Origin of the sequence: Paenirhizobium naphthalenivorans, from assembly GCF_007992095.1 — a bacterium.
Taxonomy (GTDB): Bacteria; Pseudomonadota; Alphaproteobacteria; order Rhizobiales; family Rhizobiaceae; genus Allorhizobium; species Allorhizobium naphthalenivorans.
Genome location: NZ_BJZP01000006.1, coordinates 1 through 115,343 on the forward strand (window position 1 = coordinate 1; position 115,343 = coordinate 115,343).

A 115,343-nucleotide genomic window follows, 5' to 3' on the forward strand; every position below is an offset into this window, starting at 1 on the left:
ATATATGAGCGGCGGGCCTGATCATGTCGTTTACACGGCCCACTCGGTGGTGCGTGGTCCCGACGGTGAACTCTTCGACATTACCCCGCTTTATCACAACGACGATCCGCGTGGACGATTTATAGTCCATGTGGGCGACGATGCGACCTTCCTGACGATGAGGACGCTTAACCTCAATATTAGCTGTCAGGGAAATTGTCCCGCTCCGCCACTCGACCCTATCTGGGCGCTGCAGCAACACGCACACGTGCTGGAGGAAGAGCCGTGAACCAGATTAAATACTGAACAGCGGCGGCTTAAATCGCGCCTTCTTCAGTAACGAGTTCCTGATGTTTTTCGTCGCTTGACCAAAGTTCTTCCGATCTCTCAGCGATCTTGTCCCAACGAAGTGATCTCCCGACCCTTTCCACTCCAAGAGTGTCGACAAGCGCAAAGCCAACGGGTGTGGCTACCGAAGGTGAAAATGCGACGCGAACAAGCACCAGCGAACCCATTCCGGGAATGTGAAGGACTTCGAGACTTGGGCTGATGTGTCCTGCTGGAGCAACAAATCCTTCGTCAAAAATTCGATCGAATCTCCTTGGATGCTCCCTTTTTGCGACCTGTGGCACTATCAGTTTGGTCCGGAAGCGAATCTTTCCATGCTTGCGTGCAATGGTACTTTTAATAGCCGAGAGAGCCTGCTGGACGTCAGGCGTGACCCCCCAGTTCGAGCCACCTGGTCGGAACCAGAGGATATCGAGGCCATTACCGTTTGCACCGATCCCAGACGGAAGCTGACATCCCTCAAGCAGCTTGATGAAAAAATCAATATTTCGGCCGAGATACGAGGCACCGATTAAGTTCTGGCGATTGGCAACTCGATTGGCGGTATTAAGAGATAGCCATTTTGAGAAATCAAACACCCCTTCTGCAGTGTGAGCATCAGACACTGTTGTTTCAGACAACATCCGGCGGAACTCAGCGAGACCTGACGAGGAAGGTTCAGAGCCCGCCAACGCGCGGTAGGCATCGTTCATCGCGTTAGCAAGCGGCCGGTACCGCATAAGGTTCTCAGTCTCGACATCTAATAAATTAGGCCTGAGCCGCGGATGCGGATCGAACACGAGGTCCTCGGAACCACGAAGCACGACTGCGCCGAACCTTTCCGGCTCGACATCGGATACCGAGTATAATCCGAAACGATCGGGATTGGCGATTTTCCGGACTTTTCGAAGATACTCCGCGAAGTTTTCCTCAAACGCTTTTCGAGCGAAAGTTACCGGCAATTCGCGTGCAAGACCCTCAGCTTTGATATCAATCAAATTTCGATTTGGACGAAGTTTCTCGGGTGCCATCATATTCCGGCTGACGAGGTCAAACCAAAGTCTGTCTATCCATGGATCAACATCGACAATGCGAGGCACTCCGTCTTCCGCTCCGCGAAAATGCGCATGGGCTGATGGATGCAGTTCAACAGCATGTTCTCGGATGACTATCAACCCAGCCGAAACAAGGTCTCCCAGAACGGCTTCGGCCTCCGCTTCTGTAAGTCCTAGATATGTTGCAATGCGCCGAACCGATAGCTGCTCGGTGATTTTTAACAGACGAAGCACAAACTCATCGACCACCGGGAGACGCCGATCTTTCGTTACGTTTGCTCGTATTAAAAATCGGCGGCAAGGAACATTAAAGCCGTATGTCCCGACAGTAATCGGATCCTTAGCGTCAGACTGCATTTTGCAGCTCCCCCGCCGAAACTGTCACGGCATCAAAACTACCGGTACCGATATGATCTAAAACCTGACGCATGGGAGACTTTTTCGGCGTATGAACCCACATCCTTCTCGCGCCTACAATGATGAGTCTTTCTTTCGCTCGCGACAACGACACGTTGCACCGGTTCGGTATTCGGACGTGCCCTTGATCAAAGGCATCATTGGACCGAACGAGGGAAAGGATCACAATCGAGTTCTCCTTTCCTTGATAGGAATCGACTGTCTCGATGCGCACAAGTTTGCGAAACTGCGAGTCCCAAGCTCGTCGTGAAAAAGCCTCCTCAATTTTCACCTTTTGCGCGCTGTACATGCAAATGACGCCGATGGGGGCCTCGTGACTGCCCTTCACCAAACCAGCGACAAGGGTCGGCTGTTTGGCGATGCACTCCAGCACATCCATCACGGCCTCGACTTCGGCCGGATTCCAGTACGTGTTTTTGTCCCACTTTGCAGCCCGTTCACTGCTGTCGGGACTTGATGACGTGTCCACCCAGGTGATTGGTTTCGATAGAGGAGTGGCAAGGTCAACCTCGAAGAGAGGGTCGGGTTTTCGTCTAGTGGAAGTCTCGAGGAGTACGCCGTGCGGCTCGTAAAAAACTGCGGACACCAGGCGACATATCTCAGGCGTCATTCTGTATTGCTCGGTGAGAGTTCTCCCGTAGTCTCTGCCGTACTTCGAGGAGAATACGCGCTCAAAGTCACTGCGTAAGAATTCCTCGGGGGACGCGTCCGACATCTCCAAACGAAGCCGCTTCAAAACCGCTCGGTCAATCATTGGAAGCAGTTGTCTGTGGTCGCCAACCAAGAGAACCCTCCGACCAACTTGGATTGGAACTGCCAGCTCGCCCGGAGTGCACCGGGCGGCCTCGTCGACAATAACCCAATCGTAGGTCTTCGTGTCCACTCTGATCTTGGTTTGCCCAACGCCGACACAGGTGGCCGTGATCACAGCTCTCGTCTTGACAAGAAACTCTTCGAAATTTCGGTGCGGGGACGCTAGCGCGGCAGTCCATTCCCGGGAAAGCTCGATAATCTGCCTTGCTTTTCGGAGATCTGATGGTGAGACGTCAGGATATCTTACGAGAAGGATTTCAAATGCATGATCCAGCTCTTCATCCAGCCTTGAGGGATCTACCTCTCGATCAAGAATTTGCCGACCCGCTGAAAGGAATGCTTCCGTGGCGATCCGTATCGCCGTATCTCGCTGACGTCTCTCAGCGGCAGGTGCCCTTGCGCTTCCGGACTCCCCTGCGTGCAGGATACTCAGTCGACGGACGCGCTCACCAAATTTGCGATCGATCTCAACGGCATCAACGACCAGTTCCCTTCTCAGGCCAAGCGCCGATCCGATCCCTGAAATGCGGTGCTTAAACGCAGCTTCGAAACGCGCTTGAAAACGCTCGCGAATAGAAGTCGTGTGATATGGCCTGATTTTTTCGGTGATGCCTTTCGACCCGATTCTCAAAAGGCTGGGTCGAGCGCCACCAATCTTTTTATAGAGATCGAGTAACGCTTCGATGACGTTATTGACTGCTTCATGAGACTGGCTTGCTACAAGTATCTTTCGAGCGCCCTTTTCGGTAACAAGCCAATGCACCAAGGCGGCGATGAAATGAGTTTTTCCTGTTCCTGGGGGGCCCTGCAAAAGCCCGACTGGCCCATAACGAGCCACATGACGGAAGGCCCCGCGCTGGCCTTCATTGAGACCATACCGATCAAGGACCTCATCAGATATGTCCTCTTGGAAGTCCGTGGCTTCAACCTGGCCACCGGGTACAAAATACTCAAGCAGGTCAGGCACTGCTGCGCCGTCATCCAATAGGCGCTCAACTGCCTTCATCCGCCTGTCAAACGATGTGCGCGCCCGTCGATCAACGAGATTAACTCGGTCGCCGGCAACTAGACGTCTGTCTGAGTTCTCAACGACCAGAGTTCTCGCGTCGGTTTGGTCAAGATTAACTTCGCCAACTTTGCGACCAGTGGGGAGACGTACCTCCACGGTACTCCCGATGTCGAAATCGAAATCCAGACCAAGCCTTTGATACTCGTAGATGGCTATAGGGCCTTTTGCTGGCCCTACATCCTGGAGTATTTCAACTTCAGGCTGGAGGGCCCCTTCAAGCTCCAGGAGTTTGCGCCAATAGCGTCGAACATCGAAGCTCGTAGGCAAATCATCATGAGGCAGGTCGTCGGCGTCGGCCGTCGACGGAGGCGCAACCAACGGCTCGATGAGTGCAAAGAGTTCCTCGAACCCCCCATCGGGACCGTCTTCAAATGTAATGTCAAGTTTAACGGGCACGCCGTGCTGTGAGGCATGAGCCAGACTGGTGAAACTCTCATCCGCCCAGGTCAATCGCTCGAGCTCTCCCCGAACCAACTCGAACATAAGTTTCTTATCGATACCCGTGATGCTGTATTCGATAATATCGGCGTTTATTCTAGCGGCTCGCACGTAGTATTGCCCCCCATCGGATTTGAAAAAATCGGCCGATGTGTTGGGGGATGACACCGTCAGCTTTGGCGGCTTTGAACCCAAAAGCTTTTCCGCAGCGGTCTTCAAAGACGCGATTATCGGTTCCAGTGTGTCTAATGCAGGGCGCGCCAATTCACGTTCTGTGGTCGCGGATACGTCGGCAATACATTCACCTTCGACTTCCTTGAATAATTCGGAAATGATTTTGGCGACGGCATAGTTATCGATCTGTTTCTCGGTGAGGTTTTCCGAATTCGGTGGGCAATAAGACGGTGTCCTAATGATTCCATCACCCACCTCACTTAGGTCGAAAAGGTCGAGCAGCTGGACCTCGGACTTGCCTTCGCATAGCAGGATGTTCTTTTTGGAAATATCTCCGTGGAAAATTCCAGCGGCGTGGATCGCTTGCACACACGTCGTAATCGATGTTGCAATGTGAAGGACATCCTCGTCGCTCAAGGGGCCATCAGTCACATCAAGGGTGGTCCCCTCCTCATGCCGATAAACGACGAACGGGCCGGCGGCCGATAGCCCAGTTCGCACGAATTGTGGGACGCCTGGCATGGGACTCGCTATTAATCGGCTGACACCGTCGAAAAGGCGAGAAATAGCTGCGTCAGTTGCGTTTGTTACTCCGCGCCTAGTGCCAAGCCAGATTTTTACTACAACATCGTTTTGCTCGGGATCCTTGCTCCGGTAGATGTGGCAACGTCCCTCCTGCTTGATATTTGAGGCAATTTGCCAGAGCAAATAAGGAAGATCCGTCGTCTCATGGCGATCAATAAGCGTCTGGTCGATGGTTACTGCGTGTGATTGCTCGACAATTCTAGCAAATTCGTCCGCCATCTCCCGACCATCATTGTAACGACCGTTGGGCTGGACGGATGTCGAGCGTTCAAACCACTTTGCGAGGTCAGGAAACTCAGCTGATAGCTGCGGCGCATCTGACAATGCCAAAGTTGGATCGATTGCCTCGCCGCTCAGTATCCGATATGCCAGCCTTCCGAGCGCATATACGTCGCGCTGCCGTCCGCCACTGGCCGTAGCTGCTTTACCCTCGGGTATTTCCTCAGAGTATCCCCTTAGCGTCGTCGCCCAGTCGCCAATTGAATCTTCATCTGGAAGTTGGCACCCCATTAGACCGCTCAAGGCAATTTTTGTAGGCGAGCCTGCCCAAATTGATCTGACGCCTAAATCTCGATGTGCGATGTCGTGAGAATGAAGATCTGCGACAGCTCCGAGAAGGGTTCCCACCGCGGTTATTCGTTCATCTGGTCCGAGGATTTGTCGACCTTTTTCAAGATAGCGGTCGAGTGTGGTAAATGCCCCGTTGAGTGAACGAAGCTCATGGTGTTGCGTAAGGATTTCATCCTTGTCGTCCGCGAGCGGCATTAAGATGCCACCGTTCTGGACCAAACTACTTCCAAGCGCGTGCAAACGACCGATAGCTCGCTGTTCGCGTTCGGCGACGAAGCGGCGTTTCTCTGGACTGTTCAAGCCCGCCGGTAATTGATCAAACGCCCAAATTCGAAGAAGCGCTTTGTATCGGCTATCGCGAATTTTCTCGGCGCGATGCTCGCGCCAGATATTTTTAGGATGAACAAAGAAATCCTCCTCTATGACACGATAGCCGTCCCATTCCGCTTCAAGGGGACCAAACATTCGAGCATTCCTGGTTACGCGCTCGAAGTCAGCCTCAAATTGGTTGGGGCGCTTTAATTGGAGTTTGGTCGTCTGAAGAAGGGCGTTTCGGGCGGGCCGTTGTGCTATCGAGATCGCTTCCTGCAACGACCAGACTTGTGACTGATCCTGAGTTGGAAGATTTTGTTTGGTGGCTGTCCCGGTGAGAATGACACGCGAGTCCACATAGGTTTGACCAAAGCCAGGGATGGCCTGAGAAAGGAAGCTTTTGACCTTCCGAGCTTTCATGCTCAGCAAATCAACAGGTGAGCGAAAGCGCCGCTTGTTATTGTGTACCCATTGATCGCCATTAGCGCCAAGTGTGCCCTGATAATCCTTGATCTCAAGAAGTAGCACCCGATCGTCCATCACGACCATGGCATCCAGCTCGATCGGTGGTTCGTTGGGGGGGTAGCATTGAAGTGACGTGTAGAGGAGCCAATCGGCAGGATACGCCTTAGCCAGCTCAGTTATTCCTGGGATCTCACGGCGATGGATGCCCGCACTACTTAGATAGCGAATTCGACAAACCATGAGATCCCCAATTTGCTTAGCACCACAACTTTGAGGAGCTACGTAAATTTTGACCATGCCGGCGTCGGCGTCAATGAATCACGCGAGCAAACAGACGAGAAATCCAGTTATACACCGCATTCCATGCTGGGTGCCGCGTTGTGGTAGACCGTCCTTACGATTGGCGTTCCGCGCGGGGTGGCTCGCTACGGAATATTCCGTTTCGGAGCTTACGAGGTGGTGAGAGCGCATCGCTCGCGTGAGGGTGTTTTCCGGAAGGATATTCGAAGCAAACAGCATCGATCGGGGTTGTTCAGTCTTCAGTTTGGATGCGTGTCAGCAGGAGGAATAGAGAAAATGGAGTTCGAGCCGGGAAAGATCGACGCATTGTGGCGGGCATTGCAATGCCCTGCGCCTAAGCCGCGCTCAATCCCTAAGGGCGCCGAGGACCGTTTGGTCGCAACCGGATGGGTGTCGGACACGGAGCTTGAAGACATCTTTCTTGCCTTGGATCTCAGACTGGATCCTCCCGTGATTGTTGATCTGGCGGACTTTGCTTCGAAATTCGATATTCCGCACCGGATCGTCTATCCTCGTCCACGACGCCGCAATGACGATGTGATGGGATTTCGCCAACTGGCGGCGGCTGATGCCGCGGCACTTTGCATCTGGCTCGAACGGCTAGGTTTTAGCCTCGATGTATCGTCCTTATGCAGCCGCCTGCGGCTTCAAATACAGGGGCGGTCACATCTTACCAACGAGGAAATCTCCGTCCTGTTTTATGAGGGCAACCGCCACCGCATGTCGCCGGTGACCCTGTCCGCGCCGCACCGGCCCTGGCGTGGTATGAACATCTCGAAATTCAAGACCGACGGCAACTACCGGGTCGAGTATAGGGCAGACGACGATGGGGTCGCGATGTCACTTACCGTCCATGCGCCCAAGTATCGAAAGCCGCCGGCGACCCAATCCATCGAATGCCCCGGCTGCCGTTTGACCTACGTCAAGGGTTCGCCCACAGACGAGCGAGAACATCGCAAGGTGCACCGACGCTGGTCCTCGGTGATCGATCCAAAACCACATCGTAAGTTTGCAGACTTGCTTGAGCGCGACATCGACGCGGCCTGGGTTGGTGCCGACGCTCCTACATGGAAGCGCAAGGAAGTCTACGAGCGCGCGCGAATGTTTCGACGCGAGTTCGGATATGACTTTGTGCAGTGGTCGGTCGAAGATGATACCGATGCTGTCGGGTTCCTGTTTTCGGACGAGGAGGGACGGATCGTGGGCGCATGCGCGTTCCGGCCGCAGCAGGAAGGCATGGGTCGCGCGTGGCGGCTCGACTGGATCTGGCTCCGGCCGGGCTCACGCAGGTCAGGACGGTTAGGCAGGCAATGGGAACGGTTCCGCCAGCGCTTTGGAGTTTTCGATATAGAACCACCCGTATCAGAAGCGATGAAGGCATTTCTGTTGCAGCGAGGCTGTGGCGATCTGATAAGGTAATCGTTGTTTGATAAAGCCGTCGGGAGGACACGCTAGTGAAAATCGAAAGGGCCGAGATCGAGAATTATGGCGTTTATCTCAAAGACAAGTCGAGGCCGCCGAGCCGCGGTGGAAACAAGAAAGCCTGGCACCAGCATGTGATGACGATTGGCGGGGAGAACTATTCATTTCTTGCTGCTTGGTCCGGCAAATTCGTCTTCAAGGGAGAGACCGTCACTTTCGACTGGGATTGGGACAGTACCCAGAAATATCGCAACGTCGATATCGCCACGGTCGTAAGCTTCGACAAGCAGGGGAACGAGAAGCGACGTGGCCAGCGGGGGCCTAAGCCTTGGCGCACGGCGGATACACGGCCGCCGGGCCGCCGAAGCGAGTGGGACGATTGAACACGTGTCCGACCGACCCCGCTTTTTTTCGCATCTCATTGCTCAACAAGGGCCTCGCCTACGCCCCTTAATAATCCCAGGAGTAGCGGGAGGACGGGAACACGGCAGTACGGGAATACGGGGAGCACCACGGAACAACGATAATTCATTGATTTAAAATATTTTTTCAATCTTTCTCGCGTCATTTGGCGCAATTGAGCCTTCTCAGATCCGACATACTCGACTATCTCAGATGACCTAGACTGCTACCGAGACGCCCGAAAGGTGCGTATTGAGGAGCGTAATCCCTCATTGCTGATCGGGAGCCGTTCGGACATTGTGGGCTCAAGAATGAACGACAGGAATTGTAGCAATGGCAAACGGGCGGCAGTCATCGGTCAAAAGACTGAAAATGGCGGAACGGGCGCAGCAGCAGTTGGAGCTGCATTTTCCAGGAACGCCAGCAACATTTTTGTGGCATCGCAAGACCAATGATGGTTTCACCACCGTTGCGAGGACATTGCCGATCGCGATGCAGGTAATCGACGCACAGACGAAAGGTAGCCCAGCGGGTCACACGTTATTCGGCCTCTGGGCCCGTGCCCCCGATTTTCCGTTCGTGACGATTGAAAATCCTGCCACGTTCGCAGCCGAAGCGGGCTTCACCGGTGAGAGAGCCGTCGATACCTGGCGCAAGCGGATGAAGGCGCTTCGGGATCTTTGGTTCATCGCCTGCAAAGGCGGACCATCGGGTGATTTTCACTATGTGATGTTGATCAATCCGAACGTCGCGGTCGAGTACCTAAACGGGCAGGGAAAAGTCCAGGCTGGGCTGTATGCCCGCTTCATTGACCGTGTGATGGAGATCGGCGCTTACGGCGAGATTGAAGGTTTCCGCGAATACATGGTCGCTTTGGATACCTATAATAAGGCGCAAGCCGAGGCCGCGCAGACTTCAGCCGCAAGCGGTTCTGTTCAGCCAGAGAACCGCAGTTCCGTGGAAGAAGACGCCGGGGCGCCGGTATGATGGAGACCAGAAACGAGAAAAGCCCGCCAATGGCGGGCCTTTCCCTTATATCGTATGACGATGAGGGTGGTGTTACCCCGCGACCTCACGCGCCTTTCAACAATGACTCTAGGCCAGACCAACCGTCGCTGTCAATGAACGTGTCGGCAATTCTATAAGGAATCACAGGATGCCGTTCACACCAGACGAAATTCACAGGCTCCCGACAGTCCTCTCAGCGCCGCGCTTTGCAACCTATCTGGCGGAAAAGGCGAGCGACAAAGAGGCCGCGCTGGAACTCTACCAGTGGAACATGGAATTGTCGGCGGCCTTTTTCGTTCCGCTACAGATATGCGAAGTGAGCGTCCGCAATTCAATAGTTACGGGCATCGAGAACACTTACGGTCCGAACTGGCCTTGGGAGAAAGGTTTCCACATCAGCCTTCGTAATCCTCAGTTTGGCTACAGCCCCCGCCGCGACCTGACTGGGTTGAGCAAGCTGCCGACTTCCGGAAAGATCGTCGCCGAGTTGAAGTTCGTTTTCTGGGAGCGGATGTTCACCAAGAGCCACGACGCCGCTATCTGGAATCATCAGTTCATGACGGTATTCCCCAACGCGGACCCCGCGAGATCGATCCAGCAGCTTAGAGCCGAGGGGTTTGACCGGCTTGGAAAGATCCGCGACTTGCGTAACCGCATCGCCCATCACGAGCCGATTTTTAGGCGCAACATCCAAGACGAGTACGATAGGATCAGGTCTATAGTAGCCTGGACGGATGAAACAGCGGCGGACTGGCTCGACAAGGTCGAAAGAGTCACTGCGATGATCACGTCAAAGCCTTAGGTGTTTTTCGACACCCGTTCACGGCGCCGCCGACAACTTTATAGGTAGCAGGCGCGAGAGCCGCATCGAGACGCCTTCGGTCTTCGAGTGCTTGGGATCGATGTTTCCCTGTGTTTCGCCAAGACCCAGAGGGCAGCGGGGCTTGCCCTTGCGAACTGGTAGAGGCATTTTGCCAGTTCTCGGTGGTCGCCTTATGATTGGGGTCAGGCGTGAAGCATAAATCAATCGATCTCGCGGCTGAGGTGAAGCGGGCAACATTGCCCGATGGCCTCCACGGGTTTCTATTCCCCTTGTATGAGGCCGTTTCCAACTCGCTCCATTCCATAGAGGAAAGGTGGGGAGATGATCTGGAGGAAAAGGGCAGGATCGAAATTGATATCGATGCTGATCAAAAGCGGATCGTTGTTGCCGACAACGGTGTTGGCTTCGATAGGAAGAACCTAGACGCCTTCCTTACTCCATTGACCGGCAACAAGTTCGAGCGCGGCGGCAAGGGCTTCGGACGTTTCATCGCGTTCAAGATTTTCGGGGAAGTTTTCTATTCATCGAAGCAGATCAGTGCCGATGGCTGGAGCGGCGGTGGATCTTATCGCTACGAGCCTTTTGCCGTCGACGATAATCTAGTTGATATCACACCAGAGGCGGGAGCCGGGACACATCGTTTCGAGACAGGCCTGACCGCGTTGATGCGAAAACCTGTGCCAGCCTCAGAGAGTTTCTTCGACTTTGAGGGTGAGCACTACTCCGGAGGTGACGCAAGTGATGCGATCGTGACTGCGCTTCTGGACCATTTCCTCATCGAATTCATTCAGCGGAAGGTCCCGGAAGCATTTGTCCTGACCATCCAGGGCCTACGCTTCAATCTCCACGACTATTTCCATAAATCGCTATCGACCGGCGGTTCGAAGACGGAATACCTCGAAATCGGAAATGAACAGCGCAAATTCGAGTTCAATTATTTCAAGGTGGGCGAGGCACAAGCCAAGAAGCACCGCCTCTATTTCTACTCGAACAACCGGGCTTCTAGCGATCTCGAAAGCATTTCGTCTGGCTTGAACGATAAGCCGTTTTCGGAGATGACGGACGACGGGCCGCGCAAATATTTCTACCTCGTCGCGGTATCGAGTGATTTCTTTGTCTCCTCGCAATCACGAGATCGCATTACGAACCTGCATGGCAAGGTGGAATACGACGGTAAGAGGAAGAGCATTAAAGACCACTTGGTCGCTATGGCAAAGCTGCATATCCTCGATCTGGAGAAATCCTATACTACCGAGCGCCGCAAGAAGATGGAGGAGGAAGTCGAACATTTGATCGCTGTCGACCCTCTCCTTCGGCGGGGCCTTGGTGAGAAGTCGGCAGCTGAGTTCGTGCAAAAGCGCTCGATTACGGAGACCCGCGAACAGCTCGCACAGGATCTGTTCGTTGAACGTTTCCGCAAAAAATTCGATTTCACAAAGCTGGATCAGAACACGAGCGTCGAGGACCTTGTTCACATTGTCAGGACCAAGATTCCTGAAGACGCCAAGGAAGCGTTGGCCGTCTACGTGGCCTACAGGAACCATGTCATCAAGATTTTCCGAGAACTACTAAAGAAGCAGGCTGACGGCTTGGCAACGGAGGACAAGGTCCATGAACTGATCTATCCGCGCTATAAAGACAGCGATGAGGTGGATTACAGCTCGCACAATCTTTGGCTGCTCGACGATGATCTCGCCTATGCCCAATATATATCAAGCGACCGTACGCCTGACGGAAGCCATCGCGCGAAGGGCCAATACGCACACGATATCCTGATCAACAATGAAAACGAGCTGATGGTCGTAGAGATGAAGCGACCGCAGAAAACCGGATATGCGGCAGACAGTGACAGTACGACGAATGATCCTGTCGATCAGCTTAAAAAGCAGATTTCTGACATCCGCAAAAAAGGTAAGATCAAGACGTCGATGGGACGAGAGATCGTAATATCGCCAGACACCATGGTCCGTGGCTACGTTTTGGCCGACTGGAACGACAACCTTCAGGTCTACCTCGAGATGGAAGACTTCATGATCACAAATTATGGTGGTCAGATGGCCTATCGCTACTACAAGGCCCTGAACCTTATGCTTGAAGTGGTGGCGTTCGACAGACTGATTGACCGCGCAAGCAATCGTAACGAAGCATTCGTACAGATGCTCGAAGGTCGTTCGACATACGATCGGAAGCCGAAAGGCACCCTCCTCAGTTTTTCCGGACAGGTTATATCTCCCCCCAAAGCCGTGACAGCGGCGGGAGATTGATTTCCGTACCAGACCGTGGTCGCTCTCATGCGGCGGCGCCACGCGCCTTTTGATGTTTTCTGCCTCGGCAGGGAGTCGGATTGCTGCTATCGCAGAAACTGGGAAGAACCTGAAATTAGGTCCTAAACGGCACCGCTGACTCGACAACCGGAACCTCTTGGTACCGTTCAAAGCTTTTAAGAAAGAGCTCAACGCTCTGCAACGTTATCTTCATGTCCTTGCCGGGTCCAATGCGTACCTTACTGATCGGCAAGCCCGATGCCATGTTCAATTTAATATACGGCGCCTCAATCCAAATGCAATGATTGTGTCTGTTGGCAAATAGCCCATTTCGCAATTCTCTGCATCATTAGTCTGGCCATACCGCGATTCAAGGCTGACCAGTAACGGTGGGGACCTAGTCTCCTACGTTGATCCATTCGAGCCCGACGCTGCGGGGATTGGAGTGGAGCTCCTCTCTGTTTTGAGTGTCGCGCTGGCGATCTCATTTCGTTAAGCTTTAGACAAGGTTTTGATGAGACGATGAACGCAGATGAGGTCGCTCGCCATGGAGGATCACTTGCGTCAGGAGATATTGAAATTTACCATCGCATTGGTCGCGCTTCTTTTTGCGATGGCGGCGTGGTGGTTTATCGGCGGTCAAGCAATACCGCTGGCGGCTTTGACGATGGTGGGAGCGCTCTATAACCAGACCCCGTGGGGAAAATATGAAAAAGATCCTAGTGGCAAGTGACGGAGATCTTCTGATCGACGATTTGGCTGAGCTATATGCAGCCTCCAAAGGCGTTGCTATTCATCGGACGAAGGATGCTACAGACGTAAGCGCAGCGATAATTGATGACGACGTGCTATGCTTGGTAGCTGATCGTAACTTCCATGCCTTTAAAACCCTCCAGAATGCCGTCGGCAACAAAAAGATTTTCCTAGTTTTTGACAAGGATCCTGGTGTGCAGAGACTTGAAGAAGCGGTCCGAGTCTTTAATGACCTCTTCGTGGGAGCGATTTCCCAGAGTGACATGGTCAAGATCCTTCACAAGCATTGTTCAACTTCCTTCAAGCCAGCGCCGTCCGAAAAAGTATTGGAACTCGACGGATTTACGCTGAGAGTGGCGGACAAATATTTAATCGAGCCTTCGGGAAAACGTGTAAGTCTCTCTGAAAGAGAGTTCGATTTCGTGAGATTTCATTTCGAAAAGACACTAGGCAATGAGGTATTGGAGGAGACTGAAAAGAGCATTATTGAAATGGATCGGAAAGACGCACTGGTATATAAGTTAAAAAAGAAAATTTCGGGCGTCCGCTTTATTCCGACACCAGACAAAAATTACAGAATGCAACTCGACTAATAGGCGGAAAGGTTAAAGCCAGTAAGCGTTCTAATAAACCCTCGCTGAAGAGACAAGAAAACGTTGAGTTTACCTCTCAGTCTCACATCTCTTCTACCGATGAGAATCACGCCTCGCCAAAACATACATTAGACAGCCCTGTTCTCAATCACCCGCCATAAGTGTAATTTCTAATCCAGCTGCTGGAAGAAATAAGCACGCCCCATACCCGTGTTTGACCATGGGTTGGCCGCAGAAGCTTATCGCGGGGATCTAGCTCTGCGGAAGGCAAGCAAGGAGGCAACGCACTTTTTGAGGGGGCGGCATGACTGTAGTTCGGCTACTAGAAATTGTGAACTTTCGCACGATTAAAAAGCTTCGATGGCTGCCAGGCCCCGGTGTAAACTGTCTGGTCGGCCCAGGTGACAGCGGGAAGTCGACCATTCTCGACGCAATTGATTTATGCCTCGGCGCGCGACGATCGTTGTCCTTCACGGATGCGGACTTCCACGGGATCGACTTCGATCAGCCTATCCGCATTTCCGTAACCCTTGGCGCCCTCGATGATCCGCTCAAGAACATCGACGCGTATGGCGACTTCCTGGTGGGCTTCAACGCGGTGACAGGAACCGTGGAGGCGGAGCCAGGTGCCGGGTTGGAAACGGCGCTAACCCTGCAACTCACCGTGCAGAGCGACCTCGAGCCGGAATGGACGCTCGTGTCGCCGCGCGCGCAGGCAGCGGGGCGAACGCGCAACCTCAGTTGGGCCGATCGCACCCGGATTGCGCCGGCGCGGCTTGGTGCGGCGGGGGACACACACCTGACGTGGCGCCGTGGCTCGGTGCTGAGCAAAATCACGGAAGGAAAGGCGGATACATCGAGTGAACTGACCCGGCTGGCGCGAGAGATACGTGACGCTTTCGACCAAAAGGAACTCAAGGAACTGGAAGGTTCGTTGAAGCTCGTTACCGCGGCTGCAGGTGAGATGGGCGTTCCCGTCGGCGCGGCGGTGCAGGCCCTGATCGACGCCGGTTCGATCAGCTTTACGGGCGGGTCGATCTCGCTGCACGACGAGAGCGGTATTCCACTGAGGTCGCTCGGTTTGGGATCGTCGCGTCTTTTGATCGCCGCTCTACAGAGGAAAGCTGCAGACAAGGCGACGACCTTCCTGATCGATGAACTGGAATACGGTCTTGAGCCGCACCGCATCATCCGCTTGCTCGGGGCGCTCGGTGCGAAGGAAGAAGTTCCTCCGATGCAGGTGTTCGCGACCAGCCATTCACCAACGACCGTCACCGAACTAAGCGCTCACCAGCTGCACATTGTCCGACACAAGGATCACGAACACACCGTGACCCGTGCCAGTGACGCAGGCGACGTCCAGGGGACCATCCGGGCTCACGCCCACGCCCTCCTCGCCACCTCCATCGTTGTGTGTGAAGGCGGAAGCGAGATCGGCCTTATGCGCGGGCTGGATCAACATTTTACCGGAACAGGTGAATTATCTCTCGCCGCCTTCGGCGCCACGCTCGTCAACGGCAATGGCGATGAGACGTTCAGCCGCGCCAACGCGTTGCAGTCCCTTGGGTACCGCGTCGCCATCCTGCGCGATAGTGACAAACCCGCGCCTGTAGCCGCGGAGGCGGCTTTCCTCGCCGGCGGAGGGCAGGTTTTCGCCTGGGGCGGCGGGCGGGCGCTGGAGCAGGAGCTGTTTTCTGCCTTGTCAGACGCGTCCGTCGCGCAACTTCTTGAACTTGCGGTCGAAGCAAAAGATCGTGCACTCATCGACGCGCATATCAAGACGATTTCGAACAGCTCGACGTCTCTGATTGTTCTTGAAACCGACGCTTTGATTAATGGCTTCGATGCCGCCAGCCGAACGCTCCTGGGGAACGCTGCGGCGCGGTTCGGCTGGCTTAAGACCATTACAACTATGGAGACCGCTGGACGGACCATCGTCGGACCTTCTTATGCCGCCGCCAATGCCAGTCTGACGAGCGTGATGGATGGCGTGTTGGATTGGGTTGAAGATGGCAGCCGGTGAAATCGACCTGAATGCAATCGGGCGGGGACTTGTCGTAGCGCCTGCTGGCTGTGGGAAGACGCAACTCATTACGGACGCGCTTGCGCGGCATAGCGGCGCGAAACCGGTTTTGGTGTTGACGCACACGAATGCCGGTGTTGCAGCCCTGCGTGGGCGGCTCGAAAAGGTCGGAGTGAAACCCAGCTCTTATCGAGCAGCCACGTTGGATGGTTTTGCCATCCGACTGATTTCAACATTTCCGCAGCGCGCGGGGCACGATCCGCGGATCATAACCGGTGCCCGGCCGAATTATGAGGCCATCCGAGATGCAGCGGCACGGCTCGTCGCAGCCGGGCACGTGCACGACATCCTGGCCGCCAGCTACGAAAGGCTGTTCGTCGACGAGTACCAGGACTGCTCGATCCGGCAGCACGTGCTCGCGACCTGGCTCGCCCAGAGCCTGCCAACGGCGATCGTCGGAGACCCTTTCCAATCCATCTTCGGCTTTGGGGCCGACCGTCTAGCGGACTGGAATTCAGAGGTTCTGGCGTTTTTTCCGGCGGTAGGGGAACTAACTACTCCATGGCGGTGGAACAATGCCGGAGCCGCCGAATTGGGGAGTTGGTTGCTCTCTCTCCGACCCCAGCTCGCTAGCGGCACGCCGATCGATCTGCGAATGGCACCCGCTGCCGTTCAGTGGATTGAGCTCGATGGTCGGCGCGATGATGCGCTTCGTCTCGCGGCCGCCGGCGTACAAGTCCCGAGCGACGCAAAGGTGCTGATTATCGGCGACAGCACCGACCCGACCGGGCAGCGCCGGTTCGCACGTCAGGTCGACGGTGCCGTCACTGTAGAAGCCGTAGACTTGCGCGACCTCACGGAGTTTGGAGCTACGCTTGATCTCAGCCGCCCGGAAGCGCTGGCCGTGGCTGCTGGATTTGCTGAAAACCTCATGAGCAATTTTTCAGCCGATGACCTTGTGCGGTCGATCGCTGCCGCCCGGGCGGGCAGCCTTGGCCGTGCCTTGTCCGACATGGAACAGGCGGCCGTTGTGTTCGAGCAGGAGCGAACGCTAAGCGCGGTTGCAGACCTTTTGGTGTCTATCAACAGGGCGGGCGGGGTGCGGTGTTATCGTCCGGCGGTGCTTGCCGCAGTACAGCGCGCCCTGCAGCTCGCCGCCTCCCCAGGGGGACCATCCTTCCGGGAGGCGACCGTTGCGATCCGCGAGCAGTCGCGGTTGGTTGGGCGGCCGCTTGCCCGACGCTCGGTCGGCAGCACCTTGCTACTCAAGGGCCTTGAAGCCGATGTCTCCGTTGTTCTTAACGCTGGTGCCCTCAACGCTCGAAACCTCTATGTCGCGATGACGCGTGGATCTAGCCGGGTGATCGTTTGCTCCTCTTCCCCGATACTCAATCCTGTCTGGTGATCAGGGGACTCATGGTTCGACCCAGGAGACATGGCCAGCCGACATGTAAACGACGGCCCCGCGTTCAGCGCCGGTCACGCTCAGATAGTCACGGAGCTGTGCCGCGTGTGCACCCTGCGCAGTCGCATCCGGATTCACATCCGATTTCCAGTCTATGACCAGGGCGATGCGATCACCGTCGATCCAGGCGGCATCCGCGCGGCCGGCCAGATAGCGTGGCGGGGCTGCTGCCCATAGCGGAATTTCGGGCACGAGCCGCGCGATGAACGGCTCAAGGTCGGGCATGCGCAATGTCCGCAGTGCCGTTCTCCCCATCTCCAAGGGATCCGGCCTGCGTTCGTTGGGATCGTCATCCACAACTGCTTGCAGCTGGTCAAGCAGTTGGGCCGCGCGCCGAATGACCTCGTCCTCGCCATCAAACAGTTCGCCGTTGAGAAACTCCTCCATAAGCTTGTGAAGAACGTTGCCGCGGAGGGCGCCTGCGCCGACGATCCGCTGGCCGTCGGTCGTAATATCGACGACAAAGCTGTCGGTTGTGTCTGCGCTGCGGTCTGGATCGCGCTCGCTTGGGCGATCCCAGAGGATGGGCTCCGAGGCCGCATCGATGCGCTCGCGCTCGGCGAGAAAAATCGCGTCGGTCTGCTCGTTGACGAGGACATCAGTATTGGTCACTTCGGACGCAGGCAGCATGTCCGTTCGAAGCTCACTCAGGCGCTTCTGTCCCAAATCCATGACCCTGGACCACGAGCGCGACGAGGCTCCTGGCAGATCGGGGATGACGAGCAGATCGCGGGCACGCGTCGTCGCGACATACCACAGCCGTTCACGCTGCCTCGCTTCACGAAACTCTTCCTCGCTGCGGGCGGCTGCCAAGTCCGGCGGCTCAATGCCGCCGACGATCCAGTGAAGGGTATCGTCTGATTGGCGATAGACGAACTGGTCCTGAGGCTTGAAACGAGTTGACGAATTCACCGTGATGACGACAGGCCATTCAAGCCCCTTGGCGCTGTGCATCGTGACAATTTCCACCGCGTCTCCAGAGACATCCACCCGTCCCTCAGGGTGGCGGCGTTTTCGCTCCCACCCCCGCTGGAGGTCGAGCGCAAACGCTCGCAAGCCAGCGACTCCGTAAGGCCAGGCGAGCTCGACAATTGCATCGAGGTTCGCCAGTGCTCGGGCGTTGCGTTGGCCATGACGCGCTGCCATCACCACCCGGAGGTTCAAGCGTTCGATAGCGTACGCCAGCAATTGCATGGGCGTGAGTTCCGCCGCGAGACGGTGCAGACCCTGGAGTTTGACGAGAACCTCACGAGCGAGGGAGTGTACAACATCGTCAGCCACCGTCCGCAACTGAAATCGGCGGCGCCCGTCCGCGTCAGGCTTGAGCGCCGCGGTAATGTCGAGCAACTCTTCATCGCTCAGTCCAACAACAGGGCCGCGCATGAGGGCGCCAAACGCGAGTGTGTCCAGGGGATCGGCCAAGGTTCGGACCAGAGCCAGAAGATCTTGCAATTCCTGCCGCCGGAAAAGTGCGTTACCAGCCTGAGATGCAACGGAGATCCGGTGTCCTTCAAGGGCGCGCTCGTAACGCCATAAATCGGTATGGGTGGGCGCGAGCAAGGCAATGTCGCCTGCGCGAAGGCGCCGCTCCGTGCCGTCTGCCCTGGTGATCGTAAGTGCCCCTATCAGGCGTGCGCAAAGCTGGGCCACTGCCTCCGCCTCCGCCTCGCGCTGCTCCTCTGCGCGGACATCGCGCGGTACGTCGATCGTGAGCTTCGCCGCGGCCGGAAATGGCAGCGGCGGCGGGCTCATCGTGGCCGTCAAGGCTACGAAGCCGGGCTGTCCCGGCTGAGCAAGCACCTCCTGAAAAACCTCGTTGACATGTTCGAGCACTTCCGCCCGGGACCGAAAATTGGCTGTAACGGCAAGCAGGCAGCCATTCGTTGATTTTGCGATCACCGACTTTGCCACCGCATAAGCTTCGATGTCGGCCCCGCGAAACCGATAGATGGCCTGTTTAGGATCGCCGACCAGAAACAGCGCGCCGGGCCGAAGCTGAGCCTGTTCCCAGCGGGTGGGAGGCGCGGTTGCCGCGATGAAAAACAGGATCTCGGCCTGCAGCGGGTCAGTGTCCTGGAATTCATCGACGAGGAGATGCGAGTAGCGCCACGCGAGCCATTCGCGGATTTCCGTATGCTCGCAGACAAGAAGGCGCGCCTGAAGCAGAAGGTCATCGAAATCCAGCACCGCAGCATCACGCTTGCGGAGGTCATACGCGTCGATCACTTCGCTCAAGGCTGCAGCAAGTTCGTGCACAAGCCTCTGGGCAATCGACCCAATCATGGTTCGATATGCCGCGGTTACCTGCTCGTAGCGGGCGGACGCTTCGTCACCGCGACGCTGGCCCTCGGCGGCTCCGAGGACACTCTTCCAGGCGGCCATTCTGCGATAGGGCTGTAGATCGATGGACCGCGGCAACATTGCTTCGATGCGTGGAGGCTGCGTCAAGCGCCAAAGCTCTGGGAAAGCGGTATTCGCCAGGGTCTCGTCATAGAATGCGGCGAGATGCTCCAGGTCATTGATCAAATCCGCTGTGCCAGCCTCGGCTGGACCGGCGGCGTGCCAGCGGGAAAACGCCACGACGGCTTCGTTGAATGTCCGGTCCGGCCGGGATGAAAAATCAGGTGCAGGAGCGCTCGCGGTACGATGGTCGCGGCGCAATATGGCAAGCTTGCGAACGCGCTCGACAACGCCAAGCGGGTCGTCCTTGGCCAGAGTAGCGATCGCTCCATCTTCGTCGGCGCTGTCCGCCAGTTTGTCCTTCAGCCACTCGGCGAGCACTTCGTCGAAGAGGGCCTCGGCGACCGTCGCATCAACCACTCTGGATCCGGGATCCAGACCCGCGGCGAGCCCGTGCGAGCGGATAATGCCTTGGCAGAAGCCGTGGATCGTCGTCGCCGTGATCTCATCGAGTCGCGGAGCCGCGGCCTCGAGACGAGCAAACGCATCCGCGTCTAGCGGCTGAGTAAGTATTTTCGCAAGCGCCGGCGGGATCTTTCCGGCCCGGAGCTCCGCAATCGTCCAACGAATTCGCGCTTCAAGGTCGCTTGCCGCTGGTTCGGTGAAGGTGATCGCGGCAATCTTGGAGGGTTCAATCCCGCTCGCTATCATCATCGCAACACGGGCAGCCATCAAGGACGTCTTGCCGGTGCCAGCGGCTGCCTCGACCAGGATGTTGGATTTGAAGTCTGTCAACGCGCGTCTACGAGCATCTACGTCAGCGGTCACGGGCTGCTCCAAAGCTTGGATAGCGGGCTATTCACCTGCGCGAAGGGACGTTGCTTGGTACGACGATAGACTTCTAGGTCGGATGGAAGCGCGATCGAAATCGGGTCGAAAAACTCTGGCTGGGGACCCGGCGCAATCTGCCCGGTCTTCTGAAGTTCGACACCAGCGGCTGTGAAGGTGATCGCTTCCTCAATTGCAGCTGCGAGTTCGTCGTGGACCAAGCTCAATGTGCGGGCGGGCTCATGTCTGAGATAGGTCAGCCGAGACTCGACGTTCCGAACCTCCGGCAGCAACGATCTGGCGGCCAGGGCATAGAAAACGCGTTGGAGCTCTGTTCCTCGATTGAAAACGATAGTCTTCTTCCGCTCGGGCGCTGCACCTGCCTTGTAGTCGGTTATGATAGCCGTACCTCGAGACCCGTCCTCGTCGAGCCGATCGATTCTGCCGCGAAATGCAACACCGGTCGCTCCCACAGAGACGGGCGAAAGCGTCGTCCAAGGATGAGGCTCGGCGATGGGCTCGCCGAATGTAAGTTCGGTCCAACTCGTGCCACGAGGTTCTCCTAGAGCATCCCTCAACCCGCGGGATGCGCGTTCGCGGGCCACTGTCATGGTATGGCGCCATAGCAGACCCGGTGGGACAGCACGTGCGATTGGCCACGCATCGCCCAATCGCCTGGCTTCATCCGCTAGACCGATCTCGATCTCATCGGTATTCCTCGGCGCACCGTTGCGGAGAACGCCTCCAATGAGGGCGTGGACGAGTTCTCCAAACGCGCGATGGTCAAGCGCCAGCGGCTGGGGGTCCAGATTGGGCTCACGCCAGTGAAGCGCGTACTCCCAGACAAACCCGAGCGGATTGCAAAGGAGGCGATCTATGGACGTCGTGGATTGCACCTCCGCGAGTGCATCCAGGATCAAAGGATGGTCGGCCCGAACCAGCCCGTCGTGCATGGTATGCCGCTCGCTGTCCTGCCAAGCCCGCCAACAGGCGCGGCTGGACCGAACCTGCAGTTGCTTGCCTGCATCGGGAGGTCTTGCATACAGGCGATCGCTTTCGCTGAAGGCATGCCTAGGGATGCCGCTCCGGCTCACGATCCGCTCCTGATCGCGGCGCCATAGCGTGCTCGCGGCTTGCAGCGCACCCGTCGCACTTCTGTGTCCGCGTGAGAGCGCATAACCGTCAGACTGACATACGATGAGGTTGTGCATCCTTCGGTCCTCGTCGGCTATATCAGCTGATGGAAGCCTAATCTTCCCGAGTAGATGCTGCGGCAGCAACGGATCTTCGATCGCCTGGCGCGGCCAGGCGTTTGCCTCGAGGCCAAGAAGCCGGACATGCTTGCGAGAGGCGCCGGCTAGATGACGAGCCGGTCCCCACACGACGCTGCTGCCGGGCTCTTTCCCGTCATCGACTCGGAGTGCCTGGAGCGAGAGCTCCACTGCTTGGGGAGGCGCCATGCGTAGGGCATCCTGCCACAAGGTGAGCGCCGGCCCATGCAACAGAAGTCGTCCCGCTCGATCCGCCTCAAGGAGCCCGCGAGCGAGAAGCTCGATAACCGGTAACAACGCATTTTCGGCAGCATCTCCATCGGCCCGCTCGGCCCGTGCTTGCCTGAGGGCGTGCCGCCAGTGCTGCGCGGTCGAGAGAGCAGCGCTTCGCCTTAAACCCTTGGCCCAGTCGAGAGGGATATTCTGACGAGCTGGAGAAACCCGGGCGAACAAGAGGCGCACGCGTTCTTGCGAGAGGCCCCTCAGTAGAACATCAGCCAACGCGGCACAGCTCTGTCCCTCGCGTGTCGCCAAGGCGGGGATGCCATGGCTAAAATGCAGTGGAAGCGCAGCCTCGCGCGCAAGCACCAAAAATGTATCGTCCCACGTATTCGGCGAAGTGGCCGTGATCGCGATTTCACTCGGAGATATGCCGTCTTCCGCAATGAGCGCCCGCGCCCAGCGCAGCGCCTCTCGCACCTCGCTTCGCGGATCGGCGCAGAGATCGGCGGCGGTGATCTGGCTGCGGCCGGCCGGCAAAGCTTCCACCGTTCCCGCGAACCAGTTCCGCTGGCAATGAGCCGGAGCGACCCATCGCACTGGAACAACATCGCAGAGCTGTACAATGAGCTGGCGCCAGATGGGCTTGATGTCGGGGATCTCTTGAAGCGTGACGGAACCCAAGAGTCTTGGAGCGTGGTGCAGGCGCTTCAGTGCCGCTTCAACGAGGTCTGGCGGGGCAAGTGTACCCGCAGGCAATGCCTCTCTCACACGCCGTTCCAGCATAGTGAAGTCACGAAGGCGGGGGTTGTCCGCAATTTCAGTTAGGATGCCGGCGTCCCACCAGCTTCGGAGTGAGGTGAGTACAGCAGATGGCATTCCGGGCAGGTCGGAGACCTGTCCGATGTCTTCGTACATCCCAGCGGCAAGAGCCGCTCGTATCGCGGGATACAAGTTTTCTTGTGAAGCTGGAGCTATGAAGCCGCCCGCGAGCCGAGCAGCTAGAAGGGGAAGCGTTAGTATCTGGCGCCCGATCGCGCCTTCGCGCGCAGCAGTGAGCCGTTGCATCCGCAATGCAAGGGGGCCATCGACGATCACGGTATGAATGGACATTTCTCCGCCCCCACATCTTGGCCTCGCGCAGTCACCTATCCCGGAGTTTGCCATGCAGGCACCCAACAATGCCTCACCCGTTTGTGCGCCGCCGGACAAACAATCCCTCAAGGTGGGCGACCATGTTTTCAAGGGCGCTACCCAGCTTATCAAGATCTACTTTACTTATTGTACGCTCTCGACCGTCGTGATCGCGACCGTAACGGTGGACGCAATCATGCCGTACAGGAACGAACTCCATAAGTACTTTTTTCGTCGCTTCATCGGGAAATATCGTAGAGCCGAGCGCACTTCGATAGTATTGATCGATCTTCACGAAGTTGTGGTACATCAGCTCGCGCAAGCGCGTGTGCACCCAGTCGCGAAAAGCATGTGCATTTGATGCAAGCTCAACGACACTAATCTTTTCGCCGGCCCATTCCTTGTTGCCGATAACGAGTGCTGCCAAGGATTTGGGATTGTCGAGCACCAGGCGGATCAGGCGGTCGCTAAGATACGCCTCGATCGCGGAAAAGTATTGGACCAGCAACATGCGGTTCAGCGCAGCAACCGATCCATGGCCTCCGCTCTCCACCTCGCCGGCAATAAAGTCGATGTCGTAGGTCGCAAACTTAAAGATCTGCCCAGGGTCATTTGGCAGGTTTTCGCGCTGATAGGCTTCAGTATCCCATTCGTCATCTGGACGCTGAGTGGGATCATCGATCACTTCAACCGGTGTGTTTTCATCCTGGAGTGCGTCTACCAAACCTGCGCCCGTATTTCTGATCCCAACGGAAAGCTGTCGATCACACTCGGAGCACTCAACGGCTTGTTCAACAAAACCCTGCGCGTCTGATTCGCGATCCGCCATGAGGTCGTAGGCCGGCACCTCCTCAAGGACTGTGTGAATAGTAGCCCCACATCCGGAGCACACGAATTTTACCGCTGGTAAAGTAGACGCCATGCCTCCCCTTTCGTTTTACTCAAGTGTCACCTATCGCGTCCGAAAGCTATTTGCGCCAGCTCGTTTTGGAAAGAACATACGGCTTCGAGACTCTCTGGCAGGTTAGAGTATCCCCCACGCCCGAAACCTCCCCCTCCCCGTCATCTCGCGAAGGCCCAGTTCCAAAACAATCCGCCGCGCCGCCTGCGGCGTGACGTCGAGCGTCTTCGCCACCATCCCGGCCGACACGAGCGGTTTCGCCATCACCAGCTCGACCAGCTCCGGCAGTTTTGAAGATGTCCGGCGTCCGTACAGTTTTCGGTCCATCATTGTCTTCGCCAGCGCCAGCCGGTCATGTTCCTTCATGCCGATCTCGGCGGCAGCCAGCAAACCGTGGGCGATGGCCAGCAATCGGGTTTCCCGATCACGATGCCGGCGCCGATCGACGGGAATGGTTTTGAGGCCGAGATTGACGGCGGCGAGATGGGCGCCTGATGTAATGCCGGCCTCTCGTAGGATCGATGCGGCAAACAGCCGGCCGAGCCATGGCGCATGCTGAAGGACGGCAAGCTCGTTCCAGGCGTCGAGGGCGATGATGGCTTGTAACGCCGCCGGCAGATGTTCGACCTGGCACAGCACGCCGCGCCATTCGTCGAGCCGCGAATCCTCGTCCCAGTCGAGATCATAGACGAGAGGGTCTCGTTCGCGAGTATCGGCCGAAGCCCGACCGGGCTTTCTTGCTTGTTCAATCGCCGCCTCCGACCGGGCCAGCACCGCGTCGATCGCGGCGTAATCGACACCCGGAAGGTTCTCGACGACCTCGACATCGTCCCCCTCCCCTTCCGGATTTTTTGCAGCGGCCGCGGTCCGCTTGACGCCGGCCGGCTCCATCGCCCCGGCGCCGATCGGATTAATGTCCCACGTCTGTCGCAAAATTCGGATACCCTCTGCGGACAAGGCCCAATCCGGCGACTGCGCAGCGATGCGCCGGCGGGTGCGTAATACGTCGCGGGCGATGGTGAGTTCGTGGGTCGGGGTGCGGATATCGCGGGTGGCGTCGTGGAGGACCAGGTCCTCGAGGTGGACGAGTTCACCGTCGATCCACAGCGAGGCACAGGCGTCTGTGAATTGGGATCGTTCGATCCAGCCCGGACCGACCGGCGAGCGGCCGACGCGCTCGTCGAGACGCGTGAGCGCGATGCCGGCGTCGAAAGCCGGCCGCATCAAGGCTGTCATGCTGATTTTCGAAACATCGTAAGCCATTGAAATTATGGTAAACGAAATCCTAAACGAACTCTATATGAATACTTGAGTTCGCCACATGGTATGATTACTAGTTGGCGCTCTAACCATCGATAAGTATCCCTTATCGGTGGTTAGAGTAATTTGTTTGATTTCAGTAACAAATTTACAAACTCTATAATATGATAGCAACTTTTGTATTTACCGATTTCAACTTTAGAACATTGTCGAGACAACAAAACTCAAACATTTCTTAACGTAGGCACGTGGGCCCCTGCGGATATCGGTGGCATGTCACCATTGTCGACATTCGCTTTGTCGAGTGCATCATTTGTTAAACAGCAATTTCTATCTCCGCTTCCCTTCGGCAGTGGTGCCGATTGCAACGGAATAAGAGCATGCCAAAACAAGATTTTTCATCACGTCATTTTCAAGAAAAAATCTCAAAATTCTGCGATATGCGCATAGCGCCGGTCGCGTCGAAACGGGCACTGGAAAACATCAAGCCCTATCTCACCAGCCTCATCATCTACCGCAAATCACCGCCCTTGCTAAACGGGCGTATCGACTGGACCGCGATCGTGGATGCCTGTGGGATTGGTGACGAATTGACCGCCGATTTGAAGAAGCAGTTCCGCATTGCGTTGGATGCGATCATCCGGTGGCTCGGAGCACCACCCGTGGCCGAAGACACGATCCTCTCAGGTCGGAGCACGCGATCGAACGTTCCTCACCAGCGCGGATCGATGATCAACTCGCCCTCCACCAGAAAGCCGCAGCGAAGAGGCAATGACGCTCTCAATGCCCAACCCAGATCAGCGCCGAGAGGGCCGAAGCCAAGACACATCCAGCCGTTACCGGACCCGTTGTTCGAAGCCAGCGAAGATCCCGCGGGATTTCAGGATGCGCTCGTGTATCACATGCGCCGGTTCGGCGAGAGCTACTGGCCCCTTTATCGCGCCGTCGTTCGGCTAGATGAGACGTTCGACCACAAGACGCTGCTCTCCTGGATCCAGGGCGATCGCGTGCCGCGATCGGTCGCAAGCTTCAAAATCCTCGCCCGCATCGAACAGCGATATCGATTGCCAGAGGGATATTTCAAGTCGAAGCTGCCACACCAGACCCGCTCTCTCCATGGTCACGATCTTGGTGATATTAGCCCAGCCGAGCGGCGCCGGATTTCACTGCACCTTCCCGACGATTTCAACAAGCTGCCATTTAGCAAACGAGAAGAAATCGTCGACTGGGTGCGCCGGGTCATTGTGTCGGGTTCGACCGACTATCGGCGCTACCAGGCGGCAGCCAGCAAACAGCGTTACGCCATTCGCTTTCCAGGCGTCACCTATGGCGGTGGGTCGCTATCGCCTCGATCGACCTCGCTATCAGCCAGCGCCAATCCAGATGCTACGGAGGCCGCCGAAGATCCCGACCTCCTGTCAGGAGTCGTTGACGCGCCGCCTCGGCTGTCAATGGAAATGGCTGATCTGATCCGGTTCAAAACCTCGACACTGACGGCGATCGGCTTCCAACGGAACGGGGTATGGGGCGAGGAGACCGCGTCGCAGAAAATCGAGCACCTCGGCCTGATGTTCGGGGCATTGGCAGCCTCCCCCGCCGGTCCTGTTAAAGGACGCGGTGTCCCGCTCAGCCAGTTGACCTTTGGTTTGCTTATCTTCCCCGGCGTCTGGGACTGGTACCTGCAATGGCGGGAGCAACGCCGTGGCTTCTATACCAGGTGGGAAGAGGACATGTTGATGATCGCTCAGGCAATGTCGCGCTCCGAGGTCGGCTGGATCCGTCAGCATCCCGAACTCTTGAAGAATGTCAGGCCGATCGAAGGATTGATCGCGCCGGAGGAAATAGAGTTCGCCTCCCAGGACTGGGATGGCGCCTGTGATGCGTTTCATCGGCACGCCGCCAACCGTTCCAAGGAGATCCAGCGGGTGATGCGCGTGCATCGCGATCCCTTCGAACCGATCATGGTGGTTCTGGAAGCGGACAGCCCACTGGCGGAGTATCGCAAGATCACTGACGAGATTTTGAAACGCATCCCGGACGAAGACCTCTATCCCCGAGCGGCCGCGGAAGCAGTACGCTCCTTCCTGTTACTTCGAATCGGCCTGCATCTGGGGCTTCGGCAGAAGAATCTGCGCCAGCTTCGCGTCTGCCCGCGCGGCCATTTCCCGACGTCCGAGCGCCGCCTTGAAGACATGAAATGCGGTGAGTTGCGATGGAGCGACCGCGAGAGCGGATGGGAAGTGCTCATCCCGTCGGTTGCATTCAAGAATTCCAGCTCGTCGTTTTTCGGACAAAAGCCGTTCCGGCTAATCCTGCCGGACCTGCTCGATCTCTACAAATATCTTGAAGCCTATATCGATCGTCATCGCGGCATGCTGCTCGGCCCGGCAAAAGATCCCGGCACGTTGTTCGTCAAGACCGTGAAGACAACCAGCCTGGACGCGGCATACGACTCTGCCAAGTTCTACGAAGCGTGGCGGACCGTGATCCAGCGCTATGGGATCTATAATCCCTATACCGGTCGTGGCGCCATCAAGGGCTTGCTGCCGCACGGCCCGCATAATCTTCGCGATATCCTGGCCACCCATATCCTCAAGCAGACAGGATCTTACGAGCAGGCAAGCTATGCGATCCAGGACACGCCGGACGTGGTGCAGCAGCACTACGGCCGGTTCCTGCCGCAGGACAAGGCCGCGCTTGCTGCCCGAATTCTGAATCAGGTATGGGAGGCGGCATAGCTCTCCCTTTCAAATCTTGATGGATGTAGCACTTAGTGCTATATAAACCGATGTCAGAACGAGTGTTCAAAACAGCGTGGTTTGCCAAGGCGGCGAAGAAGGCGCGCATCTCCGACAAGGCGTTGTCGAAGGCAATCGGTCAGGTTGCCCTTGGACAGGCCGACGATCTCGGGGGAGGCGTCTTCAAGAAGCGGCTCAACGACAACATGCATCGTTCAATAGTTCTGGCAAAGGCCGGAGAGTTCTGGGTATTCGCCTTTCTCTTCGCCAAGAAGGATCGGGCGAACATCGATGACGACGAGCTTCTGGCCTTCCGGAAGCTCGCCGACCTCTATCGTCAGAAGACGAAAGCCGACCTCGAGGCAGAAATCGAGATCGGCGCCCTGTTGGAGATAGACCATGGCGACTAAGCGCAAGTTCAAGAGCGACGCCTTCGAGGCGATCCACAGTGCGGTCGAAGGCATGCTTGCGGCCGGGACCATCGACAAGGAAACGATGAGGACCTTCGACGAGGACTGCCTTGTCATTCCACAGGAACTGACACCTGGCGAGATCAAGGCGCTGCGCGAGAACAATCATGTCAGCCAGCCGGTCTTTGCCCGCTATCTCAACACCAGCGAGTCGACAGTCCAGAAATGGGAAACTGGCGCCAAACGCCCGAGCGGACCGGCGCTGAAGCTCCTTTCGCTCGTGCAGAAGCACGGGCTGCAGATGCTTGCCTAGCGGGATCTCAACTTCGTGGGCAAAAGCCTACCTCTTGAGCCGGTTGTCTCGGACGTATGGCCCCAACACATTTGAGCTGCCGGGTATTCCTGATGACAAAGCACCCCGTCCAGCATAGCTTGCCGGGATGAACGCTGAAAATTGGTCCGATCAGGAAAACGACGCCATCGTCGCTGTCTACTTCAAAATGCTGAAGGATGATCTGGCCGGTCGCGCCTACAATAAGGCGATGAACAACAGGGCCCTGCAGCAGTCCCTTGGCCGATCCAAGGGCTCGATCGAGTTCAAGAACTGCAATATCTCGGCCGCGTTGGTCGGTTTCGGGTTACCGTATATCAACGGCTATCAACCTCGCTTCAATTTACAGATGGCGCTGGCGGAGGCCGTTTCACGATGGCTTGCGAAGAACCCGTCGTTTGAGGCGTCAAGTGCAACCGAGGTTGCCCAGGGTTTTGCTAATGCGCCGCCCCTGTTCTTTGGCGTGCCGCCGACAATGCAGAATGCTCCCCCTCCGGCCGAACTGTTACAGCTTGAGGCGATCGCTCGCAGATTTGACGTAGCGGGAAGGGATGAGAGAAACCGCTCGCTTGGAAAAGCCGGCGAAGAGCGTGTTTTCCATCATGAACGCGCGCATCTTCAAGCCTCAGGCCGAAGGGATCTGGCAGCGAAGGTCCGTTGGGTTTCTCAGGAAAACGGTGATGGCGCCGGTTATGATATTGCCAGTTTCGCGCCGAACGGATCGCCTCGCCTCATCGAAGTGAAGACGACGAACGGGTGGGAGCGCACGCCTTTCTACATCTCGAGAAACGAGCTGGAAGTCGCAAATGCCCGAAGGCATGAATGGAGCCTGGTGCGGCTGTTCGACTTCTCCCGCGAAGTGCGCGCTTTCGAGCTCCGTCCGCCTCTCGAAGCCCATGTCTCGCTAATGGCAACGCAATATCAAGCGGCCTTCAACTGAATGCTGCTTGATATTGCGTTGCCGATAAACCGCTGGCACTAGCGAACCGCAGGGTAAAGCCGCGGAAGCCAGCGCTCTATGATGTCTATAGGGAAGCCGAGACGGACCTTTCCCTTTGCGCTGGCCGATGTAAGGACGCCACAGTTCAGCAAGCTGGATAGCACCGTTCGTGCCTGTCGCTCCTGGTATCCCGTCAGCGCCTGGACTTGCGACCGCGAAAACTCCCCGCTGAGGACGGCCTCGCGCAACAATGGCCAGCTTCCTTTCGGAAGCCGTTGCATTTGGACTTCCTCGCTGCACCAGATTTCGATGCGGTTCAGCAACTCCTCTGGTTTGAGGAGTTCCTCCATGAACGCAACCTGGTCAAGGCAACACGACAAGAAGAAGGCGGTAAACTCGCTGAGACCCGCTTGCGTGAGGTTGCCCCGTCCATCGAGATCACCGCGCCTGGGCTGATCGGCTTGGGACAGCAAGCGTTTGTAGTCTGATTCATTTCTGGCAAGGCCCCGCGAGACTGACCAAAGTTCCGAGCCGATCCCGAGGTCTCGCAAAAGGGCATGCGAGAACAGTCGCGAGACACGTCCGTTGCCGTCAAAGAACGGGTGGATCCATGTCAGCCGGTGATGAGACGCGCCAACGCTGATGATCTTTTGCAGCTTGGAAAGCATTTTGAGGGAATAGCCCTCGACGAACCGCTTAAGGAGCGGCTCGATCATGTCAGGCTCCGGGGCTATATGCTCACCCACCTTGACATGGCGCGTTCTGAGCCTGCCGGGGACCATTTTGATTTCCTCGCCCGTGTCTGGGTTGCGGACAATCAAAAGATCGTCAGGCAACCGTCGGCAGAACTCCCCGTGTAGCCAACAAATACCCTCAAGCGACAGAACCGGAAACGGCATTTCGCCGCTGTCGATGAGCTGCTGGACCTCAATATGGGCGCGAGCCTCAAGCTGTAGATTGCGTTTCTCCGGTTCCTGCGCAAAATCGCCCGCCATTGCCCGATCGATATCGATCGGGAGCGTGTTATGGCCTTCGATGAGATTTGAGTAGTAGCAGTTCATTGAGCGCACCAGATCGCCGACCGAAGCCCGCATGATGGGATGCAGGCGTGCTGCGAAGCGACTGGCCGCGGAGGTCAGTTCTATCGCGAGATCTTCCAAGTCCCGGTTGCTTTCGGGTAGTAGGGGTTCCATGCTCGCCAAGCTGACCATATTTTGCCGATCTTTATGCCGTTAAATTCTTCTTTCTGAACATAATGATAGTTAGAAGATGAAACAATCATTTTGCCGGTTTTAGTGCCGGTCTCGGTCGCCGACAGATTTCTGAGTTAACAACCAGGCCTTTCGCACCACATGCATCGCCTGGAGCGCCGTGATTGCCAGTCTCGCGAAGCGTGGCTCTGTCGACGTGACATCGCCTCAAACTCACTCATCCTCAAGGGGCTCTGGGTCTTGTTCCCTGACGGAATCGTCTTCAATGCGCCGGCTGAGCAACCCCGCATCCTCCAATGCTTCGATGTCGGGTAGGGCGCGCAACGTTTCCATGCCGAAAGCGGAGAGGAAATGTTTCGTCGTGACATAGGTGTAGGGAGCGCCGGCTGTCGGGCTGCGCGGTCCAGAGGCGATGAAGCCTGCTCCGCGGAGCGAACCGATCGTATCGCGGCTGACCTCCTTGCCAAACATTTTCGACAATTCGGCACGCGTGACCGGCTGGAAATATCCGACCGCCATCAGCACCATCGCCTCGAACTCCGACAGTGCCGCCGCCCCTCCCCGCGTCGGCGCCGCCGAGGCACGGATGGCTTCGCCAAAACGCGAACGCGTTCGATGCTGCCAGCCGCCGGCGACGGACACCAGCTCGTAGGGCCGGGAACTTAATTCCTCGCGCAGATCATCAATCAACAGATCGATGCTGCAGTCCTTTCCCACAACCCGCGCCAGCGTCTCTCGTGTCACCGGCTCGCTCGACGCAAAGATCACCGCCTCGATGCGCATCATCCATTCCCGCCAGCGCAGCTCCGGCGGCAAATCTTCCAGCTCCCGGTCGAAGAGAATTTCATCCTCCGACCTCCGGCTGCGGCCCCGATCCGTTCTGGCTGTGCTTGATCCAGCCATTGTCACAACCCGTAAATCCGGAAGGAGGGGCGGCCCGACAGTTCGCGGACGGCGCCGAAGCCTTCCAATCGTTCGAACAGTCTCGTCGCGGCCCAGCGGGAGAGATGGCTACCGGGCGCCGTCGCCGGCACAGCATCCTCTTCGAACAGCCTGCGTATCACGGCGTCGCCCCCCTTCGTTCGAACCTTCGGCGCCACGGCCAGAAGCGTGTCCCCACGCCGGGCAATCTCGTTCGCCGAGCGCAAGGCCGCTCCCGTCCCTTCGACCAGCGCCAGGCAGACCGCGCGCGGAAAGCCAGACTCCCCGGGACGCACGCGTCCCCTGCCGCCAAGCGTCCGGAAGGCAGGACCGTAACGCTCGGCCATCAGCAGCGGCACGGGCCGGTCCCATTTCAGCAAGGTGGCGATCAGCATGTCGGCGAGCGGCCAGGCGAGTGGTTCGGCATCCGGACGGACGGCAAGGATCGCGGTCACAAGGTCCGCCACGGCGAAGGGTGCCGCCCGTCCGGACTGGACTATAGAGTCGACCAGATCGGGGATGGAGGCAAGGCCGTCGTCCCAGGCCAATCCCAAAAGGTCGACCAACTCGGCGACCGCCTTCGAGGAAAAACCGGGTTTCCGACCCGCGATCCATTTGTAGGCCAAAAAAACGCGCCCGGCCGGCCCCGGATCGTCACCAGCCGTGGTCAGCAGAACCGCATCGCGAAGCGCCGCTTCATCCTCATTGCGGCCTATCAGACGGATAGCCGTCGCGGCGCATTTCAGCGCTTGGCGCTCTCGCCAACATCCGGCCCAGACGGGTTCGCCACGAACAAGATCATCTAGTGATTTCAGCGCGATACCAGCGTAGAAGCCAGTGTCCGCCTCAGTTATATCGCGGCGGCGCGGAAGCGCCCAAGCCGGCAACAAGGCCGGTGGTGCGGTCGTAGGAGCAGAGTTAACAGCAAGCGAATCCATGGCTGCAAAGCTACATCAGGAGAGCAGTTTATGCTAGTTATGTCGGCCAAAACCGCACAGCTTGTCTTTCTTATATAATGACCGATAATCTTGCATTATCGTTCATTATGCTCTTTATGTTGAAAATGACCAAAATCATCGAGCAGAACCCCGAAAACCGCGTTCAGGAGAACTCAGCGCCGCCTCTCGGCACGGGGGAGAATGGTGCGGTTTCGCCGGCGGAGCTGTCGGTGCCGACCGCCCCTCCCCCGCTGGCCCATCTGCAGGATCTGACCGAGCGCGCCCGCGCTTACGTCGAGGCGGCTTCCTCCGCCAATACCCGCCGGGCCTACGCCAGCGACTGGAAACATTTTGCGGCCTGGTGCCGGCGGCAAGGTCTGGCACTGGTGCCACCCGCTCCCCAGACCGTCGGGCTCTACATTACCGCCTGCGCGTCGGGGACAGCCGAGAAGGGCATGCGGGCGAATTCAGTCTCGACCATCGCGCGTCGCCTATCATCGCTGTCGTGGAACTACGCCCAGCGCGGCCTCGCCCTGGATCGCAAGGACCGCCATATAGCCACCGTTCTGGCCGGCATCCGCAATCGTCACGCCGCCCCGCCCCGTCAGAAGGAAGCGGTGATGCCGGAGGATCTGATCGCCATGCTGGAGACGCTCGATCGCGGCTCGTTGCGCGGGCTTCGCGACCGGGCCATGCTGCTGATCGGCTTTGCCGGGGGGCTACGCCGCTCGGAAATCACCGGGCTCGATCTTGGCCGGGACCAGAGTGAGGACGGACGCGGCTGGATCGAAATCCTCGACAAGGGAGTGCTGTTGACCCTGCGCGGCAAGACCGGTTGGCGCGAGGTGGAGATCGGACGCGGTTCGTCCGATGCCACCTGTCCGATTGCCGCCGTCGAAACCTGGATCAAGTTCGCCAAACTCGCCAAAGGCCCCCTCTTTCGCCGCGTCACGGGCCAAGGCAAGGCGGTCGGCGCCGACCGCCTCAACGACCAGGAGGTGGCGCGGCTGGTCAAGAAGGCGGCTCTTGCCGCCGGTGTGCGCGGCGATCTGCCGGAGGGCGAGCGGGCAATGAGGTTCGCCGGCCACTCGCTGCGTGCCGGCCTCGCCTCCTCGGCCGAAGTCGATGAGCGCTATGTCCAGAAGCAACTCGGTCACAGCACGGCGGAAATGACCCGGCGGTATCAGCGACGTCGAGACCGGTTCAGGGTCAATCTCACCAAGGCCGCCGGGCTTTGAGAGCCTCCATGCGACAGCAGCCGTTGGCGAAGACTGCGAGGTCGAGATTTCAGCTTACCACTGCGACAGAGGCTCACAAACATGGCTCGGTTGTCTGAACAGTGTGCGGTGTTGCGCCAAGCAGATTTCCGCCTTGCTTATGCCGCCGCCATCATTGGTGTCAGCGCGTTGAAGCAAGCCTGATCCGGCGCCTGCCGGTCGGGCGGAAGAATGTGGGCATCGGGTGTTGCAAACTCTCATTTAGCAGCCAACTTGAACGTGCTTTGGTAAACGTGGAGATAGACCCTCTCATATTTGATCGGCCGTCAGAGCCGCTCGGAGAAGATATTGTCCCGCCACGCGCTCTTGCCCGTCCAGCGAGATCTCGATTTCGGCTTTCTTCGATACGGCAGTGAAGTCGATGGAGGGGAACCGGTGATCATCGTCCGACTATTCATATCGAAGACGCCCGACTTGACATATTGGGCTGCGGTCCCTCGAACTCCTCATCAGCGTCGTGACATCAAGCCGCTCGGATGGCGGCAAGTACCAGTTTCGCCTCGAAAGCCAGTTTGCGGTTGTGGTTGCGGCGCAGTCGGCTCCTCATGGTCGCCCCTGTTTCCAGCATCCGAGCCAAAGTCGGTCAGGGACTCCGCTTATCTCACAACCCGATCTGTCATCACTGAAACGCGCGCCTTGATCGCGCTGGTATCAACGCTTATATTGCAATCATTGATGACAGGAGGCTCAGATGGCCAGCGTTACCATTCGCAATCTTGATGACGGACTGAAGCAGCGGTTGAGGGTGCGCGCGGCGACCCGTGGGCACTCCATGGAGGAAGAGGCACGCGACATCCTGCGCGTTGCGCTTTCGGCCGAGAGCCGGAATGGAAGCGATCTGGCCGAGACGATCCGGCGGCGTGTCGCCGCGCTCGGAGGCGTCGAACTCGAGATCGCTCCGCGCGAGCCGATCCGCGAAGCGCCGGCCTTCGGCGAATGATCGTCCTCGACACCAATGTCCTGTCCGAGCTTCTGGCGCCGGCCCCTGCCCCGGCGGTCGTTGCCTGGCTTGCGGCGCAGCCTGCGGCTTCCGTTTTCACCACGGCCGTGACCGAGGCGGAGATTCTCTATGGGCTTGCGCTCCTTCCTGAAGGTCGCAGGCGCCGGGCTCTCGAGGCCGCCGTCAAGCCGATCTTCACCGAGGACCTCGCCGGACGGGTTCTCGCCTTCGACCGTGACGCGGCCGAAAGCTATGCGGCCATCGCCGCCCACCGTCGGGCCATCGGTCGACCGATCAGTCAGTTCGATGCGCAGATCGCCGCGATCGCCGTCTCGCGTGGCGCCTCGGTCGCCACCCGCAATGTCGCGGATTTCGCCGAGACTGGCGCCGTCATCATCAATCCATGGGATCACCGTACCTTCGACTAAAGCCCCGCTCAACCAGTGACCCTGAGCCGTGGATAAGAACGTCGGCGCGGTCAAGGAGCCAAGGCTCGGGGCGTCTGCGGATCGGTGAGATCTTCGTTGCTGCGCGGGATGGAAGGGGCGGACCGGATCCCGTGCGACCGAACGGGGAACTTGCTGGCAAAGGGAAGGCTGCTTGGCAGACAGCCGCGCGACACGACGAGAGTCGAGGCGGCCGTCAAACGCATCGAAGCCAGAACCTCTCCTGCCGAAGCGGCAGAAAAAGCTCGAGCTTGGTCGTTCAATGATCTATCGGGCAATGTGGCGGCTGGGGATTCTGCGGCCCGGTTTGGAAGGCGATAAATGATCATTTTGTGTCTCCACGGCAATGGCGGATCGGAACACGATTGGGGCGATTTTCCCGAAGAGGTCGCACCTAACGCGGACGTGATGCGATGGAGAGGGAGCATCCCGTCGGGGGGCGGGTTCACTTTTTTTCGAAAGGGCCCCAGGGCAAGCTGATCGATGCCGAAATATTGGCTCGGTGCGACGAATTGCACGTCCGTCTGGTTAAGCAGTTGCCCGCTCGGCGCCAGGTCGTTCTCATGGGGTATTCCAGCGGTGCAACGATGGCCGCCGCCCTGGCTTTCCGTCACCCGCAAGTCGCTCGGGCCGCGATGCTTCTCCGCCCGCAACCACCTTTCTCGCAAACGGTCGCCCGAGATCTGTCTGGCTTGCCTGTGCTTATCATTGCGGGAAGCGAGGATCCCCGCCGGACGCCCGAGGACGCGCCGAGACTGGCAAGCCAATTCACCGCAGTAGGCGCCGCCGTCGAATTCCACCTGCTTCGGACCGGCCATGGTTGGGAACAATCGGGACTGGATCGCACAATCACAAAGGACTGGTTGGGGCGTTCGATCTCCCAGCCGGAACTGTGAAAACACCTACCGTTGTCTAGAGCACGTCCACTTTACTCGGGGTCATATCCGCAGGATTTGAAGTAGTTGGCGCATTCTTGGGGCTCGAAGAGGGCGACGATCTGGCCGACCGCATTCCATAATCCGTCGACCGTTCGCTCGGCTTTGGCGCGCAAGACAGCCTTGAGCTTCGCAAAGGCCTTCTCGATCGGATTGAAATCCGGACTGTAGGGATGAAGGTAGAGCAACCGGCATTTCGCGCCTTCGATTGCGTGACGCACTCCCTCCGCCTTGTGTGCGGGCAAGTTGTCCATGATGACGATGTCGCCCGGCGCCAAGGTTGGAATGAGGACCTGTTCGACATAGGCCTGGAATGCGACCCCGTTCATCGCACCGTCGAGGACCATGGGCGCGGTCATACCGGATAGCCTGAGTGCTCCGGTAAACGTCGTCGTCTTCCAGTGCCCGTGTGGGACCGGAGAGCGGCATCGCATTCCGCAAGGAGCCCGTCCGCGAAGCCGAGACATCTTCGTGCTCAGGCCGGTTTCATCGATGAAGACAAGGCGCGCCGGATCGAGGTCAAGCTGGCCGTCGAACCAGTCCTGGCGACGCTTCAGGAGGTCTGGGCGCTCCTGCTCCAGTGCATGTGCGGTCTTTTTTTGAATGTCCAGCCGCGCTTGCGGAGCCAGACGTCAAGCGCGCTGCGGCCGATGAAAACGGCTCTCTCTTCACGCAATCGCAGAACCATCTCGTTGAGCGTGATGTCCTTTTCCTCTTCGATCATGCCGATGATGAAGTCCTCGTGGACATCCAGCCGTGAACCACCTCGCCGACCCTGTTTCGCAGGCGTCAACCGACCAGCGCGCGCACTCGCAATCCAGGCGATGGCTGTTGAAATCCCAATCCCAAATCGGGCCGCCGCTGAACGCGCCGACATGCCACCCCGTGACGCAGCCAGCACGCGGCTACGCAGATCATCGCTGAAAGCTCGGGTCATATTGCCTCCGACCAAATCACCGGTTAGAGCGATGGAATCAGAATTCGGCAGCCAGGGAAATCCTCAACACGATTCCGCGTTCAACGGACGCGCTCTAGCGGGAAGCCGGCGCTACATCCTTCGTCGCGGCACGGGATGGGCCGTGTTGACAGCTGTCAACAGCGGCTGGATTGCCCTCACCTCACCTCACCTCACCTCACCTCACCTCACCTCACCTCACCTCACCTCACCTCACCTGCCGGACTTCGTAACGAGACATCGGCACGGCTGGTCGTGACAGGCGCAAAGGAAGTGGTGTCACGGGACGAGCGCGGCGTCGCTTCCTGGAGTTCTGTTTCATCACCATCTTGAATCGGTTCGGCCCGACCGATTCCGATTAGTCGTTGGACCGTCGCGCGCCGCCTTGCCATTCTCCCTGTCATGATGTCCAGCCAATCACCACTCGTTCTCACCCGCACCGATACCACCCGCAACATGGCGCGCTTCTATGTCCTGTCAGTCGAGCCGGCGCTCTTTGCCGGAGCGGCGCTCCTGCGCCAATGGGGGCGGATCGGCACGCGCGGTCGCACACGAGTCGAGCTTTTTGCCTGCGAGGCGGAGGCGTGGCAGGCGCTGTCCCGCCTCGCCGCGGCCAAGACTCGCCGGGGCTATCGGCCGGTCGCCTCTGGTTGACAGCTGTCAACACCTTCTCTGGTGGCGCTCTCGGACCTGGCAAAGGGACGTGCAGGCGCAATGGCAGGGTCCGGCAGGGATCTCGTCTGGGAACAGCTCGGTGTCGAGGCGGTCGCCGAAAAATGTCTCAGCCTCGAAGATCGCGCGCACAGCGCGGGCAGGCCCCGTGCGTGTCATCCTGGCAGATGTCGCTGGCCCTCCTCCATGTCCCGATAATCTCCAATGACGCGCCTGCCCGCGTCAGGCGCTCATCAAAGAAGGAAGGCCGCAGTGACAAGAGTCTGTCGGCCTCACGCGGGCGAACCATCCTGCCCGGGCACCGGTGCGGAGCCGGTCCGCTACCATTGAGGCACGGTCCTGGACACGAGATCCGGTCGCGGACACAGCCACCCGTCCGGCGTTCTTCTTGGGATGTCATCTACGCGAGCGGCGGGGCGCCGGCGGACCGGAGGGTTACGTCGCGACAAATCCGCAGGAGAGCGTCGCTTTGATATTCACAAGACTGAAATGGGTCTAGCGCCGGGGCGCTTCCAAGTTGCGCGCCAGGTCGGCAGTCGAGCGAAGGGTGTTCGATTTAGCGATCGGGGAAAGCGCAATAGCCATTGCCGTTTCGATGGTCTGCCCGCGCCGCAAAACGCCTTTGCGCCCGACATCGAGGTTCCTGCTGGGCGGCGGCTCGCGCGCCGTCGCAGCGGTGCGCCGTTGTTTGAGGCCTTCGGGTGCACACGATCCTCCCAATTTGGCGAAACGGCTTCGACCGGGGAGAGGTCGAGATTGGTGTACCGATTCTATGCCAAACCAGGCGCTTCAGCATCGGCGCGTAATGCACCCGGCGATCCGAATAGGAAGGCAAATCTTCGCGATAGCCATCGATCAGAAACCGCGACCCCGTGGACCCAGGCCATAGGCCGTCGTCGCTGTTGACAGCTGTCAACACGGCCCGGGCGGTCTGATTGAGCACGAGCGCAGGACGGACCGAAAGGTAGGGAATGACGAGGCAGCGGAGCGGGGGGACGGAATACTGGGAAGAACTTTACCGAAAGCGCTTGTGTTTCAACCGAACTGGCTCGCATTTCCCCGCTTCGCCAAGTGCGGTTAGGCTGTTTCGCAGGGCAAAGCCGCTTGCGGGAGAGCGAGTGGTGGGCGCGAAATGCGTTAACCTGTTCTTAACCAAAAAGCCTCTTGACGCGACTCGGAGGCTCCCTCACCCTGTAACGGAAAGAGGCGGATATTTTCGTATTATGCGTAAGCGAGAACCGGGTCTGTAAGTGACGGCCAGCAGCGTATAAGATCCGCCAAGAGAATCGCAGGCCGGGCGCACGACGCGTCCTTGATGCGGGCGCCAAAGACAGCGCCGAGGATCACTGGAGAGTAAAGACGATGGCGTCCATGACGCAAGACAATCTGGCGCAGAAGAACACGGCATCGACCCCGCCGGCGGCGGATCTGGCGATCGCCGCCGATGCCCGCGCGCTCTCCGAGCAGCTGAAGGCCATGCGCGAGCGGCTCTTTCCGCCCGCGTCGATGAAGACGCTGCGTGCTTTCTCCTCTGGCGAGGCGGCCAAGCTGATCGGCGTCTCCGATGGCTATCTGCGCCAGCTGTCGCTGGCAGGGGAGGGGCCCCAGCCCGAAACCGGCGCCGGCGGCCGACGCTTCTATTCGCTGTCCGACATTAATGCGTTGCGTGAGTATCTCGCCGAGCAGGCGCTCGCCAAAGGCAATGCCGCCAAGGCGCGCGCCTATCTGCCGCGCCGCGACGCCGCTGCGGGTGAACATGTGCAGGTCATCTCGGTGACCAATTTCAAGGGCGGATCCGGCAAGACGACGTCCGCCGTGCATCTGGCGCAATATCTGGCGCTGACCGGCCACCGTGTTCTGGCCGTCGACCTCGACCCGCAGGCCTCGCTCTCGGCGCTGTTCGGGTACCAGCCGGAACTCGACCTCACCGGCAATGACACGCTCTATGGCGCGATCCGCTATGACGAGGACCAGCGCCCGCTGTCGGAAATCATCCGCAAGACCTATTTCCCCGGTCTTGATCTGGTGCCCGGCAATATCGAGCTCCAGGAATTCGAGCATGTGACGCCGCAGGCGCTCGCCCGCCGGCAAAGCGGGCAGGATGCCGGCCCGTTGTTCTTCGCCCGCATCCAGGCGGCACTTTCGACCGTTGAGGACGATTATGACGTCGTGGTGATCGACTGCCCGCCGCAGCTTGGTTACCTGACGCTTTCGGCGCTCTGCGCCTCGACCTCGGTCATCGTCACCGTGCATCCACAGATGCTCGACGTCGCCTCGATGAACCAGTTCCTGTTCATGACCTCGGATCTCTTGTCGGTGGTGCGCGAGGCGGGCGGCACGCTGAACTTCGATTTTCTGCGCTATCTCGTCACCCGCTTCGAGCCGAACGACGGGCCGCAGGCGCAGATCGTCGGCTTCATGCGTTCGCTGTTCGGCGACCGGGTGCTGACCGCGCCCATGCTGAAATCGACGGCGGTCTCTGACGCGGGCCTGACCAAGCAGACGCTTTACGAAGTGGGGCGCGAGAATTTCACCCGGGCGACCTATGACCGGGCCGTGGAAGCGATGAACGCCGTCAATGGCGAGATCGCGGCACTGATCCATGAGGCCTGGAGGCGCTAGGACTAGGGAAGGACGATTGCCATGGCGGTAAGCCGGAAGAACGAATTGAAGGCATTGTTCGGTGGCGGGCTTGCGCCGGCCGCGCCCTCTGGCGTTCGCGCGCCGGAGGTCAAGTCCATGCCACCGCAGGCGGGCCAGCCGGACGAGGCGGGTCATGCCGGGGCAGGGCAGGGGGAGCCCGCCCCGCGCAGCGCCTCCAGCGCCGTCAAGGCGATGGGACTGTCGCTCAATGCGATCACCCGCGAGGCGGAGGAGGCCCGCGCGCTTCGTCAGGCGCTGCTCGAGGGCGAGCGCGTGGTCTCCGTCGATCCGGCCCGCATCGAGGCCTCTTTCGTCGAGGACCGGCTGACGATCGACGGCGCCGACGATGCCGATTTCGCCAGCCTGGTTGAGAGTGTGCGGGAAAGCGGTCAGCAGGTGCCGGTGCTGCTTCGCCCGCATCCAGAGCGGGAAGGGGTCTTCCAGACCGCCTACGGGCATCGCCGTGTGAAAGCGGCCATTCGTCTCGGGCGCGAGGTCAAGGCGATCGTACGGCCGTTGTCCGACGCCGAGCTGGTGTTGGCGCAGGGTAAGGAAAACGCCGAGCGACGCAATCTGTCCTTTATCGAACGCGGCCTGTTTGCCCAAAACCTCGCCGCCCGCGGCTTTGACCGCAAGGTCATCGGCGATGCGCTCGCCGTGCAGAAGAGCGAACTGTCGCGGCTGTTGCAGGTGGTGGAGGGCGTGCCGGAGCGTTTCATCCGCGCGATCGGCCCGGCGCCGAAGGCCGGACGTGATCGCTGGATGAAGCTCGGCGAAATTCTTAAGAGCGAGGCCAAACAGGTAATTGCGGTCGATGTGATCTATTCGGAAGCCTTCAAGGCGGTCGATAGCGATACGCGGTTCCAGATGCTGTTTTCCCGGCTTGACCGGCGGGCAAAGCCGGAAGTGCCAGCAGCCGAGGAACTGAAAGACGGCAAGGGCCGTGTTTTCGCCTGGCTTCGGCGCGACGGCAAGGCGCCACGCATCGAGTTTGCCACCGGCACCGATGCCGCCTTCGTCGATGAGGCTGCGGGGCTCCTGGCGCTCCGTTACGATGAATTCCTGCGCAAGCGTGAGGAGAATTGACGGCCTCTGGCCGCGCCAACCTCAAGGCAAGCGCAGAGACGGCCGCGAAAGCGGCGAGACGACTGGACTGAACCTCGAAAGGAAACCACGAGAGCAAGAAAAAAGGCCCCCAAAACGTCACCGTCCTGGAAGCCCTCTTCAATCTAAGCAGTTCTAGAGAATCACTTCCGACGGCCAAAGTCAAGACTCGGGCGGGTTGCACCGCCTTCGGGATTGATTTCTTATGGCTGTATGCGTGCCGTATCCGGGCCGGACTTGCCTCCGGAAGGAGACGGAAAGATGGAGAGACTGGCAACGACGCCTTTTGGCGGCGCGCCTGTTCGCGCGCGTGATTTCGCCCTTCGTGCCGAGATGGCGCGGCGTCAGGAGAGACTTGGACGGGGCGAGGGCGGAAACGAGACCGGCCGGGCGGAGAAATGGCGGCTGATTCGTGCGCTGACCGAGGCGCGCGAGGCTTATAGCCTGTCGGATCGTTCGATCGCCGTGCTCGAGGCGCTGACCAGCTTTCACCAGGAACGTGAGCTCGACGGGCGCAGCCCCATCATCGTCTTTCCCTCCAATGCGGAGCTGTCGATCCGCGCGCGCGGCATGTCTCCGGCGACCCTTCGACGCCATCTGGCGGCATTGGTCGAGGCGGGGCTGATTTTTCGCCGTGACAGCGCGAACGGCAAGCGCTTCTGCCGTCGCGACGACCATGGTCAGGTCGAGACGGCCTTTGGTTTCGATCTGGCGCCGCTGGCGCTGCGTTCTGCCGAGATCTTTGCAAGAGCCGACGCCGCCCGCGAGGAGGCACGCCGGATCGCTGTCCTGCGGGCCGAGATCACGCTGCACCTGCGCGACATTTCCAAGATCATCGAGGCGGGACTTTCCGAGCAGCGTGCCGGTGACTGGCTTTCGCTTGCCGAGCGCCTCGCCGATTTGTCCGGGCGCGTGCAGCGCAACGGCGCCTTTGCCGACCTGGAACGCCGCCGTGACGGACTGATGCGGTTGCGGACCGAGGTGGAGAACAGCTACCTCAATTCGCTGACTGAGGAAGAAATGAGCGCCAATGAGTCCGATAATGAGCGCCATATTCAGAATTCAAACACAGACCCATCTTTTGATATAGACGGCCAAAGAATTAATACAGGTGCGGCGGCGACCGACAACGAGAATATGAGGAAAGCACCGGAGCGCAAATCCGTGGGCATCGGGCTCAAGGAGTTCCTCAGCATCTGCCCACAGATCGCCGATTACGCCAAAGGTGGAGTGAAAACCTGGCGCGATGTCGCGATCGCCGCCGAAATCGTCCGCACCATGCTAGGCATCAGCCCGAGCGCCTGGGAAGCGGCGCGCGGCGCCATGGGCGAGACCGCAGCGGCGATCACCATCGCGGCCATCCTCGAACGGGCCGAGGCGATCCGCTCGCCGGGCGGTTATCTCCGCGACCTGACCCGTAAGGCCGAACAGGGTAGGTTCTCCGTCCTGCCTATGTTGAAAGCATTGCGGCCATGACGGGGAGGGGAGGCGCACGCTGTCGAACTGCTTGTTGCAATATCCATACTTCCGGGCACAATGCTTGAGGGATTTGGAGGAGGAGACAAGAGTGCTGGAACATGCGCTGCTTTATGACGCGCAAGGCCAACCGCTCCTGAGCGGAAGACTGAATGCTTCGCGCGAGTGGGCAGAGGTCAACGCATTCTGCAATCGGGTCTATATGCCCCTTGCCGCGCGGCCGCTTGTCGAGGGCGCAGATCCGAATGCCACGCTGCGGACATTGTCGATCGGTAGAATAATTCTGAGCCGCTTCTGTTTCGGCGTGCCAACGAAGGCCGATGAGTTCGATTCCTCCTCGGGCAACATCATCGTCGTGAACACCATGCGGGGAAGTGTGCGCCACCCGCTTTCCGATGGCGCCAGTGTCGATACGCGACCCGGAGACAGTTATGTCGTCGATTGCAGCCGAACGGATTACTGGAACGTTGCGGATGGACACGATCTCCAGTTCAACCTGACCATACCCCACAAGCTGATGGAGGAAACAGCCCAGCGATGGTATGGCTTCGTGCCTGAGGACGATCTCTGGAAAAGGCGGTTGGTTTTCGGCTGCGGGCATTCCGCCTGGCTGTCCCTTCTGGATTATGCGACACGATCCGTCGACGCCCAGAGCGACGGTATCGCCAGTCCGCTGATGGAAAAGCGGATGGAGGAAACCCTCTGTCTGGAATTGTTGCGCGGCTGGGCTGAATGTTCCGGACTCAACTTGGAAACTGGTGCGCGAAGTGCCGCACCGCGATACGTGCGTGAGGCGGAACAGCTGATGAAGGAACAGGCGCATAAGGCACCGACGGTCACCGACATCGCCTCGCAACTCGGGATATCCGCGCGCAGTCTTTCCGAAGGGTTCCGCCGGTTCCGCGGCATTACACCTCACGACTACCTGACCGCGCAACGGCTGGACGGTTTGCGAAGGGCGCTGGAAGAGGCCCTTCCCGGTGAGACGGTTTCCTCGATCGCGGCGGAACGGGGTTATGTGAACCTGACCGCGATGACTGCCGGCTACCGTCGGCGCTTCGGCGAGAGCCCTTTCCAGACGTTGCGCAATCGTCCGGCGCGTCTGTGACGCCGATACGTCGGAACTCGACCGAATTTGTCTAAACCCGCTCCATTCTGGAGGAGAAAAACCCAGCGCAGTGTGGTTTGCTTCCTGTTTGGATCAGTGTTTTCCGGTTTGGATCAGCGTTCGGCCTGCGCTGGTTCCATCCGTTCCTCTAAGGTCGGCCCGGGTGTCATCTCGCACTCCGCTACCCGGACAGGAGGCCGGTTTGTGTAATCTTTGCAACATCATGCTGAAAGGCATGCCCCCCATGGAGGATCTTATGAAAGCACTTGTCTACAAGGGACCGGGCCAAAAGGACTGGGTCGAAAAGCCGAAGCCGGTTGTCCTGGAACCGACCGACGTGATCGTGAAGATCTCGAAAACGACGATCTGCGGCAGCGACCTGCACATTCTGAAGGGCGACGTGCCGACCGTGGCCGAGGGACGGACGCTCGGCCATGAAGGCGTCGGGATCGTCGACGACGTCGGCAGTGCGGTCCGCAATTTCAAGAAGGGCGATGCCGTCCTGATTTCCTGCATCACCTCCTGCGGCTCCTGCCCGAACTGCAAGCGGCAGCTTTATTCCCATTGCGACGACGGCGGCTGGCAGCTTGGCCACACGATCGACGGCACGCAGGCCGAATACGTCCGCATTCGCCACGGCGACAACTCGCTTTATCCGATCCCGGCGGGCGCGGATGAGGAGGCCCTGGTCATGCTCTCCGATATTCTGCCAACGGGTCTTGAAATCGGTGTGCAGGCAGGCGGGGTCAAGCCCGGTGACGCGATCGCCATCGTCGGTGCGGGACCGGTGGGCATGTCGGCGCTGCTGACGGCGCAGTTCTACTCGCCCGGCAAGATTATCATGATCGACATGGACCCGGCGCGCCTGGCGCTCGCCCGGCAGTTCGGCGCCACCGACACGCTTCAAGTCGGCGCTGACGATGTCGTGGCCGGCGTCATGGCGATGACGAACGGTCAGGGCGTCGATGTGGCGATCGAGGCGGTAGGCGTGCCTGCGACCTTCGACACTTGCCAGAAGATCGTCTCGGCCGGCGGCAAGATCGCCAATGTCGGCGTGCACGGCAAGCCGGTGGAACTGCACATTGAGGATCTCTGGATCAAGAACATCAACATCTCGATGGGGCTTGTGAACACGAACACCACGCCGATGCTGCTGAAGACGGTTCAGGCCGGCAAGTTCGACCCGAGCAAGCTGATCACCCATCGCTTCACGCTCGACCAGATCCTCGAGGCCTACGAGGTGTTCGGCAATGCCGCACGTGAAAAGGCGATGAAGGTCATTCTCGCCGCCTGAGGATTGAAAAGCGTCGTATGCAAAGGCCACCGGGTTCCGACCGCGAACCCGGTGGCCTTTATTTGTCTCGGTTCAGCGACCCATCATGGTTTCCGGCAACCAGGTGACGATCGCCGGGAAGAGGAAAATCAGCGCGATCGTGAACATTTCCATGACCACGAACCATAGAGCGCCGCGGAAAACGTCGGAGAGGGAGGTGTCGCGATCAATGCCGGCGATAACGAAGCAATTCAGCCCGATCGGCGGGGTGATCAGCCCTATCTCGCACATTTTCACACACAGAATGCCGAACCAGATCGGATCGAAGCCCAGGCCGGTCACGGTCGGGAAGACGATCGGCAGAGTGATGACCATCATCGAGAAGGCATCGAGAAACATGCCGAGCGGTATGTAGAGCAACAACAGGACGCCGACGACGAGATATGGCGGCACGCCACTTTCGACGATGGCTTCGGCCACCATCTGCGGAATTTGCACGAGGGTCAGGAAGTAACTGAAGATACCGGCCCCGATCATGGTGAATAGGATCATCACCGTGGTCGTTGCGGTCGAGCGGAAGCTCTCGAGCAGGTGGGCACCCAGTTGGGCCCTGCCGGACCGTGACAAGAGCAACATCAGGAACGCCGCCAGCGCGCCGATGGCCGCCGCTTCTGTCGGCGTCACCAATCCGAGATAAATGCCGCCAAGAACGAGAAGAAACAGCACCAGCACCTGCCACGCCTGGCCGGTGGCCCGCATGCGTTCTCCCCAGCCGGCACGCGGGCTGCGGGCCGCCTTGTTCATGGTGGAGGACCCGAGAATGGCGACGCCTCCCATGAAGACGAGGGTGGTGAGAATACCCGGTATGAAACCGGCGATCAGCATCTTGCCGGCGGAGACCTCGGTCAGAGCGGCGTAGAAGATCAGCAGCACCGAAGGCGGAATGAGAACGCCAAGCACGCCGCCGGCGGCGACCGATCCCGCAGCGAGGCGCGAATCGTAGCCGGCCTTCTTCATCTCCGGAATGGCGACCGCGCCGACGGTGGCGGCGGTGGCGACGGACGAGCCGGAGGTGGCGGCAAAGCCCGCCGAGGTGAGGATGCCTGCCATGGCGAGGCCGCCCGGCAGATGGCCGACCCATTTGTTGGCCACATGAAACAGTCGCTTGCCGATCTGTGCGTGATGGGCGAAGGCCCCCATGAGGATGAACAGGGGAATGACCGTCAGTGAATAATTGGCGGCGGAGGCGAAGGAAAAGGACTTCAGCCGGTTCAGCAGAAAGGTCAGGCTTTCCACCATGACGATACCGAAGGCACCAGACAGTGCCAGAGCAGCAAAAACCGGTGTACCGAGCGCCATGAGAGCGAAGATGAGGCCGACGGCCAGTAGGGTGATGACGTAGGTGTCCATGGAGTTTCCTGAAACGCTGTCGATCCGCGTGGCTTGCAGCCAGATAAAGGGAACCGGGGCCGTAACCCCGGTTCAGACGGTTCAGTGAAGGGCGTTGCCGGTTCGCGACGGTTCGGGCGGACAGCCGGTCGCCGTCAGTACCGCGCGAAGCAGGGCCTGTAGCGCGGCAAACCAGAGGCCGGCGGCGACCGCGATCTTCGCCCACCAGATCGGCATCTGGAACGCGCCCCAGCGAAATTCGCGGATCGCGAAGGAATAGGCCGCTTCCGCGCTCGCCGGCCAGGCCAGCATTGCGAAAGCGAGCGCGGTCAGCGCGAAGGCGAGTGCCGTCGACAGCCTTGCGGCCTTGGGCGGCAGCTGGTCGGTCACCATCGTCACCCGGATATGGGCGTCATCGAGAAGCGTGACGCCCAGTCCCATGAAGACGACCAGCACCATGGACATTTCCGACATTTCGAAAAGTCCCGGCACGGAGCGTCCCGCAACCGCCCGTGCGACGACGTCCACCGAGATCCCCACCATCATGAAGGCGAGGAAGGCAAGCGCCACCCAGCCCGTGACGACGGCGATGCGCGTGAGGAAGCGGTTCACAACCAGCATGACCGCCTCACAGCGCCGCCGCGATTTCACCCGGACGTTTCAGCCTGCCGGAAGGCGCGTGCCTGGCGATCGAAGCCTCGACCAGCTCCTGCATGGCGACGCCATCGACGCCGTTCGGCTTCGCCACTTTCTCGATCCACTGGTCGACCTCAGCCGGCTGGACGCGTGCGCGGGCCTTCGCCTTCTCCGCATCGGAAAGGGACGTGAACTTCACGCCTTCGGAAAGCGCCTTTTTCACGTAGTCGGTCAGTACCGTCTCGTAGATCTCGGTGAATTTGCCGGCGTAAAGCTCGTCGGCGAGATCAGTGCAGATCTTCTTGCTGGGGTCGGAAAGACCTTCCCACACTCCCCGGTTCATGACCGTTACGGCCGGCGCGTGCGCACCGTCGCCGATGTCGTAGAAATTCGGCGCGATCTCGTGCAGCTTGTAGGCCACCGCCGTGACGAAGTCGAAACCGTAGACACCGTCCAGGACGCCGCGCTCAAGCGCCTGATAAACCTCGCCGGCCGCCATCGGGACGGCGATGCCGCCGAGCCGTTCGATGACGTCGGTCGCGACGCCGTAGCCACGGATCTTCTTGCCCTTGAGGTCCTCGATGGAATTGATCGGTTCCCGCAGCACCAGCGGCGCATAATTCCAGTTGGTCCAGTAGAGCACTTTGGAACGATGCCGCTGTTCCCATTCCTGCCGCAAAGGCTCGAACTGTTCGTAGACGTCGCGGCAGACGAGTTGCAGGGTATCGGCGCGATCGACGCGGTAATACCATTCCAGCCCACGCGTAACCGGCACTTCGGCCTGATAGTAACCGGGCGAAATCAGGGTGATTTCGGACGTGCCGTCACGCACCGCGCTCAGGTGCTCACCGACCTTGTTGAGGCTGCCGGCCCAGTAACGCTTGATCGAGACCTCGCCATTGGTGCGCTTCTCCAGCTCATCGAGGAACCAGCGGTCGATCCACGAGGGTCCGGCGTTTTCCGTGACATAGCTGTCGAACTTCATCGACGTTTTGGCGCGGGCGCCGAGTGGCAGGCCGCCAGCCATGAAACCGGCCCCGGCCAGCAGGCCGGTATTCTTCAGAAAATCGCGTCTTTTCATAGATTATCCTCCCTTGTTGTCGCCGGGCTCCTCCGGCCCGGCGGTAATCATTGCGCGCTGGCTATAGTCCCCGCGCGAATTTCGGTTTTCAGGATCTTGCCGTAACCGTTCTTCGGCAGATCGGGCACGAAGACGTAGCGTTTCGGGCGCTTGAAGGCGGCAATCTCGTTGCGGCACCAGAGGTCAAGATCGCTCTCGGCCGCGCTTCGACCCGGTTCGAAGACGACATAGGCGACAACCTGTTCGCCCCATTCCGGTTCGGGTTCGCCGATCACCGCCACCTCGAATACGGCGGGGTGGCGCAGGAGCGTCTCCTCCACCTCACGCGGGTAGATGTTGGTGCCGCCAGAGATGATGACGTCCTTCGAGCGATCGGTGAGGTAGAGAAAGCCATCCTCGTCCATGTGGCCGAGATCACCGGTGTGAAGCCAGCCGTCCCGCAGCGTTTCCGCCGTGGCGTCCGGATTGTTCCAGTAGCCGCGCATCACGGTCGGGCTTTTTACGCAGATTTCACCGGTCTCGCCCGGTTCGAGCTGTTCTCCGCCCGGTCCGAGAATGCCGAGCGTGACGCAGCCCTGCGCGATACCGACGGAAGCGCGGCGTGTCCGCCAGCGCGGGTGAAGCGCATCCGCCACCATGTCGCGCCGCAGCACCGAGATCGTCATCGGCGTTTCGCCCTGTCCGTAGATCTGCGAGAAACGGGGGCCGAACAGCTCCAGCGCCTCGTCTATGTCGCTGGCGTACATCGGTCCGCCGCCATAGATGATGGTGCGGATACCCTCGCCCCGGTAAGCGCGCTCGCGGGCGGCGGCCACCAGACGTTTCACCATGGTGGGAGCGGCGAAGAACACCAGACCACCCCGGCTTTGCGCCAGAGCGATGATCTCGCCGCAATCGAAGCCGCGCGAGGCCGGTACGATATGGGCACTGCCGGCACGGATATGCGGGAGCATGTAAAGCCCCGCCCCATGCGACATAGGCGCGGCGTAGAGCATATGGTCGCAGGCGCGCGCCTCATCCACATCCAGCGTGTAGCACAGCGTCATCTGGCGGAGATTGTCATGTGAGAGCATGACGCCTTTCGGTTTGCCCGTCGTGCCCGACGTGTAGAACAGCCAGGCGAGCTCGTCGTCATCGAGAGCCAGCGGCGGTGTCACCTGCCCGCCTGTCCCGGCGGACGCCGTCAGCGCCAGTTCCTGCCGGTCGGGACGGGGGGCGAAAGTCTCGCCCTTGTCAGTGAAGACCAGCGACGCTTCGGCATTCTCCACGATCCACTCCGCCTCGCGCGGATGCAGCTTGCAGTTCACCGGAACGGCGATGGCGCCGATCCACCAGCAGGCGTGCAACACTTCGATATAGTCCGGCGCGTTCTTGGCGAAGATCGCCACGCGGTCGCCCTTGCGGATACCGCAGGCTTCCGCGAGATGTCGGGCCCGCAGGCAAACCGCCGCCAGCAATTCGCCATAGGTGCGATGGAGCCGATCGCCGTCGTAGACCGCAGGCCGATCCGGCCAGACGAGGGCTGTCTGGTAAAGCCAGTGGGCGATGTTCATGGCGTTTCCTCAGGCCCGGTCGGCGTGCAGGATCGTGGCATAGTTCGCCACCGCCGCGCCGCCCATGTTGAAGGCAAGACCCCATTCAGCGCTCTTGCGCTGCATGGCACCCGCCTGTCCCGTCAACTGCCGGAAGCCGAGCGCCAGCATGGATACGCCGGTCGCGCCGACCGGATGTCCCTTGGCCTTCAGCCCACCGGAAAGGTTGACCGGTGTACGGCCCTCCGGCATCACCGTGCCGTCGTCCAGCGCGGCAGCACCCTTGCCCTTCGGCGCCAGCCCCATGGCTTCGTAGATCAGAAGCTCGGCGGGGGTGAAGCAATCGTGGACCTCAGCGAAATCGACGTCTTCCACCGTAATGCCCGCCGCCGCATAGGCGGCGCGGATGGCCCGTTCCGGCCCCTCGAAGGCGACGAGATCGCGGCGGCTCATCGGCAGGTAATCGGAGACATGTTCGGCGGCGGCGATGCGTACCCGGCGGTGTGCATCCCTTGCCGCGCCCTCGCTGGAGGACAGCACGATGGCCGCCGCGCCGTCCGTCACCAGGGAGCAGTCGCTGAGGCGAAGCGGCGGGGCAATCAGCGGGTTGCGCTCGCTCACCTCGCGACAAAATTCGTAGGGCATCGGCTTGTGCATCTGCGCCAGCGGATTGTTCATCGCATTGGCGTGGTTCTTGGCAGCGATGCGGGCCATGGCATCCATCGGCGAGCCGTAACGCTCTCCATATCGCTCGGCTGCAATGGCAAAGACCTGCGGGAAGCTGAGCGACGCCTCGAAGGGATCGTTCTGGTAGCCAGCGCCGGCCAGGGCCTGCGTGACTTCGGCCGTCGTTCGATGGGTCATCTTCTCGGCACCGACGACCAGCACGGTGCGGGCCTTGCCGGCTTCGATCAGGTTCAGCCCGCCGTGGAAGGCCGCCGCTCCAGAGGCGCAGGCGTTCTCGCAACGTGTGGCCGGCTTGAAGCGCAGGTCCGGATAGGCCTGATGGACAAGCGACGAGGGAAAGCCGTCGGCAACCAGGCCGGAATTGAAGTGGCCGAGATAGACCGCGTCGATTTCCGCGGGGTCGATTGCGGCCTCCGCGACGGCTTCCCGAACGGCCTCGACGATCAGTTCCTCAAGGGTCTGTTGCAGCTTTCCAAACTGTGTGTGGCCGCTGCCGATGATGTAACTGCTGGATTTCATGTGCATTCCTCCCATGCCCACAATGTTCCGGCGGACGGTCTCTGGAAACAATGCGGGAAAATACGTAGGTATCTACGTAGAAGTTACGTAGAAGCGAACGCAGCATGGGGGGAGCGCGCCTTGGAGGACTATGCGACACTGTCGGAGGAACTGCTCAATCTCACAGGCTTCATGGATGCGCCCATCGGTATCATGATCCTGTCGGATCGGCGTATTTTGCGCGTGAATACCGAGATCGAGCAGATTTTCGGCTGGAACCGCGCCGATCTGGAAGGGCAATCTATCCGGGTGCTATACCCCTCCAGCGTTGACTACGAGAAGACCGGCAGTCGCTGGCATCGCTGGCTGGAAAGCGGTCCGCGCTATGAGGACGAGCGCTTCATGCAGTGCAGGAGCGGCGAGATCATCTGGACACGGGCGCGCGGGCGCACGTTGACACCTGCCGACCCGTTCCATCTGATGGTCTGGACCTTCGAACATTTGCGGGACCGTCCGCCAAGTTCGGCGGCGTTGACCGCAAAGGAGCGTGAGGTCGCGCGCTATATCGTCAACGGTTATACCAGCAAGGAAATCGGTCAGGCGCTTGGCATTTCTCCGCGTACCGTCGAGGTTCATCGCGGCGCGATCATGAAGAAGCTCGGCGTCCATAATGCCGCCGAACTGGTCGCGCGGATGATCGTCGAACGTTAACCTTCCCTCTTCCGGACGGAGACGCCGCGCAACCGTCCAGAAACCGGACGCCCCAACGTGGGGACGCCGTGCCGCGTTAGGCGGATCTCGAAAATAAACAAATTTTTTCAACCGCTTGACGGAATCTCTCCCGCTGCGCCGCTGCGTGGAAGGGAACTTGCTTCACTTGTTTCTCGGGACAGACGGTCCGGTATCGCGGGGAGGAGCCAGCCGCGCGCCGCGACCGCAAAGCCCGGCGCGAAGAACGCGCCGAACGGGCCGCAAGGCCCGCCTGACAGGAACGGGAGGAGAAATGCGCGATGGCGTTGCAAATCAACATCGATAATGGCGGCACGCTGACCGACGTGTGCATCATGTCGGATGGCGGTGTAAAGAAAACCAAGGTTCTGACCACCCCTTACGATCTTTCAAAGTGCTTCTTCGAAGGGCTGCAAAAGGCATCCGAAGTGGTCTATGGCGCGGCGGACGTGAAGAGGCTTCTCGAAGAGGTCGATCTCATCCGCTATTCCACGACGCAAGGCACCAACGCCATTTGCGAGCGTAAGGGGCCGAAGCTGGGCCTCATTCTCGACAGCGGTTCGACGACGCTTCCCGCAGCGTTGAAGGCGCACGATCCCGAGGTGTTCGAGGCGCTGGTGGGCGACCGCGTCAGCTTTATCGATCTTGCCAAGCTCGATGCGCCGGAAGCGGAGGTGGAGGTCGTCAAGGTCATCAACCAGCTCGCGGCGAGGGGCGCGAACCGCCTGGTTATCGCACTCGGCGGTGCGGGATTCCTTGAGGCTGAAGAGCGGGTGAAGAAGATCGTGCTGCGTAAATATCCGCGCCATCTTCTGGGGGCCGTTCCGGTTCTCTATACGTCGGATCTTACCTCCGACCGCAATCCGGGTCGCCGCGCCTGGTCCGCGCTCATCAATTCCTTTCTGCATCCTTCGATGGAAGCCTTCCTCTACAACGCCGAAAACCGGTTGAGGGAGTTCCGCACCAAGAACCCGCTGCTGATCTTCCGCAATGACGGCGATGCCTCGCGCGTGGCGAAGACGGTGGCGATCAAGACCTATTCGTCGGGTCCGCGTGGCGGCATGGAGGGCGTTAAGGCTTTTTCCGCGCTCTACGGTTTCCGTGATGCTGTGTCCATCGATGTCGGCGGGACCACAACCGACATTGGCCAGTGCACGGACGGCAAGGTCGCCGAAATCCGGCGTGGTCACGTCGAGGGTATCAGCGTTTCCTTCCCGCTTTGCGAGATCATGAGCGCGGGGGCTGGTGGCAGTTCTATCTTCAAGGTCAAGGACGGTAAGATCGCCATCGGTCCGGAAAGCGTCGGCGCCCTGCCGGGGCCGGCCTGTTTCGGACGCGGCGGCAAGGAGGCGACGATCACCGACGCCAGCCTGCTCGCTGGCCTGTTCGATCCGGCTTCCTATTTCGGTGGCGGCATGGGGCTGGATCTCGCCCGCGCCGAAGCCGCCGTTCGTAGCAATATCGCCGAGCCGCTGGGCGTCGATCTCGATACGGCGATCCTCGCCATGTCGGATGCCTTCGAGGCGAAGATTGCCGAGGAACTGCACCGCTTCACGCGGATCGGACCGGACACGGTGATGCTGGCCTTCGGTGGTGCTGGACCGCTCAATGCCTGCGGTGTGGCCGAGAAGGCAGGCATCCGACGGGTTGCCGTGCCGGCCATGGCGGCGGTGTTTTCCGCCTATGGCATCGGTTCCTGCGATGTTTCGCAGGGCTATGCGGCGACGCTTGAGGACCGCTCGACGGCAGGGCTCGCCACAGCCCTCGACGCGCTGAAACGCAAGGCCGCCCGCGACATGTTCGCCGAAGGCTTCGAGGAGGGCAGTTATGTGGTCTCGGCCCGTCTCGTCACCGAGACGCCGGAGGGCGAGAAGGTCTTCCCGCTGGGCGACAAGCCCGAGTTTCCGGCCGCGCTGGCAAGCGCTTCAACGGTCGAACTGGAGCTGACGGCGGTGAAAAGCCTGCGCCAGGACGAGACGCGTCACGTCGGCTTCCCGCGTAAGGCCGAAGCGAAGGCCGATGGCCAGCGCAAGGTTCTGGTGGTCGACAAGGGCCGCATCGAGCTGCCGGTCTATCGCCTCGCTTCGATGGCGCCGGGCGACCATGCCGCCGGTCCCGCCATCCTCGAGGAGGACTATTTCACTGCCCGCGTGCCGGCGGGCTGGGGCTTCGTCGTCTCGGAGGCGGGCGACATCATTCTGGAACGGGAGGACTGACCATATGAAAATTCCGATGACCGAATATCTCCGCATCGATCTCGAGACGGAGAAATGGGAATGCCGGGTGTGCGATCACGAGATCGCACCCGCTGAGGGCAACTACAAGGAAGGGCTGCTGGTTCACAACCGCGATCCGCGTGAGATCCATCCGCCGATCATCGACCCGGATCGCTACCGCTTCACCTTCAGCCCGGACCCGGAATGGGTGCGCATCCTCGAATTCTGCTGCCCGAACTGCGGCACGCAGGTGGAAACGGAATACGCCATTCCCGGCCATCCGCCGCTGCACGACATGCAGGTCGATGTGCCCGCGTTGAAGGCCCAATGGGCGAAGCGCGGCCCGGACATGCTGCCGGACGCCGGCCCTGCCGTCGTGCCCGGACGCGGCCACGGCCACTGATGCCGGCGCCCCGCGCAATGGGGTGCGGGGGTCAGAATATTCTAAGGGGCGCGCTTGCCGGGGAGGGCGGCGCGGTCCCCTTGAGAAAGATAGGGAGCGAGAATGAAACGCGTATCCGTTGATATCGGTGGCACCTTCACCGACTGCTTTGTCGTCTGGGGCCAGCAATATATCGAGACCAAGGCGCTGACGACGCATCACAATCTGGCCATGGGCTTCAACGAGGCCCTCGGCAAGGCCTGCTCCGTGCTGGGGCTGGAACTGGAGCAGATCCTGCAATCGGTGGACAGCGTGCGCTATGCCACCACGCTCGGCACCAACGCGCTGATCGAGCACAAGGGGCCGAAGATCGGCATGCTGGTGACGGCGGGTTACGAGGCGACCGTGCCTCTCAGCCGCGCCCGTGGCTATGGTGAGGGTCTCGACAATCTCGGCCAGCAGGACATGCCGAACGCCCAGCGTCCCGATCCGCTGGTCGAGCCGCATATGATCCGCGGCATCCGCGAGCGGCTTGATTTCCAGGGCGAGCTTGTCATGCCGCTGGATGAGGAGGACGTGCGCCGCCAGCTTCGTGAGCTGGTGGACCGTGGCGCGCAGATCATCGTCGTGGCGTTGGTCAATGCCGTGGTAAACCCGGAGCACGAGCAGCGCATCGAGGAGATCGTGCTCGAGGAATACCCCTCGCATCTGCTTGGCGCGATCCCGGTGATCCTGTCGCATCAGGTGGCCGGCCGAAAGGGCGAATATGTGCGCGCCACCTCGGCCATTGTCGACGGCTATCTGCATTCGACCATGTACCACGCGCTGTCGGCGCTGGAGCAGAACCTGCGCACGCACAAATACGATAAGCCGATGCTGGTCATCCACAACTCCGGCGGCATGGCCCAGCTCAACTCCACCGATGCGCTCCAGACCATCCATTCCGGTCCGGTCTCGGGCATCGGCGCGTCCGAGCATCTTGCCATGCAGGCCAGCCTCGGCAATGTCGTCGCCACCGACATGGGCGGCACGTCCTACGACATCGGCATCGTCGTCGAAGGCGGGGTGAAACACTACGACTTCAATCCGGTCATCGACCGCTGGCTGGTGTCGGTGCCGATGGTCCATCTCGTCACGCTCGGCGCCGGCGGCGGTTCCATCGCTTCCTATGATCGCATGTACAAGACGGTGAAATGCGGCCCGGAAAGCGCCGGCTCCGATCCGGGCCCGGCCTGCTATGACCGCGGCGGTCTGCGCCCGACCGTGACCGACGCCGACCTTCTGCTCGGTTATCTCGATGCGGCCAATTATGCCGGTGGCTCGATCCCGCTCAATCCGCGCCGCGCCAAGGCGGCCATCGAGGACGCGCTGTGCGACGAACTCGATTGCTCGGTCGTCGAGGCGGCGAAGCTGATCCGCGAGAAGGTGGACGACAACATGGCGAACGGTCTCTTCACCGAGCTGCGTGCCAGGGGATACGACCCCAAGGACTTCACCATGCTGGCCTATGGCGGCAACGGGCCGCTGCATTGCTGCGGCATCGCCCAGAACCTCAATATCGACCGCATTCTGGCGCCGCCACTCTCGTCCGTGTTCTCAGCGGTCGGCGCGGGCAATATGCACCAGCTCCATATCCATGAGCAGTCGCTCTACATGGTGCTCTACGACAGCAACACGCGCCACATCTTCGACGATTACGATCGCTTCAACACCATCGTCGCTGAGCTGAAAGAAAAGGGCCGTCAGGATCTGCTGCGTCAGGGAGTACCGCTGGAAGACATCCATCACGATCTGGAACTGGACATGCGCTACGGCAACCAGCTCGTGCAGACCACGGCGGTTATTCCCAAGCATGAGGTGTTTGGGCCGGGCGATGTCTTGTCGATCATCTCGCAGTTCTCGGCCGACTACGGCAAGCGCTTCGGCGAGGGGTCGCAGGCACCGGAAGCGGGCATCCGCATCAATACGATCCGCGTCGCTTCCTATGCCCGGCATGAGACGGTCCAGTTCGAGGACATCAAGCCGGTTCCGAAGCCCGAGCGCACAGCGCCGCCCGCGCCCTCGAGTCATCGCACCTGCCATTTCGTCGGTCATGACGGGCCGTTCGAAACACCGGTCTGGGCGCGCAAGGATCTGGAGCCCGGCATCGAGATTGCAGGTCCGGCGATTGTCGCCTCGGAGGTCACGACCTTCCTCGTCAATCCCGGCTGGACCTATGTGACGGCGAAGCAAGGGGCCTCCTGGTTCCTGCGCAACGAAAGCGCCGTCACCCGCCACTGAAAGGCCAGCCCGGCGCGGGAGGAGCGCCGGGCCCAACGCCCAACCCGACTGGAGGAGAATTCCATGAACAAGATCGACATACGGGCCAAGACGCCCTCACTCGAAGAGATGAACCTCATCAAGAAGTTCCTCGACGACACCACGCTGTTCCTCGGACCCGATCCGGAGATCATGCAGAACCACGACCTGATGCCGCGCACCGCACAGGAAAACGAGGCCATCACAAAGGTCTCCGACAGCCACATCGTCGCCAAGATCCGCGACCGCATCCAGTCTGGCTGCGATGAAGGCTATGAGATGGTCGAGCAGATGGGCGCGGCCCCCGGCGCCAAGTGGGGCGACGTCATCACCGGTGTCTATTCGGCGTCCGGCGACCTTGCCATCGCCTCGGCCGGCGGCGTGCTGATCTTCTCGGCGCTCGTTCACCACCCGATCAAGTTCATCATCAAGAACTGGATGAACGACCCGACGGTGGGCGTGAAGGAGGGCGACGGCTTCATCCACAACGACAGCCGTTATGGGAACGTCCACAACACCGACCAGTCGATGATCCTGCCGATCTTCCATAAGGGAAAGCTGGTCTGCTGGGTGGCGTCGACCGTGCACGAAGGCGAAAACGGTGCCATCGAGCCGGGCGGCATGCCCTCGATGGCGGAAAGCCCGTCCGACGAGGGGCTGAAGATGTCGCCCTTCAAGGTGGTCGAGAACTATCAGATCAAGCGCGACATTCTCACCTTCCTGCAAAATTCGGTACGTGAACCGAAGCTGCAATACGAAGACATGAAGGTGAAGCTCTTCGCCTGCCTGCGCATCAAGCAGCGCATCGAGGAGACGCTGAACTCCGACGGTCCGGAAGCGCTGGTCTCGACCCTGCGTCTGACGATGGAAAACGTTCGCGCCGAAGTGAAACGCCGCATTTCCGAATGGCCGGACATGACGGTGAGAACCTACATCATTCAGGATTCGACGCTGCGTGAGAACTGCGTGGTCAAGATCAACTGCAAGCTGACCAAGACCGGCGACCGGCTGATCTTCGACTTCCGGGGATCGTCGCCGGAATTCACCAACCGCGCCACCAATACCATCGTCGCCGGGCTGAAGGGCATGCTGGCGCAGGTCTTCCTGTGCTACGTCTGGCCCGACCTGCCGCGCGGTCAGGCGGCCTTCGCGCCGATCGAGGTGATCACCGACCCGCATTCGATCGTCAATTGCTCCTATGACGCGCCGAACTCACAGTCGTTGATGTCGATCTTCACCGGCTTCACCGCCGGCCAGCATGCGGTGGCGAAGTTCCTGTATTCCTGCCCGGCGAAGTACACCAAGGTCCATGCCCCGACCTTCAACATGATCAACACCTTCATCTGGGGCGGGGTCAGCCAGCATGGCGAAACGCTCGGCAATCTCTGCGCCGACCTGAACGGCATGGGTGCCGGCGCGCGGGTGGACCGTGACGGCGAGCATGCGCTGGCGCCGATCTTCGCCACCATGGCCGATATCGGCGAGCAGGAGCTGAATGAGGAGGAAGTGCCCTTCCTCCAGCTCGTTTCCAAGAAGATGACGCGCGACGCCATCGCGCCCGGCAAGTATCGCGGCGGCCAGGGCTACACGATGATGGTCGCCACCAAGGACAGCGAGCAGTGGGGCTTCATGACCACCGCCGAGGGCGCGAAGATCCCGCCGCTTCAGGGCCTCTTCGGCGGCTATGCCTGCGGCACCTATCCGCTGTGCAAGGTGCAGGATGTCGACGTCTACGACGTGCTGCTGAACGAGCCGGAGAAGTTCCGCCACTCGATCGAGGAGATCATGAATGAGCAGCCCTTCGACGGGGCGAAATACACCACCCATCACATGGGCATGGGCTTCGACATCTCGAAGCGGGGCGAGCTTTACATGATCAGCCAGGGCGCGGGTGCGGGTTATGGCGACTTGCTTGAACGCGATCCGGTGGGTGTCATCCGCGATATCGAGGAAGGTCTCATGTCGCCGGAGGTGGCAGCCCGGCTCTACAAGGTGGTCTTCGATCCGGCGACACTGGCCATCGATTTCGATGCGACGGAGAAGGCTCGCGCCGACGAGCGCAAGGCGCGCATCGCCCGCTCCGTGCCCTATTCGGAGTTCGTCAAGGGGTGGAACAAGCCGAAGCCACCGACCCATCTCCAGTATTTCGGTTGCTGGGGCGATGACGTCGGCACGCTCTATATGGGCTCTCCGGAAAAGACCCGGCGCGGCGACGAGCCGAGGCCGAACTACATGACGCACCCCAAGGATGTGCGCATTGCCGAGCTGGAATCGCGTCTGGCCGCCCTTGGTGCGATGGGAGGCGAAAAGCAATGAGCATAAGCCTCGCGGATATGCTGCCCGGAGGTCCGGGCGCGAACCGTCTGCGGGTCTGGCTGGAGTCGTCGGGCTATGCCCGGCGGCTCCTTCTCGGTCCTGAGGGAGATCCCTGGGCGGAAGGGGCGGCGAAATATCTCTCCTTCTTCTCACAGGCGCGCGGCCTGCTGCGTGATGATGTCGCCGTCGTTCCCGTCGGCGATCTTTACCGGTCATGGATCGCGCGTTATCCGGGGCTGGCCGTGGAGATGGCCGCCAAGAAGCGCGCAACCTTTCCGCTCCGCCGCATGCTGGAGGAGGAGGGGCCGCGCAAGCTTCTGGACGAGGTGGCGGAGGCGGTGGCGGCCAATCTTCAGGGGCAGGTTCCCATGGTTCTCGCCATGCCGTCGCCTGCTGTCTGGCTCGATGAGGCGCAACGCATGGTCGGGCGTGAACCCGAAGAGCGCGACGACGACGCGGTGGAGGACGCGGCGATGTATATCGCCGATTTCGTCCGCTGCGTGGCCGCGCGGCCGGTTGGTGGCTTGCTGATCGAGGAGGCCGAGACCGCGCCCGGTCCGGCGGACCGCTATGCGCCGGTGTTCAATGCCGCCCGCCATTATCGTTGGGCCGTGGTCGGGCGCGGCGTTCGTCCGGGGCAGGAAGCCCTGTTCGATGCGGTGATCGGCGGCGGCGATGGGGTGCAGGGCCAGGACGTCAGTGTTCCGCTCTTTGCCGGTGGTGAGCTGCCGGAAGACGGCGCCGCGCAATTTCGCTATGCCCGCATTCCGCCCGGCCATCCGCCGGAAGCTGTGCTCGACGCGCTGGTACGGATGCGCGCCTGACGTTTCCTCCACCGTCACGCGCGTAGGAAAGCCGGGACCGCAAGGCCCCGGCTTTCCTGTGTCTGCGGTCGGCTTGTCAGTCGACGATGGTCGCTTGGGTGGCGGCGCGAAGCTCGGCCTCGCTGATGCCGTCTGCAAGCTCGACGATCTTCAAGCCGCCTTCGACCACGTCGAGCACGCCGAGATTGGTGATGATCCGGTCCACGACCCGCGTGCCTGTGAGCGGCAGGGTGCACGCCTTCAGCACCTTGGATTCGCCTTTCTTGTTGGCGTGTTCCATCAGCACGACGACGCGACCGACGCCGGCGACGAGATCCATCGCCCCGCCCATGCCTTTGGCAAGCTTGCCGGGGATCATCCAGTTGGCGAGGTCGCCGGTTTCGCTGACCTCCATTGCCCCGAGGATCGCCATGGCGATCTTGCCGCCGCGGATCATGGCGAAGGATGTGGCTGAATCGAAATAGGCCGTGTTCGGCATTTCCGAAACCGTCTGCTTGCCGGCATTGATGAGGTCGGCATCCTCCTCGCCAGCATAGGGGAAAGGTCCGATGCCAAGCATTCCATTTTCCGATTGCAGCGTCACCGATACGCCTTCGGGAATGAAGTTCGGCACCAGGGTCGGAATGCCGATGCCGAGATTGACATAGGTCCCGTCGACGAGTTCGAGCGCGGCGCGTGCCGCCATCTGGTTGCGGTCCCAGGCCATCAAGCATCCTCCCTCTGACGAACCGTGCGTTTTTCGATGCGCTTTTCGTGCGCACCCTGAATGAGGCGCTGCACATAGACGCCGGGCAAATGGATGTGATCCGGATCGAGGCTGCCAGTCGGCACGATCTCCTCGACCTCCATCACGCAGACCTTGCCGCACATCGCCGCTGGCGCGTTGAAGTTGCGCGCTGTCTTGCGGAATACGGCGTTTCCGGCCTCATCCGCTTTCCAGGCTTTGACGATGGCGAGATCGGCGACCAGACCCCGTTCCAGGACATAGGTCTCACCGTCGAATTGTTTGTGCTCCTTGCCTTCGGCGATCACCGTGCCGACGCCCGTTTTCGTGTAGAAGCCGGGAATGCCGGCACCGCCGGCGCGCATGCGCTCGGCCAGCGTTCCCTGCGGGTTGAACTCGATTTCCAGTTCGCCGGCGAGATATTGCCGCATGAATTCGGCGTTCTCGCCCACATAGGAGGCGATCATCCGGCGGATCTGCCGGGTGTCGAGCAGCTTGCCAAGACCGAAATGATCAACCCCGCAATTATTGGCGGCAACAATGATGTCCTGCACGCCGCTTTCCACCAGCGCATCGATCAGATGTTCCGGAATGCCGCAGAGGCCGAAGCCGCCTGCCGCAATGGTCATGCCGTCGAACAGGAGCCCATCGAGCGCCTGCCTCGCCGAGCCATAGATTTTTCTCCCGCTTGCGGGTCGTGTCATGTCCTTCTCCTCTCTTTCATACGATCCGCCGCGCCCGGAAACCCCGCCTCGCGGCGACGATTGGTAACGGTCCGGCGTGAAATGCGAATGCCTCGGGCGTCGAGAGCCTCGGTTATGTCGGTGTCGGTCAGCGGCCTGTCCTTTGGTTCCGTCGCAATGAGCTGTGCGATCAATGTCGCGATCGCCGGGCCGGGCACCCCTCCGCCATCGGCGCGCGCCGTGCCGCCGCGCGCGAAGAAGGCCGAGAGCGGCAAAACCCGCGCCGGTGTCTCGACCGTCAGGCCGGTGCGGATGCGACTGACGGTCGTTTCGTGGCAGCCGATGGCTGCGGCCACCTCACCATTGGTCAGTGGCTGAAGCCTCGCCGGGCCGTGTTCGAGGAAGTCTCGTTGGACGTCGATGACGAAGGCCGCGACCTCCAGGATCATGCGGTTTCGGCGTTCCACCGTGCGTTCCAGCCAGCGCGCCTCGGCAAGCGCGTGTGATCCGCGCTGCCCGGCGTCGGGGTCGACCGTGATCTTCGGCAGGCTCTCGCGGTTGAGCGTGACCTGCCACCCATCGCTCTTGTCCCGTTCTACCAAGAGGTCCGGCGGGCGGCGAAAATCGGGTGACGCCTCGAAGCGTACGCCTGGTTTGGGGTCGAGGCGGCGCAGTTTGGCGACCATCGCGCCGAGCTGCTCGGCGCTCACTGCGCACTGGTCGGCAAGCGCCGCCATGTCGCCGCGCGCCAGCAGCGGAAGATGGTCGAGGAGTCTTCGCATCGGCTCGGTCAGCGCACCCTGATCGGCGATTTGCAGGCCGAGGCATTCGCTGAGAGAGCGGGCGAAGAGCCCGGCCGGCTCCATCTCCTGAAGGCGCGCCAGCACCTGCGCCGCCTCGGCCGGGGAGCAGTTGGCGCGCGTTGCTATGGCCTCCACCTCTATGCCGAGCCAGCCGCTCGGCTCCAGTGCCTCGGCGAAGACGAGAGCGATGGTGCGTTCCCGCGGGGTGCGGAACAGAAGCCCGATCTGGGTGGTGACGTGGCCATAGAGGCCGGCGGCTGGCGCAGCCACCCGTTCGCTTTCCCCTTCCGCCGCGCTGAACGGGGAGGGGCGCCAGCGCGGCGGACCGCCGCCGGTCTTCGGCGCGGGAAAGGGTAGTTCTATCCGCAGGCAGGGATTGGTCGCCGCCTCCCGGGCCAGGGCACCGGCCAGTTCCGCATTGTCCATCTGGAGCAAGACCATGGCGCGCTGCATGACCTGCGTCATGCGCAAGGAAGCGGTTTGCCCCAAGGTTATTGCGTTCGTGCCGCGCATCCCTCAGATCCGCGCCGGCATTTCGCCGAGAATGCGCGGCTGGATTATGAAGGCGTCCGAGACGAGGCCGGGCCGGGGTGTGAGCGGCATGCGTTCGCCAAGCCAGATGCGCGTCGGCAATCCCACGACGGTGGCCCGGCGAAGCGCCTCGCGGTCGCCGGGCAGAGCTGCCAGCCGGGCGCGGATGTCCGCCTCGACGTGAGCGTCGAGGTCCTCACCGATGAAAACCAGCCGGCCACGCCGATCCGCCAGGGGGCCGGATTCGGGCCAGGCGGCGAGCCGCACCGGCGCATAGGCGGCCTCGTCGACGCATTGTACCGCAACGGGTTGATCGAGACCGGCGACGGAGACGAGGCCCTTCACCCTGAGCAGCCGCCCGGCCCAGCGCGAGAGGATTTCGCCCATTGTCACCGCAAAGCCACGCCACCCGGCCGCTTCGTCCAGCGTGACGACGAAGCTCGAGACCTTTCCGGAATGCGGCTCGCAATGGAAGACGCTCTTGACCGCGTTGCGCTGGCCGGAAAGCCAACCGGTTACAGCGGTGGGTGTCTGGCCGGAAACATAGAGTCCGCCTCCGAAGAGAACCTCTGGATCGGCCTCGCCATGGTGGAGCACAAAGCGCGGTGCCGTTGGGTTCAGCGCTTCGAGTTCCCGCTCCAGCGCGGTTCGCTCGGCGTGGCTGGCGAGATCGCATTTCGACAGCAACAGGCGGTCGGCGAGGCTCACCTGCACGCGGGCCTCCCGGTGGCGGGCGATTTGCGCGCGGGCGCGCTCCGCGTCGACCACGGTCAGCACGCCATCGCAACGAAAGCGGGCGGAGATCAGCCGATCCTCCATCAGTGCCCGTACTACGGGGGCGGGATCGGCAAGGCCGGTGGTCTCGATCAGCACCTGGCTCACCGGCGCGATCTCCCGTCGCGACATGCGCTCATGCAGCCGCATCAAGGCTCCGATCAAATCACCCTGAACGGTGCAGCAAAGGCAGCCGGATTCGAGAATGACCAATGTGTCGTCCACGCGCTCGACGAGATGGTGGTCGATGCCGACATCCCCGAACTCATTGATGAACACGGCGACGCCCGCCATGTCCGGGCGGGCTGTGAGCGCATTGAGCAAGGTCGTCTTGCCGGAGCCGAGAAAGCCCGTCAGAATCGTCACCGGCACCCGGCCACAGGCATTTTCGCCGGAGAAATCGCTTTTTTTGTCCATCATTGTCAGTCCTCCCGAATGGGAAGAGAAGCAGGATTCTTGCCACGTTCCGCGCAGCAGAAAGGTTGAGGCAGGAACAAGGGCTTAGCGAGAACATCGCGGACAGGCCGCGTTTCGCGATCGTCCGGAAACCGGACGGTTGGCGTTCGGAGTGCGGCCGGTGGCCGGTGCTGTGGCGCCGGGCGGAGGGCGAAAGCCGCGAAAAATGAATGCAATAGGCGCTTTTTTGGTGTTAAACCTCTCTCATCGGTGGCGTCATGGCTTGGGAGAGCAGGCGGCTGGGGACCGTTCCGGGGAGGGAACGTTGGCCCTTGAGCGCTTTGGGGCCGCCGCAAAAGGGAGGAATAGCGACGATGACCGGCAAAGGTTCGCACCGGACATTTTCACGTCCGGAAAACGACGGCAAGATCATGTCTTCCTGGGAGCGTTTCATGGGCGGGCAGGATCCGGCCTCGGATGCGCTTAGAAGGCTGATCGACGACTCCTGGCGGCGCTGCCATGGCATTGTCGATCCCGGACGCTCGCATGCGCCTGACCCGGTGGTCGAAGAGACGCTGCACGGCATACTCGGCGATAACCGCGACCTTGTCAGAGCCAGCACCCCGGTCATGGCGTCCGCGCGCGACTTTCTGTTTGAAACCGGCACGGTCATGGTGCTGACGGATGCGGAAGGGGTGGTTCTGAGTGTCGAGGGCGACCCCATCTTGCGCGATCCGACGGAGCGCATTCGCCTCATGCCGGGCGCGAACTGGAGCGAGGCCGTCTGTGGCACCAACGCCATCGGCACGGCGCTGCAGATTGGCCAGCCGATCCAGATTCATTCGGCGGAGCATTATTGTTCCGGGATCAAGCGTTGGTCCTGCTCGGCGAGCGTCATCCGCGATCCGGTGAGCGGTGCGACACTCGGGGCGATCGATATTTCCGGCCTGAGCGAGAGCTACAGCCGCCACAGCCTTGCGCTGGCTGTGGCCGCCGCCGGGCGGATCGAGAACCGTTTGGGACAGCGGGAGATGAAGTTGCGCTATCGGCTTCTCGATCATTGCCTCGAGCGGCTGCGCGCGCCAAGTGGCGATGGTTTGATTGTTTTCGACCGCTCCGGCCGGGCGATCAAGACCAATGATCGGGCCGCCTCGCTGATGGCAGAACTGGCCAAGGGGCGGGGCAGTCCCACGAGCGCGATCCGCGATCTGACGCTGCCCTGGCGCGAGGGGCGCGTCGCGCCGGAAAACATGCCAGACTGGATCGACCACGACTGGATCGAACCGGTTCTGCTGGAAGGCGAGCGGTTGGGGGCGGTGCTGGTTCTGCCGGGTCGCAGCGCCGTCGTGCGTCGCGCCGGCCTGCGGGCCTTGCCTCGCAGCGCTCCGGCTTGCGCCGATCCCTTCGACCGTCTGACCGGCCGCTCGCCGGCCTATCTGGAGGCGGTGCGGCGGGCCCGCCTGTTGGCCAAGAGTCCGGTGCCGGTTCTCCTGCTTGGCGAAACCGGTGTCGGCAAGGATGCCTTCGCGCAGGCTCTGCATGCCGGCGGCGCGCAAGGCTCCGGCCCCTTTGTCGCCATCAATTGTGGCGGATTCTCCCGTGAACTTCTGACCAGCGAACTGTTCGGCTATGCCGAGGGCGCCTTCACCGGCGCACGGCGCGGCGGCATGACGGGCAAGATCGAGGCCGCCGATGGCGGTACGTTATTCCTCGACGAGATCGGCGAGATGCCACTTGATCTCCAGCCGCATCTTCTGCGCGTGCTCGAAGCCGGAGAGGTTTACCGCATCGGCGAAAACCATCCGCGCAAGGTCAAGCTGCGGCTGATTGCGGCCACCAATCGCGATTTGAGGGCGGAGGTCGAGGCGGGCCGCTTTCGCGCCGACCTTTTCTACCGGATTGCCGTAACGACGTTGAGGCTGCCCTCCCTGCGCGACCGGGCGGGCGACCTTCCCGCGCTGGCCGAGCATCTTCTTGCCGAGATCGCCCGCCGCTACGAAATACCGGCGCCGGACATGCAGCCGGAGGTTCTGGAAGCCTTCCATCACCATGATTGGCCAGGCAACATCCGCGAATTGCGCAACGTGCTGGAAGGCATGCTGCTTGAAAGCGGCGGCGAGAGCCTTGCGGCCGGCCACTTGCCGCCGGAGCTTGCTGGCGCGAACGGGGCGGACATGGCCTTCCGCCCGCCCGCAGCGGCCATAGGAACACTTGAGCGCGCCGAAAGCGAGGCCATCCTTGCCGCCATCCGTCGCCACCAGGGCAACCTGACCTCCGCTGCCCGTGACCTCGGCATCGCCAAGAGCACGCTTTATGTCCGGATCGAGCGGCTCGGCTTGAAGGGAAGCGTGGGCCTGATGCGGGGGTGATCGCAAGGGGCAACGCGCCGGGCGTATCCGATCAATCCTATGTCCGGCGCAGCCCCGGGACACCATAGCCGGTTCTGCCCGCTATGATCTGTGATCGTCTGCGGCCCGGATCGTTGCCGCCACGCGCGCGTTGGCGGCTCGGGTGAACAACGAACTGGGCAAGAACCGTTCACCGGAACGGCCTATACCGCCCAAAATCCGATCGTCGCAACACAGCCCTCTTATTGATCCCGGACCAAAAGCACGGAGAGGCCGTACCCGGCGGAATGCATATCGGCATAGCCATTTGCAAAATCGAAGAAGTAGAACATGCCCGGCATAGCTTCCGTCGACGTCCAGAAATTCGCACCTTCCCCATAATCGGAACTTTTTATGTCCGGGAACGCCGAGTTGTCGATTTTCAGTCCCTCACATGTATCGAGAAGCAAGGTTTCAAGTTCCTCTCCCGTCGGCACACGCCAGCCTTCCCCGGCATTTTGCGCCGCCTTTTGCGCCGCTTCCTGATTCAACCCGTCAGGTTCACCCGTGCAACGCTTTTTGTCGGTATTCCATTCCATGCCAACCGCGCATCTGTTCCAGACGAGGCGTGACTTTCTATCGGTTGCGACCCCCTCTTTCACGACGAAATGGCTCTTTGCATTCTCGACGCATGCGGCAAAAGCCGGGATCGGGGAGCATAAAAGAACTGATATTGTGAACATGGAAATATGACGCATTGAAACCTCAGAGCAGGATATGACAATCCAGCGCCTACCATCCCTGTTTGGCTGAATTTCGCCGAACCAATGCTATACACAGTATAATATGATACCGATGGGCGAGGCTGGTTTCGCAAAGCCGGACGACGCGATTGCCAGCGGCGTTCACCCATCGTCTGCCCAAGATCGTGGTTGCTGATCCCCTAGCGGCAGGACCAGGACACCGCTGGCAGCATGGCCTCGCCGTCAAAGTGGCGTCACTTGAGATCGCGCATCACATATCCCGTTCAGACCCTCTGTGACGCTTTCCGGTTGGGGAGACGCATTCTCATGCAGTCTCCGCCGGTTGCGGTTGCTCGCCGGCGGAAAGCTCCGTCAGCAGGGTCCGCAGCCAGTGGTTGCCCGCATCAAGCGTCACGTTCTCGTGCCAATACAGGTACACGTCCAGCGGCGGAACCGGGACGGGGAACGGGTGGATTCGTGTCTGCAGGCCGCGGTTGACGATATGGGCATATTGCCCGGGCATGGTAAGCAAAAGGTCCGTCTCCGCGACCAGCCGGCAGGCGGCGTAATATTGCTGACAGCGCAGGACAATGTGGCGCTGGTGGCCGATGCGGGCAAGTTCCACGTCCTCAAATCCCATACCCTTGCGCCTCGATGACACCAGAACATGGTCCTGCGCCAGGTAGCGGGCGAGGTCCAGCCTTTCGCGCAGGGCCGGATGGTCGGCGCGAGCGACCACAAGGATCTCGTCACGGGTCAGGAGCGTCCGCCGCACATGGTCCGACACGGGGGCCAGAACCTCGATCGCCAGATCCAGCGCGCCGCTTGCCAGATCGGCTTCCAGTTCGCTGCGCTCGGTGCGGACGGAGGCGATTTCCACGCCCGGCGCGTCACGGGCGATCCGCATCATCAACGGTTGCAGGATATGCGCTTCCAGCACGTCCCGGCAGCCGAGGGAGAAGGTCCGCTGGGCTCTTGCCGGATCGAAGGTTTTCGCCCCCTGCACGCTGGCCTGCAATGTCTTGAGCGACTGGCGCACCGGCGCCATCAGCGAGCGGGCGAGTGGTGTCGGCACCATCGCGCTGCCCTGCCGCACGAAGAGCGGGTCGTCGAACGTCTGTCGCAGGCGTCGAAGCGCATGGCTGATCGCCGGCTGGGTCAGATTCAATGTCGCGGCGGCGCGGGTGACGCTGCCCTCCGCATAGATTGCGTCCAGCACGACGAAGAGGTTCAGGTCCAGGCGGTTTATATGCACGAAATTCATGATCCATAATTCACATCAATCATTTGATTTATTGGCTCACGATGCCGCAAGATTTGCAAGACCGCCGCGATGGCTGTCTGTTTCAGCAAATGGGATTGTCATGGATTTTGCATTTTCTCCGCGCGCGAAAGACTATATCGAGCGCCTCACGGCCTTCATGGAGGAGCATGTCCACCCCGCCGAAGCGGAATATACCCGCACGCTCAAGACCGGCGAACGGCCGTGGAACGTGCCGCCCGTCATGACGGAACTGAAGGCCAGGGCCAGGGCCGAGGGACTTTGGAACCTTTTCCTGCCCGAGTCGGAATACGGGCCGGGTCTCAGCAATGCCGAATATGCGCCGCTGGCCGAGATTACCGGCCGCTCTCCGATCGCGCCCGAGATCTTCAACTGCAATGCGCCCGACACCGGCAACATGGAGGTGCTGGTGAAATATGGCTCGCCGATGCAGAGGGAACGCTGGTTGAAGCCGCTTCTGGACGGCTCGATCCGTTCGGCTTTCTGCATGACGGAACCCGATGTCGCCTCTTCCGACGCCACCAACATGCAGGCGACAGCAATGGTGAAGGGCGATCGCATGGTGCTGAACGGCCGCAAATGGTGGAGCACGGGCATTGGCCATCCCGATTGCCGGCTGTTGATCTTCATGGGCCTGACCGATCCCGAGGGCCCCAAGCACGCTCGCCATTCGATGGTCCTCGTTCCGATCGAGACGCCCGGTGTCCGGATCGAACGCATGCTGCCGGTGTTCGGCGCGCTGGATGAGCCCTATGGCCATGGCGAGGTCAGCTTCACCGATGTCGAAGTGCCGCTGGAAAACGTCATCGCCGGGCCCGGCCGTGGCTTCGAGATCGCCCAGGGCCGGCTGGGGCCGGGTCGCATCCATCATTGCATGCGGGCGATCGGCGCATCGGAGAGGGCGCTGGAGCTTCTGTGCCGCCGCGCGCTTACGCGCATCGCCTTCGGCCAGCCGCTCGCCTCCCTCGGCGGCAATGTCGATGTGATCGCCAACGCCCGTATTGCCATCGAACAGGCGAGACTGCTGACATTGAAGGCGGCGTGGCTGATGGATACCGTCGGTGTGAAAGGTGCGATGAGCGAAATCTCGCAGATCAAGGTGGTCGCCCCCTCTGTCGCCCAATCCGTCATCGATGCCGCCATCCAGATCCATGGCGGCGCCGGCGTGTGCGACGACTGGGGACTGACCGCACTCTACGCCTACGCCCGCGTGCTGCGGATCGCCGATGGTCCCGACGAGGTGCACCGCGCGCTGATTGCCAAGCTTGAACTGAAGGCCCAAGCGGCCCGTGTCGGAATAGACATCCGCAAGACGAGAGGCTGACATGACCGAGACCGCAAGAACTGAAGGTGCGACGGCGGCCGGTATGGTCGATCAGCCGGGACGGGTTCGCGCAGGCGAGGAACTGGACGTCGGGCGGATCGACGCCTTTCTGAAAGCGGCGGATCCGGGATTGCGTGGCGTGCCTGAGGTGCTGCAGTTTCCGGGCGGCGCCTCCAACCTGACCTATCTTCTGGCCTATCCCGAACACGACCTGATCCTGCGGCGACCGCCTTTCGGGCACAAGGCCAAGAGCGCCCACGACATGCTGCGCGAAGCGCGCGTGATGCAGGCCCTGCGGCCGATCTATCCTTACGTTCCGCAGGTGAAGGCGATCTGCGACGATCCGGACGTGCTGGGCTGTGACTTCTTCGTGATGGAACGCATCCGCGGCATCATCCCGCGGCAGGATATGCCGGCCGGCCTGTCACTCACCCCGCAGGAAACCCGGCGACTTTGCCTTTCGGTGATCGATCGGCTGATCGAGTTGCATGCCATTGACCCCGTTGCCGCCGGACTTGGCGAACTCGGCCGTGGCGATGGTTACGTCCGGCGCCAGGTCGAGGGCTGGAGCGATCGCTATCGCAAGGTCCGAACGCCGGATTCTGCGGATTTCGAGACCGTCATGGGCTGGCTTGCCGATCGAATGCCGGCGACCGAGACGGCGATCCGCATCGTCCACAATGACTTCCGTTTCGACAATGTCGTTCTGGACCCCGACGAGCCGATAAGGGTCATCGGGGTATTGGACTGGGAAATGGCGACGCTGGGAGATCCGTTGATGGATCTCGGCAACAGCCTTGCCTACTGGGTGCAGGCCGATGACGATCCGACCTTTCTCGCGCTGCGCCGGCAGCCGACCCATTTGCCGGGAATGCTGACGCGCGCCGAAGTGATCGCCTATTACGGCGAACGCACCGGCCTGCCGGTCGATGACATGGATTTCTACATGGTCTACGGCCTGTTCCGCCTCGCCGTGATCGTGCAGCAGATCTATTACCGTTATGCGCAGGGTCAGACCTCCAACCCGCAGTTTGCCGGCTTCGGCAAGATCGCGCGCTACCTGGAAAAGCGCTGCCTCGCCGCGATCGGTTCGTCATGAGCGCCGGCCGTATCACGCTCGTGCGGCACGGACAGGCCAGTTTCGGCGATGCGGTCTATGATCGCCTGTCGCCGGTTGGCATCAGGCAGGCCCGGCTTCTGGGGGAATGGTGGGCATTGCGCGCGGACCCGCGGCCGGTGGTGGTCTGCGGCAGTCTCCGCCGCCACCGCGAGACCGCCGAAGCTTGCCTCGACGGCTGGGGTATCAGTCCTTGCGAGATTCATGAGGATGGGGGTTTCGACGAATTCGACCATCAGGAAGTGCTGGCGCGGCATGCGCCGGACTTCGCCCGACCCGAAGACCTCGTGCGATTTCTGGCTGAGCAGCCCGATGCGCGGCGGGCCTTTCAGCGCCTCTTTGCCGATGCGGTCGCCCGCTGGGCAGGTGGTGGGAATGACGGCGAATATCGCGAGAGTTGGCCGGGCTTCAAGGCGCGATGTGTGCAGGCCCTTGCCCGCGCCGCCGCCCTGCGTGACGACGGGGGACCGGTCGTCGTCTTCACCTCCGGCGGGCCGATCGGGACGGCCGTGCAGCATATCCTGCAGGTGCCCGACAGCCACGTTTTCGACCTTTACTGGGTGTTGCAGAACGCCAGCGTCACCCGGCTGGACAACCGGCGCGGGCGGTTGACGCTTTCCAGCTTCAATGGCGTGCCGCATCTGGAGGCGGCAAGCGACGCCGCGCTTATCACCTATCGCTGAATGGAATGACGGGAGGGAAACATACCATGGCTCAGGACAACACATTCGACCTTAGCGGCAAGATCGCGCTGGTGACGGGCGCCAGTCGCGGCATAGGGGCGGCCGTGGCCACACGTCTCGCCACCCACGGTGCGCATGTCATTCTATCCAGCCGCAAGGCGGAGGCCTGCGAGCAGGTGGCTGAAGGCATTCGCGCGGCCGGCGGTTCGGCCAGCGTGCTTGCCTGTCATATTGGCGAGATGGAAGCGATTGCCGCGACCTTCGAGGCCATCACGCAGCAGTATGGCCGTCTCGACATCCTGGTCAACAATGCCGCGGCGAACCCCTATTTCGGTCCGATCACCGAGACCGATCCGGGCGCCTTCCAGAAAACGGTCGACGTGAATATCCGCGGCTATTTCTTCATGTCCTCCTATGGCGCCAGGCTGATGGCCACCAATGGCGGCGGCTCGATCATCAACATCGCCTCGGTCAACGGTGTCATACCCGGTGACCTGCAGGGCATCTATTCCATCACCAAGGCCGCCGTGCTGTCCATGACCAAGGCCTTCGCCAAGGAATGCGCGCCGCAGGGCGTGCGGGTGAACGCTGTTCTGCCCGGCGCTACTGATACGAAATTCGCCGCCGCCCTGGTCCACAATCCGTCGATCCTCAAGGTGGCACTTGAACACATTCCGATGAAGCGCGTGGCGCAGCCTGACGAGATCGCCGGGGCGGTGCTCTACCTCGCATCTCCGGCCGCGAGCTATACCACCGGGGCGGAAATCAACGTCGACGGCGGTTATCTGACCGTCTGAGCCAAAGGGAAAGATATGGAGGCCGGCCCGGGAAACAGGGCCGGCCAAATCCTGTCATTTCTGCGTCAGACGGTTGCCGCCATCTCGGCGGCCATCTTGCGCAGTTCGGGTTTGAGAATCTTGCCGATGCCATTGCGAGGCAGGGCGTCGAGAAAGATCACGGCCTTGGGGCATTTGAAGTGGGCGAGGTGGCTGCGGCAATCGTCGATGATGTCCTGTTCGGCAACAGCGACGTCTGGCTTGCGCACGGCGAAGGCGACCGGCACTTCGCCCCAGCGCGGATCGGGCCGGCCGACGACCGAGACCTCGGCAATGCCGCCATGGGCAAGGATAACCGCCTCGACCTCGGCCGGGTAGATGTTCTCGCCGCCACTGATGATCAGGTCCTTCAGGCGGTCGACCAGATAGAGGAAGCCGTCTTCATCGAGATAGCCGACATCGCCGGTGGCGAACCAGCCGTCGCGCAGGGCGGAGTTGGTGGCGTCCGGGTTGTTCCAGTAACCGGCGAAGACCACCGCCCCCTGGCACATGACCTCTCCCGCGACCCCTGCCGGCACCGGTTTGCCGGTTTCGATGTTGGTGATCTTGAGGCGATTGAGGAAGGCGGGCTTGCCATGCGAGCCGGCCTTTGACGCATCCATCCCGGCCTTCCAGAAGGAAAGCGCCCCGGTGACTTCGGTGAGGCCGTAGACCTGCTGGATACTGACCCCCATCGCCACCCAGGCTTCGATCAACGGTTTCGGCACGACCGAGGCGCCGCAGGTGATGTTGACGAGGCTCGAAGCGTCGGCTTCGACCCTCGGCGCGATCGCCAGCAGCGCGTTCAGCATCGCCGGCACTGACATCATGGTGGTGATCTTCTCATGCCGGATGACATCCCACACGGCGACGGGATCGAAATCCGGGAGGAAATAGACGGTGCTGCCCTTCTGCACGCTGGTGGTGAGCGGCATCAGCCCGCCGATGTGGAAGATCGGGGCCACCAGCAGGAAGCGATGGCTGTCGTACCAGTCTATGGTGCTTGATGTGCCATGGCCGGCGGCGAGGAAGTTGTCATGGGTCAGCATGGCCCCCTTCGGCTTGCCGGTGGTGCCGGAGGTATACATGATGATGGCGGTGTCGCCGCCTCGGCGCACGGCCGCAGGTCCAGGCGGCAGGCTTTCATCGGCCACGATGCCGGCATAATCCGGGTCGGTGGCCGAGACTCCGTTGCAGATGAAAATCTCAAGCCCGGTGCGGTGGCGCAATTCCTCCACGACGGGGGCAAAGGCGGCGTCATAGAACAGGGCCCGGGCGCCGCTGTCGTTGAGGATATAGACGAGTTCCTCCACCTGCAGGCGCCAGTTCAGGACGACGGCGATACCATCGGCCTTGGCGGCGGCGAAGATGGTGGTGGCAAGGGCTTCGGTGTTCTTGCCGTAGACGGCGATCCGGTCGCCGGGCTGAAGACCCGCCTGCCGCAGCCATGAGGCAAGCCGCTCGCAACGCCGGTCGACCTCGGCATAGCTGTCGATAGTCCGGGCCGATGAAGCCTTCGTGGCGTGGGGCCAGATAGGCCCGGTGTGCGAGCATTTCGCCGAGATTATAGGTCAAGCGACTCCTCCCAAAGCGTCGAGACTGGATTTAAATGAAGGGGCCGCCGTCCATGGACGACGGCCTCAGGATCAGGCAGCCGCGCTGGCGCGCTCGATCAACCGCGCAACCGGCGCATCGGGGCCGAGCGTACCAAAGGCAAGCCCATGCTCGCCTCCCAGCCGCGAGCGGCAGAAACAAGCCGCAATCGGCGCCTCGGCCGATTTGATCAGGATCGAGGCCTGCAACATCAGCGCCGTGCGTTCGACGATGAAGCGGCTGCGATATTCGACCGTTTCCATGTCGTCGAAGGCATGGCCCAAGCGAGCGAGTTCGGCGTCGTAATGCTTGTCCTGACTTTTGGCGCCGGCCAGTTCGGCAAACAGCGCGTCGCGCGAGGCGGGTTCCTTTCGCAGCGCCCGCAGCACGTCCAGGCACTGCACATTGCCGCTGCCTTCCCAGATCGAATTGAGCGGAGCCTGCCGGTAGAGCCGCGGCATCATGGTCTCCTCCACATAGCCGATGCCGCCCAGGCACTCCTGTGCCTCGTTGACCTGCGACGGTGTGCGCTTGCAAATCCAGTATTTGCCGATCGCGGTGGCGATGCGGGCAAAGGCGGCTTCGTTCTCGTCGCGACCGGAGGAATCGATGGCGCGGGCGATGCGCATGGTCAGCGCGATGGCCGCCTCGCTTTCCAGCGCAAGATCGGCGAGCACATTGCGCATCAGCGGCTGGTCGATCAGGTGTTTGCCGAAGGTCTGGCGCTGGCGGGTGTGATTGAGGGCCTGCACCGTCGCCTGGCGCATTTGCGAGGACGAGCCGATCATGCAGTCGAGCCTTGTCAGCGCCACCATTTCGATGATGGTGGCAACGCCGCGACCTTCCTCGCCGACCAGTTCGCCGAAAGCGCCCTGGAACTCCACTTCGGAAGAGGCATTGGCCCAGTCGCCGAGCTTGTCCTTCAGTCGCTGCACTTCGACCGCATTGCGGCTGCCATCGGGACGGAAGCGCGGCACGAGGAAGCAACTCAGGCCCGCTTCAGTCTGGGCGAGCACCAGGTGCGCATCGCACATTGGTGCGGAGAAAAACCATTTGTGGCCGACCAGTTCATAGGTGCCGTCCGGCTGGCGGATGGCCCGGGTGGTATTGGAGCGCACATCCGAGCCGCCCTGCTTTTCCGTCATACCCATGCCGATGGTGCAACCGGTCTTCTGCTCCATCGGCAGGCTGCGCGGATCGTATTGGGTGGAAATGAGTTTCGGGATCCATTTTTCGGCAAGCGTCGGGGCGTGGCGCAGTGCCGGAATGGCCGCATAGGTCATCGACATCGGGCAGCCGATACCCGCTTCCGCCTGCGAGCCGATATACATCACCGCCGCGCGTGCCACATGGGCGCCTTCCCGGTTGGCGTTGCGCCAGGCAAAGCCGTTCATGCCGTATTCCATCGCCGCGGTCATCAGCGCGTGATAGGCGGGGTGGAATTCCACCTCGTCGATGCGGTGGCCGTAGCGGTCGAAGCTTCGCAGCTTCGGCTTGTTCTCGTTGGCGACAAAACCAAGGTCGATCAGGTCGCCGCCGGCACGCGCGCCATACTCGCCCAGATGCTCGCCCGCCCAGGCCGCACCCTCGCGCGTCACCGCCTCCCGCAGCGCGGTATCCGTCGCCCAGACATTGTAGTTCTTCAGCGCTTCCGGCTGATTTTGCACTTCGTGGGTCGAGAATTGGCTGGTAAGTGACATTTTTCCTCCTCGTGCCGGCTGCCGCCTTGTGCGGTTCGGCACATGCTGCAAGAATATTACGTATGACGTCAGAAATTGTCAAACAGAGTAATTTTGAAGATTCACCGGCTGCGACGCCGGAGATGCCCAATGCGCGGCGGCTCATTCTCAACCTGCTGGGCGTCGCCGAAAGTGGCCGGCTGACGGTTGGCGAAGCACTCGCAGCCTGCGCGTTGTTCGACATTTCGGAAAACAGCGTCCGCGTCACGCTGGCGCGGCTGGCGCAGGCCGGACTGGTGGAGCTGGCCGAGCGGGGCGTCTACCGGCTGGGGCCGGAGCGGCGGCGCATCCAGGAGGAGATCGCCGGCTGGCGGGCGACCGAAGAACGGCTGATCGCCTGGACCGGCCAGTGGATCGCCGCCTCGACCGGTGGCCTGCCACGCAGTGATCGCAAGCAGCTTCGGGCGCGCGAGCGCGCACTGTCGATGCTGGGCATGCGTGAGCTGGACCACGGACTCTATATCCGCCCCGACAATCTGGCCGGCGGCGCGGAAGACGTGCGGCAGCGATTGACAGCACTGGGACTCATTGAGGCGGCGGCGGTGTTCCGCGTAACCGACTTCGACAGCGCGCGGGAAAAGCAGGCGCATCGCCTTTGGGAAGGGGCCGCTCTGGTCGAGGGGTATCGACAGGGGGACGAGCGCCTGGAAGCTTGGCGCAGGAGCGCGGGCGGGCTGCCTCTTGATGTCGCCGCCCGCGAGAGCTTCCTGCTGGGGGACGCGGCGATTCGCCAGATCGTGTTCGACCCGATGCTGCCGGCGCCGCTGGTGGACGAGGCGGCGCGCCATCTGTTTATCGAGGCTGTGAAGCGGTTTGACGACGAAGGCCGGAAAATCTGGATGACCTTTCTCGGAAAGATCGGTGCCTGATCATCCCTGCGGTCGCCGGACGCAGCCCTGGCGCAAGCGGACCGGGGCGCGGCTTTGCCTCGACGGGTAGGTCGGACGGCCGGGCTAGGGCATGGGCAATCATGTCGGCAGGAAATTGATGGCGACGATAAAGGGGATCGTGGGCACGTCTGGTCATGCCGTCAGATCCCCGTCTTGATCGGTGACCGGCAATGTCACGGCGCCGTTGCGCAGCGGGCGGGAGGTCCTCCCGTCCGCTGGCGGCTTTCAGGCTTACGGCAGGCAGTCCATGTAGCGCTCGTGATCCCAGTTGGTCACTTCCTTGAGGAAGCGCTTCCAGTCGTCACGCTTCATCAGATCGTACAGCTCATAGAGCCGCCCCGGCATGGCTTCGAGAACGAGGTCGTCCTTCTTCAGCGCGTCCAGTGCTTCGTTGAGGTTCAGCGGAATGAGATCGACATGGCCGCCGGCCTTCATCACCTCCACGACGTTGCGGTCTTCCGGCGCGCCGGGATCGATCTTGTTGGTCAGACCGTCATCCAGCGCCTTGACGAGCGCGGCGCAGAACAGATGCTGGTTGACCATGGCGTCGACGGCGCGGAACTCGAAGCGGTCCGGGGCGGAGATGCGGATGGTGCAGGAGCGGTTCTGCAGACCCCAGTTGGCGCCGATCGGTGCCCAGAGGCCGACATCGGCGAAGCGGCGATAGGAATTGACCGTCGAGGCGCCGATGGCGGTGAGCGCGCCGATGTGCTTCAGTGCCCCGCCCAGCGCATGATGGCCGAGTTCCGTCGGCAGCCAGCCGCCTTCCTTGTTCTCGAATTCGTTGACGCCGCCCTTCGTATAGGTGAACACCTCCTCCATGCCGGGCAGTTCGCCTGACACGAGCTGCTGGACCTGCGGCTCGCCGCCGCTCCAGATCGAGCAATTGTGGTGGCAACCATTGGCCGGAACGCCCATCATCGGCTTGGCCATGAAGCAGGCGATGAGTCCGTGCTGGCGCGCCACCTCGTTGCAGATCTGGCGATAGGTGGTGAGGCGGTCGCAGGTCCTGACGGCGTCGTCGAAGGCGAAGTTGAGTTCCAGCAGGCCTGGCGCGTCCTCCACGTCGCCCTGGATCATGTCGAGACCCATGGCGTGGGCATACTCGTAGACCTGCTTCCACACCGCGCGGGCGGATTCGAACTGGCCGATATGATAGGCATAGGGCTCGGTGATGCCGGAATAGGGGGTTGGCGAACCTTCCGGGTTCTTCTTCAGCCACAGCATTTCCGGTTCCATACCGACGCGCAGGTGCAGGCCGTTATGCTTCTCGCGGAATTCGCGGTCGAAACGCTTCAGGTTGCCGCGCACGTCGCATTCGAAATAGCCGCCTGGGTTCTTGGCGTCCTCCAGACCATAGAACAGCGTGCAGAACACGCGGGCGATGCTCTTGTCCCAGGGAAGCTGGCAGAAGGTTTCCGGGTCCGGCAGGGCCAGCACTTCGCCGTCGTTGGCGGAAAAGCCGTAGAGGCTGCCGTTCATGTCGGTATCGACATTGGTGACGCCGCCCATCCAGGTCTGCACGCCCTTGCGGGCATTGTTCGCCCAATGGCGGGCCGGAACGGCCTTGCCGAGCACGCGGCCGGTGATCGAGACATACTGGTAGTAGATATATTCGATGCCGAGCGATTTGATCTTTTCGGCAACGCGGGCGACGCGCTCAAGCCGCTGCGGATCGTTGAGTTCACGGAAAAGGTCGCAGTCTTCTTTGAGTGCCATATGGCGTTCTCCTCTTTTGGTTTTTGGGTTGGTTTTTTGTTATTGGATGGGGGTGGCGTCAGCCTTCGAGGTAGCGGGCGAGTTCCGCCGCGCTGACGGCGCGCGCCAAGGCGGCATGTTCGACCTCGCAGGCGTGGGCGAAATGGGCGGTGAAGGCGGAGCCGAAATTGCGGGCCGCGAGTGCGCTCGCCTTCAGCCGCTCGGCTGCGTCCAGGAGATCCCGGGGCAGACGCGTCGCTCCGGGAGGAATGTCGTCCGGACCGCCATAGGGCGTCGCCTCGGGGGGAGTGAGCCGTTCCTCGATGCCGTCAAGCCCTCCGGCGAGCGCCAGCGCCAGCGTCAGATGCGGGTTGCAGTCGGCGCCCGGCAAACGGAACTCGAGCCGGGCGCTGTCGTTCGCGCTCGGAACGGAACGGACGGCGGTGGTGAAGGTATATTCGGCCCAGGTCACCGATTTCGGTGCCCAGGACCCTGGCGCGAAGCGCCGGTAGGCGTTGACGGTGTGGGCGCAGAGCGCGAAGGCCTCGGGCACGAGCCGTGCCATGCCGGCGATGAACTGGCGGGCCTTGTCGTTCGTCGATGATGACGGATCGGAAAAGACGTTGCGACCGGTCTTCTTGTCCCGGAGCGAGAGCGTGACGTGTCCGCCGATCCCGGGAAAGCTGCCACCCATGGAGGCCATGAAACTTGCGGTCATGGCGCGTGAGCGGGCGAAGCTGCGGGCGGCCAGACGGAAGAAGGCGGCGTCGTCCGCGGCCTTCATCGGCGTTTCGGCGGCAAGCGTTGCCTCGAAGCAGCCCGGCCCGAGTTCGCCGGCGACCGCAAACAGCGAGATGCCGTGATCGAGGATCACGCGTTCGAGACCGGCGACGAAGGCCGCCTGGTCGGCCGCCGTCTGGCCGGACCAGCACTTGTTTTCCGGCATGAAGGTGGCAAGGTCGGCAAAGCCCTTGTCTCTGAGGCTGGCGGCCGTTTCCTCAAGGAAGATCACCTCGAATTCGAAGGCGGCCCGCACCTCGAAGCCCATGGCTTCAGCCCGCTCGATCTGACGGGCGAGCACCGCCCGCGGCATCAGATCGCGGTTCGGCCCGGCATAATCGGCGATGACCGCCGCGGCATTCGGCTCGAAGCCATAGGGGCGCAGTGATTGCGGGTCGAGGGTCAGCGCCTCGGTGAGATAGGGCCCGCTGCCGAACAGGCTGTCGGCGGAATCCCAGTGCGGCAGGGTGTTGGAAAAGCGCGGATCGCGCGCCCAGGCCAGGAATTGCTCGCGCCGCAGCCGGCGCTCCCGGAAGATACTGGCATAGTCGAACAGTCCCACATGCAGGACCTCGATGCCGTCCTTTTCGAGGCGTTCGGCCAGTTGGTTTATATCGGTCATGATCGCTCCGATTGCGGGCGGCGACGCCGCCCTCTGTTCGAGTGACGGGAAGGTTCAGTAGACGTCGCGGGCGTAGCGCTTTTCCCTGCGCAGCCGATCGAGATAGGCCTCGGCCGTATCGGCAGAGTGCCCGCCGGCCGATGCGATGATGTCGAGGAGGGCCGCCTCGACGTCTGCCGCCATGCGGGTCGCATCGCCGCAGACATAGAGGTGTCCGCCGTCCTCGAGCCAGGCATAGAGTTCGCGGGCGTTCTCGCGCATCCGCTGCTGCACATAGATCTTCTCCGCCTGGTCGCGGGAAAAGGCGAGGTCGAGCCGGGTCAGCAGGCCGCTTGCCTGCATGCCTTCAAGATCATTCTGATAGAGGAAATCGCTCGCCTGGCTGCGGTCGCCGAAGAACAGCCAGTTGCGACCTTTCGCGCCGCGGGCGCGGCGCTCCTGCAGGAAGGCGCGGAACGGCGCGATGCCGGTGCCGGGACCGATCATGATCATCGGCGCGTCGTCGTTTTCCGGAACCCGGAAAGCGCGATTGGGAGAGAGGAAGATCGGCACGGTCCGACCCTCGCCGACGCGCTCTGCGAGGAAGGTCGAGGCCACGCCTTTGCGATCGCGGCCGTGGGCATGATAGCGCACCGCCGCGACGGTCAGGTGGATGCTGCCCGGATGCTCCTTCGGACTCGAGGCGATCGAATAGGCGCGGTGTTGCAGCGGTTTCAGCAGGCCGAGGAGCTCACCGAGCGGCAGGGCGTCCTTCGGCATCATGCCGAGGAGATCGAGGATGTCGCGGCCATACAGCCAGGCATCGAGCGCCTGGCGGTCGTCGTTTTCCAGAACGTGGCGCAGTTCCTCGTCGCGTGAGCGGCGGGCGACTTCGGCGACCAGCTCGCGCGACGGCGTGCTGATCTCATAGGCCTGCGCCAGCAATGTGCCGAGCGGCCGGTCTTCGCCGGCAACCGCTTGGTGCGCACAGGTGGCGTAGTGTTCCAGGAAGGCGTCGACGAGCGCGGGATCATTGGTCGGAAGGACGCCGATGCAGTCGCCGGCCTCATAGGCGAGGCCGCTGTCGCCGAGGTCGAGTTCGATATGCCGGGTGTCCTTTTCCGAGGCCGGCCCCGACAGGTGACGGTTGGTCGTCATGGTCGCGGTGTAGGGATTGCGCAAGGTCCACTTGGAGCGGGTAACGGTAGCCGCCGCCAGATCGTCCGTCGGCGCGAGGTTTTCCTCGCCCTCCACCTGGCGGATCGCGGCGAGCGCTCGGTCGGCCCAGGGAAAGGCAATCGCCGCATAGTTCACGTCGCAATCGACCCGTGGTTCGATTGTCCGGGCACCGAGCGCCTGCAGGCGGGCATCGATGGCTTGTCCGGCTGCGCAGAAGGTCTCGTAACCGGAATCGCCCATCGACATCAGAGAGAAGGAGAGGCCGGAAAGGTCGGGCGCATTATCGGCTGTCAGCGCCTCCCAGAAGCTGCGGGCGGTATCCGGCATCTCGCCCTGGCCATATGTCGAGGTGACGATCAGCAGTCGTTTCAGTCCCGCAAGCTCGGCCAAACTGATGCCATCGAGGGGAATGACGCGGGGGGCGAAGCCACGATGCCCGGCGATGCCGGCTATGTCGCTGGCCATCTGCTCGGCATTGCCGGTCTGGGTGCCATAGAGAATCGTCAGCGAGACCGGTGCGCCGACGCCGGTTTCCGGCTCAACCTGCACGGCCTGGACAGGCACCGCCGCGCTCGGTGGAATGAAGGCCTTGCGTTCGCCGCGCTCGAAAGCGATCGGCAGGGTGATCGGCCCCGTATTGCCGCTGTCGGCCAGGAAGCGGGCTTCGCCGTCGATGCGCGGATTGCGGATACGGTGGGCGAGGATCGCCAGCGCCTCCGTCATGTCGCCACGTGCGATGAAGTGGCCGAGGCAATGATGGGCGCCGCCGCCGAAGCCGAAATGCGGCTTGCGTTCGGCGGTGATGTCGAACGAGGGGTCTGGGAAGGCGCGCGGATCCGAGGCGGCGGACTGGCCGAACAGATGGATGGTCGTGCCGCGCTTGATCTCGAGCCCCTGATAGGCGAAGTCCTCGACCGCCTCGCGCGTCACCCAGGTAATGGTCGGGCGTATGCGCATCACCTCTTCGACGGCGGCCTTGCCGAGCTCCGGGTCGCTGCCGAGCAGCTTCCACTGTTCGGGATGGCGGATGAAGACCTCCATCGCCAGGCCGAGTTGGTTGCGCGTGGTGTCGATGCCGCCGAAGATGGCGAGCACGATCATGTCGTAGAGTTCCTCGTCGGACAGCGCATCGGCGCTTTCCATGTTGGTTTTCACCAGCATCGAGAGGAAGTCGTCGCCGAGCGGCTGGCCGCGCATGTGCTCGACCAGCGCCATCACGTAGCCGAACATTTTCTGCGTGGCGGCCTCGACGGTCTCCAGGTCCTGCTTGAAGGTGACACCGAGCGCCAGCCCCATGTCGGCGGCAATATCGGCCAGCTCGCGCCATTTGTCGTGCGAAAGGCCAAGCAACATGCAGATCACGCGCGTCGCATAGGGCTCGGCGAAATCCGCCATGAACTCGCAGGAACCCTTTTCGATGAACTGGTCGATCAGTTCATTGGCGAGCTTGGCGAATTCGGGGCGCAGTCCGATGACCAGCTTCGGTGAGAAGGCGGGATTGGCAAGGCGCCGCAACCGGGCATGATTGGCGCCTTCCTGGCTGAGCAGCATGCGCTCCCACCAGCCGGCGAAATGGCCGGTGACGCCGTTGAGCTTCGGCCAGGCATAGCTACCCTGACGAAGTCGTGCGTCGCGCATCAGCTTGTGCACCTCGTCGTAGCGCAGCACCGCCAGTCCGTAATTCGTTCGCGCGCACCAGCTTCGTTCACGCGCGGCATTCACCTCGTCGGATCGGATCGAAAAGTCCGGATCGGTGATATCGAGATAGGGCAGGTTTTCGACATCAAGCAGTTCTTCGGTGATCATCATGTCCCCTCGTGGCTTCTTGTGTTGGTTGATAAACAGGGTCAGCAAAAGCCGTGCCAGCTCGCAGACGTGTTGTAACAATTTGAAATTACATGATATTTTTTGGAGTTGATCTGTCGGGCAAACGAAACAACCGGAACTGATGCGTTTTCGCCAGGGGTAAAAGGCTGCAAACCTGCAGCGTTTTGGTGTCGCCAGTTCTGTTGCGCCGCGAAGACGGTGTAAGGCGGTTTTGCAGGTGCCATTGAGGAGCGCGGATCAGGAATGTGTTTGCCGTCAGCCGGGCCCAGGCGATAGCGTCGCTAGAGCGCTGCAAAAATGCCAATTATTCCTGCAGGATTGCAGCGTTGCGGTGCGGAATGTCCTGCAAATCATTGTTTTTATGTGGGTAAATGGATGGCACGAATATTGCTCGGGGTCCATTGATAGCCGTCCGCCGGACGGTCCCTAGCCAACGGATGAACGATGACCAGGAAAACCCTTCTCTTTATCTCGCAGTTCGCCGAACCTGGCAGCTATTCCAGGTCGACGTGGCGCCGGATCTATGGCGGTGACGACGAGACGGTGATGGTCGAAGCGCTTATCGATCACCTCGGGATGTTCGACCGGCTGGATTATCGCGGCGTCAAGGCGCATGAGGGCGAGCCGCTGCCGGCCGATCTCGATGCCATCGACGGCGTGATCCTTGGCGGCAGTTTCGCCTCCGTGTCGGACAATTACGACTGGCAACGGGAGATTGGCGGTTGGCTCGCGCGCTGGCGCGAAACGGGCAAGCCGCTGATGGGCATTTGCGGTGGCCATCAAATGATGTCGACGGTATTGGGCGGCAGGGTCGAGAAGATACCGGCCGGCCCCGAAGTCGGCAGCCTGGCGGTCACGCGGACCGAGGCCGGACAGGGGCATTACCTGTTCGATGGCTTCGACGATACGTCGCCGTTCTTTTTCGGCAATTTTGACCGGGTCATCGAGGTGCCGCAGGGAACGACCGTGCTTGCGACCCGCCCCAATCTGCCGGCGGCGGCGCTTGATCACGGCGGCAACTGGGTTTCCGTGCAATTCCATCCAGAGATGACCTGCGATCGCATGGCGACCTGCTGGGCGGAAGTCGACCCGGCCCAGTCGGCCCGCTACAGCTTTATTCCCGGTTGCGAGCGAATGGTTGGCAATTTCATCGCTGGCAATGGGCTGGCGTGATCCGCCGACTCGAGACGGTGCGTGTTTACAAGGTGGCGGGCTGGCGGTATCGCAGAGGGCTTGCAGTTTAAGAGGTGAGAACGATGGCGGAGATGGAGGCATTGGCGGAAACGCTTCAGTCCAGCCCCGGCCAGTCCCTGGAGTCGGATCTTCTCGTCGACGTCATTTCGCTCGACGGGCGCGTCCTGTGGTTTAGCGACAGCCAGGCAGAACTGCTGGGCACCTATGATCGGGATGTCGCCGGCCTTGACGCCGGAGCCTTCTACACATCGGAATCCTTTGCGGAAATCCAGCAGCTCCTGCATCGGCGCAGCCGAGGTGAGCATGCCGCCGCCATGGAACTGACACTGCTTGCCGGCGGGGGGAGGCCGATCCGCACTCTTGCGCGCGCCCGGTTCATTCGCTGGCGCGGTGAGATCGCCCTCCGGCTGGCGAAGATGGACTATGGTCCTGTCGGCAATCGCTACCGGCAGCTTGAGGCGGATTTTCGCACGCTGTCGTCCATGCTTGAAACGTCGAGCGAGGCCCATTGGAGCATCGTCTTCTCCGAGCCGGTCGACACGACCCTGCCGAAGAGCGAGGTGGTTCGTCAGGTCTTCGAGAACCAGTCCGTCTGGCGTTTGTGCAACCCGGCGATGGCGCAACTCTATCAACTGCCGGAATCGCTCGATTTCAACGAACAGGACGTGCGCCTTTACTGGCCGCGCAGCGCCGCCAATGAGCGTTTCGTTGAGGAGATCATCAATTCCGACTATGCGATCGACAATGCGCTCAGCATCGACCGTCGTCACGATGGCACGCTGCAATACATTCTGAATGATGTTCGCGGGGAGGTCGTCGATGGCTTCCTTTTGCTGCTGTGGGGCAATTGCCGCGACGTGACCCGGCAGCACATCGCCGATGACGTCAAGGCCAGTGCGTCCAAGCTGACGGCGCGGGTGCTCGACGGTATGGCCGATCCGGTGATCATTCTGGATGATGAAGGGCAGGTTGTCAGCCGCAACAAGGCCTTCGCCGCCAGGTTCGCCGGCAGCCGCACGATCGAGAACCTGCTGATTGCCCATGTGCGCGGCCGCCCCAGAGCCTCCGGCTGGTCCCTCTTTGCCAATTCCGGCGGTGCGGGCGTCCTGTTTGACGTGCATACCCGCAAGGTCACCGGTGTGGACAGCGGCAAGTGGACGGTGATAACTGTCCGTGAGCGAGGTGCGGATGGTGCAAAGCGAACGACCCGACAGCCGAGACGGCCATAACGCATGAAGACGCCGGGTGACATTCCTCAGTTCTATCTGGGTGTCAGAAACGCCGAAACCCTGAACCGCGAGGGTTGGGAGCAGAATTTCCAGAGCCCGCAATTCCGCAATTTCGCCAATCTGCTGACCGATGCGATGATCGTCGTCGATCCGGACGAGCTGGTGGTCTTCCTCAATCTGGCGGCGGAGCGGGCGGCCCGGCTTTCCAAACCGTTTGAAAGCCAGAAGCTCGCGACATTCCAACGTTTCTCCGATTTTGACATGGACGAATTTCTCGCAGCGGCACAGCGAGGCCAGACCCAGGGGTTCGTCCGCTCCAAGGTGTCCGGAACGGTCTATCAGGCGAACCGGCGCATGCTCTCCATCGCCGGTTCCGCCACCGGATTCACGGTCTATTTTCTCCGCGACCCCGAGAATATCGAGCGCTCGAAGCGGGGGGTGCAGGGCCGGGCCATTTCCGCCAGCGATCGGAAGGAAACGGCCCGGCTGTTATTTCCCGAGCGGCTGAAGTTGCAGATCGAGCAGGCGACGCGTGCCTATGCCCGCGGCTTTCGCATCCTGCTGCTGGGCGAATCCGGGGTCGGCAAGACTGCGATTGCGCGCCACATCCATCTGACGGCGGGCGATAAGGGGCGCCCCTTCATCCATGTCAACAGCGGCTCCATCCCCGAGACCTTGTTCGAATCGGAAATGTTCGGCTATGAGCGCGGGGCGTTCACCGGAGCCTTGCAGGCCGGCAAGCGCGGCTTTATTGAAAGTGCCGGAGGCGGAACACTCTTTCTCGACGAGATCGGCGAGATTCCGCTGTCGTCCCAGCCAAAGCTCCTGAATTTTCTTGAGGATGGAACGATCCAGCCGGTCGGCTCCTCGGTTGCGAAGAAGATCGAGACCCGGGTCATAGCGGCGACGAACCGCGACCTGTCGGACATGGTGCGCAACGGCAGCTTCCGCAAGGATCTGCTCTACCGCCTCTCGACCTTTCCCGTCGAGATTCCGCCGCTGCGCAACCGCACCGACAAGGCCGAAATTCTCGACATGATGCTTGAACGGGCAAGCGCCGAACGGGGCGCTCCGCTGAAGCTGTCGCCGGCCTGCCGGTCGATCCTTCTGCGCCATTCCTTTCCCGGAAACCTGCGTGAGGTGAAGAGTGTGGTCGACTATCTCGACATCGTCGCCGACGATGTCGCGGCTCCGGAGCACCTGCCTCCCTCCTTCGGGCATGGTCCGTCCGCTGCCGCCGAAGACGTCCAGTCTGCGCTGGAGCTATCCGGCTCCGGCCTTACACTCAAGGAGATGACTCGGGCGTTCGAAGAAAAGGTGATCAACGAGGCGCTGGACCGACTTGGGTCGAAGCGGGCGGCTGCCCGGGAACTCGGCGTCGATATCGCCACGATCGTGCGCAAGACCAACCGCGCCAACGATTGAGGCCCGGCCCTTTCGAGCCGGGCCGCTTGTCAGTTTTTCTGCCGTAGCATGCTGACCGAACTCAGGATCACCACAAGCGACACGACGACGATCAGGGTGCCGATGGCGTTGATCTCCGGCGTGATGCCTCTTCTCAGCGTCGAGTAGATATACATCGGCAGCGTGATCTCACGCCCGGTCAGGAAGTAGGTGACCGGAATCTCGTCGAAGGACAGCGTGAAGGACAGCAGTGCCGAACCGATGATCGCCGAGCGAATGTTCGGTAGGGTCACGTAGAAAAAGGTCTCCACCGATGTCGCTCCCAGATCGGAACTGGCCTCCGACAGGTTGCGGTTGACCTTTTCCAGCCTAGCAAGAACCTGGCTGACGACGATACCGGTTAGCGCCGTGGCATGGCCGATGATGACCGCTCCGAGGCTCTGCGGTAAGCCGATCTGCTTGTAGAAGTTCAGCATGGCGATACCGGTCACGATGCCCGGCAGGGACAACGGCAGCAGGATCGTGTTCCTGAACAACTGCTTGCCGATGAACGGGTAGCGGTCGAGGGCAAGGGCCGCCGGCACGCCGATGACGATCGTCAGGACGGTGGCGGCGGAGGCGACCATGAGGCTGTTGCCCAGTGCCCTGATCAGATCGGCATTGGCGAACACCTTCTGATACCAGCCCCAGGTGAAGCCGGACAGCGGGAAGGATGTGACGGGACTGTCGTTGAAGGAGAACAGGATGAGGATCGCGACGGGCACGTAGAGAAACAGGAGCGTTCCAATTGCCACACCGACCAGGCTTTTCTGCCACCAGATGAGTTTGTGCATTCCGCCCTCCTTAACCCATCGAGACTCGACCGGCACGGTCAAGTCTGTTGGAAACCTGCAGTACGACCAGCACGAGGGTGAAAATCACCACCGCCAGCGCCGAACCGAGCGGCCAGTTGAGTGCCGCGCCGAATTGGCTTTGCAGCACCGTTGCCACCATCGTTCCACTGGGGCCGCCGACCAGCACCGGTGCGACGAAGTCGCCGAAGGACAGGCAGAAGGTCATGGTTGCTCCGGCGACGATGCCGGCTGTCGACAGCGGCAGGATCACCCTTAGGAAGGTCTCGAAAGGCCCGGCGCCGAGGTCCTGGGAGGCCTCGATCAGGGCCGGCGGAATCCGTTCCAGGGCGGTGAAAATGGGCATCACCATGAACGGGATGAAGATATACGTGAGCGTGATGACCATCGCCGCCTGATTGTAGAGGAAGATGTCGAGCGGTTCCTTGATGACGCCGAGCCACAGCAGCGCGGAATTGAGCGCTCCGTCGGTGCCGAGGATGATCTTCCAGGTATAGGCGCGCAGCAGGTAGGAGACCCACAGAGGCACGACGACGCACATGTAAAGCAAGGTCCGCAGTTTTTCGGAGCGGATCGTGAACACCAGAAAATAGGCGAGGGGATAGCCGAACGCGACCGAATAGACGGTCACCAGACTGGCGATCTTCAGGGTTCTGAGGATCACGGCCGAATATTGCGGATCGATAAACAGTTGCAGGTAGTTGCCGAACTGGAAATCCGCGACGAAAAGCGGGAACTTCCGGCTCCAGAAGCTCATCATTCCCATTGCGCCGTAAGGCAGGATCAGGAAGATCACGACCCAGGCGAGAGGCAGGGAAAACAACAGCCAGAAACCGACTGTCTGGCGGGTCTTGGCCTTCATGCGTCCTCCTCCGCAGCGTAGACGAGAACATCCGGCGGGGCGACGCCGAGAGTGATGCGGTTGCCCGGCTGCGGCACGGTGCCGTCCGCGACGACGGAGTTGCGCGGGATCTCGATGAAGAGGGGGGCCGCCGCGCCGTCAAGGACGAGTTCGAGCTGGAAGCGGCCGCCGTGGAAAAGCTGGTCGGTGACGGTTGCGTTGATCGCCGAGCCGCCGTCCGGCACGCCACTGGTCTGGAAGCGTTCGGGGCGGATGGCGATCAGGCAGGCGTCGCCCGGCTTGAGCGCCTTTGCGTTTTCCGCCCTGTGGCCGGAGACGACGGTGTCGTCGGCAAGCTTCACGCGGGCAATGTTGCCCTCTTCGCCGAGATAGGTGCAGGCAATCAGATTGGCCGCGCCGATGAAGTTGGCGACATAGGGCGTCGCAGGCTTGTCGTACAGTTCCGACGGTGAGCCGATCTGGGCGATGCGACCGCCCTTCATCACGGCGATGCGGTTCGACAGCACCAGGGCTTCTTGCTGGTCGTGGGTGACCATCAGGAAGGTAATGCCAAGCTTCTGGTGCAGATGTTTGAGTTCGACCTGCATCGCCTCCCTGAGTTTGACGTCCAGCGCCGACAGGGGTTCATCGAGCAGCAGGACTTTCGGCTGGCGTACCAGCGCCCGGGCCATGGCGACGCGCTGGCGCTGGCCGCCGGACAGTTGCTGGGGCATGCGCCCGGCCTTGTCGGCGAGACCGACCATGGTCAGGGCCTCCCTGACCCGCCGGTCCCGCTCCTCCTTCGGGCGGCGGTTGGCGCGTACCGTCAGACCGTAGCCGACATTCTCGGCGACGGTCATGTGCGGAAACAGCGCGTAGTCCTGGAAGACCGTGTTGATGTCGCGGCGATAGGGCGGCTCTTGTGTCACGTCGGAACCGGCCAGTGTGATCCTACCCTCGTCGGCGGTCTCGAAGCCGCCGATCAGTCGCAGGGTGGTCGTCTTCCCGCAGCCCGAAGGGCCGAGCAAGGTGACGAATTCTCCCGCTGCGATTTCAAGGTTGATGTTGTGGAGCGCGGTGAAGGTTCCATAGGATTTCACCACGTTTTCCAGGGTTACGATTGGTTGCACGGCCATGAAGGAGTCCTTGGTCACATGGGAATTGAACAGCAGGGATCACCGCCGGCATTGCCGGCGGTGATCGGATTTCTGCACATTGCAGGCTGTCAAGGTGCCGCTTTCACAGCGTTCCAGGTTTCCAGATACTTGTCGAGGCGTGCCGGCATTTGCCACATGACCAGGCTTTTGACGAACTCGATATTGTTGACCTTCTTGGCTTCGGCCTCGGCGCCGGTAAGGCAAGCGGAAACCGCATCGGGATTGACGGGAAAATAGCCGGTCGAGCCGACGATGCCGCACTGTCCGTCGGCATTCAGCATGAAGGAGAAGAACTTGTAGGCGCATTCCTCGTTGGGTGTGCCCTTGACGAGCTGCATGGAATCCATCCAGCCCTCGGCCTTCTCCTTGGGGGTGAATTCGACCACCTGAAAGCCCTTGTCGAGGGCGTTCACTTCCTTGCTCTGCAGGCCGGTCCAGGTATTGGAAACCCAAATCTCCTGGTTGGCATAGAGTTCTGTCAGTTCACCGGCGGTCGCCCAGTATTTGCGGATAAGCGGTTTCTGCTCGATCAGCTTCTGCTTGACCGTTTCGAGCTGTTCGTCGGTCAGGTCGTAGATATTGTCATAGCCGAGCAGGCGGGCCGTCCAGTAGAGCGATGACTTGTCGTCCCACATGGCGATCTTGCCCTTGTATTTCGGATCGAACAGAACGCCGATCGAATCGGGCGCCGGCTCGATCTTGTCGGGGCGGTACATCAGCGAGATCGATCCCCAGACCAGCGGCACTGACCATGTCTCGCCCTCGGCAGCCACATCGGTGGCCGTGGAGAATTCCGGATAGACATTTGCCCAGCCTTCGATCTTGCTGGTGTCGATCGGCTGGACGAAGCCTGCCTGGCGCATCAGGCCGATCGTGTCGATCGAGGGGACGATAATGTCGTAGACACCGCCGCCCGCGGCGAGCTTCGGCGCGAAGTCGTCGTTGGAGCCGACATAGGTCGAGGTCGTCTTGCAGCCCGAAGACTGCTCGAATTTCTCGATGAAGGAGGGATCAGCGTAGCCTTCCCATGTGAGGATGTTCAGTTCGGCGGCATTGGCAAAGGACGATTCAGCGACCATTGCGGCTGAAATCACGGAAAGCCATACCCGGCCCCGGCCATGAGATTTCGTCATTATGTTCCCTTTCTGGTTTAGCGGTTTCCGCTGTTCGCACGCCCGTTTCTGTCGACGGTGCTGACGAACACGACCTGGTTGATCGTAGCATTCAGGTGTAGCAATGATCGTGCCACCTGGCTGGGCGCCAGAATGATGATTTTTTCCAATACGTTAGTCGCGGCGTATGCGTCGTATTGCCTTGGCTGATGCAAGATTGCAGCAATATCGGGGAAAAGATCATCAGTGGCGGGTGGCCGCAAGGTGCGGACAGGGCCGCTCGGCCGCGCCGGGGGACGAACACAGGTCGCAGCCCTGGCGTGTGGGCGCCCTTGATGGCAGCGGCCGATCCCCATGTGGTTGCCGCCGGCCGAGAATGGCCGGCGGCGGTTTTGTCAGGCGGCGCGTGCCGCGCCGGAACGTTCTCAGCCAGCCGAGAAGTCGTAGCCGGAGATGCCCTTCGACTCGAGGAATTCGTCGATGCCCCAGACACCACCTTCGCGGGCGCGGCCGGATTGCTTCACGCCGCCGAAGAAGGAGCCCGCGCCGCGCGACTTGCCATTCATTTCCACCATGCCCGACTTGAGCTTGAGCGCCAGCCGGTTGGCACGGGCCTGATCGCCCGTCTGGACATAGTTCGTCAGGCCATAGGGAGTATCGTTGGCGATCCGGACCGCGTCCTCTTCGTTATCGAAAGGGATCATCGCCATCACCGGTCCGAAGATTTCCTCCTTCTCGATGGTCATGCCCGGCTTCACGTCGGCAAAGATGGTCGGCTTGACGTAAAAGCCACGATTGAAGGTTTCCGGCAGCCCGAGACCGCCGCAGGCCAGGCGCGCGCCTTCATCAATGCCCTTCTGGATATAGCCCTGGATCTTTTCCCACTGGCTCTTGTTGACGACCGGGCCGATATGGTCGCCATGTTCATGGGCGGGGCCGACCTTGATCGATTCCGCTACGGCAACTGCCTTTTCAACGGCCTGCTCGTAGATGCTGCGCTCGACCAGCATGCGCGACGGGGCGTTGCACGACTGGCCGGAGTTTTCCATCATCCGGCGGACGGATCGCTCGATCGCCTTGTCGTCGGCGTCGGCGAAGACCAGGTTCGCACCCTTGCCGCCCAGCTCGAGCACCACGCGCTTGAGCGTTTCGGCGGAGGCCTTCGAAATAGCGATGCCGGCGCGGGTGGAGCCGGTGAACGAGATCATCGCCACGTCGGCATGGGTCGTGAGCTGCGAGCCGACGCCGACACCATCACCATTGACCAGGTTGAATACGCCCGCCGGCACGCCGGCGTCATGGCAGAACTCTGCAAACATCATGGCATCGAGCGGTGCTTCTTCGGAAGGCTTCAAGACGCAGGTGCAGCCGGCGAGCATGGCCGGGATCGCCTTCAGCGCGATCTGGTTGACCGGCCAGTTCCATGGCGTGATCAGGCCGACAACGCCGATCGGCTCCATGGCGACGGCGGATGTCGGTGCCTGCGGGCCGAGCGGACGGATCCATTCGATCTCCTCGAAGGCCTTGAGGAAATTGCTCGTGTGCCAGGGAAGGCAGGTCGCCTGATCGGACAGTGCGAAATCGATCGGCGCGCCCATTTCCACCGAGATCGCCTCGGCGAATTCCTGCACCCGTGCCTCATACTGCTCGAGGATGCGAGCGACGATGCGGGCACGCTCCTTCGGCGGGGTTGCCGCCCAGGCGGGGAACGCCGCCTTGGCCGCGGCAACGGCAGCGTCCGTGTCCGCCTTGTCGCCGAGAGAGATGATCGCGCAGGGTTCTTCGGTCGTCGGGTTGATGACCTGATAGTCCCGGGCGTTTGCCGGCGCCACCCACGCGCCGTTGATGTAGAAATCACGCTTGATGATCATGGAAAATCCTTGTGGGGCTCGGTTTGTGAGTGAGATCTGCGGTGCCGCGAGGGCGTGGAGGATGCCGATCGGGGTCAACGGAATATCGCATTCGGGCGAAGCCGTCGATGGTGACCGCTCAATCTCGTCGGATTTTGTGCGGGCCGCTGTCGCCATGGAAGCATGACGCCAAATCGTGTTCTGTCGTTAACGTTTCGCCGGATTTGCAGCCGGATTGATCATGGCATAAGTCCGGGGTGGGAATGCGCGGGCGAGTTTCGGTTGCCGATCATGGTCTGCGTAGTAATTCGCTGCACTCGCCGCATATATGTGTCCAGCGATAATCATTTCTGCGACATTCCCATGAATTTACGACAGAAGCAGGAAAACGCGCCCTGCGGAAATGGCGGTGTCTCGACATGACAGGCGCCAGCAACGGGAGATAACATGGCACTTTCACTGGCCCAGATGCGCGCGGTCGACGCGGTGGCCCGGCATGGGCAGATTTCGCGCGCGGCGCAAAGCCTTGGCGTGTCGCAACCGTTGATCTCGAACCAGATTCAGGCGTTCGAGGCGGCATGGCAGATCCGCATCTTCGACCGCGACGGCTATCGCATCACTGTTGCCCCCGGGGCGGAAGCCCTGATGGGGCGCATCCGCCTGGCCGTCGACCTGCTGGCCGAAGTCGAAAGCGCCCTGACTGCACAAAGCGCCGACGAGGCCCGCCAACTGGCCCTCGGTTTCAGCGCGCACCGGCTGGTGATGCCGGCGCTGACCGAATTCGTGCGTCTCTTTCCCAATGTCACACTGAGCACGCTGGGGGCGCCGACGATGGACCTGCTGGCCGCTTTGAAGCGGGGCGAGATCCATCTTGCCTCGGTGTCGCTGCACGCGCCTGAACCGGGGTTTCATGCCGTCGAATTGGCCCGTCGGCCGCTTGTCGTCTATGGCCAGCGGGGGCACGCCTTGTTGCAGGGGGACCCGGTGGCGCTGAGCGCGTTGCACGACCAGCCGATGGTGCTGTGGAACCTGCAATCGGGCAGCAGGCGTCGCTTTGATGCGCTGTGCAGCGCGGCCGGGGTCGCGCCGCGTGTCACGCTTGAGGTCGATACGCAGGACGTGGCCTATGCGGCCGTCGCGGCCGGCATAGGCCTTGGCACTGCCATTGAGGGCGAGGTGCTGCCTGATGCGTATATCGACGTGGTTCCTCTTGTGGCGCCGGGCGCCGAGATTGGCCAGTTCCTGCTGTGCCTGAAGGGTGCCGAGATCCGCCACCAGGTCGCCGCCTTCATCGAGATCGCCCGCGCCATGACGCCGGGCGCCGATTATGGTATATAATACAATGTTATAGATTTTATAATTCATAATTCTGTCATGGAGGCGCCCTAGTTCTGTCGCCGGAACAGTTACCGGAAGGGCATATGGAACAGGGTTACGACATCGCCGTTGTCGGCGCGGGAATCGTGGGCTTGGGTGTGGCGCTGGCTGCCGCGCGCAAGGGCCGCAAGGTCGTGGTGATCGACAGAGACAGCCGCGCCAACGGCGCATCAATTCGCAACTTCGGCTTTGTCACCGTGACCGGCCAGCGCGCCGGGGCACATTGGGCGCGCGCGCGCCGCAGTCGCGACATCTGGGCGGAAATCGCCCCGCAGGCCGGCATCGCCGTGTTGCAGCAGGGGCTGATCATGCCCGCCTACCGCCCCGAGGCCGCCGCGGTGCTGCATGCTTTCCGGCACACTGAAATGGGTGCCGAATGCCGCTTGATCGATCAGGCCGAGGCGCTACGTCGTCTGCCGCCACTGCGCACCGAGGGGCTGAGCGACGTGCTGTTCAGCCCGCACGAACTGCGCGTGGAAAGCCGCGAGGCGCTGCCGCAGCTCGCCCGCTGGCTGGCCGAAGCGCAGGGGGTGACCTTTTGCTGGAACACCACCGCTCTGGCGATTACCGCGACCGGCGTCGTCACCAGCGCGGGCCTCATCTCCGCCGAGGCGGTGGTAGTCTGCCCCGGCGATAATTTCACCACGCTCTTCCCCGAGGTGATCGCCCGCCACGACCTCAGAGTCTGCACTTTGCAGATGCTGCGCCTGTCGGGCGAGGGTGTGCCGCGGATGGCCTCGGCGCTGATGTCCGACCACTCGTTCGCCCGCTACGAAGGTTTCACTGGCCTGCCCGAGGCTAGGGCGCTCGAAGCGCGACTGGATCGCGAAACTCCCGCGATCCGGGAGGCCGGCATCCACCTGATCGCGGTGCAGTCGGCCGACGGCTCACTGGTGGTGGGCGACAGTCACACCTATGGCTCCACGGCCGATCCCTTCGCCCCCGCCGGCGTCGAGAAGATGATCCTGTCTGCCTTCGACGAGGTACTGGACCTGCCCCGTCGCTGTGTCAGTGAGCGCTGGACCGGCAGCTACGCCTCCTCCCTCACGCGCACGGTTCTGGTGGAACGGCCCGAGCCGAACCAGCGATTGGTGATCGTCACCGGCGGGACCGGCGCCTCGACCGGGCTCGCGCTTGGCGAGCAGGTGGTGGCCGACCTCTATGACCCAAGTGCCGATATCGCGGAGGCCCTGCAATGACCGAACTTCAAGCTGTCGTCTTCGACTGGGCGGGAACGCTCATCGACTTCGGGTCATGCGCGCCGATGGGTGCCTTTGTCGAGGTGTTCGGGCGCTTCGGCGTCGAGATCACGGTTGCCGAGGCCCGCGCCCCCATGGGGCGGGCCAAGCGAGACCACATCGCCGCTATTCTCGCCGCCCCCCGCATCTCGGCCGCCTGGGTTGCCGCCCATGGTGCCGCCCCGACTGATGCCGACATCGACGCGATCTACGAAATGTTCGTGCCGATGAACGCCGAGGCCGCCGTGCACCATGCCGATCCCATTCCCGGCGCGCCCGGCGTGCTGGCCGAGCTGCGCGCACGTGGCTTGAAGATCGGCTCGACGACCGGCTACACGCGCGAAATCATGCAACGCATCCTGCCTCTGGCCGAGGCCGCGGGCCTGCGCGCTGACAGCCTGATCTGCGCGGGCGACCTGCCCGAAGGGCGGCCAAGCCCGCTGGGCATGTTCCGGACCTTCATCGACCTCGACATCTGGCCCGCCTGGCGTGTGGTCAAGATCGACGACACCCCCGTCGGCATTGCCGAGGGCGTCAACGCCGGCTGCTGGACGGTCGGGGTGACGCTTTCAGGCAACGAGGCGGGGCTGTCCGAAGCCGAGCTTGCCGCCTTGTCTCCGGCAGAACGCGACGCCCTGCGCAACCGCGCCGGCCGTGCGCTGTCGGCCGAGGGGGCGCATTTCCTTGTCGACAGCGTGGCCGATCTACTGCCCGTACTCGACGAAATCGACCGCCAACTGGCGGCTGGCGCGCAGCCTTGACGGCCGCCGCTCTACCCACCCTGACAGGAGCTGAAACATGACCGCACTGCCGATGAACCGCCGCCACTTGCTGCAACTGGGAGCCGCCGCCGCTGGCGCCGCGCTTCTGCCGCGCCTTGCCGTTGGCGCCACCATGGACGATTGGGCCAAGCCCGCCGATCTGGAGGCCGCTCGCCGCGAGGCCGAGATCTACACCACCTATGGCATGCCTGACACCTGGGCCAACTATGGCGAGGTGTTTCAGCGGATGGCACAGAAATACGGCTATACCTCGCAACACGTCGATACCGACATGAGCTCGATGGAAGAGATCATGAAGTTCGACGCCGAAAAGAACAATCCGGTGGCGATCTCCTCCGACATCGGCATTCTGTTCGGCCCGGTCGCCGACGCGCGCGGCGTGGTGCCGCCCTACATGCCGCCCTCGGCCGAAAAGCTGCCCGCCGGACTGAAGGGCAAGGACGGCGGCTGGGTCGCCACCTTCACCGGCGTACCGGCGATGGTGGTCAACACCGACCTCATCAAGGACGTGCCCCGCAGTTGGGACGACCTGCTGCGCCCCGAGTTCAAGGGCAAGGTCGGAGCGATCGACGCCTCGGGCATGGGTGGCACGGACATGGCGATGTTCATCGCCTGGGCCTATGCGCATGGCGGCTCGGTCAGCGATCTGGCGCCGGGCGCGGAGTTTGCGCGCAAGCTTCTGCCGCAGATGGCCTCGGCCCCGCAAAACACCCAGACGCTGGAACGCGGCGAAGTGCCGATCCAGCTGAAGTACGACTTCAATTGCATCGCCTCGGCTGCGGCAATGAAGGCCAAGGGCGTTAACGCGCAGGTTATCATCCCCGAGGGCACGATCTACGCTCCCTCGGCCACGATGATCAACCGCTACAACGTGGACAAGATGAACATCGCCAAGGTGTTCCTCGACTTTGTGCTGTCGGATGAGGCGCAGATCGCCTTTGCCAAATTCGGCGCCCGGCCGATCCGCTGGGTTCTGGGCGATCTGGAACTGCCCGCCGAGGCTCGCGCCAGCTGGCTGCCCGACGAGGACTACGCCAATGTCCACAAGATCGACGACTGGTCGGCGATTAACGTGGCGGATCTGGCCCAATACTGGGTCGAAGAAGTCACCGGGGGCTGAGCCGATGCGCGTGCTTAGGCATCGCGCGGGCGGTCGGGGGCAATCAGCCCCCGCCGTTGCGGCCCGACGCTGGCTGACCGACTGGGGCCCCGCACTTCCGCTGATCGGGTTGGGCCTTGGCGTATTGGTGGTACCCTGCGCGGTGATCTTGCGTGCCAGTTTCGCCGAGCCTGCCGGCGGCGGTGTGACGCTGGCGAACTGGATCTCGGTTCTGGGTGGCCGTTCTGCCCGGACGGCGATCGGCAACAGCCTGGCGCTGGCGGTGGTGGTGGCCACGATCGCGCTGATCGTCGGCGGCCCGCTGGCCTGGAGCCTGGCCCGCATGGCGCGGGGCTGGCGTGCGCTGAATCTCGGGCTGCTGACGGTGGCCAATAATTTTTCGGGCATAGGCCTGGCGTTTGGCTATGTGGCGGCGCTTGGCAGCTACGGAATGATCACGCTCGGGCTGAAGGCCTTGGGGGTCGGCGCAACGCCGCCTGCGCCCACAAGCTTCTGGGGGCTGGTCATCGCCTATGAATACGGCATTGTGCCGATGTTCGTGCTGTTGACCCTGCCCGCCATGTCGTTGATCCGGGAGGAGTGGTGGGAAGCCTGCCAGTGCTGCGGCGCAGGTCGCCTGCAGTTCTGGCGCCACGTCGGGCTGCCGATGCTGGCGCCATTCCTGGGAGCGGGCTGGCTTCTGTGCTTCACCTGGGCCGTGGGGCTTTATGGGCTCCCGGTGGCGCTGCTGGGCTCAAGCCGTCCAACTTATCCGCTGATCACCATCGACATGAGCCGGACAATGATGGGCTCGCTTTTTGGCAGCCAGCGCATGCCGGTGCTGGCCGCGGTGCTGATGATCCTTGCCGTCGGCTCGCTGTGGCTCTACCGGTGGCTTCTGAAACGGGGAACCAATTGGCTGTGAAACACTGGTCCCGTACGACTTTCCTGCTGCTGGTGGCGGCCTATATCGTGTTGCCGATGGCGGCGACACTACTCTACTCGCTGGCCACCCGCTGGACGGCGCACCTGCTGCCTGACGGCTATACCCTGGCCCACTGGGCCGAGGGCTTTGCCGATGCGCGTTTCCGCGCGGTGCTTGTCCGCTCGCTGCTGCTGGCGCTGGCCGTAGCCTTGGCCGAGATCGCGCTGATCGTGCCCGCGCTTTACTGGCAAAGGGTCCATAACCCGGCGATCCGTGGCGTGCTGGAGCTTTTGGCGGCGATCCCCTTCGCCATCCCGGTTCTGGTGATCGCCTTCGGGCTGCTTCGGGCCACGGGCGACTATCTGCCCGGGCTGCAGGGGACGGTGGGGCTACTGTTTGCCGCCCATGTCGGCATCGCCTTTCCGTTCGTCTACTGGACGCTGGACAGTGCCATGGCCGCCGCCCGTGTCGAACACCTGTCCGAGGCCGCGCGCACCTGCGGCGCCTCGGCTTCGGCGACGCTGTGGCGGGTGATCCTGCCCAATATCGGCCCCGGTATTGCGGCGGGGCTGCTGATGGCCTTCGGTACCTCGTTCAACGAGATCGCCCTGGCCCAGATGCTGACCGGCAGTCGTTTTGAGACGGTCCAGCTCTATCTTCTGAATATGTTGAAAAGCGCTGACGCTGATTACAATCTGCTGGCGGTGATGACGATCATCAACTTCGCCGTCACGCTGGCGCTGTCGGTTGGCGTCGTATGGCTGAACGGCAATCGCATTGCCACCGGAAAGGACAAGGCATGAGTACCCCGATCCGCATTCGCGGCATCACCAAGGCCTTCAACGGCAAGCCCGCGCTGCGGGGCATCGACCTCGATATCGCAGCGGGCGAGATGATCGCGCTGTTGGGCAGTTCCGGCTGCGGCAAGACCACCCTGCTGCGCACCATCGCGGGGCTCACCACGCCGGATGCCGGACAGGTCCTGTTCGGCGATACTGACGTAACCCCCTTGCCGGTGCAGCAACGCCACATCGGCATGGTGTTTCAGGGCTACGCGCTGTTTCCCAACATGACAGTGCGGCAAAACATCGGCTTTCCGCTGAAGATCGCGGGCGAGACACCCGCCCACATCACCGCTTGCGTCGACGAGCTGCTGCACCTGACCGGCCTGACCGAGCGCGCCGACCACCACCCAAACCAGTTGTCGGGCGGTCAGCAGCAACGCACCGCGCTGGCGCGGGCGTTGGCCCCCAACCCGCGCGTGCTGTTGCTGGACGAACCCCTTTCCGCGCTCGACGCACTGGTGCGTGACCGGCTGCGCGACCAGATTCGCCGAATCCAGCAGCGGGTCGGTATCACCGCCATCCTTGTCACCCACGACCAGGCCGAGGCGCTGGCTGTCGCCGATCGGGTGGTGGTGATGCAGGGCGGCGAGATCGAGCAGATTGCCCGTCCGGAAGAGCTGTACGACCGCCCCGCCTCGGAGTTCGCCGCACGTTTCATCGGCGCGCGCAACCGCATCACCCTGACCCCGCGCGAGGGGCGGCTGCGACTTGATCCGTTCCTGTCCCTGCCGGTCGAGACCGGGGGGCCGGTGAACCTTTACATTCGTTCCGAGGATCTGGTGCTCTGCCCGCCGGGTGAGGGGCTGCCCGCCCGGATCGAGGCGCGCCTGTTTCAGGGCCAGACCACGCGGCTTTACGTCCAGGCCGAGGGGCCGGAGGGCGCGCTGGAGCTGCGCCTCGACGCGCCCAGCAGGGATTTGCGCGGCCTGCGGCCGGGTGAAACCGTCCATGTGAATTTTCGCCCCGAGGATGTCCATGTCTTTGCCTGATACTGCGCCGACCCATTCGCCCGCCCGCCCGAATGTTCTGTTCATCACCGTCGATCAGTGGCGGGGCGACCTGATGCCCGGGGAGGGGGGGTGGTTTTCCACCCCCAACCTTGACGCGCTGACGGCTGAGGGCGCGCGCTTTGCCGCCCACTACTGTCAGGCCTATCCCTGCGGGCCGGCACGGGCGGGGTTGGTGACCGGGCTTTACCCGCACAAGCACCGATCCATCCAGAACGGCACACCGCTGGACGCGCGCCACCGCACCATCTTTCAGGCGGCGCGCGCTGCGGGGTATCGGCCGGCGCTGTTCGGCTATACCGACACCACCCCCGATCCGCGATCCCTGTCCGAAGGCGATCCGGCGCGGGGCGAATACGAAGGCATCGCCCCGGGGCTGGACGCGGGCTGTCTGCTGACCGAAATGGCCCGCCCCTGGATCGCGCATCTGCTGGCGCGGGGATACGACATCGCCAATCCCGCGGCCGGCCGGCAGGGGGTGTTCGCCCAGGCCGCCTTTGGAGAGCCTGCGATCTTTGCCGCCGAGGATTCCGAAACCGCCTTTTTGACCGATCGGGTGTTGGGTCATCTGGCCACGCAGGGGGCTGAGCCCTTCTTCCTGCATCTGTCCTATATCGCGCCGCATCCACCCTTTGCCGCCGCGCGCGACTGGCTGGAGCAGGTAGACCCCGAGGCCCTGCCGCCGCTCATGTCGCGCCGGACCAACGAGACCGCCCATCCGCTGCTGGCGGCCTATCGCGACTGGCTCGACCTGTCCTCCTTCGCGCCGGGCCTGTCGGGGCCGGTAGCCGATGCGCCAGATTCGGTCGTGCGTACGATCCGCCAGGCCTATGCGGCGATGGGAGCCGAGGTGGATCATCACATCGGCCGCATCCTCGACCGGCTCAAGGCGACCGGCCAGTGGGAGAACACCATCGTCATCCTTTCGGGCGATCACGGCGAGCAGATGTTCGAGCACGGCCTGCTGGGTAAGCTTGGATGGTATGACGGCTCGGCGCGGATCCCGCTGGTGATCCGCACTCCCGGCGGTGTGGCCGGGCAGCGGGTGACGCACTTCACCCAGTCGATCGACATCTTTCCGACGCTGGTCGACCTGCTGGAGCTGGAAAGGGATGCAAACCTCGACGGGCAAAGCCTGTTGCCCTTCCTGCGCGGAGCCGATCCCGTGGAGTGGCGCGACGCGGCATTCTGGAGCCACGATTTCCGCAACCTGCGCGACCAGACGGCCGAGCGTCGCTTCGGCCTGCCGTCGCGGCTGTGCAACCTGCACGTCGTGCGCACCGAACGGTTCAAATACGTCCACTTCCCCGCCCTGCCGCCGGTGCTGTATGACCTGACGCACGATCCGGCTGAGGAAATCGACCTTGCCGACGATCCTGCCGCCCGGTCCTTGCGTGCCGAGGGAGTGGAGCGCTTGCTGAACCTGAGGTTGAGGCATGAGGATGAGACGCTGTCCTGTCTTCAGGCGATTGACGGAACACTGTATGGCAGCCGCAGCTGAAAGATCGCCGCCGCGGTGACCGCCCTGCCGTCTTTCAAACGGCGACCCGCGTCGTGCCGGTTTCTTTGATTATGATGAGATGGATCGGCGATGCAGACTTACCGGCTTCGGGCCAAGGATAGGGCCCGAAGCCGGCGATCAGGCCACCTGAAGATGGGTGATCTCGCTCCGCATCCGCATGCCGCATGGTCGGCGCTTAGCTTGTCGGAGGGCCGTGACGCGGGGCGAGAGCCTTGTCCTTTCAGAAGCTTTCAGATCAAGCTGCCTTGCGGCCTTGGTATTGCGGCGCCTTTGCGCCAGAGCGTGAAGGGCGAAGCCATACTGACTGACGGCTCGCAAACCCGCTTTCGACATGCTCAAGCGTGCAAGACCAGCAATATCCGTTCCTCGAAAGCGAAAGCGCTCCGCATGGTCCGATGAATGCGCCAGGTCAACCTTCGGCCGAAGGCGATCGCCCTGGACACAACCCAGCCTTGATCTGGGTCAATACCGATGGTAGCGTGCTCGTGTCGAACAGCTAGTCGAGCAGGCTGGCCGCGCCAGCCGGCTAAAACGCTCGGAAGGGGCCGAATATGGAACCGCAACCTCACATACGGAGCGGTCAATCCTGCGCCCCAGACGCACGTGAGGCAGTCCGCGCCTTTCACGCCGCTGTGCAGCAGCCGAATGTGGCCTTCGTGCTTTTCTTCTGCTCCAGCGAATACGATTTGTCCGAGATGGCTGAAGAAATGCGGCGGCTGTTCGCGGGGGTCCAGGTCGTCGGCTGCACGACGGCTGGTGAAATCGGGCCGGCGGGATATAGGGACAACAGTCTCTCGGGCGCGAGCTTTCCGGCCGGAGATTTTCGCGTCGCCACCGGACTTGTCGAGCGCCTGCAGGACTTCGACTCCATACAGGGCAGGGCTTTCGTGACGGATGTCCTTGGTAGACTGGAGGGCGCCGCTCCGCAGGCGAATGCGGCCAACAGTTTCGCACTGCTGCTGATCGATGGCCTCTCCGTACGCGAAGAGCCCGTGACACATGTTCTGCAGAGTGCGCTAGGCAGCTTGCCACTGGTCGGGGGATCGGCTGGCGATGGCCTGAAGTTCGGCCGGACGCAGGTCTATTTTGATGGCGCTTTTCACTCCGACAGTGCCGTTCTTGCTGTAGTCACCACACCTCTACCCTTCAGGTTGTTCAAGACGCAGCATTTTGCCGCGACAAACGAGAGAATGGTCGTGACCGCGGCGGACCCCGCGCGGCGCATCGTCATGGAGATCAATGGTCGGCCGGCGGCCGAGGAATACGCTCGTATCCTGCGCCTTGATGCCAATGGCCTCGACCCCATGCGCTTCGCGGTTTCACCGGTCGTGGTGATGATCGATGGAACCAGCTACGTCAGATCGATCCAGAAGGCCAATCCCGATGGCAGTCTGTCTTTCTTTTGCGCCATCGACAACGGGCTGGTTCTACGGGTGGCCAAGGGGGTCGATCTCGTCAGGAATCTGAATGAGCAATTGGCTGAGATCCGGGCGGAAATCGGCGCCCCTGAGATCACCGTCGGTTTCGACTGCATCCTTCGGAAACTGGAGATTTTCTCCGGCCCCTCGAAGGACTGTATTTCCGAGCTTTTTAAGGAGAACCGGGTGGTCGGCTTCAACACCTATGGTGAACAATTCAACGGTGTGCATGTCAATCAGACGCTGGTAGGCGTTGCCATTGGTGCTGCCGCGGAGGGAAACAGCCATGCCTGAGCCCGAGGCGGTCGCTCCAAGCGCGAACGAGTTGGCGCTTGAGAAAGAAGTCGCGCGTCTGAACAAAATTATTTTGGCGCTGATGGACAGGGCCGAGCGGAGCGCCAGCGCCCAATACTCTGAATATGGACAGTTCCAGACGACAGTCCTGCTGGAGGACCAGATACGCCTGCGCACCGCAGAATTGACGGCGGCTCTCGCTGAAATCGAGAAGGCCAATCGTGCGCTCAGCTTTTCCGAGGCCAGATTTCGCGGGGTGGTGAGCCAGTCCATCGTCGGCATCGCCATCGTCGAGGATGGAAAGTTCAGCTACACCAACGCCAAGTTCAACCAGATATTCGGATACACAGCCGACGAGATACGACAGATCGCACCGGCCGACACGGTTTCGGTGGAGGACAGAGCCGCGGTCGCGGAAAGTATCCGTCACAGATTGACCGGCGAGCTCAATGAGGCCGACTACGGATTCCGCGGCTTGCGCAAGGACGGCGCCATTATAGATTTGGAGATGCACGGCAGTGTGCTGGAGGTGGATGGCAAGCGTTTGCTGATCAGCGTGCTTCTCGATGTCACGGATCGCGTTCGCGCCGCACGCGAACTGGAGGCTCTGCAGGAGGCGCTGCGCGAGCAATCGATCCACGACAGCCTGACGGGTCTCTACAACCGCTATCATCTCGAGGATTTTCTGGATCGGGAACTCACCGCGGCCGGGCGCGCCGGCGGTTCCGTCAGCGTGGTCATGATGGATGTTGATCACTTCAAGGCGGTGAACGACCACTACGGACACCTTGCCGGAGACGAGGTTCTACGGGCATTTGGCGATGTGATGAAACAGCATGTACGTGGCAGCGACATGTGTTGCCGCTTCGGCGGCGAGGAATTCCTGCTGGTTCTGCCGGGAAGCAGTCAGGACGTCGCGGCGCAACGGGCCGAAGGACTGCGTCGCGCGTTGGCCGCAACCCGTGTCGTCTACAATGGAGAACCGATCTCCGTGACCGCGTCATTTGGTGTCGCGACCTTCCCGCGGGATGGGGCCACCCTTGACCAGCTGGTCGCCGCCGCCGATGGCGCCTTGTACACGGCCAAGGCCACTGGGCGCGATCGCGTCTGCATCGGCAAGACCACGCGTTCGGGCGATGACTTGGAACCGGGTCGGGGGCATCAGACCAAGGCGGCAACGCCCTAATCGGCCGCTGAACACCAAGTTACATGTTGCGCGGTCTTGGTGTACGGACCAAATTTCAACGTTTTGCATCTATGCGGTGTTGGTACGGGAGATCATCAGTCAGATGGGCTTTGTTGCAGCGATCTCGAGTTTGCTGATATCAGGCGATCGTTTTTGGTCGCAGGAAATTTTGGATGCCGCATAAGCTCAATGAAGACCGTCGGCATAAGATACCCAAACAGAAATTCAAGGTCACGAACTGGGCTGCGTATAATGAAAGCCTTCGCCAACGTGGTGATTTAACCGTCTGGATAAGCGATGAGGCACTTTCTCAATGGTCAGCGTCGCGCCGGACGTCTCGGGGCGGCCAGCCGAAATATTCGGACCTGGCCATTACGATGTGCCTGACCCTGCGTGTTGTTTACGATCAGCCTTTGCGTCAAACCCAGGGCATGATGTGCAGTATCGCGAAACTGATGGGCGTTGAAACTGCCGTACCGGATTTCTCCACTTTGTCGCGCCGGGGCAAGGGGCTGGTATTGCCATCAAGGAGGCGGGGAACCATGCTGTCGGGGCCGGTCCATCTTGTGGTCGATAGCACGGGCCTGAAGGTGTTCGGTGAGGGCGAATGGCTGGAAAACAAGCACAAAATCAAAGTGAAGCGCAAGAGATGGCGCAAGCTTCACATTGGTCTTGATCTTGTTAGCGGAGAAATCATCTGCTCCGATCTGACCATGGACGATGTCGGAGATCCCACGGCCCTGCCAGGTCTCCTCGGCCAGATTGAGGTTCCCGTGGAGCGCTTTATCGCTGATGGCGCCTATGATGGTTCACCGAGCCGCAATCTGCTGGAAACACGCCTTGACGAGATCGTGGAGATCATTATTCCACCGCCCAAGACGGCAGTTCAAAGCCAGCAAGCAGCGCACAATCCAACGGTTCGCGATCGCCACATTGCCGAAATCGAGACCAGGGGCCGAATGACTTGGCAGAAATCCACCGGCTATAATCGACGTAGCCGGATCGAGACCCAGATGGGCCGATGGAAAACCGTCATCGGGCCTAAACTCAAGGCACGGAACTTCGACAATCAGACGACAGAAACAAAGATCGGCGTTCGTGTTCTCAACCAGATGTCTGAACTCGGCCGTCCGGAATTCAGGCGCGCGGCCTGAAGAATCCAACGGGTAGGGTTATCTCGTCTGCGGTCTGATCGCTGCAACACGGCCCCCTTGAAGTCATCGACGCTTTCGATCTTGAAATTATACCAACCGCCAGCCTCGCTATCCATCAGGCCGCAGGGAATGGTGACGACGCCCTGCTTGGCGTAGATCTCGCTCCAGATTTCACGGCCGCCGCCGTCATACATCCAGCTCGTATAGGTGATGGCGTCGGGGCCGAAGGGAACGCCGCCGAAAAGCTGTACGGCGGGAAAACGGCCGGCGACATAGAGGGGCGAGGTATAGCCGGCATCAAGCGTTCCCTGCTGGACCGCGTCGAAGATCTGCAGCGGCGGCACGAGTTTGCCGGCGGAATAGACCTTGACCTTGAAGGCGCCGCCGGAGGCCGCGTTGAGCTGTTCGCCGAGGAATTCGGCATTGGTGCCGCTGGCGGGCATGGAGAGCGGCCACGCGCTCTGGATCTCGAGCTTGACGGTGTCGGCCTCTGCCGGCGCGGAAGCGGCAAGGCAGCCGAGCAGGGCGCCCGCCAGGGCGATGGTTCTGTTCACCGATGTCATATGATGTCCCCTTTTTTGGATCGAATGCAGTCGCGCCGACCCGCGATACGGCTTCGACGACGGGTGATGCGGTGAAGGCCACGGAGGGGCTTGCGGGCCTAGCGCAGCTTCGCCGGACAAAACGAGAGGGGCAGGTTTGCATTTGAGGACGCGGGCAGACAGTATCGGGTCCGCAAAACAGTTTTCCAGCGACGGCAAGGATGGAGGTCGCCTGGATGCGTGGTCAGGCGTTCTCGTCGCCCGGGGTGTCTGCCCGCGGGATAACGCCCTTTGCCGCCTTGCGAGGCGCAAGGCCGGTCCATTCCTTGAAAGCGCGGGAAAAGACCGCGCTGTCCGCATAGCCAAGCGCCTGGGCGATGTTCGACATCCGCGCGCCGGGCCGCTCCAGCAGGTTGACGGCAACTTCCTCGCGATGGGCGCGCATCAGGTCCCGGATCGACAGGCCTTCCTCCTCCAGCCGCCTTTGCAGCGTGCGCACCGAGATGCCGAGTTCCTCGGCCAGGAAATGCGTGGTGACGGGGCGTCTTCCCATGTAGAGCTGGATGAGAAAGCGAACCTTGTCGGAAAACACCTCCTTGGCCTTCACCTCGTGGATCAGGTCCTCGAGGTGGTGCTCCAGGATCATGGTCAACTGCGTGTCTTCGCTGCGATAGACGCGGTCGGCATCCTCGACCGCATAGACGAGGCGGTTGCTCGGCTGGGAAAAATAAAGCGGTGCCCGGAACAGTCGGCGCAGTGGCTCAATGTTTTCCGGCCGGTCGTGCTCGAAATGGACTTCGAGCGGATTGAGGTTCGTCTTGAAACAGGTGCGCGCGAGCTGGCAGGTGGCGGCGACCGAGTATTCGGCGTCCTGCCTGCGCGGCCAGATCGAACGATCAGAGATACGATAGCTCCAGACGAGAACATCGTCTTCCTGCGTCAGACTGGAACTCGTCGCGCTCTGCAGGGAGTTCACATATTTGGAAATGCGTTCAAAGGCGACGCGGACGGTCGGCGCCACGGAGAACAGAATGCCCATCGGGCCGATATCGGCCGGCTTGAAATGCGCACCGAGCCGGGCGCCAAAGGCCAGATCACCGGTTGCCTCGGCCGCGTCCTCGAGAAAGGCGACGAACCGATGGAGCGGAATGACCGAATAAGGGTCGCTCAGTTCGCTCGTCAATATCCTGTGGCGGGCCAGCAGCGGCGGCAGGAGGATGCCAGAGTTCTGCAGATGCTCGACGAATGGCGTGATCGCCGCCACCCGGATGTAGGTGACGGATCGTGGACCGCCGACACTGTCATTCGGTGTGTTCATGGCACCAAACCCTGCTTTCGTGGCGCAAATTATCAAATTGCAGTCACAAATTGCAATATGCTCCGAGCAAAGGCTCCCTATTCTTTTAACAATAAATAAGAAACCAGTAGGGGTTCACATGACTATGATTACCAGCGAGCCGACGCCTGATGGGCGTCTGGCCAGAAATTCCGTGGGCATCGCTCATATCGTCTTTTTCGTTGTCGCAGCGGCAGCGCCGCTGACGGCCGTCGTCGGCGCCACGCCGCCGGCCTTCGCGTTCGGCAATGGTGCCGGCGTTCCCGGCGCCTTCGTTCTCGCCGGGCTTCTCTATCTCATCTTCTCGGTCGGGTTCACCACAATGAGCCGCCACATTGGCGGGGCCGGGGCCTTCTATACCTATATCACCCAAGGCATCGGCAAACCGGTCGGGGTTGGCGGCGCGTTCATGGCGCTGCTCACCTACAGTTCCGTGCAGATCGCGGTCTACGGGCTGCTCGGCTTGTTCACCGAAGGGGCGGTCGCTGGCCTTGGTCTCGACCTGCCGTGGTGGGTCTGGTCGCTCGCCTTCCTGATGGTCGTGCATTTCTCCGGCCAGCGCAACATCGCCTTTTCCGGCGCCATCCTCGGCGTTTGCATGCTGGCGGAAATCGCCATCCTGCTGCTTCTCGATGTCGGCATCGTGCTGGCGGGCGGCGGACCGGAAGGCCTGAGCTTCACTTCGTTCGCGCCAGCGACAGTGTTCACACCCGCCCTCGGTGTCACCCTCGTCTTCGTCGTCGGTTCCTTCATCGGCTTCGAGGCGACAGCGATTTTCGGCGAGGAAACGGAGCATCCGGAGAAGACCATTCCGCGTGCGACCTATGTCTCCGTCCTGCTGATCGCGGTCTTCTACGCCTTCTCGACCTGGGCGATCACCCAGCATTACGGTCCATCCAAGGTGCAGGAAGTCGCGGCCGGCGCGCTGGATACCTTCTATTTCGACGCGGCGGCGAATGTGCTCGGTGGCTGGTCGGCCACCACGATGAACGTGCTGCTGATCACCAGCCTGTTCGCCTGCGTGCTGTCCTTCCACAACACGCTCAACCGCTATTTCTTCGCGCTCGGCCGCGAAGGTCTGGCCTTCAAGGCGCTTGGCAAGGTGCATGTCGTCCACGGTTCTCCCTACGTGGCGGGCATGCTGCAGTCGGCGACGGCCGCGATTATCATCGCCGCCTTCGCCTTCGCCGGGCAGGATCCCTTTGCCGTGGTCTTCTCCTACATGTCGGCCCTGACGGTTATCGGCATTCTCTCGGTCCAGGCCCTGGTTTGCGTCGCGATCATCTTGTTCTTCCGCAAGGACAAGCGCGGGCATGGCGCTTGGCAGACAGTGATCGCACCGGCGCTTGCGCTTCTCGGCCTGATCGGAGCGCTGTTGCTGGTGGTCTCGAACCTTGAGCTTCTGGCTGGTGCATCCAACATCGTGGTCGATTCATTCCCCGTCCTCGTGGCGCTGACCGGCATCGGTGGGATCGTTTTCGCCCTCAGGATCAAGAAATCAGACCCTGCCCGCTATGAGGCGCTCGGCAAGGTCTTCGAGGAATAACGAAGCCAACGGATTGGACCTGCCCGGGGCAAAACAAGAGCGCCGGGCGGGTCAGCATCCCAAATTCCATAGTGTTTTTCCGTGGCGAACTGCACTCGCCGCGTACCCTTTGTCGCAACCTATCGAGAGCCCATGCAATGACTGAGAATACACGGATCGACTTCATCTACCTGTCGGAGCAGGACATGATCCGCGCCGGCGTGACCGACATGCCCGCCTGCGTCGACACCATGGAGGAAATGTTCGCGCTGCTTTACCATGGCGATTATCGCATGGCCGGCGCCAACAACGATTCCCACGGCGCCATGATCATGTTTCCGGAAAACTCGCCGTTCCCGACCATGCCGAAGCCGACGGCCGACCGCCGCTTCATGGCGATGCCGGCTTATCTCGGCGGCCGTTTTGGCACGACCGGGGTCAAGTGGTACGGCTCCAATATCGCCAATCGCGAAAAGGGCCTGCCGCGCTCGATCCTCATGTTCACGCTGAACGACACGGATACGGGCGCGCCGCTCGCGCATATGTCGGCCAATCTGCTCTCCGCCTATCGCACCGGCGCGGTGCCGGGCGTGGGCGCCCGCCATCTGGCGCGCAAGGATTCGAAGGTTGTCGGCATTCTCGGGCCGGGGGTCATGGCCAAGACCTCGCTGTCGGCCTTCATGGCGGCCTGCCCGTTGATCGACACGGTGAAGGTCAAGGGCCGTGGCCAGAAGAGCCTCGATTCCTTCCTGTCCTGGATCGGCGAGACCTTCCCACAGATCACCACCGTGCAGGTGGTCGACAGCATCGAGGCCGTGGTGCGCGACAGCGACATCGTCACCTTCTGCAATTCGGGTGAGGTTGGCGATCCCTCCACCTATCCGATGGTCCGGCGCGAATGGGTGCGGCCCGGCACCTTCCTTTCGATGCCGGCGCTCTGCAACATCGACGAGGGAATGGAGCGGGCCGAAATCCGCAAGGTCGTCGATAATACCGGCCTCTACGAGGCATGGTTCCACGAACTGCCGAAGCCCGCGCATGTCCATGTCCCGATCATCGGGGTCAAGTTCATGGACATGATCGCCGAAGGCCGGATGGCGAAGGACGAGCTAGAGGACATCGGCAAGATCGTCGCCGGCGATGCGCCCGGCCGCCGCAACGACGACGAGATCATCCTGATGTCGGTCGGCGGAATGCCGGTCGAGGATGTTGCCTGGGGCACGGTCGTCTATCGCAACGCTATCGAGCGCGGCATCGGCGTCAAGCTCAACCTCTGGGACGTTCCGGTCCTGCGTTGACCCGGCAAGCGCGGAGATGGGGTCCGGCGCTCAGTCCCCCCCGTGCGGCCTGCAAGAATATCGAATGACAAGACGGAAGATGACATGACCAATATCCTCAAAATCAAGACCGGCTCCAAGTTCGAGGAGCATGGCAGCTATTCGCGGCTGGTGGCCGTCGACAACTGGATCTTCGTATCCAATACGGCCGGTCGCAATCCGCAGACCAAGGAGATCCCGGAAGACGTCACGGAACAGACGCTGCAAGTCTTCGCCAATATCGAGGGCGCGCTCGCCGCCGCCGGCGCGGGGTTGGCGGATGTCGTTTCCTCCCGCGTCTTCATCCAGAACCCCGAGGATACCCAGAGGGTCATGACGGTGGTCGGCGAGAAGTTCCGCGGTATCGACCCCGCCAGCACGGTGACCTGCCCGCCGCTCGGATCGACCGTCTACAAGGTCGAGATCGAGGTGACCGCCTATCGCGGAGCTGGGGCGGCCAAAACCGAGAAGCGTCTCATTTCGCTCTGACGCAGTCGAGCACGATGGCTGGCGTCATCGCGCTCGGGACGGAAACATCAACAAACTCCAGGTGACAGCCATGGCACCCGCATTGCCTCCCGTGAATTCATCGTCCACCTTTCCCGCCTCGACCACCGTCGTCGTCATCGGCGCCGGCATTGTCGGGTTGACCGCCGCGCTGACGCTGGCGGAGCGCGGCGTTCCCGTCGTGGTGCTCGAAAAGGGCCGTGCGGGGGCGGAGCAGTCCTCCCGCAATCTCGGCTGGGTGCGCAAGATGGGCCGCTCGGCGCCGGACGTGCCCATGTCGCTCGCGGCCGACAGGCTGTGGGCGCAGATGCCTGAGCGTGTCGGGACAGATGTAGGCTACCGGCAGGCGGGCATCATGTATCTCGCCCGCACCGAGGCGGAAATGGAAATGCACAGGCAATGGTTGACAGCCGTCAACCAGCTTTCGCTCGATTCCCGGCTCCTGAGCGCGAGTGAGATCAATGGTATTGTGCCGGGAGGAGAGGGGCGTTGGGCGGGCGGCATCCATACCGCCTCCGACGGGCGGGCAGAGCCGACGCTCGCACCGAGCGCGATCGCCAATGCCGCGATCCGCAGGGGAGCCGTGATCGTCGAAAACTGCGCGGTGCGCACGCTCACCTTCGCTGGCGGGCGGGTCGATGGCGTCGTGACAGAACGCGGCGAGATCCGCTGCGAGCATGTACTGCTGGCGGGTGGCCTGTGGTCGCGGAAATTCCTCGGTAATCTCGGTGTTTCCCTGCCGACGCTGCCGCTGATCTCCTCCGTCATTCGCACCGCGCCGATGGAAGGGCCGACCGAGATCGCGGTTGGCGGCCCCGATTTTTCCTTCCGCAAGCGCCGCGACGGCGGCTTCACGATCACCCAGCGCGGCGCGCTCGGCGCGCCCCTGTTGCTCGATCATCTCCTGATCGGGCTGCGCTATCTGCATATGCTGCGCGGGCAGCGTCAGTTGCTGCGCATCAATCTCGGCAAGGACTTCCTCAACGATATCCGCTTGCCACGTCGCTGGGGGCCGAAAGGACCCTCACCGTTCGAGCGCATCCGCGTCATGGACCCGAAGGCCGACGCGGCGATCAATGCCGAGGCGATGGCAAACCTGACGGCGGCCTGGCCCGTCTTTAAAAACGCGATCATCGAGGAGGTCTGGGCCGGCATGATGGACATCACGCCGGATTCCCTGCCGGTCATGGGAGCGGCGCCGCGCCTGCCGGGACTGACGCTGGCGACCGGCTTTTCCGGCCATGGTTTCGGAACCGGGCCGGCGGCTGGGCAGCTTGCGGCGGATCTTGTGATGAATGTCACTCCGATCGTCGATCCCACGCCCTACCGGCTGGAACGCTTCTCCTGACCCAAACCACGAGGCCGCCATCCTTGGCGGCCACCTGGCCGGATCGGACTTCGCGATCCGGCGTGCCGATCATATGCGTGGGTCGAGGTCCCTCACGATCCGCACGGCATCCTTCTTCTCGGGCAGGAACTCGAGCAGGAGACCGTCCGGCAGCTCGAGCCAGTGGGCGCCCTTGGCCGTGGTTTTCGCGCCGTTGGCGATGGCCGCCTCGATGGCAGCCGGAACATCGGCGCAGACGATGCCGAGGTGCGAACAGCGACCTTCGGGGCCGACAAAGGACGAATCCTCGATCAATTGTATTCCGCCCAGCAGCCAGACCTGCCGTGGCGCGGCTGGATCTCCGTCCAACTGGGTAATCGTCATGTCGAGCACGTCGCGGAAAAAGGCGATATGCGGTGCGATATCGCGGACGTGGATGGCAACGTGTTCGAGATAGGCTTGTGTTGCTGACAAGGGATCAATCCTGTGGGTAGGGAAGGCCCGCTCATGGCCAGGCCTTCTGTCAGGTGGCGGGGTGCAGGGCGAAGCCCTTACTGAACGGTCCGGTCGGGTTGGCCGGTCCAGTTTCGTTCAAGATCGTTTTCGCGGAAATGCATGACCAGCGCGTCGATAAACAGGCGGGTTCTTGCGGGCAGGTGCGTTCGTGAGGGAAAGACGACATTCATCGTCAGTCTGGGAAGCGTCCAATTCTCAAGCACCGGGACGAGCCGTCCGGCGGCAAGGTCATTGTGGACGACATAGGCGGGCTGGACCAGGATTCCCATGCCATCCAAAGCCGCCCGGCGGAGCAACTGCCCATCGTTGGACGCGATTTCGGGTTTCATCGGCAGGCGTTTGCGCACGTCGTTGCGGGTGAATGTCAGATGGTCCCAGTCGTCGGAGAGCGTATAGAGCAGGAGGGCGTGGCGCTCCAAATCCTCCGGCTCCGCCGGGGTGCCGTTCTTCTCGATGTAATCGGGTGAGGCCACAAGAAGACGAGGGACTTCAGCCAGCTTTCGGATCGTGACGCTGCTGTCGACTTCGGAGAGACGGGTCCTGATGGCGACGTCCAGACCGTTCTCGATGATGTCGCAATAGCGGTTGGAAGCCTGCAGATCGATGCCCACCATGGGATAGCGTGCCTTGAATTCCCGTATGACCGGCATCAAGTGCAACAAAGCGAACGAAAGGGAGGAACCTATCCGCAAGGTCCCCCTCGGCTCGGCGGCGACGAGGCTGACGCTCGCTTCCGCCTCGTTCAGGTTAAAGAGAATGTCGCGCGCGCTACGTGCGAAGCGCTCACCCTCCGAGGTCAGCGAAAGCTGACGTGTGGATCTCTGCACAAGCCGCACGCCGAGCCTGTTTTCCAGGCCGGCAAGGCATCTGCTGACACCGGATACGGAGAGCCCCAGCTCTTCCGCGGCGCGGGTCAGATTTGCTTCTTCGGCAATGCGTGTGAAGATCTCGAGTTCGACAAAGCGATCCAAGGCCGTCCACCAGTTTTTATGTTCCCATTTTTATAACGGTAATATTCATGTAATTTTACCTTTGATCAAGTCGTTATTGCGCGACCGGTCGTCTTTTTTGCCCCTGGCGCAAGAATGTTTTTCAAATTACGTGATTTATCACGCAACCAGACAATGACAGGTTTGTGGGAGCAGAAACCGAAGCCGACCACATCGGAGACTTCCCATGCCGCACGACGTCGTCCGTTCAAGTCCCGTCCATCACATCGTCATGTGGAAGGTTGCGGGAGATGCGCAGTCCAGCAAACAGGACGCGATCGCCAAGGTGCGTGCGGAATTCGAGGCCCTTCGCGGCCTGATTCCCGGCATGACGCGGCTGGAGATCGGCGTCGATCACAGCCGTGTCTCCTATTCCTGCGACATGGTTCTCGTGACCGAGTTTGAAAGCGAAGGCGCGCTGCAGGCCTACGCGACCCATCCGGCGCATCTTGCGGCACGCGACCGGCTGGAGGGCCTGCGTATTGCCCGACATCAGGTGGACTATGTCGCCACAACCGAAGGAGCTCGCTGAGATGACACAGCGCGATTTCGTCTACACCAGCCACCCGGCGCGGGTGATCTTCGGTTCCGGCACGACGGCTCGCTTGCCCGACGAGGTGGCGCGACTCGGCGCGCAGCGTGCGCTGGTGCTGTCCACTCCGGCCCAGAAAGCGCAAGCTGAAGAGCTGGCCGATCTGCTGGGCGACAAGGCCGTCGGTGTCTTCGCCGGCGCGGTGATGCATACGCCCGTCGACGTCAGCGAAAGGGCGACCGACGTCGCCCGTAGCCTCAAGGCCGATGTCCTCGTCGCGGTCGGCGGCGGCTCGACAACCGGCCTCGGCAAGGCTGTCGCTCTACGTACCGACCTGCCGCAGATCGTTCTGCCGACCACTTATGCCGGTTCGGAGATGACGCCCATCATCGGCGAGACGGAAGGCGGTGCCAAGCGCACGCAAAGCACGTCGAAGGTCCTGCCGGAGGTGGTGATCTACGATGTCGACCAGACGCTCGATCTGCCGCCCGGAATTTCCGGCACCAGCGGCATGAACGCGATCGCCCATGCGGTGGAGGCGCTTTACGCCCGTGAGGCCAATCCGATCATCTCGGCACTGGCGTTGCAGGCGATCGGGGCGCTGGCCCGCGCGCTTCCAGTGATCGCCAAAGAGCCGCGCGACATTCCGGCACGTTCCGACGCCCTCTATGGCGCATGGCTGTGCGGCATTTGTCTCGGCTCCGTCGGCATGGCACTGCATCACAAGCTTTGCCATACCCTGGGCGGGAGCTTTGATCTTCCGCACGCCGAAACCCATACGATCGTGCTGCCGCACGCGCTCGCCTACAATGCTCCGGCGATCCCGGGCGTGATGAACGATCTGGAGACTGTGCTCGGAGGAGAGCCGTCGAACGCCCTTTACGATCTCGCCCGCGCGATCGGCGCGCCGGCGGGGCTTTCGGAGCTCGGCATGCCGCCGGAGGGCGTTGCGGCCGCCGCCGACAGCGCCCTTGCTAATCCTTACTGGAACCCGCGTCCGCTGGAGCGCGAGGCGATCGCGGCGTTGATCGCCCGCGCCCACGCGGGCGAGCGTCCCCTTGTCGAATGGAGGAAATCGACATGAGCTATTTTACCGAGCAAACGTCTGCGGAGGTCGTCAACGGCCGGATGGGTGGACCCGTATCGCCCCGCCTGCGGCAGATCATGACGGCGATGGTCAATCACCTGCATGCCTTCGTGAAGGAGGTGGAACTCACCGAGGCGGAGTGGGAGTTTGCGATCGACTTCCTGACCAAGACCGGCCAGATCTGTAGCGATACCCGCCAGGAGTTCATCCTGCTTTCCGATGCCCTGGGCGTGTCGATGCTCGTGGATGCCGTGAACCATCGCGCGCCGGACGGAGCGACGGAAACCACCGTCTTTGGTCCCTTCCATGTGGAGGGCGCGCCGGAGCGGGAGATGGGCGACAATATCTGCCTCGATGGCAAGGGCGAGATCTGTCTGTTCCAGGGGAGGGTGCTCGATCTGGAGGGCAATCCCATTGAAGGCGCCCTGATCAGCGTCTGGTCCGACAATGACGAGGGCTTCTACGACGTCCAGCAGCCCGACATTCAGCCGCCCTT

At 61.4% G+C, this 115,343-nt stretch carries 91 protein-coding genes and 2 pseudogenes (1 of these 93 running past the window's edge); 57 read left to right on the forward strand and 36 right to left on the reverse strand.

The annotated features are described in order from the left end of the window. On the forward strand, positions 1–268 hold a 268-nt coding region (locus tag RNA01_RS23880; RefSeq protein ID WP_210245738.1), incomplete at its 5' end, for a hypothetical protein. 28 nt (positions 269–296) lie between these two features. Here the strand turns inward: RNA01_RS23880 and RNA01_RS07855 are convergent. Beyond that, on the reverse strand, positions 297–1,718 hold the full coding sequence (locus tag RNA01_RS07855; protein ID WP_147179426.1) for a hypothetical protein: 1,422 nt from the start codon (positions 1,716–1,718) through the stop codon (positions 297–299). Then, entirely contained in the window at positions 1,708–6,501 is a 4,794-nt protein-coding gene (locus tag RNA01_RS07860; protein ID WP_147179427.1) for an AAA domain-containing protein, read from the reverse strand. Before RNA01_RS07860 ends, RNA01_RS07855 begins: the two co-directional genes overlap by 11 nt. A 279-nt stretch (positions 6,502–6,780) precedes the next feature. Here RNA01_RS07860 and RNA01_RS07865 point away from each other — a divergent pair, with 279 nt between their 5' ends. The 9 genes from RNA01_RS07865 to RNA01_RS07905 all read left to right on the forward strand — a co-directional run bounded on the left by RNA01_RS07865 (position 6,781) and on the right by RNA01_RS07905 (position 17,197). Then, on the forward strand, positions 6,781–7,923 hold the full coding sequence (locus RNA01_RS07865) for a C2H2-type zinc finger protein (RefSeq protein WP_147179428.1): 1,143 nt from the start codon (positions 6,781–6,783) through the stop codon (positions 7,921–7,923). Positions 7,924–7,958: 35 nt separating this feature from the next. Then, positions 7,959–8,309 carry a hypothetical protein gene (locus tag RNA01_RS07870; RefSeq protein WP_147179429.1) on the forward strand — a complete coding sequence of 117 codons (351 nt, stop codon included), beginning with the start codon at positions 7,959–7,961 and terminating at the stop codon, positions 8,307–8,309. 352 nt (positions 8,310–8,661) lie between these two features. Continuing rightward, entirely contained in the window at positions 8,662–9,315 is a 654-nt protein-coding gene (locus tag RNA01_RS07875; RefSeq protein ID WP_210245739.1) for a hypothetical protein, read from the forward strand. Between the two features lie 169 nt (positions 9,316–9,484). Next, the gene (locus RNA01_RS07880) at positions 9,485–10,138 is read left to right on the forward strand and encodes a hypothetical protein (RefSeq protein ID WP_147179430.1); all 654 of its coding nucleotides are present in this window, start codon (positions 9,485–9,487) and stop codon (positions 10,136–10,138) included. Positions 10,139–10,347: 209 nt separating this feature from the next. Further along, on the forward strand, positions 10,348–12,423 hold the full coding sequence (locus RNA01_RS07885) for an ATP-binding protein (protein WP_235916502.1): 2,076 nt from the start codon (positions 10,348–10,350) through the stop codon (positions 12,421–12,423). Between the two features lie 532 nt (positions 12,424–12,955). After that, the gene (locus RNA01_RS07890) at positions 12,956–13,156 is read left to right on the forward strand and encodes a hypothetical protein (RefSeq protein WP_210245740.1); all 201 of its coding nucleotides are present in this window, start codon (positions 12,956–12,958) and stop codon (positions 13,154–13,156) included. Beyond that, positions 13,131–13,769 (forward strand): hypothetical protein, encoded by a 639-nt coding sequence (locus RNA01_RS07895; protein ID WP_147179432.1) that lies wholly within the window; start codon positions 13,131–13,133, stop codon positions 13,767–13,769. The genes RNA01_RS07890 and RNA01_RS07895 overlap by 26 nt, the downstream gene beginning before the upstream one ends. 304 nt (positions 13,770–14,073) lie before the next feature. Beyond that, positions 14,074–15,792 (forward strand): ATP-dependent nuclease, encoded by a 1,719-nt coding sequence (locus RNA01_RS07900; RefSeq protein ID WP_147179433.1) that lies wholly within the window; start codon positions 14,074–14,076, stop codon positions 15,790–15,792. Continuing rightward, positions 15,779–17,197, forward strand: a complete 1,419-nt coding sequence (locus tag RNA01_RS07905) for a UvrD-helicase domain-containing protein (protein WP_147179434.1) — start codon at positions 15,779–15,781, stop codon at positions 17,195–17,197. Before RNA01_RS07900 ends, RNA01_RS07905 begins: the two co-directional genes overlap by 14 nt. 9 nt (positions 17,198–17,206) lie before the next feature. Here RNA01_RS07905 and RNA01_RS07910 read toward each other — a convergent pair whose 3' ends face one another. From RNA01_RS07910 to RNA01_RS07925, 4 genes are all read right to left on the reverse strand, one after another. Continuing rightward, positions 17,207–20,485 carry a UvrD-helicase domain-containing protein gene (locus RNA01_RS07910; RefSeq protein WP_147179435.1) on the reverse strand — a complete coding sequence of 1,093 codons (3,279 nt, stop codon included), beginning with the start codon at positions 20,483–20,485 and terminating at the stop codon, positions 17,207–17,209. Continuing rightward, positions 20,482–23,088, reverse strand: a complete 2,607-nt coding sequence (locus RNA01_RS07915; protein ID WP_147179436.1) for a PD-(D/E)XK nuclease family protein — start codon at positions 23,086–23,088, stop codon at positions 20,482–20,484. Before RNA01_RS07915 ends, RNA01_RS07910 begins: the two co-directional genes overlap by 4 nt. Positions 23,089–23,161: 73 nt before the next feature. Beyond that, positions 23,162–23,938, reverse strand: coding sequence for a hypothetical protein (locus RNA01_RS07920; RefSeq protein WP_235916504.1), 777 nt, complete (start codon positions 23,936–23,938; stop codon positions 23,162–23,164). A 195-nt stretch (positions 23,939–24,133) separates the two neighbouring features. Beyond that, on the reverse strand, positions 24,134–25,282 hold the full coding sequence (locus RNA01_RS07925; RefSeq protein ID WP_170253403.1) for an RHE_PE00001 family protein: 1,149 nt from the start codon (positions 25,280–25,282) through the stop codon (positions 24,134–24,136). A gap of 368 nt (positions 25,283–25,650) precedes the next feature. Here RNA01_RS07925 and RNA01_RS07930 point away from each other — a divergent pair, with 368 nt between their 5' ends. The 4 genes from RNA01_RS07930 to RNA01_RS07945 all read left to right on the forward strand — a co-directional run bounded on the left by RNA01_RS07930 (position 25,651) and on the right by RNA01_RS07945 (position 29,689). Next, complete coding sequence (locus RNA01_RS07930; RefSeq protein WP_147179439.1) at positions 25,651–28,008, forward strand: hypothetical protein; 2,358 nt, start codon at positions 25,651–25,653, stop codon at positions 28,006–28,008. A 50-nt stretch (positions 28,009–28,058) separates the two neighbouring features. Continuing rightward, complete coding sequence (locus RNA01_RS07935) at positions 28,059–28,418, forward strand: type II toxin-antitoxin system RelE/ParE family toxin (protein WP_147179440.1); 360 nt, start codon at positions 28,059–28,061, stop codon at positions 28,416–28,418. Further along, positions 28,408–28,731, forward strand: coding sequence for a helix-turn-helix domain-containing protein (locus tag RNA01_RS07940; protein WP_147179441.1), 324 nt, complete (start codon positions 28,408–28,410; stop codon positions 28,729–28,731). Before RNA01_RS07935 ends, RNA01_RS07940 begins: the two co-directional genes overlap by 11 nt. 187 nt (positions 28,732–28,918) lie before the next feature. Further along, positions 28,919–29,689 (forward strand): protein NO VEIN domain-containing protein, encoded by a 771-nt coding sequence (locus RNA01_RS07945; protein WP_235916506.1) that lies wholly within the window; start codon positions 28,919–28,921, stop codon positions 29,687–29,689. Between the two features lie 38 nt (positions 29,690–29,727). Here the strand turns inward: RNA01_RS07945 and RNA01_RS07950 are convergent, their stop codons facing one another. The 3 genes from RNA01_RS07950 to RNA01_RS07960 form a co-directional block, all read right to left on the reverse strand. Then, positions 29,728–30,849: a Fic family protein gene (locus tag RNA01_RS07950; RefSeq protein WP_235916508.1), complete on the reverse strand. Its 1,122-nt coding sequence runs from the start codon at positions 30,847–30,849 to the stop codon at positions 29,728–29,730. Between the two features lie 264 nt (positions 30,850–31,113). Further along, positions 31,114–31,803: an SMC-Scp complex subunit ScpB gene (gene scpB / locus RNA01_RS07955; RefSeq protein WP_147179444.1), complete on the reverse strand. Its 690-nt coding sequence runs from the start codon at positions 31,801–31,803 to the stop codon at positions 31,114–31,116. Positions 31,804–31,805: 2 nt separating this feature from the next. Further along, entirely contained in the window at positions 31,806–32,759 is a 954-nt protein-coding gene (locus RNA01_RS07960; RefSeq protein WP_147179445.1) for a DUF1403 family protein, read from the reverse strand. 125 nt (positions 32,760–32,884) lie between these two features. Between RNA01_RS07960 and RNA01_RS07965 the strand changes: the two genes are divergently transcribed. Next, positions 32,885–33,997: a tyrosine-type recombinase/integrase gene (locus RNA01_RS07965; protein WP_147179446.1), complete on the forward strand. Its 1,113-nt coding sequence runs from the start codon at positions 32,885–32,887 to the stop codon at positions 33,995–33,997. Positions 33,998–34,134: 137 nt separating this feature from the next. Here RNA01_RS07965 and RNA01_RS24035 read toward each other — a convergent pair. Beyond that, positions 34,135–34,426, reverse strand: a pseudogene (locus tag RNA01_RS24035) (IS3 family transposase); the annotation flags it as partial. Between the two features lie 301 nt (positions 34,427–34,727). Here RNA01_RS24035 and RNA01_RS07970 point away from each other — a divergent pair. The 3 genes from RNA01_RS07970 to RNA01_RS24425 all read left to right on the forward strand — a co-directional run bounded on the left by RNA01_RS07970 (position 34,728) and on the right by RNA01_RS24425 (position 36,318). After that, the gene (locus RNA01_RS07970; RefSeq protein WP_147179447.1) at positions 34,728–34,976 is read left to right on the forward strand and encodes a FitA-like ribbon-helix-helix domain-containing protein; all 249 of its coding nucleotides are present in this window, start codon (positions 34,728–34,730) and stop codon (positions 34,974–34,976) included. After that, a complete protein-coding gene (locus RNA01_RS07975; RefSeq protein ID WP_147179448.1) occupies positions 34,973–35,404 on the forward strand; it encodes a type II toxin-antitoxin system VapC family toxin in 432 nt (143 codons plus the stop codon). Before RNA01_RS07970 ends, RNA01_RS07975 begins: the two co-directional genes overlap by 4 nt. A 431-nt stretch (positions 35,405–35,835) precedes the next feature. After that, the gene (locus RNA01_RS24425; protein ID WP_147179449.1) at positions 35,836–36,318 is read left to right on the forward strand and encodes an alpha/beta hydrolase; all 483 of its coding nucleotides are present in this window, start codon (positions 35,836–35,838) and stop codon (positions 36,316–36,318) included. A gap of 32 nt (positions 36,319–36,350) precedes the next feature. Here RNA01_RS24425 and RNA01_RS07985 read toward each other — a convergent pair. After that, positions 36,351–37,294, reverse strand: a protein-coding gene (locus RNA01_RS07985; protein ID WP_235916510.1) for an IS630 family transposase whose coding sequence is annotated in 2 segments (ribosomal slippage) — positions 36,351–36,958 and positions 36,958–37,294 — 945 coding nt in all. Because the reading frame shifts where the segments join, the coding sequence is not laid out codon by codon here. 420 nt (positions 37,295–37,714) lie between these two features. Between RNA01_RS07985 and RNA01_RS07990 the strand changes: the two genes are divergently transcribed. The 6 genes from RNA01_RS07990 (at position 37,715) to RNA01_RS08015 (ending at position 45,609) form a co-directional block, all read left to right on the forward strand. Continuing rightward, positions 37,715–37,966 (forward strand): WGR domain-containing protein, encoded by a 252-nt coding sequence (locus RNA01_RS07990; RefSeq protein ID WP_147179450.1) that lies wholly within the window; start codon positions 37,715–37,717, stop codon positions 37,964–37,966. A gap of 1,380 nt (positions 37,967–39,346) precedes the next feature. Continuing rightward, positions 39,347–40,606: a plasmid partitioning protein RepA gene (gene repA, locus RNA01_RS07995; RefSeq protein WP_371864057.1), complete on the forward strand. Its 1,260-nt coding sequence runs from the start codon at positions 39,347–39,349 to the stop codon at positions 40,604–40,606. A 21-nt stretch (positions 40,607–40,627) separates the two neighbouring features. Next, positions 40,628–41,713 carry a plasmid partitioning protein RepB gene (gene repB / locus RNA01_RS08000; protein ID WP_147179452.1) on the forward strand — a complete coding sequence of 362 codons (1,086 nt, stop codon included), beginning with the start codon at positions 40,628–40,630 and terminating at the stop codon, positions 41,711–41,713. 279 nt (positions 41,714–41,992) lie between these two features. Continuing rightward, positions 41,993–43,207 carry a plasmid replication protein RepC gene (gene repC, locus RNA01_RS08005; protein ID WP_147179453.1) on the forward strand — a complete coding sequence of 405 codons (1,215 nt, stop codon included), beginning with the start codon at positions 41,993–41,995 and terminating at the stop codon, positions 43,205–43,207. A gap of 91 nt (positions 43,208–43,298) precedes the next feature. Next, positions 43,299–44,315, forward strand: coding sequence for an AraC family transcriptional regulator (locus RNA01_RS08010; RefSeq protein ID WP_147179454.1), 1,017 nt, complete (start codon positions 43,299–43,301; stop codon positions 44,313–44,315). 256 nt (positions 44,316–44,571) lie between these two features. Then, on the forward strand, positions 44,572–45,609 hold the full coding sequence (locus RNA01_RS08015) for a zinc-dependent alcohol dehydrogenase family protein (RefSeq protein WP_147179455.1): 1,038 nt from the start codon (positions 44,572–44,574) through the stop codon (positions 45,607–45,609). Between the two features lie 72 nt (positions 45,610–45,681). Here the strand turns inward: RNA01_RS08015 and RNA01_RS08020 are convergent, their stop codons facing one another. The 5 genes from RNA01_RS08020 to RNA01_RS08040 all read right to left on the reverse strand — a co-directional run bounded on the left by RNA01_RS08020 (position 45,682) and on the right by RNA01_RS08040 (position 51,438). Further along, positions 45,682–46,998 carry a TRAP transporter large permease gene (locus RNA01_RS08020; RefSeq protein ID WP_147179456.1) on the reverse strand — a complete coding sequence of 439 codons (1,317 nt, stop codon included), beginning with the start codon at positions 46,996–46,998 and terminating at the stop codon, positions 45,682–45,684. Between the two features lie 81 nt (positions 46,999–47,079). Further along, on the reverse strand, positions 47,080–47,598 hold the full coding sequence (locus RNA01_RS08025) for a TRAP transporter small permease subunit (RefSeq protein WP_147179457.1): 519 nt from the start codon (positions 47,596–47,598) through the stop codon (positions 47,080–47,082). A 7-nt stretch (positions 47,599–47,605) separates the two neighbouring features. Then, on the reverse strand, positions 47,606–48,694 hold the full coding sequence (dctP, locus tag RNA01_RS08030) for a TRAP transporter substrate-binding protein DctP (RefSeq protein ID WP_147179458.1): 1,089 nt from the start codon (positions 48,692–48,694) through the stop codon (positions 47,606–47,608). A 47-nt stretch (positions 48,695–48,741) separates the two neighbouring features. Then, positions 48,742–50,247, reverse strand: a complete 1,506-nt coding sequence (locus RNA01_RS08035; protein WP_147179459.1) for a class I adenylate-forming enzyme family protein — start codon at positions 50,245–50,247, stop codon at positions 48,742–48,744. 9 nt (positions 50,248–50,256) lie between these two features. Beyond that, complete coding sequence (locus RNA01_RS08040; RefSeq protein WP_210245741.1) at positions 50,257–51,438, reverse strand: thiolase domain-containing protein; 1,182 nt, start codon at positions 51,436–51,438, stop codon at positions 50,257–50,259. Between the two features lie 114 nt (positions 51,439–51,552). Between RNA01_RS08040 and RNA01_RS24040 the strand changes: the two genes are divergently transcribed. The 6 genes from RNA01_RS24040 to RNA01_RS08070 all read left to right on the forward strand — a co-directional run bounded on the left by RNA01_RS24040 (position 51,553) and on the right by RNA01_RS08070 (position 60,176). Next, positions 51,553–52,122, forward strand: a complete 570-nt coding sequence (locus tag RNA01_RS24040) for a LuxR family transcriptional regulator (RefSeq protein ID WP_235916512.1) — start codon at positions 51,553–51,555, stop codon at positions 52,120–52,122. A gap of 299 nt (positions 52,123–52,421) precedes the next feature. Next, positions 52,422–54,356 carry a hydantoinase/oxoprolinase family protein gene (locus RNA01_RS08050; RefSeq protein ID WP_147179461.1) on the forward strand — a complete coding sequence of 645 codons (1,935 nt, stop codon included), beginning with the start codon at positions 52,422–52,424 and terminating at the stop codon, positions 54,354–54,356. A 4-nt stretch (positions 54,357–54,360) separates the two neighbouring features. Beyond that, positions 54,361–54,759 carry an acetone carboxylase subunit gamma gene (locus RNA01_RS08055; protein ID WP_147179462.1) on the forward strand — a complete coding sequence of 133 codons (399 nt, stop codon included), beginning with the start codon at positions 54,361–54,363 and terminating at the stop codon, positions 54,757–54,759. 102 nt (positions 54,760–54,861) lie between these two features. Beyond that, positions 54,862–57,018, forward strand: coding sequence for a hydantoinase/oxoprolinase family protein (locus tag RNA01_RS08060; RefSeq protein ID WP_147179463.1), 2,157 nt, complete (start codon positions 54,862–54,864; stop codon positions 57,016–57,018). Between the two features lie 63 nt (positions 57,019–57,081). Next, the gene (locus tag RNA01_RS08065; protein WP_147179464.1) at positions 57,082–59,352 is read left to right on the forward strand and encodes a hydantoinase B/oxoprolinase family protein; all 2,271 of its coding nucleotides are present in this window, start codon (positions 57,082–57,084) and stop codon (positions 59,350–59,352) included. Next, positions 59,349–60,176: a hypothetical protein gene (locus tag RNA01_RS08070; RefSeq protein WP_147179465.1), complete on the forward strand. Its 828-nt coding sequence runs from the start codon at positions 59,349–59,351 to the stop codon at positions 60,174–60,176. The genes RNA01_RS08065 and RNA01_RS08070 overlap by 4 nt, the downstream gene beginning before the upstream one ends. A gap of 76 nt (positions 60,177–60,252) precedes the next feature. Here RNA01_RS08070 and RNA01_RS08075 read toward each other — a convergent pair whose 3' ends face one another. From RNA01_RS08075 to RNA01_RS08090, 4 genes are read right to left on the reverse strand one after another with little or no spacing between them, the layout of a single operon-like run. Then, positions 60,253–60,882 carry a CoA transferase subunit B gene (locus RNA01_RS08075; RefSeq protein ID WP_147179466.1) on the reverse strand — a complete coding sequence of 210 codons (630 nt, stop codon included), beginning with the start codon at positions 60,880–60,882 and terminating at the stop codon, positions 60,253–60,255. Further along, positions 60,882–61,604, reverse strand: coding sequence for a CoA transferase subunit A (locus RNA01_RS08080; RefSeq protein ID WP_147179467.1), 723 nt, complete (start codon positions 61,602–61,604; stop codon positions 60,882–60,884). The genes RNA01_RS08075 and RNA01_RS08080 overlap by 1 nt, the downstream gene beginning before the upstream one ends. Beyond that, the gene (rpoN, locus tag RNA01_RS08085) at positions 61,601–62,899 is read right to left on the reverse strand and encodes an RNA polymerase factor sigma-54 (protein ID WP_147179468.1); all 1,299 of its coding nucleotides are present in this window, start codon (positions 62,897–62,899) and stop codon (positions 61,601–61,603) included. The genes RNA01_RS08080 and rpoN overlap by 4 nt, the downstream gene beginning before the upstream one ends. Before the next feature lie 3 nt (positions 62,900–62,902). Continuing rightward, positions 62,903–64,111: a CobW family GTP-binding protein gene (locus RNA01_RS08090; protein WP_147179469.1), complete on the reverse strand. Its 1,209-nt coding sequence runs from the start codon at positions 64,109–64,111 to the stop codon at positions 62,903–62,905. A 350-nt stretch (positions 64,112–64,461) separates the two neighbouring features. Here RNA01_RS08090 and RNA01_RS08095 point away from each other — a divergent pair, with 350 nt between their 5' ends. Further along, entirely contained in the window at positions 64,462–66,456 is a 1,995-nt protein-coding gene (locus RNA01_RS08095; protein ID WP_147179470.1) for a sigma-54-dependent Fis family transcriptional regulator, read from the forward strand. A gap of 221 nt (positions 66,457–66,677) precedes the next feature. Here the strand turns inward: RNA01_RS08095 and RNA01_RS08100 are convergent, their stop codons facing one another. Together RNA01_RS08100 and RNA01_RS08105 are read right to left on the reverse strand one after the other, a co-directional pair. Continuing rightward, positions 66,678–67,172: an Lcl C-terminal domain-containing protein gene (locus RNA01_RS08100; RefSeq protein WP_147179471.1), complete on the reverse strand. Its 495-nt coding sequence runs from the start codon at positions 67,170–67,172 to the stop codon at positions 66,678–66,680. Positions 67,173–67,482: 310 nt separating this feature from the next. Continuing rightward, entirely contained in the window at positions 67,483–68,421 is a 939-nt protein-coding gene (locus RNA01_RS08105; RefSeq protein ID WP_210245742.1) for a LysR family transcriptional regulator, read from the reverse strand. A gap of 100 nt (positions 68,422–68,521) precedes the next feature. Here RNA01_RS08105 and RNA01_RS08110 point away from each other — a divergent pair, with 100 nt between their 5' ends. Genes RNA01_RS08110 through RNA01_RS08125 form a run of 4 tightly spaced genes read left to right on the forward strand, consistent with a single transcriptional unit; the run spans position 68,522 to position 72,360 of the window. After that, complete coding sequence (locus tag RNA01_RS08110) at positions 68,522–69,763, forward strand: acyl-CoA dehydrogenase family protein (RefSeq protein ID WP_147179472.1); 1,242 nt, start codon at positions 68,522–68,524, stop codon at positions 69,761–69,763. Position 69,764: 1 nt separating this feature from the next. After that, positions 69,765–70,862, forward strand: a complete 1,098-nt coding sequence (locus tag RNA01_RS08115) for a phosphotransferase family protein (protein WP_210245743.1) — start codon at positions 69,765–69,767, stop codon at positions 70,860–70,862. Then, a complete protein-coding gene (locus RNA01_RS08120) occupies positions 70,859–71,563 on the forward strand; it encodes a histidine phosphatase family protein (protein ID WP_147179473.1) in 705 nt (234 codons plus the stop codon). Before RNA01_RS08115 ends, RNA01_RS08120 begins: the two co-directional genes overlap by 4 nt. Before the next feature lie 26 nt (positions 71,564–71,589). Continuing rightward, positions 71,590–72,360, forward strand: a complete 771-nt coding sequence (locus RNA01_RS08125; RefSeq protein ID WP_147179474.1) for an SDR family oxidoreductase — start codon at positions 71,590–71,592, stop codon at positions 72,358–72,360. 65 nt (positions 72,361–72,425) lie between these two features. Here RNA01_RS08125 and RNA01_RS08130 read toward each other — a convergent pair whose 3' ends face one another. Beyond that, a complete protein-coding gene (locus RNA01_RS08130; RefSeq protein ID WP_307725727.1) occupies positions 72,426–73,946 on the reverse strand; it encodes a class I adenylate-forming enzyme family protein in 1,521 nt (506 codons plus the stop codon). Between the two features lie 78 nt (positions 73,947–74,024). Continuing rightward, positions 74,025–75,671: an isovaleryl-CoA dehydrogenase gene (locus RNA01_RS08135; protein ID WP_147179475.1), complete on the reverse strand. Its 1,647-nt coding sequence runs from the start codon at positions 75,669–75,671 to the stop codon at positions 74,025–74,027. On the opposite strand from RNA01_RS08135, the gene RNA01_RS08140 reads away from it, so the two are divergent. After that, a complete protein-coding gene (locus RNA01_RS08140; RefSeq protein ID WP_235916516.1) occupies positions 75,665–76,579 on the forward strand; it encodes a PaaX family transcriptional regulator C-terminal domain-containing protein in 915 nt (304 codons plus the stop codon). The two genes, RNA01_RS08135 and RNA01_RS08140, sit on opposite strands and share 7 nt — an antisense overlap. Positions 76,580–76,831: 252 nt before the next feature. Here RNA01_RS08140 and RNA01_RS08145 read toward each other — a convergent pair whose 3' ends face one another. Genes RNA01_RS08145 through RNA01_RS08155 form a run of 3 tightly spaced genes read right to left on the reverse strand, consistent with a single transcriptional unit; the run spans position 76,832 to position 82,667 of the window. Beyond that, complete coding sequence (locus RNA01_RS08145) at positions 76,832–78,319, reverse strand: glutamine synthetase family protein (RefSeq protein ID WP_147179476.1); 1,488 nt, start codon at positions 78,317–78,319, stop codon at positions 76,832–76,834. A gap of 58 nt (positions 78,320–78,377) precedes the next feature. Continuing rightward, positions 78,378–79,700 (reverse strand): type I glutamate--ammonia ligase, encoded by a 1,323-nt coding sequence (locus RNA01_RS08150; protein WP_147179477.1) that lies wholly within the window; start codon positions 79,698–79,700, stop codon positions 78,378–78,380. 54 nt (positions 79,701–79,754) lie between these two features. Beyond that, positions 79,755–82,667, reverse strand: coding sequence for a sulfite reductase subunit alpha (locus RNA01_RS08155; protein WP_147179478.1), 2,913 nt, complete (start codon positions 82,665–82,667; stop codon positions 79,755–79,757). A 462-nt stretch (positions 82,668–83,129) separates the two neighbouring features. Here RNA01_RS08155 and RNA01_RS08160 point away from each other — a divergent pair, with 462 nt between their 5' ends. The 3 genes from RNA01_RS08160 (at position 83,130) to RNA01_RS08170 (ending at position 86,533) form a co-directional block, all read left to right on the forward strand. Then, positions 83,130–83,858, forward strand: coding sequence for a type 1 glutamine amidotransferase (locus RNA01_RS08160; protein ID WP_147179479.1), 729 nt, complete (start codon positions 83,130–83,132; stop codon positions 83,856–83,858). An 83-nt stretch (positions 83,859–83,941) separates the two neighbouring features. After that, the gene (locus tag RNA01_RS08165) at positions 83,942–85,108 is read left to right on the forward strand and encodes a PAS domain-containing protein (protein ID WP_147179480.1); all 1,167 of its coding nucleotides are present in this window, start codon (positions 83,942–83,944) and stop codon (positions 85,106–85,108) included. Between the two features lie 3 nt (positions 85,109–85,111). Continuing rightward, the gene (locus tag RNA01_RS08170; RefSeq protein ID WP_147179481.1) at positions 85,112–86,533 is read left to right on the forward strand and encodes a sigma 54-interacting transcriptional regulator; all 1,422 of its coding nucleotides are present in this window, start codon (positions 85,112–85,114) and stop codon (positions 86,531–86,533) included. Between the two features lie 29 nt (positions 86,534–86,562). On the opposite strand, the gene RNA01_RS08175 is transcribed toward RNA01_RS08170, so the two are convergent. The 5 genes from RNA01_RS08175 to RNA01_RS08195 all read right to left on the reverse strand — a co-directional run bounded on the left by RNA01_RS08175 (position 86,563) and on the right by RNA01_RS08195 (position 92,344). Next, positions 86,563–87,345, reverse strand: a complete 783-nt coding sequence (locus RNA01_RS08175) for an ABC transporter permease (RefSeq protein ID WP_147179482.1) — start codon at positions 87,343–87,345, stop codon at positions 86,563–86,565. Between the two features lie 10 nt (positions 87,346–87,355). Continuing rightward, entirely contained in the window at positions 87,356–88,225 is an 870-nt protein-coding gene (locus RNA01_RS08180) for an ABC transporter permease (protein WP_147179483.1), read from the reverse strand. After that, complete coding sequence (locus tag RNA01_RS08185; protein ID WP_147179484.1) at positions 88,222–89,340, reverse strand: ABC transporter ATP-binding protein; 1,119 nt, start codon at positions 89,338–89,340, stop codon at positions 88,222–88,224. Before RNA01_RS08185 ends, RNA01_RS08180 begins: the two co-directional genes overlap by 4 nt. 89 nt (positions 89,341–89,429) lie before the next feature. Next, entirely contained in the window at positions 89,430–90,494 is a 1,065-nt protein-coding gene (locus tag RNA01_RS08190; protein ID WP_235916518.1) for an ABC transporter substrate-binding protein, read from the reverse strand. Positions 90,495–90,898: 404 nt separating this feature from the next. Further along, entirely contained in the window at positions 90,899–92,344 is a 1,446-nt protein-coding gene (locus tag RNA01_RS08195; protein WP_147179485.1) for an aldehyde dehydrogenase family protein, read from the reverse strand. A gap of 426 nt (positions 92,345–92,770) precedes the next feature. Here RNA01_RS08195 and RNA01_RS08200 point away from each other — a divergent pair, with 426 nt between their 5' ends. The 11 genes from RNA01_RS08200 to RNA01_RS08250 all read left to right on the forward strand — a co-directional run bounded on the left by RNA01_RS08200 (position 92,771) and on the right by RNA01_RS08250 (position 105,170). Further along, a complete protein-coding gene (locus RNA01_RS08200; protein WP_147179486.1) occupies positions 92,771–93,661 on the forward strand; it encodes a LysR family transcriptional regulator in 891 nt (296 codons plus the stop codon). Positions 93,662–93,744: 83 nt separating this feature from the next. Further along, positions 93,745–94,899 carry a TIGR03364 family FAD-dependent oxidoreductase gene (locus RNA01_RS08205; RefSeq protein WP_147179487.1) on the forward strand — a complete coding sequence of 385 codons (1,155 nt, stop codon included), beginning with the start codon at positions 93,745–93,747 and terminating at the stop codon, positions 94,897–94,899. Then, positions 94,896–95,699, forward strand: a complete 804-nt coding sequence (gene phnX / locus RNA01_RS08210; protein WP_147179488.1) for a phosphonoacetaldehyde hydrolase — start codon at positions 94,896–94,898, stop codon at positions 95,697–95,699. Before RNA01_RS08205 ends, phnX begins: the two co-directional genes overlap by 4 nt. Positions 95,700–95,736: 37 nt before the next feature. Beyond that, on the forward strand, positions 95,737–96,840 hold the full coding sequence (locus RNA01_RS08215; RefSeq protein ID WP_147179489.1) for an ABC transporter substrate-binding protein: 1,104 nt from the start codon (positions 95,737–95,739) through the stop codon (positions 96,838–96,840). A gap of 148 nt (positions 96,841–96,988) precedes the next feature. After that, the gene (locus RNA01_RS08220) at positions 96,989–97,744 is read left to right on the forward strand and encodes an ABC transporter permease subunit (protein WP_170253395.1); all 756 of its coding nucleotides are present in this window, start codon (positions 96,989–96,991) and stop codon (positions 97,742–97,744) included. Further along, positions 97,741–98,547, forward strand: a complete 807-nt coding sequence (locus RNA01_RS08225; protein ID WP_170253396.1) for an ABC transporter permease — start codon at positions 97,741–97,743, stop codon at positions 98,545–98,547. The genes RNA01_RS08220 and RNA01_RS08225 overlap by 4 nt, the downstream gene beginning before the upstream one ends. Next, entirely contained in the window at positions 98,544–99,578 is a 1,035-nt protein-coding gene (locus RNA01_RS08230) for an ABC transporter ATP-binding protein (RefSeq protein WP_147179492.1), read from the forward strand. The genes RNA01_RS08225 and RNA01_RS08230 overlap by 4 nt, the downstream gene beginning before the upstream one ends. Then, positions 99,565–101,097, forward strand: a complete 1,533-nt coding sequence (locus tag RNA01_RS08235) for a sulfatase-like hydrolase/transferase (RefSeq protein ID WP_170253397.1) — start codon at positions 99,565–99,567, stop codon at positions 101,095–101,097. Before RNA01_RS08230 ends, RNA01_RS08235 begins: the two co-directional genes overlap by 14 nt. A 572-nt stretch (positions 101,098–101,669) precedes the next feature. Next, on the forward strand, positions 101,670–102,830 hold the full coding sequence (gene nosP, locus RNA01_RS08240) for a nitric oxide-sensing protein NosP (protein ID WP_147179494.1): 1,161 nt from the start codon (positions 101,670–101,672) through the stop codon (positions 102,828–102,830). Continuing rightward, positions 102,823–104,016 carry a GGDEF domain-containing protein gene (locus RNA01_RS08245; protein ID WP_147179495.1) on the forward strand — a complete coding sequence of 398 codons (1,194 nt, stop codon included), beginning with the start codon at positions 102,823–102,825 and terminating at the stop codon, positions 104,014–104,016. Before nosP ends, RNA01_RS08245 begins: the two co-directional genes overlap by 8 nt. 173 nt (positions 104,017–104,189) lie before the next feature. Further along, on the forward strand, positions 104,190–105,170 hold the full coding sequence (locus RNA01_RS08250; RefSeq protein WP_147179496.1) for an IS5 family transposase: 981 nt from the start codon (positions 104,190–104,192) through the stop codon (positions 105,168–105,170). On the opposite strand, the gene RNA01_RS08255 is transcribed toward RNA01_RS08250, so the two are convergent. Continuing rightward, positions 105,086–105,733 carry a type 2 periplasmic-binding domain-containing protein gene (locus RNA01_RS08255; protein WP_210245745.1) on the reverse strand — a complete coding sequence of 216 codons (648 nt, stop codon included), beginning with the start codon at positions 105,731–105,733 and terminating at the stop codon, positions 105,086–105,088. The two genes, RNA01_RS08250 and RNA01_RS08255, sit on opposite strands and share 85 nt — an antisense overlap. A 223-nt stretch (positions 105,734–105,956) precedes the next feature. Continuing rightward, positions 105,957–107,030, reverse strand: a complete 1,074-nt coding sequence (locus RNA01_RS08260) for an AraC family transcriptional regulator (protein ID WP_147179497.1) — start codon at positions 107,028–107,030, stop codon at positions 105,957–105,959. A 118-nt stretch (positions 107,031–107,148) separates the two neighbouring features. On the opposite strand from RNA01_RS08260, the gene RNA01_RS08265 reads away from it, so the two are divergent. From RNA01_RS08265 to RNA01_RS08280, 4 genes are all read left to right on the forward strand, one after another. Next, positions 107,149–108,594 carry an APC family permease gene (locus RNA01_RS08265; RefSeq protein ID WP_147179498.1) on the forward strand — a complete coding sequence of 482 codons (1,446 nt, stop codon included), beginning with the start codon at positions 107,149–107,151 and terminating at the stop codon, positions 108,592–108,594. 137 nt (positions 108,595–108,731) lie between these two features. Then, on the forward strand, positions 108,732–109,871 hold the full coding sequence (locus tag RNA01_RS08270; protein ID WP_147179499.1) for an ornithine cyclodeaminase family protein: 1,140 nt from the start codon (positions 108,732–108,734) through the stop codon (positions 109,869–109,871). Positions 109,872–109,955: 84 nt separating this feature from the next. Continuing rightward, positions 109,956–110,378, forward strand: coding sequence for a Rid family hydrolase (locus tag RNA01_RS08275; protein WP_147179500.1), 423 nt, complete (start codon positions 109,956–109,958; stop codon positions 110,376–110,378). A gap of 70 nt (positions 110,379–110,448) precedes the next feature. Further along, positions 110,449–111,744, forward strand: a complete 1,296-nt coding sequence (locus RNA01_RS08280; RefSeq protein ID WP_147179501.1) for an NAD(P)/FAD-dependent oxidoreductase — start codon at positions 110,449–110,451, stop codon at positions 111,742–111,744. A gap of 69 nt (positions 111,745–111,813) precedes the next feature. Here the strand turns inward: RNA01_RS08280 and RNA01_RS08285 are convergent, their stop codons facing one another. Further along, positions 111,814–112,197, reverse strand: a complete 384-nt coding sequence (locus tag RNA01_RS08285) for a VOC family protein (protein ID WP_147179502.1) — start codon at positions 112,195–112,197, stop codon at positions 111,814–111,816. A 77-nt stretch (positions 112,198–112,274) separates the two neighbouring features. Then, positions 112,275–113,210, reverse strand: a complete 936-nt coding sequence (locus RNA01_RS08290; protein WP_147179503.1) for a LysR family transcriptional regulator — start codon at positions 113,208–113,210, stop codon at positions 112,275–112,277. Positions 113,211–113,415: 205 nt separating this feature from the next. Here RNA01_RS08290 and RNA01_RS08295 point away from each other — a divergent pair, with 205 nt between their 5' ends. From RNA01_RS08295 to RNA01_RS08305, 3 genes and pseudogenes are all read left to right on the forward strand, one after another. Continuing rightward, positions 113,416–113,760, forward strand: a complete 345-nt coding sequence (locus RNA01_RS08295; RefSeq protein WP_147179504.1) for a Dabb family protein — start codon at positions 113,416–113,418, stop codon at positions 113,758–113,760. A gap of 1 nt (position 113,761) precedes the next feature. After that, positions 113,762–114,844, forward strand: a complete 1,083-nt coding sequence (locus RNA01_RS08300; RefSeq protein ID WP_210245746.1) for a maleylacetate reductase — start codon at positions 113,762–113,764, stop codon at positions 114,842–114,844. After that, positions 114,841–115,343: pseudogene (locus RNA01_RS08305) on the forward strand (intradiol ring-cleavage dioxygenase) (it continues 350 nt past the right edge of the window). Before RNA01_RS08300 ends, RNA01_RS08305 begins: the two are co-directional and overlap by 4 nt.

Bases quoted from the DNA above. Each gene is read 5' to 3' on its own strand.
- RNA01_RS07855 (WP_147179426.1), bottom strand. From the start codon at position 1,718: ATGCAGTCTGACGCTAAGGATCCGATTACTGTCGGGACATACGGCTTT.
- RNA01_RS07860 (WP_147179427.1), bottom strand. From the start codon at position 6,501: ATGGTCAAAATTTACGTAGCTCCTCAAAGTTGTGGTGCTAAGCAAATT.
- RNA01_RS07865 (WP_147179428.1), top strand. From the start codon at position 6,781: ATGGAGTTCGAGCCGGGAAAGATCGACGCATTGTGGCGGGCATTGCAA.
- RNA01_RS07875 (WP_210245739.1), top strand. From the start codon at position 8,662: ATGGCAAACGGGCGGCAGTCATCGGTCAAAAGACTGAAAATGGCGGAA.
- RNA01_RS07880 (WP_147179430.1), top strand. From the start codon at position 9,485: ATGCCGTTCACACCAGACGAAATTCACAGGCTCCCGACAGTCCTCTCA.
- RNA01_RS07890 (WP_210245740.1), top strand. From the start codon at position 12,956: ATGAGGTCGCTCGCCATGGAGGATCACTTGCGTCAGGAGATATTGAAA.
- RNA01_RS07895 (WP_147179432.1), top strand. From the start codon at position 13,131: ATGAAAAAGATCCTAGTGGCAAGTGACGGAGATCTTCTGATCGACGAT.
- RNA01_RS07900 (WP_147179433.1), top strand. From the start codon at position 14,074: ATGACTGTAGTTCGGCTACTAGAAATTGTGAACTTTCGCACGATTAAA.
- RNA01_RS07905 (WP_147179434.1), top strand. From the start codon at position 15,779: ATGGCAGCCGGTGAAATCGACCTGAATGCAATCGGGCGGGGACTTGTC.
- RNA01_RS07915 (WP_147179436.1), bottom strand. From the start codon at position 23,088: ATGTCCATTCATACCGTGATCGTCGATGGCCCCCTTGCATTGCGGATG.
- RNA01_RS07920 (WP_235916504.1), bottom strand. From the start codon at position 23,938: ATGGCGGATCGCGAATCAGACGCGCAGGGTTTTGTTGAACAAGCCGTT.
- RNA01_RS07930 (WP_147179439.1), top strand. From the start codon at position 25,651: ATGCCAAAACAAGATTTTTCATCACGTCATTTTCAAGAAAAAATCTCA.
- RNA01_RS07935 (WP_147179440.1), top strand. From the start codon at position 28,059: ATGTCAGAACGAGTGTTCAAAACAGCGTGGTTTGCCAAGGCGGCGAAG.
- RNA01_RS07940 (WP_147179441.1), top strand. From the start codon at position 28,408: ATGGCGACTAAGCGCAAGTTCAAGAGCGACGCCTTCGAGGCGATCCAC.
- RNA01_RS07945 (WP_235916506.1), top strand. From the start codon at position 28,919: ATGCTGAAGGATGATCTGGCCGGTCGCGCCTACAATAAGGCGATGAAC.
- scpB (WP_147179444.1), bottom strand. From the start codon at position 31,803: ATGGCTGGATCAAGCACAGCCAGAACGGATCGGGGCCGCAGCCGGAGG.
- RNA01_RS07960 (WP_147179445.1), bottom strand. From the start codon at position 32,759: ATGGATTCGCTTGCTGTTAACTCTGCTCCTACGACCGCACCACCGGCC.
- RNA01_RS07965 (WP_147179446.1), top strand. From the start codon at position 32,885: ATGACCAAAATCATCGAGCAGAACCCCGAAAACCGCGTTCAGGAGAAC.
- RNA01_RS07970 (WP_147179447.1), top strand. From the start codon at position 34,728: ATGGCCAGCGTTACCATTCGCAATCTTGATGACGGACTGAAGCAGCGG.
- RNA01_RS07975 (WP_147179448.1), top strand. From the start codon at position 34,973: ATGATCGTCCTCGACACCAATGTCCTGTCCGAGCTTCTGGCGCCGGCC.
- RNA01_RS24425 (WP_147179449.1), top strand. From the start codon at position 35,836: ATGGAGAGGGAGCATCCCGTCGGGGGGCGGGTTCACTTTTTTTCGAAA.
- RNA01_RS07990 (WP_147179450.1), top strand. From the start codon at position 37,715: ATGATGTCCAGCCAATCACCACTCGTTCTCACCCGCACCGATACCACC.
- repA (WP_371864057.1), top strand. From the start codon at position 39,347: ATGGCGTCCATGACGCAAGACAATCTGGCGCAGAAGAACACGGCATCG.
- repB (WP_147179452.1), top strand. From the start codon at position 40,628: ATGGCGGTAAGCCGGAAGAACGAATTGAAGGCATTGTTCGGTGGCGGG.
- repC (WP_147179453.1), top strand. From the start codon at position 41,993: ATGGAGAGACTGGCAACGACGCCTTTTGGCGGCGCGCCTGTTCGCGCG.
- RNA01_RS08015 (WP_147179455.1), top strand. From the start codon at position 44,572: ATGAAAGCACTTGTCTACAAGGGACCGGGCCAAAAGGACTGGGTCGAA.
- RNA01_RS08020 (WP_147179456.1), bottom strand. From the start codon at position 46,998: ATGGACACCTACGTCATCACCCTACTGGCCGTCGGCCTCATCTTCGCT.
- RNA01_RS08025 (WP_147179457.1), bottom strand. From the start codon at position 47,598: ATGCTGGTTGTGAACCGCTTCCTCACGCGCATCGCCGTCGTCACGGGC.
- dctP (WP_147179458.1), bottom strand. From the start codon at position 48,694: ATGAAAAGACGCGATTTTCTGAAGAATACCGGCCTGCTGGCCGGGGCC.
- RNA01_RS08035 (WP_147179459.1), bottom strand. From the start codon at position 50,247: ATGAACATCGCCCACTGGCTTTACCAGACAGCCCTCGTCTGGCCGGAT.
- RNA01_RS08040 (WP_210245741.1), bottom strand. From the start codon at position 51,438: ATGCACATGAAATCCAGCAGTTACATCATCGGCAGCGGCCACACACAG.
- RNA01_RS08050 (WP_147179461.1), top strand. From the start codon at position 52,422: ATGGCGTTGCAAATCAACATCGATAATGGCGGCACGCTGACCGACGTG.
- RNA01_RS08055 (WP_147179462.1), top strand. From the start codon at position 54,361: ATGAAAATTCCGATGACCGAATATCTCCGCATCGATCTCGAGACGGAG.
- RNA01_RS08060 (WP_147179463.1), top strand. From the start codon at position 54,862: ATGAAACGCGTATCCGTTGATATCGGTGGCACCTTCACCGACTGCTTT.
- RNA01_RS08065 (WP_147179464.1), top strand. From the start codon at position 57,082: ATGAACAAGATCGACATACGGGCCAAGACGCCCTCACTCGAAGAGATG.
- RNA01_RS08070 (WP_147179465.1), top strand. From the start codon at position 59,349: ATGAGCATAAGCCTCGCGGATATGCTGCCCGGAGGTCCGGGCGCGAAC.
- RNA01_RS08075 (WP_147179466.1), bottom strand. From the start codon at position 60,882: ATGGCCTGGGACCGCAACCAGATGGCGGCACGCGCCGCGCTCGAACTC.
- RNA01_RS08080 (WP_147179467.1), bottom strand. From the start codon at position 61,604: ATGACACGACCCGCAAGCGGGAGAAAAATCTATGGCTCGGCGAGGCAG.
- rpoN (WP_147179468.1), bottom strand. From the start codon at position 62,899: ATGCGCGGCACGAACGCAATAACCTTGGGGCAAACCGCTTCCTTGCGC.
- RNA01_RS08090 (WP_147179469.1), bottom strand. From the start codon at position 64,111: ATGATGGACAAAAAAAGCGATTTCTCCGGCGAAAATGCCTGTGGCCGG.
- RNA01_RS08095 (WP_147179470.1), top strand. From the start codon at position 64,462: ATGACCGGCAAAGGTTCGCACCGGACATTTTCACGTCCGGAAAACGAC.
- RNA01_RS08100 (WP_147179471.1), bottom strand. From the start codon at position 67,172: ATGCGTCATATTTCCATGTTCACAATATCAGTTCTTTTATGCTCCCCG.
- RNA01_RS08105 (WP_210245742.1), bottom strand. From the start codon at position 68,421: ATGAATTTCGTGCATATAAACCGCCTGGACCTGAACCTCTTCGTCGTG.
- RNA01_RS08110 (WP_147179472.1), top strand. From the start codon at position 68,522: ATGGATTTTGCATTTTCTCCGCGCGCGAAAGACTATATCGAGCGCCTC.
- RNA01_RS08115 (WP_210245743.1), top strand. From the start codon at position 69,765: ATGACCGAGACCGCAAGAACTGAAGGTGCGACGGCGGCCGGTATGGTC.
- RNA01_RS08120 (WP_147179473.1), top strand. From the start codon at position 70,859: ATGAGCGCCGGCCGTATCACGCTCGTGCGGCACGGACAGGCCAGTTTC.
- RNA01_RS08125 (WP_147179474.1), top strand. From the start codon at position 71,590: ATGGCTCAGGACAACACATTCGACCTTAGCGGCAAGATCGCGCTGGTG.
- RNA01_RS08135 (WP_147179475.1), bottom strand. From the start codon at position 75,671: ATGTCACTTACCAGCCAATTCTCGACCCACGAAGTGCAAAATCAGCCG.
- RNA01_RS08145 (WP_147179476.1), bottom strand. From the start codon at position 78,319: ATGGCACTCAAAGAAGACTGCGACCTTTTCCGTGAACTCAACGATCCG.
- RNA01_RS08150 (WP_147179477.1), bottom strand. From the start codon at position 79,700: ATGACCGATATAAACCAACTGGCCGAACGCCTCGAAAAGGACGGCATC.
- RNA01_RS08155 (WP_147179478.1), bottom strand. From the start codon at position 82,667: ATGATGATCACCGAAGAACTGCTTGATGTCGAAAACCTGCCCTATCTC.
- RNA01_RS08160 (WP_147179479.1), top strand. From the start codon at position 83,130: ATGACCAGGAAAACCCTTCTCTTTATCTCGCAGTTCGCCGAACCTGGC.
- RNA01_RS08165 (WP_147179480.1), top strand. From the start codon at position 83,942: ATGGCGGAGATGGAGGCATTGGCGGAAACGCTTCAGTCCAGCCCCGGC.
- RNA01_RS08170 (WP_147179481.1), top strand. From the start codon at position 85,112: ATGAAGACGCCGGGTGACATTCCTCAGTTCTATCTGGGTGTCAGAAAC.
- RNA01_RS08175 (WP_147179482.1), bottom strand. From the start codon at position 87,345: ATGCACAAACTCATCTGGTGGCAGAAAAGCCTGGTCGGTGTGGCAATT.
- RNA01_RS08180 (WP_147179483.1), bottom strand. From the start codon at position 88,225: ATGAAGGCCAAGACCCGCCAGACAGTCGGTTTCTGGCTGTTGTTTTCC.
- RNA01_RS08185 (WP_147179484.1), bottom strand. From the start codon at position 89,340: ATGGCCGTGCAACCAATCGTAACCCTGGAAAACGTGGTGAAATCCTAT.
- RNA01_RS08190 (WP_235916518.1), bottom strand. From the start codon at position 90,494: ATGACGAAATCTCATGGCCGGGGCCGGGTATGGCTTTCCGTGATTTCA.
- RNA01_RS08195 (WP_147179485.1), bottom strand. From the start codon at position 92,344: ATGATCATCAAGCGTGATTTCTACATCAACGGCGCGTGGGTGGCGCCG.
- RNA01_RS08200 (WP_147179486.1), top strand. From the start codon at position 92,771: ATGGCACTTTCACTGGCCCAGATGCGCGCGGTCGACGCGGTGGCCCGG.
- RNA01_RS08205 (WP_147179487.1), top strand. From the start codon at position 93,745: ATGGAACAGGGTTACGACATCGCCGTTGTCGGCGCGGGAATCGTGGGC.
- phnX (WP_147179488.1), top strand. From the start codon at position 94,896: ATGACCGAACTTCAAGCTGTCGTCTTCGACTGGGCGGGAACGCTCATC.
- RNA01_RS08215 (WP_147179489.1), top strand. From the start codon at position 95,737: ATGACCGCACTGCCGATGAACCGCCGCCACTTGCTGCAACTGGGAGCC.
- RNA01_RS08230 (WP_147179492.1), top strand. From the start codon at position 98,544: ATGAGTACCCCGATCCGCATTCGCGGCATCACCAAGGCCTTCAACGGC.
- RNA01_RS08235 (WP_170253397.1), top strand. From the start codon at position 99,565: ATGTCTTTGCCTGATACTGCGCCGACCCATTCGCCCGCCCGCCCGAAT.
- nosP (WP_147179494.1), top strand. From the start codon at position 101,670: ATGGAACCGCAACCTCACATACGGAGCGGTCAATCCTGCGCCCCAGAC.
- RNA01_RS08245 (WP_147179495.1), top strand. From the start codon at position 102,823: ATGCCTGAGCCCGAGGCGGTCGCTCCAAGCGCGAACGAGTTGGCGCTT.
- RNA01_RS08250 (WP_147179496.1), top strand. From the start codon at position 104,190: ATGCCGCATAAGCTCAATGAAGACCGTCGGCATAAGATACCCAAACAG.
- RNA01_RS08255 (WP_210245745.1), bottom strand. From the start codon at position 105,733: ATGACATCGGTGAACAGAACCATCGCCCTGGCGGGCGCCCTGCTCGGC.
- RNA01_RS08260 (WP_147179497.1), bottom strand. From the start codon at position 107,030: ATGAACACACCGAATGACAGTGTCGGCGGTCCACGATCCGTCACCTAC.
- RNA01_RS08265 (WP_147179498.1), top strand. From the start codon at position 107,149: ATGACTATGATTACCAGCGAGCCGACGCCTGATGGGCGTCTGGCCAGA.
- RNA01_RS08270 (WP_147179499.1), top strand. From the start codon at position 108,732: ATGACTGAGAATACACGGATCGACTTCATCTACCTGTCGGAGCAGGAC.
- RNA01_RS08275 (WP_147179500.1), top strand. From the start codon at position 109,956: ATGACCAATATCCTCAAAATCAAGACCGGCTCCAAGTTCGAGGAGCAT.
- RNA01_RS08280 (WP_147179501.1), top strand. From the start codon at position 110,449: ATGGCACCCGCATTGCCTCCCGTGAATTCATCGTCCACCTTTCCCGCC.
- RNA01_RS08295 (WP_147179504.1), top strand. From the start codon at position 113,416: ATGCCGCACGACGTCGTCCGTTCAAGTCCCGTCCATCACATCGTCATG.
- RNA01_RS08300 (WP_210245746.1), top strand. From the start codon at position 113,762: ATGACACAGCGCGATTTCGTCTACACCAGCCACCCGGCGCGGGTGATC.